This is a genomic window from Rhodococcus sp. T7 (assembly GCF_009872365.1).
Taxonomy (GTDB): domain Bacteria; phylum Actinomycetota; class Actinomycetes; order Mycobacteriales; family Mycobacteriaceae; genus Rhodococcus_F.
Genome location: NZ_WXYH01000243.1, coordinates 1 through 83,541, shown reverse-complemented (window position 1 = coordinate 83,541; position 83,541 = coordinate 1). Strand labels below are relative to the sequence as shown.

The following is an 83,541-nucleotide window of genomic DNA, read 5'->3' as shown; positions in this document are numbered from 1 at the left end:
CCCGCGCGCCGCCTCCCGTGACCCCGAGGGCGGCCGTGAGGGCGTCGACGGCGCCGCGGTCGCCGGTCCACCGGCCGAGTGCAAGGACCGCGGCCTTGCGCACGTCGAGGTGCGCGTCCGTCAGGGCGTCCGCCAGCGCGGGCACCGCGACGTCGGGGTCCGCTCCGGCGAGTGCCCGGGCGGCGCCCTGCCGGATCTGCCAGGCCGACTCCCGCAGCGCCGCTGTCGCGAGCGCGGCGTCGTCGCCGCGGCAGCCGAGACTCGCGAACGCCGTGAGCGCGGCGGCGCGCACCAGCGGATCCCGGTCTCCGGCCAGTGTGCGCACCGTCGCGACACCGCCGAGCCCGACGGTGGCCAGGCCGTGCGCGACGGTGATACGCACTTCGCGGTTCTCGTCGTGTGCTCCCTCGGCCACCGACTCCCACCGGTCGAGCGACACCAGTGCCCGCACTGCTTCGATCCGGACGTGGTGATCGGCGTCGGACAGTGCGGCCAGGAACTGCTCCGCCGAACCGGCGTGCAGGGCCCGCAGAACGTCCACCACGGCGGCTCGGACCACGGCGTCGGCCGAACCCAGGTGCTCGGCCAGTCCGTCGCCGGACGGCAGCACCTCGACGAGTTCGCGGAGTCCGTCGGCGGCGGCGCGGCGCACCGTCACCGCGCCGTCGCCGAGCGCGTCGACGAGGGCGGCACCGAATCCGTCGGGTGTTCCCTCCGTCAGCACGGACAGTGCCGTGACACGGACCTGCGGATCGGCGTCCTCCAGATACGGTGCGAGTTCGGCGACGCTCGGGGCGTCCAGTCCGAGGACCGCGACGATGGCCGGCGAGGACGGCTCCTGCCGGACCGGCGCCGCGATGCGGGAGCGTTCCTCCACCGGCGCCCGGCCGCCGACCAGCGGCGGCTGAGCGACGGGAATGACGGTCCGGTCCACCGGCGGAAGGGAATCGAGTCCGGGCACCGGCACGAAGTACGGTTCGACGGGGCGCTTGAGGAACTCCATGTCCCCGTTCTCGCCGCGCCGCAGATTCAGGTGGTAACCCCATTCGTCGTCCCGCTGCTCGGGAAGATCGGCGCGTTCGTGGTACAGCCCCCAGCGGCTCTCGGTCCTCGTGAGCGAACTGCGGGACGCCATTTCGGCGCAGTCCCGGATGAACGTGACCTCCGCGCAGCGCATCAGCTCGTGCGGGGTGGTCGCGCCCATCCCGGCGATCTCCCCCGCCATCCGCTCGAACGTCTCGACGGCGATCGACAACTTCGTCGCCGTCTTCGGCGGCGCCACATAGTCGTTGACGAAGCGGCGCAGCTTGTACTCGACCTGCGGCTGGGGCGGGCCGTCCGGGTTGCGCAGCGGCCGGTAGATCAGCTCGTGCGCGGCGGCCAGTTGCTCCGCGGGCAGCGCGGCCGGCGCCTCGACATCGGGCAGGGTGCCGGTGGCGTGCGATCCGGCGAGGTCGCCGTAGACGAATGCGCCGATCATGTAGTTGTGGGGGACGCAGGCCAGGTCGCCTGCGGCGTACAACCCCGGGACCGTGGTGGCGCCGTGCTCGTCCACCCACACCCCGGACGCGGAATGTCCGCTGCACAGGCCGATCTCGGAGATGTGCATCTCGATGTCGTGGCTGCGGTAGTCGTGCCCGCGGTTCGCGTGGAACGTGCCGCGGGTGGGGCGTTCGGTGGTGTGCAGGATCGACTCGAGCGTGTCGAGGGTTTCCTCCGGCAGGTGGCTGACCTTGAGATAGATGGGGCCGCGCGCGGATTCGATCTCGCTCTTGACCTCGCTCATCATCTGCCCCGACCAGTAGTCGGAGTCGACGAACCGCTCCCCCTCGGCGTTGACCTGGTAGCCGCCGAACGGGTTCGCGACGTACGCGCAGGCCGGGCCGTTGTAGTCCTTGATCAGGGGGTTGATCTGGAAGCACTCGATGCCGCTCAGTTCGGCGCCCGCGTGGTAGGCCATCGAGTAACCGTCGCCCGCGTTGGTGGGGTTCTCGTAGGTGCCGTAGAGGTACCCCGACGCCGGGAGCCCCAGCCGGCCGCACGGGCCGGTCGCGAGGATGACCGCTTTCGCGCCGACCGCGACGAACTCGCCCGTGCGGGTGTTCAGCGCGGCGGCGCCGACGGCCCGGCCGTTCTCCGTCAGGACGCGGACGGGCATCAGCCGGTTCTCGATGCAGATCTTCTCGCGCATCTTCCGCTGCCGTAGCACCCGGTAGAGAGCCTTCTTCACGTCCTTGCCCTCGGGCATCGGCAGCACGTACGAACCGGAGCGGTGCACCCGGCGGACCGCGTATTCGCCGTACTCGTCCTTCTCGAACTTGACGCCGTACTTCTCGAGGCGCTGCACCATTGCGAAACCGCGGGTGGCCGTCTGGTACACGGTGCGCTGGTTGACGATTCCGTCGTTGGCGCGCGTGATCTCGGCGACGTAGTCCTCGGGTTCGGCCTTGCCGGGGATGACGGCGTTGTTGACGCCGTCCATTCCCATGGCGAGCGCACCGGAATGGCGCACGTGCGCCTTCTCGAGCAGCAGCACGTTCGCGCCGTTCTCGGCGGCGGTCAGTGCCGCCATCGTGCCTGCCGTGCCGCCGCCGATGACGAGGACGTCGCAATCGAGTCGGACGGTGTCGGCGAGATCGGGGATGTCCATCAGGTCTCCGGAGTGTGGTTCAGCGCGCCGAGAACGTCGGCGCGGGCGGCACGGGTGCCGGGATGGTCGAGGTGGTCGCGGTCACGGGGGTGCGGGATGTCGACGAGTGCCCGCAGCGGCTCACCCGCCCGGCCCAGCACCGCCACCCGGTCACCGAGCAGCACCGCCTCGTCCACGTCGTGGGTCACGAACACCACCGTCGTCGGGTGCGTGCTCCACGTGTCGACGAGCAGTCGCTGCATGACGCCGCGGGTCTGGGTGTCGAGGGCGCCGAACGGTTCGTCCATCATCACGGCCCGCGGTGCCCCGGCGAGGCCGCGCGCCAGCTGCACCCGCTGGCGCATGCCGCCGGACAGGTTCTTCGGCAGGAAGTCGCCGAACCCGGTCAGGCCCACCTCCGCGATCCAGCGGTCGGCGGTCTCACGGCGCCCCTTGCGGGGTTCGCCGCGTAGCGCGAGGGCCAGTTCGATGTTCGAGCGCACCGTGCGCCACGGGAGCAGCGCGTTGTCCTGGAACACGACCGCCCGGTCCCGCGACGTCGACTCCACCGCGGCGCCGTCGGCGACGACCCGTCCCGAATCGGGCGGCAGCAGGCCCGCCAGTGCCCGGAGCACGGTGGACTTGCCGCACCCCGAAGGTCCGGTGAGCACCAGGATCTCGCCGGGCACCACGGTCAGCGACAGCGAACGGATGACGGGTTTCCCGGTGTAGGACAGGGTGACGTCGTCGAGGACCAGCGACATCCCCGCGGCCACGGAGGTTCCGGCGGTGGCGGTCATGCGCGCTCCCCTCGTGGCAGCCAGCGGGTGACGCGCCTGCCGAGCAGTTCGACCGCCCCGGACGTGAGAAACCCGAGGATGCCGATGGTGATCATGCCGACGAAGACGCCGGGGTAATCGACGATCGTGTACGCCTGCCAGGTGCGGTACCCGACACCGAGCCTGCCGGAGATCATTTCGGCGGAGATCACGCAGATCCAGGCGACCCCGATCCCGACGGACAGTCCACCGAACACGCCGGGCAGGATCCCGGGCAGCACGACCCGGGCCAGCACGTCCCAGCGTCCGCCGCCGAGGGTGCGCACCGAGTCCTCCCACAGCGTCGGCAGTGCCCGGACGGCGTGCCGGGTGCTCACCATGATCGGGAAGAACGCGGCGACGAACGTGATGAACACGATGCCCGCCTCGTCGCTGGGAAACAGCAGGATCGCGACGGGTACGACCGCGATGGCGGGGATCGGCCGGGCGAGTTCGGTCAGCGGGCCGAGGACGTCGGCGAACAGTTCCGATCGGCCGAGCGCGATTCCGGTGGCCACCCCGACCACCGTGGCCAGTCCGAATCCGCTGAGGATGCGGATCAGCGACTGTCCGAGGTCGAGGTAGAACAGGTCGGTCTGCAGCTGGGTGCCGAACGCGGACACCACGTCGGTGACGGTGGGGAGCGTGTCGAACCGCAGCCACAGCCGGACGTCGTGGGCGGTCAGCAGTTGCCACGCGAGGATCGCGCCCAGCACGGAGGCGACTCGCACGAGCCGGGATCGCCACGGCGACGACCGCCGGCGGGTCGCCGGATCATGTTCTTCCACAACGGCTTCGGTGCCGGGCAGGACGTCCGGTTGTTCCAGCGTGGTCACGGCCGGACCTCCTCGACGGCGCGGTCGTAGGTGACCACGGCTCCCGACGGGTGCGCGCGCAGGTAGCGGTCGGCCGCGGCGCCGGTGGTGAACGGCAGGAACGTGTCGCCGTCGCGCACCCACACCGCCTTGTCCGCGAACCATCGGGTGCCCAGTTCGGCGTCGGGAACGTAGCCGGCGCGCACGGTGTGACCCTCGGCGCGGGCCTGCTTCACCGCCCGGAGCAGGCAGGTGGGGTTTGCGGCCGGCTGCGTCTCGGCGGCGCCGTCGAACCACAGCTCGCCGGCCAGTGCCGGGTCGCTCGCGGGCGCGGCGCACACGGGGTCGGTACCGGCGACGGCGGCGGGGTTGGTGGTGGACGCGAGTGTGGTGTCGTAGTCCTGCCCGTCCGCCTCGAACGCGGACCGCAGCGGTGCGTCGTTCACGAAACCGTCGACGTCGAGGTCGGCGAAGTCGCCGATCGACTTCAGGTACGGCACATCGTTCTTCAGCGCACCGATCAGGCCGGGCTTGAGCGTGGTGTCGAAGGAGGTGCCGCCCGGGCCGTTGTACAGGTACACGACCTCCTGCGGCAGGCCGCTCGCGTCGGCGACGATCCGCGACGCCTCGAGAGGTTCGGTCTGCACGAACCGGGTGGCGTCGAGTTGCGCCCGGAGGAACGCGTCGAGCACCTCGGGGTGCTCGTCCGCGTACGCCTCCCGGACCACCACACCGTGCAGGGTCGGGGTGTTCAGTTCGGCGCCGTCGTACAGCAGCTTGGCCTTGTCCTGGAAGACGAGAAGTCCGGGCCACGCGACGAACTGCGACAACGCGGCCACCTGACCGGATTCCAGCGCCGACGTTCCGACCTGCGGCTGCTGGTTCAGCACCTCGACGCCGGTGGCCGGGTCGATTCCGGCACGGTCGAGTGCCTGGACGAGGGTGCCGTGGCCCGCGGAGCCGACGCTGGCGGAGACCTTCCGGCCCGCCAGATCGCCGAGCGTGGTCGCCGGTGAGTTCGGCGGCACCACCACCATGTTCAGGGCGCCCTTGGGGTTGTAGCCGGTCACCGAGACGATCTCTGTCTTCGAGCGCGGGTTCGCCTGTGTGCGGGAGCCGTTGATCAGCATGGGGTAGTCGCCCATCGATCCGATGTCGATCTTCTCCGCCACCATCTGGGCGGTGATCGGCGCACCGGTGTCGTAGTCCTGCCACTCGACGGAGTACTTCGTCCCTGTCAGTTCCGTGACGTCCTGCAGACGCTGTTCGAGGTAGCCCTGCGCCCGCAGCAGGGTTCCGGCGGTGACGGTGTTGATCGTCTTGGACTGGTACCCGATCACCACCGTGACCGCGTCACCGGTGCCGGCCGACGGATCGAGGGAGCAACTCGTCGCCACGAGTGTCAGTGCCGCGGCGGCGATCGCGAAGGTGGAGAAACGTCGCTTCATCTGTGTGGTCTTTCGCTCAGCGGAGGAGGTACGGCATGTTCACGGTGACCGCGCCGGTCGGGCAGCGCGCGGCGCAGGGGCCGCAGTACCAGCACTCGTCGACGTGCATGAACGCCTTGCCGTTCTCCGGGTTGATGGCGAGGGAATCGAGCGGGCAGATCTCGACGCACAGGGTGCAGCCCTCGATGCACAGCGACTCGTCGATGGTGACGGGTACGTCGGCGCGTTGGTTGACCAAGGTCATGAGGTGAGCTCCCAGTTCGTGATGTCGGGTCTGCGGACGAGGTTGCTGCGCATTGTGATTCGGTCACCGCGCATGCGGATGTATTCGAGGTCGACCGGACGTCCGTCGACGAGCCGGGTGAGGCGCTCGAGCAGCAGGAGCGCCGCACCCTCGGGGGTCTGGAGGTTCGCGGCGGAGTGCGCGTCGGCGTTGACGGATTCGATCGCCAGATCGGCGGAACCCAGTGGCTGACCGCAGACCTCCTCGATCAGCGCGAACACGTCGTTGGTTTCGAGGTCGCGGCCGAGGATCTCGGCGCCGATGTCGGGGACGAGGTACGTGAGGTCCAGGCTGAGCGGCAGGTCGCCGAGGTAGCGCACCCGTTCGATGTACACGGCGGGTTCGCCCGGCTCCAGCTGCAGCCGGCGGGCGACTGCGGGCGGCGGGGCGATCTCCACGGCCGCGCGGACGTCGTTGCGGACCTCGCCGTGCCCCTTCAGCGTCTCCTTCAGCCCCAGCAGGGCGTCGAGGCCGTGGTCGTACTTGCGCTGCGCCACGTGGGTTCCCACGCGCGGGGCGCGGTCGATGAGTCCCTCCTGCTTCAGCAGTGCCAGCCCGTCGCGCACCGCGTTGCGCGACACGCCGAACTCGGCGGCCAGCTCCGATTCCGACGGCAATCCGCGCTCGGCGAAGGACTCCGCGTGGATCTGCTGACGCAGCAGGTCGGCGAATCTGCGCGCATGGTCCGCACGGGAACTGCGTGACGCCGTCGGGAGGGGAGTCGGATTCACCACCAGGTTTCCTTCGTCGATTGTGCGTGTGAGCTGGACGAAGACACACGCTAACGGCAGTCCGCGGGGCCCGGAGTCGTGGCGGACACCCGCCCCGGACGCCTCGGCGAATCGGCCGGGTCCGCTCCTGCGGCGACTCGTCTCACCAGCGCGAACACGACGGAGTACCGGTAATGCGCCAGTCGGAGGCGGGCCCGGGAGTTCCAATCACGGTGATTCGAAGTGGCTCCGTCCGCCGAACGAGCGCACAACTCTAGGTTAGGCTTACCTTCTATTTTCGTCCCGAAGGAGTCGTCACCGTGTTCGCACCCACCGCCCGACGTCAGCTCGCCGTCGCACTCGCCGTGGCCAGTTCGTCCCTCTTCCTCGCCGCGTGCTCGTCCGGCGACGGCGGAGGCAGCACGGAGACGTCCGGTGAGGGATTCCCGGTCACCATGGAGAACACGTTCGGATCGACCACCCTCGACGCGGCACCCGAACGCATCGTCACCCTCGGATGGAACGCCCAGGACGTCGTCTACGCCCTCGGCCGGACACCGGTCGGCATGCCGAAATACACGTACGGCGCCGAGACGAACGGCGTGATGCCGTGGCTGCAGGATCGTTTCGACCCGTCCGCGACCACGTTGCTCGACGCGGCCACGTCCACCCCCATCGAGGGCGTCGCCGCGCTGGCACCCGATGCAGTCCTCGCCCCGTACGAGGGATTCGACGAGGAGACGTACGAGAAACTGTCGGGAATCGCCCCCACCGTGGCGTACCCGGACAAGGCGTGGCAGACCACGTGGCAGGACCAGACCACCCTGATCGGGCAGGCACTCGGGAAGAGCGCCGAGGCCGAGCAGCTCGTGGCCGGTCTCGACGACACCCTCGCCCAGACCGCCGCCGCGCATCCCGAGTTCGCAGGCAAGACGATCTCGGTGATCAACTTCGACACCGACGCCGCGACCGTCAACGTCTACATGCCCTCCGATCCCCGCGTCCAGGTGCTGACCGAGCTCGGCTTCACCGTGTCGCCCGGTGTGCAGAAGCTGGCCGCGTCGAACGATCCCGACAAGTTCTTCGCCGACATCTCCGTGGAGAACATCTCCGGTGTGGACGCCGACGTCGTCGTCGCGTTCGTCCCGGAGAACACCACCGTCGCGGCGAACCCGGCCTACGCGAATCTCGGTGCCATCGGCCGTGGTACCGCCGTCGCGCTGTCGGACACGAAGATCATCTCGGGGCTCAGCCAGACCAGCGTCCTCGCGACACCGTGGGTTCTGGACAAGCTGACGCCTCAGCTCAGCGAGGCCGCGAAGAAAGCGGGTGCCTGAACGCCCGCCTGAGAGGCGGTGTCGGGCGTAGCGTATTCCGGGACACCTAGTTCGCTTGTGCCCGCATCAGGAACGCTCGTCGAAAGCAGGTATGCGATGACGCAGATGTCCGAAAGACACACCGCGAAGGTCATCGGCGTCACCGTCGCCGCCGCGGTGGGTGGGTTTCTCTTCGGTTTCGACAGTTCCGTCATCAACGGCGCCGTCGACTCCATCCAGGACCACTTCGAGCTGGGGTCGTTCTTCACCGGCTTCGCCGTGGCGATCGCGCTGCTCGGATGTGCTGTGGGGGCGTGGTTTGCGGGCCGCCTCGCGGACCGCTGGGGCCGCAAGAAAGTGATGCTGCTCGGCTCGGTGCTGTTCGTGGTCTCCTCGTTCGGATCCGGTCTCGCGTTCAGCGTCCCGGACCTGATGGTGTGGCGCGTCCTCGGCGGCCTGGGCATCGGTATCGCGTCGGTCATTGCGCCCACGTACATCTCGGAGATCGCGCCTGCCCGCTACCGCGGCGCGCTGGCGTCGCTGCAGCAACTGGCGATCACTCTCGGCATCTTCGCCGCGCTGTTGTCGGACGCGGTGCTGCAGAATGCGGCGGGCGGCGCGTCGGAAGAGCTGTGGCTCAACCTCGAGGCGTGGCGCTGGATGTTCCTCGTCGGTGTGATTCCCGCGGTCGTGTACGGCGTTCTCGCCCTGATGATCCCCGAGTCGCCGCGATACCTGGTGGGCAAGCATCTCGATCAGGAGGCCGCCGACGTCCTCGCGAACATCACCGGCGAGCTCGACCCGCACGAACGCGTCTCCGAGATCCGGCTGACCCTCCGCCACGAGTCGACGGCGTCGTTCGACGATATTCGCGGCCCGAAGTTCGGGCTGCAGCCACTCGTCTGGGTCGGCATCTTCATGGCCATCTTCCAGCAGTTCGTGGGTATCAACGCGATCTTCTACTACTCCACGACGCTGTGGAAGTCGGTGGGCTTCACCGAGAACGAATCGTTCACCACGTCGGTGATCACCGCGATCATCAACGTGGGCATGACGTTCGTGGCCATCCTGTTCGTCGACCGGATCGGCCGGAAGATTCTGCTCGAGGTGGGCTCGCTCGGCATGTTCGTCAGCCTGCTCCTCGCCGCTGTCGCCTTCTCCCAGGCGACGGGCAGCGGCGACGATGTCGTGCTCCCCAGCCCATGGGGAGCGCTCGCGCTGATCGGCGCCAACCTGTTCGTGATCTTCTTCGCCGCCACCTGGGGCCCGATCATGTGGGTGATGCTGGGCGAGATGTTCCCCAACAACATGCGCGCCTACGCCCTCGGCATCAGCACGGCGGCGAACTGGATCGCGAACTTCACGGTCACGCTGTCGTTCCCGCCGCTCACCCGCTCGGTGGGGCTGTGGTTCCTGTACGGGCTGTTCGCGTTCTTCGCGTTGCTGTCCTACTTCTTCGTCCGGTTGAAGGTCCGGGAGACCAAGGGCATGGAACTCGAGGAGATGCACACCTGACCCCGGCATCCTGACCCGGCACCGACGAATCCGGCCGAATCACACTGTGATTCGGCCGGATTTTCGTGCGGGGCGGTCGGTCTACTGGCCGCTGTTCTCCGCGCGCTGCGAGTCGAGGCCGGCGACGACACCGTTCTGCTGCCCGGGGCGCAGGTTGCCGAGGGCGGCGAACCACCCGGTGATCTGCCTTGCGACGTCCTGCGCGGTGAGTCCCAGCTCGGTGTGGATCTGCGCGCGGGACGCATGGTCGAGGAACCGCTGCGGAACACCGAGATCACGACAGGGCACGTCGACCCCGGCCGACCGCAGCGCGGCGGACACGGCGGACCCGACACCGCCGTGCAGACCGCTGTCCTCGACGGTGACCACCATCGTGTAGTCCTCGGCGAGCTTCAGCAGCGACTCCGGGACCGGCAGCACCCACCGCGGGTCGACGACGGTCGCCGAGATGCCCTGCTGTTCCAGACGTTTTGCGGCTGCGAGCGCGAGGCCGGCGAACGCGCCGACCGACACGATGAGCACGTCGTTGCGCCCGGAGGGGGCGTGCAGGATGTCGACGACGCCGTCGAGCCTGCTCACGGCGGGCACGTCGTCACCGACCGTGCCCTTCGGGAAACGGAGCGCGGTCGGCCCGTCGTCGACGGCCAGCGCCTCACCCAGTTCCTCCCGCAGGGTGGCGGTGTCGCGGGGAGCCGCGACCCGCATCCCGGGGACGATGCCCAGCAGCGACATGTCCCACATGCCGTTGTGGCTGGCGCCGTCGCTGCCGGTGATACCCGCGCGGTCGAGGACGAGGGTGACGGGCAGCTTCAGCAGGGCCACGTCCATCAGCAACTGGTCGAAGGCACGGTTGAGGAACGTCGAGTAGACGGCGACCACCGGGTGCAGGCCGCCGAGCGCCAGGCCTGCGGCCGACGTGACGGCGTGCTGCTCGGCGATGCCGACGTCGAACATGCGGTCGGGGTACTTCTCGCCGAACGCGGCGAGACCGGTCGGGCCAGCCATGGCGGCGGTGATCGCCACGATGTCCTGTCGGTGGCTCGCCTGCTCGATCAGCTCGGCGGAGAACACCGACGTCCAGTCGGCGGACGCCGATCCGGCCGACTTGCCGGTGACCGGGTCGATGACGCCGGTCGAGTGCATCTGATCGGCAACGTGGTTCTCGGCGGGCGCGTAGCCCATGCCCTTGCGGGTGACGGCGTGAACGATGACCGGTCCGCCGAACGCCTTCGCGCGGCGCAGCGCGGATTCGAGCGCGGCCTCGTCGTGGCCGTCGACCGGTCCGAGGTACTTGATGCCCAGGTCCGTGAACATCACCTGCGGGGCGACGGCGTCCTTGAGGCCCGCCTTCATGCCGTGCAGGACCGAGTAGGCGGTGCGTCCGACCCACGGCAGCTTCTTCACCATCCGCCGGCCGCTGTCGAGGATGCGCTCGTAGCCCGGCTGGAGCCGGAGGGCGGCGAGGTGGTCGGCGAGACCACCGATGGTCGGCGCGTACGAGCGGCCGTTGTCGTTGACGACGATGACCACCGAGCGGTCCTTGCCTGCGGCGATGTTGTTCAGCGCCTCCCAGCACATGCCGCCGGTCAGGGCGCCGTCACCGACGACGGCGACGACGTGCCGGGCCTGTCCGGTCAGTTCGAAGGCCTTCGCGAGGCCGTCGGCGTACGACAGCGCCGCCGACGCGTGGGACGACTCGACCCAGTCGTGATCGCTCTCCGCCCGGCACGGGTACCCGGACAGGCCGCCCTGCTTGCGGAGCGAATCGAAATCGTCCTTGCGGCCGGTGAGGATCTTGTGGACGTACGCCTGGTGGCCCGTGTCGAAGACGATCGGGTCGGCAGGCGACTCGAAGATGCGGTGCAGTGCGAGGGTCAGTTCGACGACGCCCAGGTTGGGGCCGAGATGCCCGCCGGTCGCCGCGACCTTCTGCACGAGGAACTCACGAATCTCCGCGGCGAGCTGCTTCATCTCCGCCGGATTCAGCTGACGAAGATCGTCAGGCGTCTGGATACGGGCAAGAACACCCAACGAGATCGCTCCCTCCGTGATGCACGCTGCCTTGCGTGCCTCTGCCACGTGGCTTCGTGTCACGTCACAGTGGAACCAGTCTACGGAGCCGCGGAAGGGCGGGACACACGGTACCGGTCGCGGCGACCGAGTGGTGGGGCTTCGTCCTCGGGCATTCCGGCCACAGCCGTGACCGGCTTCACACAATTGCGGCGCTGGGCGGGCCCGGCGGAACACCCGACTTCGTCGTGAACAGGCTCTAGGGTTTTCTCATGAGCACCGTCGTGGACGCGCTGATCGGAAAAGTCTTCACCGAGACCCGGGAGAACCGCGGCGGACAGCTCGCCGACTACATTCCCGAACTCGCCGCGGTGGCCCCCGACTCGTTCGGCATCTGCGTCGCGACCGTGGACGGCTACGTGTACGAGGTCGGCGACACCCGCCTGCCGTTCACGATCCAGTCCACCTCGAAACCGTTCACGTACGCCCTCGCGCTCGCCGATCGCGGTTCCGCCGCCGTCGCCGAGAAGATCGACGTCGAACCGTCCGGGGAACCGTTCAACGAGATCAGCCTCGACCCGCGGACGGAGCGGCCCCGCAATCCCATGATCAACGCCGGGGCGATCACCGCGACGTCGCTGGTTGCCGGTCCGGATCTGGAGACGCGGTTCGAGCGGATCCGGTCCACGTACTCCCGGTACGCGGGGCGGGACCTGACGTTCAACCGGTCGGTGTACGAGTCCGAGTCGGGGAGCGGGCACCGCAACCGGGCGATCGGCCACATGCTCCGCTCGTTCGACATCATCACCGGCGACCCCGACGAGGCGGTCGACCTCTACTTCCGCCAGTGCTCCCTCGACGTGACGTGCCGCGATCTGAGCCTGATGGCGGCGACGATGGCGAACAACGGCGTCAATCCCGTCACCGGGGACACCGTCCTCGAGCCGGCGCTGGTCGAGCGGGTCCTGAGTGTGATGTCGACGTGCGGAATGTACGACGCCGCGGGCAAATGGGTCTACGAGGTCGGGCTTCCCGCCAAGAGCGGCGTCGGGGGCGGCGTGCTCGCCGTCCTACCCGGGCAGATCGGGATCGCGATCTACTCGCCGCGTCTCGATTCCCACGGCAACAGCGTCCGCGGAGTCGAGGCGTGCCGGGCCCTGTCGAACGAGTTGGAGCTGCACTTCCTGCACGTCACCCGCGCCGCCCGTTCCGCGGTACGCGCCCGCTACTCGGTGTCGGACGCCCCCTCGCGGATGCGGCGGTCCCCCGCCGAGCGCGCTGCCCTCGACGACGTCGGCAAGCGCAGCCGGATCTACGAACTGCACGGGGATCTGCTGTTCGCCGGCGCGGAGAGCGCCGTCCGCGAGATCGGCGGCGTCGAGGAAGACCTGGAGGCGGTGGTGATCGACGTCCGGCGCGTCGACGACGTCAGCGGGGTCGCGCGCCGGATGTTCGAGACACTGCGGGCCGACCTCGCAGAGTGCGGGTGTGCGCTGGCGTTCGTCGACCCGGCCGGTCTGCTCGGCAACACCCGCTCCGACCTGTCGGGGAGGGCGGGCCGGGTGTTCGCCGACCTGGACGCCGCCGTGCAGTGGTGTGAGGACATCCTCCTCGACCGGCACTGCAGCACCGCCCGCCAACCGTCCTCCGTCACGATCGCCGAGCACCCCATGCTGTCCACCCTCAGCGCGAAGCAACTCGAACGGTTCACCCGCGACCTGGTCACCCACTCGTATGCACGCGGTGACCTCGTCATCCATCGGGGTGACCCGGCGGCCGGGCTGTTCCTCATCCTGTCCGGCAGGGTCAGCTCCACGATCACCGACCAGTCGGGTGCGGTGCACCGATTCATGACGTTGTCGGCAGGGATGAGCTTCGGGGAGATGACGATGATGCTCGACTCCCGTTTCCTCAACGACGTCCGTGCCGACACCGAGGTGACGGTCGCGGTGCTGACCACCGAGCGCTACGCCGAAATGGCTTCGGAGGAGCCGAAACTGAAGCTGGCACTGCTCGAACGTCTCGCGTCGGGCGCGTACGAGCAACTCGACGTGATGCTGCGGGCGCTGCTGCGCCAGGGCGGTGGACTCTGACCGGCTCGCGGGAAAACCCTCGCGGGAAAAACCGTTGCCCGAATCGGAAAAATCGGACAGGCTTGGGGCTCGGAACCGCCGACGCTCGAATCGAAAGCAGGGTGCAATGCTCACAGCGACCAAGCTGGCCATCGAGACGACGGGACTCGTCAAGACATTCGGATCCACCCACGCGGTCGACGGCCTCGACCTGGCCGTGCCCCTCGGAGGCGTCTACGGCGTCCTAGGCCCGAACGGCGCGGGCAAGACCACCGCGATCCGCATGCTGGCCACGCTGCTGCCCCTCGACGGTGGCACCGCCACGGTGCTGGGTCACGACGTCGCGACCGAACCGGACGCCGTGCGCGCCAAGGTCTCCCTTACCGGGCAGTTCGCCTCGCTCGACGAGGATCTGACGGGCAGCGAGAATCTGCTGCTGCTCGGCCGGCTGTACGGGTACTCCCGCGCGGCGGCCCGAACCCGGTCCGAACAGTTGCTGTCCGCGTTCGGGCTCGACGAGGCGGGCAACCGGCAGGTGAAGAACTACTCCGGCGGCATGCGACGCCGACTCGACATCGCGGCCAGCATCATCGTCACCCCGGAGATGATCTTCCTCGACGAACCCACCACCGGTCTCGACCCGCGCAGCCGCAATCAGGTGTGGGAGATCGTCCGCGCACTGGTGGCCGGCGGAACGACAGTGCTGCTGACCACCCAGTACCTCGACGAGGCCGACCAACTCGCCGACCGGGTGGCCGTCATCGACCACGGCAAGGTGATCGCCGAGGGCACCACCGGCGAACTCAAGGCCTCCGTCGGATCGGGTGCGCTGCACGTGCGGGTCACCGACATCGCCACCCGCCCCGCCGCGGCGGCGCTGCTGCGGGACGTGCTCGAGGTGCCGGTCACCGAGGAAGCCGATCCGGCCGCCCTCACCGCCCGCATCGACGACCCGGCCCGGGTCTCGCGGGCGCTGCCCGCACTCGACGACGCCGGAATCGCCGTCAGCACATTCGCATTGGGGCAGCCGAGCCTCGACGAAGTCTTCCTCTCCCTCACGGGCCGACCCACCGAGGAGCACGCATGACCTCCACCACCGACCGGACCGCCGACACCGCAACCGCTGTCGCCGACGTCCTGAAGATGCCCGGCCCGAGGCCCGCGCGACCCACCGCGCTGTCGACGTCGCTGTCGTTCGGCTGGCGGGCCCTGCTCAAGATCAAACACGTCCCCGAGCAACTGTTCGACGTGACGATGTTCCCGATCATGTTCACGTTGATGTTCACGTACCTGTTCGGGGGTGCGCTGGCCGGATCGACCAGCGCCTACGTGCAGTTCCTGCTGCCGGGCATCCTCGTGCAGACGGTCGTCATGATCACCATGTACACCGGTCTGACGCTCAACAAGGACATCGAGAAGGGTGTCTTCGACCGGTTCCGCTCGCTCCCGATCTGGCGTCCGTCGCCTCTCGTCGGCGCGCTGCTCGGTGACGTCGTCCGCTACACGATCGCGTCGATCATCGTCCTGATCCTCGGGCTGGTCCTCGGGTTCCGTCCGGACGGCGGGCTCGTCGGTGTGGTGGCGTCGATCGGACTGCTGCTGCTGTTCTCGTTCAGCCTGTCGTGGATCTGGACGATGTTCGCGATGCTGATGCGCACCGAGCAGGCGGTCATGGGCGTGTCGATGTTCATCCTGTTCCCGCTGACGTTCGCCAGCAACATCTTCGTCGACCCCGCGACCATGCCGGGCTGGCTCCAGGCGTTCGTCGGTGTCAACCCGATCAGCAAGCTGGTGACGTCCATTCGCGGGCTCATGGCCGGGACGGTGGAGATGGCGGATCTCGCCGTCGTGTTCGGGTGGTGCGCCGGGTTCATCGTGATCTTCGGACCGCTGACGATGCGCCTGTACAACCGCAAGTCGTGACGGTGCCGGTGTCCGATCCCGCCGAGCGGGCGGTGACCGTGCGCGGATCGGGAATCGTCTCCGCGGTTCCGGATCTCGTCCGCGCCGCCGTCACCGTGACGGCGACGCGCCCCGCGGTGGCCGATGCGTTCGAGGCCGTCGCCCGGTCGACAACTGCCGTCACCGATACCCTGCGCGGGTACGGCGTCTCGGGCCCCGACCTCGCGACCACGGGGCTGTCCGTGCACTCCGAGACCACGTGGGCCGAGGGCCGGGGCAGCGAGGTGACGGGTTACACCGCGGCGACGACGCTGCAGATCACGGTCCGTGCGGCCGGGGCGTCCGCCCCGTCGCCGGCGCAGGTGGTCGCCGCCTGCGTGGGTGCGGGTGGTGACGACATCCGCCTCGGCGGACTCGAATTCGACTTCTCCGATCCGGCCGCGCTGACGGCGACCGCGCGGGAACGGGCGTGGGCCGATGCACTCGCCAAGGCGGAGCAGTACGCCTCGCTGTCGGGGCGCGCACTCGGCGAGGTCCTCGACATCGCGGAGGTCGACGTCGGTGACGTGTCCCCGCGACCGGTCGCGAAGGCGTTCGAGGTGGCCGACGCCGCCATCGCGATCGAACGGGGCGAGAAGCCGACGCGGGTGGACGTGCGTGTGCGGTGGCGGCTGGTCTAGGGCCGGGGGCCGCGCTGCTGCACCGAGGCGGCGAACGTGTCGGTGAGCTGGGTCAGCGACGTCACCGCCGCCAGTGCCTGTTCCTGCGACCAGTCCTCGAGCATGCCGCGCAGCCGTTCGGCCCGGCGTGCGGTCGTCTCGGCGAGAATGTCCATCCCGCTCGGCGACACCCGGATGCGGGATGCCCGCTTGTCGTCGGGATCGGCGGCGCGGGAAACATATCCCGCGTCGACGAGTTCGGAAATCTGCCTGCTCAGCGAGGACTGGCTCACGCACAGGTCGGCGGCCAGTTCGTTCTGGCGGCACTCCCCTCGCGCGGCGAGCACGAAGAGCACGCTCGTCAGTGCGGGCGCGATCGGGGTCTCGCCGGTCGCGGAGACGACCGCCCGCAACGACCGCCCGAGCGCGAACACCGCATCGACGAGCGCCTGCGCCGTATCTGCCTGTACCGACATCCTGTCCCCGTCCCGAACACCCACTACTTGCGAGCTCGACTATACGTATTGTTGCGTTCGGTAAGGAACTTCGTCACCGCGTCAGCAACGCGATGCACTCCACGTGGTGGGTGAGAGGGAACGCGTCGAACGCACGCAACTCGTCGACATGATATCCCTGCCCGAGGTACAGACCGATATCGCGGGCGAACGACGCCGGGTCGCACCCCACGTGCACCACCCGTTCCGCGCCCGCGGCGGCGACCGCCTCGATCACCTCACGCCCCGCACCCGCGCGCGGCGGATCGAGCACCACGACCCGTGGCGGGGAGGCCAACCCGGCGATCGCGCGCTCGACCCGGTCTGCGTGGAAACGCACCTGCGGGAGGTCGGAGAGGGCGGACTTCCCGTCCGCCACGGCCTGGCGCGCGGACTCCACGGAATCCACGTGCCCCGACGACCCGGCGCCCACGGCCAGGGCGGCGGCGAACACCCCGACTCCGCCGTACAGGTCCCATGCGGTCTCACCTGCGGTGAGCCCGGCCCATTCGGAGACCACCGTCGAATACGTCTCGGCGGCCCCGCGATGCGCCTGCCAGAACCCGGTGGCGGCCAGTTCCCATTCCCGGTCGCGTACCCGCTCCACCGGGCGACCCGATCCCACGACCACCCGCTCCGCGCGCGGCGCACCGCCTGCCGCCCGCCGCGCCATCGCACCGCGCCGCCCGGGACTCGTGCGGCCGGTCCGCGACACCTTCGGCGGCGCGATCTCGACCACGTGCCGCTCCCCCGCGCCGTCGAGAACGATCTGCACCTCGCTGCCGGGCTTCCAATCGTGTTCGCCCACACCGTCGTAGGCGGCGGCCTCGATCTGCGGGCACGCGAGGTCCGTGACGATCCCGGAACTGCGGTGCCGGTGATAGCCGGGACGGCCGTCCGGGTCCACGGCCAGCCGCACCCGGGTGCGCCAGCCGGTGCCGTCACTCGTGCCGGGCAGTTCCTCGACCTCCACGTCCCGCTGCACCCGCGCGAGCCGCACAAGCTGCTCCGACACGACCTGCGACTTCATGTCCCGCTGCAGGTGCAGGCTCGCGTGCGAGAAGTCGCAGCATCCCGCGCCGCCCGGACCCGACACCGGGCACACCGGGGCGACCCGCTCCGGGGACGCGTCGAGGATCTCGATCGCGTCGGCCCGGCAGTAGGACCCGCCGCGGTCCTCGGTGACCCGGGCGATCACCCGCTCACCTGGCAGCCCGTGCCGGACGAAGACCACCCGTCCCTCGTGGCGGGCGACGACGAACCCGCCGTGCCCGGGATTTCCCAACCGCAGTTCGAGGTGGCGGTCCGACCAGTTCTCACTCAACGCGTCTCGTCCGTCACTTGTCGTCGGGTTCGTAGCCGCGGCGCGAGGCCCCGGCCGTGTATTCGATGTTCAGCGTCTTCGCCTTCTCGGACGAGTTCAGCTGCCACGGGACACTGGTGACCATCACGCCCGGCTGGAACAGCAGCCGGCTCTTGAGCCGCAGCGCACTCTGGTTGTGCAGGATCTGCTCCCACCAGTGCCCCACCACGTACTCGGGAATGAACACGGTGACGACGTCCCGCGGCGAGTCCTTGCGGACGCGGCGCACGTAGTCGAGCACGGGTTTGGTGATCTCGCGGTACGGCGACTCGATCACCTTGAGCGGCACCGCGATGTCACTCTTCTCCCATTGCCGCACGAGCGCCCGGGTGTCGGGTTCGTCGACGTTGACCGTGATCGCCTCGAGTGTGTCCGGTCGTGTCGCCCGGGCGTAGGCCAGCGCGCGCATCGTCGGCATGTGCAGCTTGGAGACGAGGACGATGGAGTGCGTGCGGCTGGGCAGCACCCCGTCCCATTCCTGTTCCTCGAGTTCCCGCGCGACGCTGTCGTAATGCTTCCGGATCATCTTCATCACGACGAAGATCGCGACCATGGCCACGATCGCGATCCAGGCGCCCGCCGCGAACTTCGTGATGAGCACAATGATCAGGACGGCGCCGGTCATGGCCAGGCCGATGGAGTTGATCACCCGGGAGCGCTGCATCCGCCGGCGCGAAGCGGGATCGTTCTCGTTCTTCAGGTGCCGGGTCCAGTGCCGGATCATGCCCGTCTGGCTGAGCACGAACGAGACGAACACGCCGACGATGTACAGCTGGATCAGCTTGGTCACCTCGGCGCCGAACAGGACGACGAACGCGATCGCCGCCCCGGACAGGAACAGGATGCCGTTGCTGAACGCCAGGCGGTCGCCGCGGGTGTGCAGCTGACGGGGCAGGTAGCGGTCCTGCGCGAGGATCGAGCCGAGCACGGGAAATCCGTTGAACGCGGTGTTGGCGGCCAGCACCAGGATCAGCGCGGTCACGATGGCGATGAAGTAGAACCCGATGGGGAACCCGCCGAACACCGTCTCGGCGATCTGCGCGATCAGTGTCTTCTGGTGGTAGCCGGCCGGGGCGCCGATCAGCTGCTCGGCCGGGCTGTGCGCGTACACGATCCCGATCTTCTGAGCCAGGATGATGATGCCCATCAGCAACACGATCGCAATAGACCCGAGCAGCAGCAGCGTGGTCGCCGCATTGCGGGACTTGGGCTTCTGGAACGCGGGAACACCGTTGCTGATCGCCTCGACACCGGTCAGTGCCGCACACCCGGACGAGAAGGCCCGGGCGATCAGGAACGCGAACGCGATCCCGTACAGGTGGGAATCCTCGGCCTCGAGCTGGAAACCGGACGATTCGGCATGCAGGTCGTTGCCCAGCACGTAGATCTGGAAGAACCCCCACAGCAGCATCAGCGCCATACCGACGATGAACGCGTACGTCGGGATTGCGAAGGCGGCACCGGATTCGCGGATGCCCCGCAGGTTGATGGCGGTCAGCAGGACGATGGCCGCGACCGCGAACAGCACCTTGTGCTGTGCCACGAACGGGACCGCCGAACCGATGTTGGACGCCGCCGACGAGATGGACACGGCCACCGTGAGCACGTAGTCCACCAGCAGGGCGCTGCCCACGGTCAGACCGGCGGTGGGACCGAGGTTGACGGTCGCGACCTCGTAGTCGCCGCCGCCGGACGGGTAGGCGTGCACGTTCTGCCGGTAGCTGGCGACCACCACCGCCATCACGGCGGCGACGGCGAGTCCGATCCAGGGGGTGTAGGCGTAGGCGGAGATGCCCGCCACCGACAGCACGAGGAAGATTTCCTCGGGCGCATAGGCGACCGACGACATCGCGTCGGACGCGAAGACGGGGAGGGCGATCCTCTTGGGAAGCAGCGTGTGCCCGAGCTTGTCGCTCCGGAAGGGTCTGCCTAGCAGTAGCCGCTTTGTGGCGGTCGAGAGCTTTGACACTGCCAAAGCGTAAGCCGTCCGCAGAAAACCTGGACCCTCACCCACCAATGTGTCCGGATTGCGATCTCTGTCCCGGTTGCTCTTCCGTCCGGGCACTGTACGGTTCGATTCGGTACGCACGTACTCGAGACGTGAAACCAGAGCCCAGAAACGGAGTACAAGGTGTATGTGGTCATCATGGGATGCGGCCGGGTCGGCTCATCCCTCGCCGGCTCGCTGACCCGGATCGGCCACGAGGTCGCGGTCATCGATCGCGACCCCGCCGCGTTCCTGCGTCTCGAGCCCGACTTCCCCGGACACACCGTCGTCGGCATGGGTTTCGACCGTGACGTGCTGGTCAAGGCCGGTATCGAGCGCGCGGAGGCGTTCGCCGCCGTGTCGTCCGGAGACAACTCCAACATCATTTCCGCGCGGGTCGCCCGCGAGACGTTCGGTGTGGAACGCGTCGTCGCCCGGATCTACGACGCGAAGCGCGCCGCCGTGTACGAGCGGCTGGGGATCCCCACCGTCGCCACCGTCCCGTGGTCGACGGACCGGTTCCTGCACACCCTCACCCGCGACAGCCAGACCGCCAAGTGGCGCGACCCGTCCGGAACGGTCGCGGTCACCGAGTTGTCCCTGCACGAGGATTGGATCGGCAGGCCCGTCGCCGAACTGGAGGCGGCGACCAATTCACGGGTCGCGTTCATCATCCGCTTCGGCACCGGCGTCCTGCCCGACCGCAAGACGGTCTTCCAGTCGGACGACCAGGTGTACATCGCGGCCGTGTCGGGAACGGTGGCCGAGGCCGTCGCACTCGCGGGCAATCCCCCGCCTTCGGACAATTGAGACGGCAGTGAGAATGTTCACGATCGACCACCCGAACGGAAGCAATCGATGAGAGTCGCAATCGCAGGAGCCGGCGCAGTCGGACGCTCGATCGCGCGCGAACTGGTCCGCAGCGAACACGACGTCATGCTGATCGAGCGCAAACTCGAGCACGTCGAGCAGGAGTCGGTACCCGAGGCGACCTGGGTCCACGCCGACGCGTGCGAGCTGAGCAGCCTCGAGGCGGCCTCCCTGGAAACCTACGAGGTCGTGATCGCGGCCACCGGTGACGACAAGGCCAACCTGGTCCTCAGCCTCCTCGCGAAGACCGAGTTCGGGGTCAGCCGCGTCGTCGCCCGCGTCAACGATCCGCGCAACGAGTGGTTGTTCGACGAGTCCTGGGGCGTCGACGTCGCCGTGTCCACCCCCCGCATGCTCGCCTCGCTGGTGGAGGAGGCGGTGTCGGTCGGCGATCTGGTGCGGCTGATGACGCTGCGCCAGGGGCAGGCCAACCTCGTCGAGGTCACGCTGCCCGACAACACGCCCCTCGCCGGGAAACCCGTCCGCAAACTGCAATTGCCCCGCGACGCCGCTCTGGTCACCATCCTCCGCGGTGGACGAGTCATCGTGCCGCAGCAGGACGATCCGCTCGAGGGTGGTGACGAACTGCTGTTCGTCGCCGCGGTGGACGTCGAGGACGACCTGCGCGCGGCGGTCGGTCTCTCGTAGCCGCCCGGCGCGACCGCGCCGAATTCGTCTCCGCCGCAACCGGTCAGCCCCCAGGCGGTCCCGGATCGGAGGGCCGCGCTCAGGGGCGGTCGGGTTCCTCGCGGGGGCCGCCCGCTTCCGTGTCGTCCGTCGGTACGCCCGCGTCCTCGGCCGGGCCCGGTTCGACGATCCGGTCGGCCCGGCGTACGGCCCAGATCGTCACCAGCAGAGCCAATCCGGCCAACGGCCAGCCCATCGCGATGCGGGCGAACGCCAGCCAGCCGGTCTGGTCCGCATCGTAGAGTTGCGACTGCACGAGGTACCGGGCCGCGAACACCAGCGCCCAGGCGGCCGTGGCCACGTCGTAGGCACGTACCGCGCCGCGATGGCGCCGCCAGAGGTTGCCGTGGCCGTTGAGGAAGCCCCAGATCAGGCCGACGAGCGGCCGGCGCACCAGAATCGAGATCACGAAAACCGCCCCGTACGCGAGGCTGGTGTAGATGCCGAACAGGAAGTACCCCTTGGCATCGCCCGTGCGGTAGGCGATGAACGCGGAGATACCGACGCCGAAGAACCCGGACACCGCGGGCTGGATGGGGCTGTGGCGGATGAGACGCCAGACGAGAATGGCGACGGCGACGCCGAGGGCCGCCCAGATCGCCGGGCCCAGACCCCACACACCGTTGACCGGAACGAAGACCAGGATGGGCAGGGTCGAATAGATCAGCCCGCTGATACCACCGAGCTGGTCGAGTATGGATTGCTGCTTCGTTTCGGTCACTCAACGAGAGTGCCACACGAGACGGACCCTACGAGTCGCCGCGCAGCTCGTAATACGGGTTGAAGATCACCTTCTGTCCGTCGCGCTCACCGACGCGTCCACGCACGAGCAGGGTCTTGCCCGGCTCGATACCCGGGATGCGCCGCCGCCCGATCCACACCAACTTGATCTGTTCCGTGCCGTCGAAGAATTCCGCCTCGATGCTGGCGTTTCCGGACTTGGGACAGGCTTCGACACTGCGGAGCCGTCCGAGCATGGTGACCTCTTCACCGCGGCTGCAGTCGCAGGCACGTTGTGCGCCGGACGCCTGAGACGTCTCGGCCATTTCCTCGGCGTCCAGCTGCTCGAGGTCCTCGGTGAGCCTTCGAGTCAGCCGACGAAAATATCCTGCCGTGGCGGGTGCCATTGCGCGCTCCTGGAGCATGTGCGACGCGAGATCTTCGCGCCGCTCGTAGGGCTGTGTATTCGCCACTGTAGACCCATTGGTTCCCCGCAACCACACCACCGGAAGGCCGCTGTGACACACCAGGCAGGATCGACTCATGCCCTCTGATGACCGGCCGTCCGTGGCCGTCGTGCTCCCCGGTACGGGGTCCGATGCGGACTTCGTCGCCCGTGCCTTCACCGAGCCCCTGACCAGCCGTGGAGTGCGTACGGTCGCAGTCGAACCCGATCCCCGGCGGGTCGTCGGCAGCTACCTCGACGCGCTCGAGAGCGCCGCCGCGCAGCACGGAAGAATCTTCGTCGGCGGGGTCTCCATCGGCGCTGCGGTGGCGTTGCAGTGGGCAGGATCACACCCCGATCGTGTCGCGGGGGTACTCGCGGCGCTGCCCCCGTGGACCGGGACCGCCGCGGACGCCCCCGCCGCCGCCAGCGCCCGGTTCACCGCCGCCCGGCTGCGGGCGGACGGCCTCGAACAGGTCACCGCCGACATGATCGCCTCCAGCCCGCCGTGGCTGGGCCGGGAACTGGCGAAATCCTGGCGATCCCAGTGGCCGCACCTCCCCGCGGCGCTGGACGAGGCGTCGGAGTACCACGCGCCCGGTCTCGACGACCTCGCGCGCATCACGGCGCCGGTGGGCATCGCCGCGGCCACCGACGACGCCGTGCATCCCCTCGAGGTCGCCCGCACCTGGTCCGAACGACTACCGCACGCCGGTCTCGTCTCGGTGACACTGGACGAGATCGGCGCCGACCCGGCGGTTCTCGGCTACACGTGCCTCAGCGCGCTGGACTCGGTCCTGCACACGGCCTGAATCCCCCCGCGATCCCCACCGGACGCGGGCTCAGCGACCGAGTTGCTGCATCGCCGAACCCGATTCGCCGCGACGCTGCTGCGGCTGGGCCGGGGCCTGCGCCTGCGGCGGCTGCTGCACGCCCTGCGGACCCGGTTCCGGCTGCTGCGCCGGTTGCTGAGGTGCCGGTTGCTGCGGGGCGCCACCCTGCTGCTGCGCCAGCTGCTGCTGGTGGGCGGCGGCCAGCTGCTGCGCGAGGGCCTCGGGCAGCACCACCGGCAGCGGCGTCCGCACCGGGTTCGGCTCGTTGCCCCGCTTCACCACGGTGTCGCGCAGGATCGCCCTGGCGGACGCGACCAACTCCGAATCGGCCGTGTTGCCACCGCTCGGTCCCGCGACCACGCAGCGCACCATCCACCGGTAACCGTCGACGCCGATGAAACGCAGGTCGGCGTTCGGGGTGACGGCGAATACCTCACGTCCCCACGGTCCGCTCTCGACGCTCACCGTCGCATTGTCGTTGCGCAACGATTCGGCAAGGTCGCCCGCGACCTCACGCCACTGACCGGGCGACTTCGGGGCCGCATATGCGGCCACCGTGATGCGTCCGTGCTGGGTGACGAGGTGCACGGCCTGCGGCGAACCGTCGGGCGCCATCTCGACCTGCAACTGCGCACCCTGCGGCATCGGCACGAGGACCGAACCGAGGTCGAGGCGGGTCCCGACCTCGCCGACGGTGAGGTCGGCGCCCGACTCGAGGTCGTCGGCGTCGTACGGACCGCCGTCCACCTCGGTCACGGCGTCGTAGTCGTCCTCGTAGTCCGCCGCGTCGGCGTCGGCGTCATCCGCCTCGGCGTCCTCGAAGAAACCGGCCGGGTCGGCCTCGGCTTCCGCCTTCTTACGACGTCCGAACATGATCAGGCTCCTTCACTGGCATTGCCGACGAGGCTGGCGTGGCCTCCGCTCGACCCGTGTCCGTCGCTGCCGCGGGTGGTGCCGTCGAGGGACTCGACCTCGACGAACGACACGAGCTCGACCCGCTGCACGAGCAGTTGGGCGATCCGGTCGCCCCGCCGGATCTCGATCGGGGTGTCGAGGTCGTGATTGATCAGGCACACCTTGATCTCGCCCCGGTACCCGGCATCGATGGTGCCGGGGGTGTTGACCACCGACAATCCCGATTTGGCGGCCAGCCCGGAGCGGGGGTGGATCAGTCCGACGGTGCCCAGGGGCAACGCGACCGCGATGCCGGTTCCGACGAGGACGCGGCGCCCCGGCTCGATGGTCACATCGGTGGTGCTGCAGAGGTCGACACCTGCGTCGCCGTCGTGCGCACGCTGCGGAACCGGAATGCCCGGGTCAAGCCGCTGGAGGGCGACGGGCGGAATGGTGGGGGTCGCGGCGGGAGAATGGCCGGGAGATAGGTCGCTCACGTGCACCGAGCCTACTCTCAGACACCGACTATCCTGGTCGGGTGTCAGAAACGTCCCGGCCCGAAGTCGCGCCCACCGATAACGCCTCGCCCGTGCTGTACTCCGAGCGCCTGTGGGTGCCCGTCTGGTGGTGGGCAGTGGGCCTGTTCGTCGCCGGGCTGCTCGCCGCGGAGGTGCACATGGGTGCGCCCGGCCTGCGCGCGTGGCTGCCGTACGTCCTGCTGCTGCCGCTGCCCGTGTGGGGGCTCGTCTGGCTCAGCCGCCTGCGCGTCGAGGTCGTCGAGGAACCGAGCGGCGTCCACCTGCGGGTCGGACAGGCGCACCTGCCGGTGGACGTCATCGCGCGGGTCGCCGAGGTTCCGGGCTCGGCGAAGAGTGCGGCTCTCGGCCGTCAGCTCGACCCCGCCGCCTTCGTGCAACACCGGGTCTGGGTCAAGCCGATGGCACTGATCGTGCTCGACGACCCCGAGGACCCGACCCCCTACTGGTTGATCAGCACGCGTCGGCCTGCGGAGTTGCTGGCCGCGCTCGATCGTGCGCGCCCGCAGGCGGACGGAGACTGATCGGACGGTGGGCCTCCCACCGTCCGCCACTCGTACTCGCCGCCGCTCAGGCTGCGCAGTCCCTGCACACCAGCACTCCGCCCGCCTCACTGGCGAGCCGGCTGCGGTGGTGCACCAGGAAACAGCTCGAACACGTGAATTCGTCGGCCTGCTTCGGCACGACCCGTACCGAGAGTTCTTCGCCGGACAGATCCGCGCCGGGCAGTTCGAACGACTCCGCGGTGTCGGACTCGTCGACGTCGACGACAGCCGACTGAGCCTCGTTGCGTCGCGCCTTCAGTTCCTCCAGCGAATCCTCCGAAACCTCGTCGGACTCTGTTCGCCGCGGTGCGTCGTAGTCAGTTGCCATGTCGCCTTCCCCTCATCTTCTTCCGTGTATCCCGGCCCGTGCGGCACGTCGGACCGATTGCCGGTCGACCGTCCACCCGAAAAACCGCCTCGGCGCAGATCACACCCTGCGACTGCAGGGCGCTGCAGCGGATGGATACGTGCCCGGACACCAGGCTCCGGAAACATGATCTACGCCTCTTTTGTCATCTTCTGCCGACCCTCGTTCTGCATGCTTTGAACGACTGGGGCCGCCAGACAGTAGCCGAAGGAAGTACAAAAGACGTAACCGAATCGGCCGATCGCGCAAATTGTCTGCTAATCGTCACCAACACCACAGCAAGCTGTGACATTCCACAACGGGGACGGGTTCGGGGTTATGACGCCGTAGGGATCTAAGGTAGGTGCCGAACCTGCGCCACGACGTGTGGCCGGGGCCTGTATCGGTGCGCTGGACGGGCGAAACGTTCGAAGCGCAGTTCGTAGGAGAGGTCGAGGCACACTGTGGTTTCACTGATCACCGAAGGCAGCCCGCTCGACGACAAGGGTCGTCCGTTCCGGCGGCGGCGGGCGATGCCGATCCTCGTGGTGTTCGCGGTCCTCGCTCTGCTCGGAGCCGTCGTGTGGATGGGCGTCCTCGGCGACGACGAGGATCTGGCCGCGACGGTCGACTGCAATTCTCCGCAGCCGGCCGCACAACCGGTCGATCCCGCGGCCCCGCCGCCGCAGGCGCTGGGCGAGAGGGTCGACGGTTCCACGTTGCGGGACGTGGAGCCCGCCGCGCTGTCCGCCACGAAGGTGCGCGTCTTCAACGCCAACGGCGAGCACGGCCAGGCGGCGCAGGTGGCCGCACAGCTGAGCGACTACGGGTTCGCGAGCGCACCCGACGTCCAGGCCGGCAACGACCCGATCTACGTCGATCAGAACATGCAGTGCCAGGGGCAGCTGCGGTTCGGCCCGAACGGCGCCGCCGCCGCGAGCGCGCTCTGGCTGGTGGCCCCGTGCGCCGAACTCATCCAGGACACCCGCACCGACGACACGGTCGACCTCGCCCTCGGAACCTATTTCCGCAAGATCTCGCCGAACGCCGACGCCGAGGAGGTTCTGCGGTCGCTGAAGGACCCGCCGCCCGGGACCCAGCCCGCACCTCTCGACATCGACCTCCTGAAGGCGGCGCGCACCGCCCGCTGCTGACCGCCGGTCACCCCTCCGGGATCGGGGCGTCCGCCCCGGTCTCGGTGAACAGGGCGTCCAGCGCGTCGGCGATGCCGGGGGCAGCGGCGACCACCACCTCACCGTCCGCACTCGACGTGTGCGGCGACGGGATCCGCACGCGGGCGCCTGCCTCGGTCGCGATCAGCGAGCCCGCCGCCCAGTCCCACGGGCTCAGCCCGTGTTCGAAATGGGCGTCGACACGGCCTGCCGCGACCATGCACAGGTCGAGGGCCGCCGAACCGATCCGGCGGATGTCCCGCACCCTCGGCAGGATGTCGGCGATGAGGGCGCCCTGCACCTTGCGCCGGGCCGCGCCGTATCCGAATCCGGTGGCGAGCAACGCCATCGACACGTCGGTGACGGGATTGCACCTCAGTGCGCTGACCCGCCCGTCGGCGTCGGTGAGGGTCGCCCCGCCGCCGCGTGCCGCCGCGTACGTCGACCGGGCCGCCACGTCGACCACGACCCCGGCGACGGACACTCCGTCGATCTGGGCGGCCACGGAGACGGCGTACGCGGGCACCCCGTACAGAAAGTTGACGGTGCCGTCGATCGGGTCGACGATCCAGCGCACCCCCGCGACGGAATCACCCTCTCCCCCACCTTCTTCGCCGAGGATCGCGTCTTCTGGACGAAGCTCCGCGAGGCGGTCGCGGATGACCTGCTCGCTCTCGGTGTCGACGACGGTGACCGGGTCGGTGGGAGTGCTCTTCGACGCCACGGAGTCACCGGATTCCGCTCGCGTCCCGACGATTCCGAATACCTCGGGCCGCCGTGCCCGGACGTGGGCGGCGGCCTCCTCTGCCACCGCGACGGCGACCTCGAGCAGTCGTCCGGGATCGATGCCGGCGTGGCCTTGCGCGGTGTCTGAATTCTGGGGTGCATGCACTCACCCATCGGAACACACTTTCGCTGCCTCACACCACCGCTGACGTTCGCGGTCCCCTTCCGGCAGCGCAGCGTCCTCGAGTGTCATCACCCACCGAACCCGCCTCGACGCACTAGTGTGACGGGCAGCAGAAGCGCGCCCGAGAACACGTCGTCGTCGACACGGAGGAGCACACGCCATGGCCAAAACGGGGTTCGGTGTCGACGTCGGAGGCAGCGGCGTCAAGGGTGGCGTCGTGGATCTCGAGACCGGCGAGCTGATCGGCGACCGCATCAAGCTCCTCACCCCCCAGCCGTCCACCCCGGAGGCGGTCGCGGAGACCGTCGCGGAGATCATCCGGCAGGCGGAATGGGACGGACCGGTCGGTATCACTCTGCCGAGCGTGGTCACCGGCGGCGTCGCACGATCCGCCGCGAACATCGACAAGGGCTGGATCGGGACGGACGCGCGGGCGCTGTTCTCGGACGCACTCGGCGGCAGACGTGTCACCGTCCTCAACGACGCGGACGCGGCGGGGATAGCGGAGGACGCGCTCGGCGCCGGCAGAGACGCGAAGGGGGTCCTCATCCTCCTCACGTTCGGCACGGGCATCGGCTCGGCGATCCTCCACGACGGCGTGCTGCTCCCCAACACCGAGTTCGGGCACATGGAGGTGCACGGCAAGGAGGCCGAACACCGGGCGGCGTCCTCGGTGAAGGAGAAGAAGGATCTCTCGTACAAGGAGTGGGCGGCCGAGGTCAGCCGGGTCCTCACCCGGTTCGAGGACCTCCTGTGGCCGGATCTGTTCATCGCCGGCGGCGGAATCAGCCGCAAACACGAGAAGTGGATCCCCCATCTGACCAACAGGACACCCGTCGTACCTGCTGCGCTGCTCAACACGGCGGGAATCGTCGGTGCTGCGCTCGCGGTCGAAACGGGCATCGCTCCGTAACTATTTCGGATGGGTCGTTACAATGGAAGAGCCCGGCTGCGCGCCGGCGAAACCAGTAGACCTCTCCGCCGGATGACCACTCTGGCGTGACGCCGCACGACACCGTCACGAAAGGGCGTACGTGGCAGCCACCGATACACGTCAGACTGCTGATTCGACTTCAGAGTCAGGACCGGAAGCACCAGTCGCAGCGGCAGCCACCGGCACCGCTCCGGCAGCCGAGGCAGCTCCCGCGAAGAAGGCAGCGGCGAAGAAGGCCCCCGCCAAGAAGGCAGCAGCGAAGAAGGCCCCCGCCAAGAAGGCGGCGGCGAAGAAGGCGGGCGGCAAGAAGGCCACGGCCGGTAAGGGTGCGGACGGCGAGGACCTCGACGAGGATTCCGCCGACATGGAAGACATCGACATCACCGAGGGCGACCTCGCCGAGGTCGAGTCCGATGTCGTGGAGGTCGTCGCAGTCGGCGAGGACGAGGAGACCGAGGAGCCGTCCGAGAAGGACAAGGCGTCCGGCGACTTCGTGTGGGACGAGGAGGAGTCCGAGGCGCTCCGCCAGGCCCGCAAGGACGCCGAGCTGACCGCGTCCGCAGACTCCGTCCGCGCCTACCTCAAGCAGATCGGCAAGGTCGCCCTCCTCAACGCCGAAGAGGAGGTCGAGCTCGCCAAGCGGATCGAGGCGGGGCTGTACGCGACCCAGATCATGCAGGAGCTGTCCGACTCCGGTGAGAAGCTCCCCGCCGCCCAGCGCCGGGACATGAGCTGGATCTGCCGCGACGGAAACCGCGCCAAGAACCACCTCCTCGAGGCCAACCTCCGCCTCGTGGTGTCGTTGGCCAAGCGCTACACCGGCCGCGGTATGGCGTTCCTCGACCTGATCCAGGAAGGCAACCTGGGCCTCATCCGTGCCGTCGAGAAGTTCGACTACACCAAGGGCTACAAGTTCTCGACGTACGCCACGTGGTGGATCCGTCAGGCCATCACCCGCGCGATGGCCGACCAGGCCCGCACCATCCGCATCCCGGTGCATATGGTGGAGGTCATCAACAAGCTCGGCCGCATCCAGCGTGAACTCCTGCAGGACCTGGGCCGCGAGCCCACGCCCGAAGAGCTCGCCAAGGAAATGGACATCACGCCCGAGAAGGTGCTGGAGATCCAGCAGTACGCGCGTGAGCCCATCTCCCTCGACCAGACCATCGGCGACGAAGGCGACAGCCAGCTCGGTGACTTCATCGAGGACTCCGAGGCCGTCGTGGCCGTCGACGCCGTGTCCTTCACCCTGCTGCAGGACCAGCTGCAGTCGGTGCTCGAGACGCTCTCCGAGCGTGAAGCGGGCGTCGTGCGCCTGCGCTTCGGCCTGACCGACGGACAGCCCCGCACGCTCGACGAGATCGGACAGGTCTACGGCGTCACGCGTGAGCGCATCCGCCAGATCGAGTCCAAGACCATGTCGAAGCTGCGCCACCCGTCGCGGTCGCAGGTACTGCGCGACTACCTGGACTGACGCCCAGACTGCGATGCCCCCGGACTCCGAGCGAGTCCGGGGGCATCGTCGTCCGTGCGCCGGGGCATCCGGCGGCCGCCCGTCAGGCGGTGGTGCGAACCCGGATCCAGGCCCCCGCCACCGGTTCGACCACGCGGGCCGCCACCGGGCCGATGACGGCCATCAGGAGCACGTACGCGGTGGCGAGTGCCACGAGTTCGCTCTCCACGGCGCCCGCCGACAACGCCAGGCCGGCGATGACGATCGAGAACTCGCCGCGCGCGATCAACGCGACCCCGGCGCGGGCCCGGCCCAGTCGCCCGACCCCCTGCTGTTTCGCCGCCCACGCACCGGTGATCATCTTCGTCAGCGCGGTGACGACTGCGAGCAGCACGGCCCAGCCGAGGACCGGCGGAATCGCCCGGGGATCGGTGTTGAGCCCGAACACCACGAAGAACATCGCCGCGAACAGATCGCGGAGCGGCTCGAGGACGCGGCTGGCGTTGTGGGCGGTCGTGCCGGAGATCGCGATCCCCAGCAGGAACGCCCCGACGGCGGCCGAGACCTGCATCGCCGAGCTGATCCCCGCCACGAGGAGCGCGGCACCGAGCAGCTTCAGCAGCAGGGTTTCGCTGTCCGGGCTGTCCAGCAGAGCGGACACGTAGCGGCCGTACCGCAGCGCGATCACGAGGACGACGGAGATCACGACGAGGGAGATGGCCACCGCCTCGAGTCCACCGGCGAAACTGACGCCGGCGAGCAGGGCCGTCAGGATGGGCAGGTACACGGCCATCGCGAGGTCCTCGAACACCAGGATCGACAGCACGACCGGCGTTTCGCGGTTACCGAGCCGTCCCAGGTCGCTCAGCACCTTCGCGATGATGCCCGAGGACGAGATGTAGGTGACGCCGGCCATCACGACGGCACCGGTGGGTCCCCACCCCAGCATCAGGGCTACGACCGCTCCCGGCGCGGCGTTGAGGACGGCGTCCACGACACCGGCCATCCACGACCGTCGCAGTCCGGTGACGAGTTCCGACGCGGTGTACTCGAGCCCCAGCAGAAGCAGGAGGAGCACCACCCCGATCTCGCTCGCCAGGTGGCTGAACTCGCTGATGTCGCCGAGGTTGACGAATCCGCCGCTGCCGAAACAGAGACCGCCGAGGAGATAGAACGGGATCGGCGACATCCCGAATTGAGCTGCCAGACGGCCCAGCAGACCGAGCGCGAAGAACACCGCGCCCAGTTCGATGAGCGCGAGCGTGGTGGTGTTCACGGGTCTGTCAGCCGTTGGCCAGGAGCTTGGCTGACGCGTCCAGTCCGTCTGTGGTTCCGACGGCGACCAGCAGGTCGCCGGAGGTGAGCAGGAAGTCGGGCTTCGGTGACGGGTACACCTGTCCCGCCCGCATGACCGCGACGATCGAGACCCCGGTGCGCGTGCGCATCGCGGTGTCGCCGAGCGGGCGGCCGTCGAACCGGGAATCTTCCTTGATGTACAGCTGCTTGGTGCGGATGCCGGGCAGGTCCCGGTGTTCCTCCTCCAGCTGCGCCACCAGTTGCGGTGCTCCGAGCAGATTGCTGAGCACGGCCGCTTCCTCGGTGGTGAGCGGCACGGACGCGGCGCAGGCGTCGGGGTCGTCGGCCTTCGACACGATGAGGTCCGTGCGGCCGTCGCGGTGGGTGATGACACCGATGCGGCGACCGGCGGCGAGTTCGAAGTCCTTACGCACCCCGATACCGGGTAGTGGCGTCACTTCAACGTTCATGCCACCACGGTAGTCCGACGGGGGTGACCAACCGCGGAAGGCTCGCGTCAGCGCCGGGCCGGGAACGTGCCGTCGGCGTCGGGGCGGTACTCCTCGACGGCGGTGACCGCCGTGACGGGCAGCGGCCCGTACAGGTGCGGGAAGAGCATCGACGCCGGATCGGCCGGCACGCCCGGCTCCCACTTCACCGGCGCACCGAGCGCGTCGGGGTCGAGTCTGAGCAGGACGAGGTCCGTGCGCCCGGCGAACAACCGGTTGGCGGGCAGATGCACCTGGGCGGAGGTGGAGAGGTGCACGAATCCGTCCGCGGCGTACGTGGCGGGCACGCGAGCGCCTTCGCGTTCGGCGGTGCGCCATTCGTCGCGGCTGCAGATGTGAACGAGCTGGTCTTCGGATTTCACACGGCGAGACTAGCGTCACGCCCGAAATCGAATCAGCTGTCAGCGAACTCGGACCGATCGGTCTGTTCGCATCGGCGCTCGTCACGCCGCTGTCCGCACGTTTCGGCCCGGTTTCGTGTGTGATGCAACACTGAGAAACGCCGTCGGGAACAACGCGTAAACCCCAAACGTCTGACAGAGTAGATCCACCGCGCCACCCCCGACGCGGCGGACCAAGGCCCCAGGCACTCGGCATCAGTCGAAAAGCCAGTACGGAGGAGTCATGCCCGGAACACTGACCAGCCCCCCGTTGACCGCAGCCGACCGGTGCGACCGGTGCGGTGCGGGAGCCCGCGTTCGCGCGGTCCTTCCGACCGGAGGAGAGTTGCTCTTCTGCGGTCACCACGCCAACGAGCACGCAGACCGTCTTCGCGAGATGAACGCCACGATCGTGTCCGAAGCCGAAGCTGCAATCTGATACGTCAGCCCGGGTGACCCGTCCCAGGCTCACCTCTTTCAGCAACAAGAGACCGGCGAGTGCACTGCACTCGCCGGTCTCTTGTTTGCGTTCGCGTCACGCGGCGACGGCGGTCACCACTGCCGCAGGGTGGAGATCCGCTCGGTGAGCTGCTCGACGGTGGCGATCGCCGTGGGCGGTCCCCCGCAGACCCGCCGGAGTTCGCCGTGGATGGTGCCGTGCGGCTTGCCCGTCCGGTGGTGGTGCATCGCGACGAGACTGTTCAGTTCGCGGCGCAGTTGCGCGAGCTGACCGGCGGCAGCCACCCGGTCCGCGACCTGCGGAACCGGCGTGTGCACGGGCGCGGCGGGCTCCTGCTTGTCCAGTTGCTCCGACTGACGCTGCCGCAGCAGGGCGCGCATCTGATCGGCGTCGAGCAGGCCGGGCAGACCCAGGTAGTCGGCCTCCTCGTCGGATCCCGAGAACGTGGCCGTCCCGAAAGACGAGCCGTCGTAGATCACCTGGTCCAACTCGGCATCGGCACCGAGCGAGGTGAACGCCTTCTCCTCCTCGCCGAGTTCGTCCTTCTGCTTGTTCGCGTCGGCGAGCAGGTCGTCGTCGAAGCCGTCCTTCTCCCGGTGCGGCTTGCCGAGCACGTGGTCGCGCTGCGCCTCCAGCTGGCTGGCCAGGTCGAGCAGCACCGGCACCGACGGGAGGAACACGCTCGCGGTCTCCCCCTTGCGGCGGGACCGCACGAAACGACCGATCGCCTGCGCGAAATAGAGCGGGGTGGACGCACTGGTGGCGTACACGCCGACGGCCAGGCGGGGGACGTCCACGCCTTCCGACACCATGCGGACGGCGACCATCCACTTCTGGGTACTCGCGCCGAACTCGGCGATCCGCTTGGACGCCGTCGGGTCGTCGGAGAGGACCACGACCGGATCCTCGCCGGTGACCACCTTCAGGGTCTGCGCGTAGGCGCGGGCGACGGTCTGGTCGGTCGCGATCACCAGGCCGCCCGCGTCGGGCATGCCGCCGGTGCGCAACTGGCCGAGGCGGGTGTCGGCGGCGTGCAGGACCGCGGGAATCCAGTCGCCCGACGGGTCCAGGGCCGTGCGCCACGCGCGGGCCGTCTGTTCCGCGCTGAGCGGCTCGCCGAGCCGCGCGGAGAACTCCTCGCCCGCGTTGTTCCGCCAGCGTGCCTCGCCGGAGTACGCGAGGAACACGACGGGCCGGACGACGCCGTCCGCGAGCGCGTCCGAGTACCCGTAGGAGTGATCCGCCTTCGAGCGCATCAGACCCTCGCGGTCGGGTTCGTACGTCACGAACGGGATCGCGCTGTCGTCGCTGCGGAACGGCGTACCGGTCAGGGCGAGACGGCGGGTTGCGTCCCCGAACGCCTCCCGGATGGCGTCACCCCAGCTCTTCGCGTCGCCGCCGTGGTGGATCTCGTCGAGGATGACCAGCGTGCGCCGGCTCTCGGTGCGGACCCGGTGCTTGAACGGGTGGGAGGCGACCTGCGCGTACGTCACCACGACACCCTGGTAGTCGCTGGACGTCTGCCCGGTCGAGTTCGAGAAGTACGAGTCCAGCGCGATGCCGTTGCGCGCCGCGGACTCCGCCCACTGGTGCTTGAGGTGCTCGGTCGGCGCGACCACCGTCACCTGGTCGACGGTGCGGTCGCGCAGCAGTTCCGACGCGACCCGCAGCGCGAAGGTGGTCTTACCGGCGCCCGGCGTCGCGACCGCGAGGAAATCCTGCGGTCCGGTGGACAGATACTTGGTCAGCGCACGACGCTGCCAGGCGCGCAGCGATCCCGCGGGCCTGGCTGGTTCGGTCTGTGCGAGGTAGGCCTCGGTGCCTACGATCTGCGCGGCCTCGGTCTCCACTCTCGGCGCCGACTGGGAGCCCACTGTCTCAGCACTCACGGGCTGCCCTCCGCTGGCATGGCACTGTTTGCTCGCACTCCTCGGTATCGATCGACACGTCCGGTCCACACCCGAAGGCGCTGTCCGTCAAGGAGCCTAGCGCCCGGATCCGACGCGAACCGCATTCGCGAGTTCCGATAGTGACAGATTTGTCGCGACACGAGGACAGCAGCGGTGGGCAACCGGGCGTGTCGTCAGGGATGCTGGAAACATCATGACCGAAACACCCTCGACGACACCGCAGAGTGGCGGTGCTCCACCCCGGTCCGGGTGGCATCCGCTACGTCGCGCACTGAGCGTGATCGGTCGCACAGCGAGCAAGGCGTGGGACGATTCGATCTTCGGGAAGGCGGCGGCCGCGGCGTTCTGGCAGACGCTGTCGCTGCCCCCGCTCCTGCTCGGTCTGCTCGGAATGCTCGGCTACGTCGGCGGGTGGTTCGGACCCGACACCGTCGACATCATCCAGTCGAAGATCATCAACTTCAGCGGGACCGTGTTCAGCGACAGCGTCGTCGAACAGATCATCCGCCCGACGGTCGGGGACGTCCTCGAACGGGGACGCCCCGAGATCGTGTCCCTGAGCTTCCTGCTGTCCCTCTGGGCGGGCTCGTCGGCCATCTCCACGTTCGTGGACTCGATCGTCGAGGCCCACGGCCAGCAGGAGGCGCGGCACCCCGTGTGGCAGCGGGTGTTCGCGTTGCTGCTCTACGTGATGTTCCTGATCCTCGCCGTGTTCACCCTGCCGCTGGTCGCGCTGGGGCCGACGCTCGTCGGGAGGGTCCTCCCGGAGGCGTGGCGCACGATCGGGACGGAGATCGTCGACACGTTCTACTACCCCGGGGTGGGACTGCTGCTCATCGTCGGCCTGACGACGCTGTACAAGGTGGCGCTCCCCCGGTCGCTGCCCTGGCACCGGATGCTCGGCGGCGCGCTCGTCGCGGGAGTGTTCTTCCTCGGCGCGAGCACCTGCCTGCGCCGCTACCTCTCCTGGGTCGCGGGCACCGGATACACGTACGGGGCGCTGGCCACGCCGATCGCGTTCCTGCTCTTCACGTTCTTCCTGGGTTTCGCGGTGGTGCTCGGCGCCGAGTTCAACGCCACCGTGCAGGAGTTCTGGCCGGCCAGGGCGACCCGCATCGACCAGATGCGGGACTGGATCGCCGCGCAGGCCGAGAGTTCACCGTCGGCGGGTCCGGTGACCAGCCTCACGCGTCGCATCGCCACCGGCCCGATCAAGGTGGTCGGCGACCGCGCCCGTCCCGATCCGGACGGGCAGGGGACCGGGAACGACGAAAAGCCCGACGGCCCGGTACGAGAATCTCCCGAGCCCCCGGGTGTGCGGCGAGCGCCGGCGAAGCCTCAGTCGCCCTTGCGCAATCCTTCGTAGATCTTCTTGCAGTCGGGGCAGACCGGCGATCCCGGCTTCGCCGATTTCGTCACCGGAAACACCTCGCCGCACAACGCGACGACGTGAGTGCCCATGACGGCGCTCTCCGCGATCTTGTTCTTCTTCACGTAATGGAAGAACTTGGGAGTGTCGTCATCGGTCGACTCGTCGGTGGTGACGTCGGGCCGTTCCTTGGTTTGAGTGCTCACCCCTCAATAATGCCGCAACCGGCCGGTGATCCCACCCCCCGTGTGCATTTGCCGCCCGACAGTGGAACAGTGGAGTCATGGCACGAAGTGCAGGGTTCGGTGGGTCCCACGACGCCGGCTCACCGAATAATCCGGTTCTCATCACCGAGGCAGCGCGGTCCATCGAGGATCAGCACCGTGCCCGTGTCCGCAAGTATCTGCTCATCATGTCGTTCCGCTTCCCGGCGCTGATCTTCGCGGCGGTGGCGTACGGCATCTGGGAGAACCCGTGGATCTCGATGGCGATCATCGGCGTGTCGATCCCGTTGCCGTGGATCGCGGTCCTCATCGCGAACGACCGGCCTCCGCGCACCAAGGACGAGCCCAGCCGGTACGACCACCGCGAGTCGCCGTCCACCGCCTTGCCCGCGCCGCCACACCACACGATCGAGGGCTGACGCCGCGGGGCGTCCTGCAACAATGCACGGGTGAACCGTGACGAACTGCTGTCGATCTGCCCGTCCCTGCGTGCGGCCCTCCTCCGCAATCGGTACGACACGGACACCCTGCTCGATGCGCTGGGCCCCGAGGTCCATGCGGCGTTGAGCCGCAACGAACCGGTCCCGGTGCGCCGGGCCAGCGCGTCCTGCGGCGAACTCGGCACCATGATCCGGCTGTTCCTCCTCACCGACGACTGTCCCGCCGGCGAGGTGGCCGCGGCGCTGTCCCCGCTCGCGGTCGAGGACGCCGTCGCCGCGGGCCTGCTCGAATCCGAGGGCGACGTCGTCCGGGCCGCCCTCGACCTGCGGCCGCTGGACATCGGCGGGGGCAACCGCTGGGTGCTCTCCGACCTCGACGGTTCCCTGCGCCCCCGCGAGACCCCGGTCGATCACGTCATCGGCGTCGGGCACGCGTCGCTGTCGCTGCTGCAGGCCACCCCGACCGCCCCGGTCGGGACGCTGCTCGACATCGGGACCGGGTGCGGCATCCAGGCCCTGCACGGCGCCTCCTACGCCGACTCGATCACGGCGACGGACCTGAACGTCCGGGCGGTGGACCTGGCGGCCGTCACGGCTGCGCTCAACGAGCAGGAGGTGGAACTGCTCGCCGGGTCGTGGTTCGAGCCGGTCGAGGGCCGCACGTTCGATCAGGTCGTGGCCAATCCGCCGTTCGTCGTGAGCCGCGCCACGGTGGGCCACACCTACCGCGACTCCGGCCTCGACCTCGACGGCGCGAGCGAACTGATGATCTCCCGCGTGGCCGGCTATCTCGCGCCCGGTGGCACGGCGGCCATGCTGGCGTCGTGGATCCACGTCGAGGGCGAGGACTGGCGTGCCCGGGTGGCGTCCTGGCTGCCCGCCCACGGGATCGACGCGTGGGTGGTGCAGCGGGATGTCGCGGACCCGGCCCTGTACGTCGGCACCTGGATGCGGGACGGCGGCCTCGACACCCGGGACCCGGCCACCGCGACGATCGCCGAGGACTGGCTCGATCACCTCGCGAGCGCGGACGTGGAGGGAGTCGGTTTCGGGTTCGTCTACCTGCGCCGGACCGACGCACCCACCGACCTCATGGCGGAAGACCTCACCCACGGCTTCACCGATCCGCTCGGCGCGGAGGCGCTCGCGTACTTCGAACGGGTGGCCTGGCTGCGCGACCACGACGTGCTCACCGCCCGGTTCCGCGTCGAGGAGAGCACCGCCCTGGAGCGGGTGTTCCTGCCCGGCGACGAGGGATGGACGCAGGTGGTCGCCCGGTTGCACCGGGGGAACGGTCCGGCGTGGCAGCACGAGGTCGACGATCTCGTCGCCTCGCTCGTCGCGGGCATGCGCGGCGACGGCCTCGTGCTGGGCGAACTGATCGAACTCCTCGCCGCCGCGCACGGGGTCGACGCGGAAGAACTCGCACAGTCGGCGGTGCCGCTCGTGCACGCCCTCGTCCGGCACGGACTGGTGCTTCCCGCGTAGCCGCCGGGTTCCCGACCCGTCCCCCTTATACGTGTTCTCAGCAACTTCTCAGGACCGAATCGAGGAACCCGCAGGTCACAGCGTCTTCATAAATTACCGGCCGGGAACTTTCCCGGGCCGTCGGTGCGTTGATCCATATGAGACACCACCGATGAGGAGGCAAGTCATGACAAGCCCCAGCACCACTACTCGCATTCGCCCCAGCGCTGCCGATCTGGACGCCCAGAGCCCCGCTGCCGACCTGGTCCGCGTCTACCTGAACGGAATCGGCCGCACAGCTCTGCTGACGGCCGCAGACGAGGTGGAACTGTCCAAGCGAATCGAGGCTGGGCTGTACGCCGCGCACATCCTGGAAACCGGGAAGCGCCTCTCCCCCGCGAAGAAGCGCGACCTCGCGACGGTCGTCCGGGAAGGACAGTCCGCCCGCGCGCACCTCCTCGAGGCCAACCTGCGGCTCGTCGTGTCGCTCGCGAAGCGGTACACCGGTCGCGGCATGCCCCTGCTGGACCTCATCCAGGAGGGCAACCTCGGCCTGATCCGCGCGATGGAGAAGTTCGACTACGCGAAGGGGTTCAAGTTCTCGACGTACGCCACCTGGTGGATTCGTCAGGCGATCACCCGCGGAATGGCCGACCAGAGCCGCACCATCCGGCTCCCAGTGCACCTCGTCGAGCAGGTCAACAAGCTGGCCCGCATCAAGCGTGAGCTGCATCAGCAACTCGGGCGGGAGGCGACCGACGACGAACTCGCCGAGGAGTCGGGAATCCCGGCGCACAAGATCGCGGATCTGCTCGACCACAGCCGCGACCCGGTGAGCCTCGACATGCCGGTCGGCAACGACGAGGAAGCCCCGCTGGGCGACTTCATCGAGGATTCCGAGGCCACGTCCGCGGAGAACGCCGTGATCGCGGGACTCCTGCACAGCGACGTGCGCACCGTGCTCGCCACGCTCGACGAACGTGAGCAGCAGGTCATCCGCCTGCGTTACGGACTCGACGACGGTCAGCCGCGCACCCTCGACCAGATCGGCAAGCTTTTCGGGCTCTCCCGTGAGCGTGTCCGTCAGATCGAGCGCGAGGTGATGGGCAAGCTGCGTCAGGGCGACCGCGCCGAGCGGCTGCGCTCCTACGCCAGCTGACCCGGGTCTCCCTCCGAATCAGCGCCGGTGCCGGTCGTACGCGACCGGCACCGGCGCTGTGCTGTCCGGGGTCCGTGCTGTCCGGGGTCCGTTCCGTCTGGGTCTGCCGACCGCTCAGCGCAGCCGGCGGGGGCCGAGGTCCGCGACGCTGGGCTCCGGGCCGATCCGCACGCGCGAATCGGTGACCAGCGCACCCTCTGCGGACGCGAGCACCGGTTCGCAGGCCAACTCCCGCACCTCCGGCAGGTCGTCGGCGAGCGCGGAGATCCGCTGCACGAGGTCGACGAGGGCCGACTTGTTCACCGGCACCGCGCTGCGGTAGCCGGACAGCAGCGGCGCGGCCTTCGGTGCGTCGATCATCTCCACTGCGGCGTCCTCGGTGAGGGGCAGCACCCGGTAGGCGCGGTCACCGAGCAGGTCGGAGATCACGCCGGCGAGCCCGAACGAGATGAGCGAACCGAACGACGGGTCGTCCTGTACGCCGACGACGCAGCCGATCCCCTTGGTGGCCATCCGCTGCACCTGGAGCAAAGGTTCACCGGAGGCGGCGGCGAGGTCGCGGTACGCCAAGCGGACCGAATCCGGTCCGACGAGGTCGAGGCGGACGCCGCCGAGGTCGGGCCGGTGCCGCCACTGCTCCCCCGTCGCCTTCACCGCCACCGGGTATCCCAGTTCCTCTGCGGCCTGCACGGCCTCCTCCTCGGTGGTAGCGGACCGGAATTCCACGACGTCCACGCCGTAGCACGCGAGGAGTTGCGACGCCTCGAAGTCCGACAGCCAGCGGCCGGACGACGTCGAAAGCCAGCCGTCGATCATCGCTTTCGCCCGTTCCGGATCGATCCCGTTGGGGCGCACCACTTTCGAGGACGGCTTGCTCTTCCAGGCCGAGTACCGCCAGGCCCGCGCCAGCGCCAGCGCCGCGCGTTCGGGACCGGGATAGGAGGGCACCGAACCGCGCGTCGGGTGCCCGTCCTCACCGCGGACCGCCAGGACGTCGGGCACGCCCTCCGCCGCGAGGAACGTCGTGAGGACGGGTTTGTCGGCCTCCCGCACCGCTTCCCGCAGCGCCTGGGCAAAGGGTTCGACGGGAACGGCGACCGGGGGAACGAACACGGCGATCACCGAATCGACGTCGGAGGACGCGAGTGCCGTCCGCACGGCCGTCGCGAATTCCTCGGGACCTGCCTGCGGGCCGAGGTCGACGGGGTCGCCGACCTGCAGCCCCTCGCTGCGGGCCGCGTCGGCGGCGAGGACACCGAGTGCGGTGGAGTTCCCGACCACGGCGAGCCGGGGGCCTGCGGGCAGCGGCTGGTACCCGAACAGCAGCGCACAGTCGAACAACTGGGAGATCGACCCGACCTGCACCACCCCGGCCTGCTCGAAGAGGGCGCGCACGATCGAATCGTCCATCTCGCCCCCGCTGGCCGCCAGCGCGGGGGGGACGGCGTGCCGCCCGCTCTTGACCGCGACGATCGGCTTGTTCCGCGCCACCCTCCGCGCGATGCGCGAGAACTTGCGGGGATTGCCGAAGCTCTCCAGGTACAGCAGCACGACCTCGGTGGCCGGGTCCGAATCCCAGTACTGCAGCAGGTCGTTGCCGGAGACGTCGGCGCGGTTTCCTGCGGAGACGAACGCGGACAATCCGATTCGGCTCCGCGCGGCCTCGTCGAGGATGGCGATGCCGAGGGCGCCGGACTGGCAGAAGAAGCCGACGTTGCCGGGGCTCGGCAGCACCGGCGCCAGGGTGGCGTTCAACGACACGTCACGGTCGTTGTTGGCCACGCCGAGCGCGTTGGGACCGATGAGCCGCATCCCGTGTGCGCGGGCGGCGTGGACGAGGCGGCGCTCGGACTGCCGTCCGTCCATTCCGGTTTCACTGAATCCCGAGGACACGACGACGAGGGCTTTGACTCCCTTGTCCAGGCAGTCGTCGAGGACGGCGTTGATCGATTCGGCGGGGACGGCGACGACCGCGAGGTCCACCTCGTCGGGGATGTCCCGGACCGTCGGGTACGCCCGCACCCCGTGGACCGAACGGTGCTCGGCGTTGACCGGGTACACCGGGCCGGTGAATCCGGCTCGCAGCAGGTTGGTCAGGACGGCGTTGCCGACCTTCGCCCGGTCGGTGGACGCGCCGATCACCGCGACCGAACGCGGACTGAGCACGTTGCGCATGCTCCGAGCCTCGGCGGCCCGCTCGCGGGAATTGCGCACGGACACCATCGCTTCGGTGGGGTCGATCGCGAACTCGAGCCTGAGCACGCCGCCCTCGAAGCTGCGACTCACCTGATATCCCGCCTCGCGGAAGACGGTCACCATGTTCCGGTTCTCGGCGAGGACCTCGGCGACGAACATCGTCAGACCGCTCTCCGCGGCCGCCGCCGCCAGGTGCTCGAGCAGGATCGGCCCGAGTCCGCGGCCCTGGTGCGCGTCGGCGACGACGAATGCCACCTCCGCGGATTTGCCGTCACCTTCGCCGGTGAGCCGTTCATAGCGGCCGACGGCGATGATCTCGTCCCCCAGCAGCACCACGAACGCCACCCGGTCGTGGTGGTCGACCGTGGTGAAGTGAACGACGTCCCGTTGCGACATGGTCGGGTAGGGACCGAAATACCGCAGATAGCGGGTGCGTTCGGACAGCTTGGAGTGGAACGCGACGAGTTTGTCCGCGTCCTCGGGCACGATCGGCCGCAGCGCGACCGCCCCACCGTCCGCCGCGAGCACGTCGGCTACCCAGTGCCGCGGGTAGTCGTGCGCGGGGTCGGGTTTCCCCGTCGCCCCGGCACTACCCGCCTTCTCCGTGCCGCCCGAGGACTCCGTGACGCCGGTCGTTTCGTTGTCGTCCGCCTGCTCAGTCACGGGGATCCTCCGGGTCGAGTCCGAGTAGGGGGAAGCAGGCGCGGCGGGTGGCGATGACGGCGGAGTCGATCCGCGTCAACGCGCGGTCGACCGACGGAATCCCGGTTTCCGGTGTGCCACCGGGACCGTCCCAGGGCAGGTAGTCGACCTCCCCGCCGTCGCCCATCGTGTCCGGCAGGTCGACACTGGGCGCGAGGGCGTGCGCCCGCGCCTGCCAGGCCTCGGGCACGGCACGGGCCGTGTCGATCTCGCGGTCGAGCGCCGCGGCGATCAGGTGGGTCCACGCGCGCGGGACGACCCGTACGAGGCCGTATCCGCCGCCGCCGACGGCGAGCCAGCGCCCCTCGGCGTAGCGGTCGGCGAGGTCGCGCATCGCGAGGAACGCGGCCCGCTGGCCGTCGACCGTCAGCGCGAGGTCGGCGAGCGGGTCCTCCCGGTGGCTGTCGACACCGCACTGGCTGATCACGATCTGCGGCCGGAACGCGGCGAGGGCGCCGGGCACGACGGCGTGGAAACCGCGCAGCCACAACGCATCGACGGTGCCGGGCAGCACGGGCAGATTGATCGCCGTGCCCTCCGCCGAACCCTCGCCGACCTCGCTCGACCACCCCGTGTTGGGCCACAGGGTGGCCGGGTGCTGGTGCAGCGAGATCGTCAGGACCCGCGGGTCGTGCGCGAACGCGTGCTGGACCCCGTCACCGTGGTGCGCGTCGACGTCGATGTAGGCGATCCGGTCGAAACCGTTGTCCAGCAGCCAGGAGATGGCAATGGCGACATCGTTGTACACACAGAAGCCGGAGGCCCAGTCGGGCATGGCGTGGTGCATGCCGCCGCCGATGCTCACGGCGCGGCGGGTGCGGCCTGCTGCGATCTCCTGCGCCGCGGCGAGGGACCCGCCGGCGAGGATCGCGCTCGCCTCGTGCATCTGGGGGAAGACGGGATTGTCCTCCGTGCCGAGCCCGTGCGGTGCCTCCGCGCCGAGCACACCGGACGTCGCGGAGTGACCGGCCTGTTTGACCGCCTCGATGTACGCGGGAGTGTGGATCCGCAACAGATCTGCGTCCGAGGCGGCGGCGGGCCGCAACAGTTCGACCCCCTCCAGAGTCCCGAGGCTGCGCGCGAGCGACATGGTCAGCTCGAGCCGCGTGGGATTCATCGGGTGGTCCGCACTCCACCGATAACTGAGATAGTCCGGACTCCACACGACTGCACGGTTCGATACCAGTGCAGCCGAATCCTCCCCGGAACTGAACGACGCGGTCATGGACTCACGCTACTGGTCCCCCGCGGAGGGTGTCAGCAGACCCCGCCGGACCGTCACCGACGCGCGGCGGGGACGGACGGCGCCGGTGCCGGGCAATCACCGGTAGAATCAACCGAGACGAAGGGGTGTGAGTGTGAAGGATCTGGTCGACACCACGGAGATGTACCTCCGGACGATCTATGACTTGGAAGAAGAGGGCGTCGTCCCACTTCGAGCACGTATTGCCGAACGACTCGAGCAGAGCGGCCCGACGGTCAGCCAGACCGTCGCCCGGATGGAACGGGACGGCCTTCTCCTGGTCGCTGGCGACCGCCACCTGGAACTGACGGAGAAGGGCCGCGAACTCGCGGTGTCCGTGATGCGGAAGCACCGCCTGGCCGAACGACTCCTCGTGGACGTCATCGGACTCCGGTGGGAAGACGTTCACGCGGAGGCGTGCCGGTGGGAGCACGTCATGAGCGAAGAAGTGGAGCGGCGCCTGGTGGAGGTGCTCAACAACCCCACCACCTCGCCGTACGGAAACCCGATTCCGGGACTCGCGCTGCTCGGACTCGATCGCCCGGTCGACCCCCCGGAGACGCTTATCCGCCTCACGGACGTGCCGCCCGGCAAGCCGACCGCGGTCGTCGTCCGCCGTCTCGCCGAGCACGTGCAATCGGATCCGGACGTCATCGGGCAGTTGCGTGAGGCGGGCGTCGTACCGGACGCGCGTGTCACCGTCGAGACGAAGCCCGGGTCGGTCACGATCACGGTGCCCGGCCACACCGGGTTCGATCTGTCCGAGGAGATGGCGCACGCCGTCCAGGTGAAGCAGGTTCAGGGATAGTCGATGAAACTTCTGGTCACCGGCGGCGCCGGCTATGTCGGCAGCGTCTGCAGTACAGTCCTGCTCGAACGAGGACACGAGGTCGTCGTCATCGACGACCTGTCGACGGGTAATGCCGACGCGGTGCCGCTCGGTGCCGAGTTCATCGAGGGTGACGTCGCGGAGGTGGTGACGGACGTGCTCGGCACGACCGGCACTCCGCGGTTCGACGGGGTCCTGCACTTCGCGGCGCAGTCGCTCGTCGGCGAATCCGTCGAGCACCCGGAGAAGTACTGGCGCGGCAACGTCGTCACCACGCTCGAACTCCTGGAGGCCATGCGGCATTCGGGGACGCAGAAACTCGTGTTCTCGTCGACGGCCGCGACGTACGGCGAGCCCGAGCACTCGCCGATCACGGAGGCCGATCCGACGCGTCCCACCAATCCGTACGGGGCGACGAAACTCGCGATCGACCATGCCATCACCTCGTACTCGGTGGCGCATTCGTTTGCGGCGACCAGCCTGCGGTATTTCAACGTCGCGGGAGCGTACAAGTCGGCCGGCGAGAACCGGGTCGTCGAAACGCATTTGATTCCTCTCGTGCTCCAGGTGGCGCTCGGCCAGCGGGAGAAGATCTCGATCTTCGGAACCGACTGGCCGACTCCGGACGGAACGGCGATCCGCGATTACATCCATGTACTCGACCTCGCCGAGGCACACGTGCTGGCACTGGAGTCGTCGATCGAGGGCAGGCACCGCATCTACAACCTCGGAAGCGGCGCGGGTTTCAGTGTGCGCGAAGTCATCTCGGCGTGCGCGCGGGTCACCGGGCTCCCCATCGCGGTCGAGGACGCACCGCGCCGGGCCGGCGATCCCGCCGTGCTCGTCGCGTCGAGTGATCGTGCGATCGCCGAACTCGGGTGGAGGCCGGAGCACACGGACCTCGACGAGATCGTTGCCGACGCCTGGGCCTACCTGCAGGAGTTGGGCGACCGGTCGCACGCGGCACGTCGCTGACGCCGGCTCAGCCGGCGAGGGGCGGGGGCAGCACGACACCGACCGCGCTCGCGCGTTCGTAACCGACGTCGGCCAGTCCCCGCACCTCGCCAGGCCGCATTCCGCTGTGCAATGCACCGTCCAGCAGGGTGGCCAGCCTGTGCCCCGGCTCCGAGTCCAGGGCGGCGGCCAGCGCGATGCCCGCGAACGGTCCGTCTCCCCGCAGGTAGGCGCTGTAGCCGAGCAGCGCCGCCGGGTTCGCGCGTTCCGGGTCGGGGAGGTTGCGGGCCAGGAGAATCCACAATTGCTCGGCATCGTCGGCATACGGGCCGACGGCGAGCGCGAGCACGCTGTCCCGGACGGTGACATTGTCCAGTGCGAGTGCGAGTTCCGCGTACTCCGGCGCGAGGAGCCTCTCACCGGACGACACCCGTGCCACGTGTGTCAGCACCAGTTCGAGCTCGAGCCGGTGGCAGCGCTCCGGCATGGACGACCGCTCGGCCAGTTCCCGTCGCAGAAGCGACGATGGGCGGCCACGTTCGATGAGGGCGGCAATCTGCATCCGTTCGAGCACCGGTCCCACCTCGATCGTGGCCTCCATCTCCTCGCGTGAGGCGCGGATGGGCTTGCCCTCGAGGACCCGTGCGAGCGCGACGCGGGACGCCGCCGGATCGGATTGGATGCCGTAATTGCCGCCGAAGAAGCTGAACCATGCACCGCCGGAGGCGATCTCCGCCGTGACGAAGACGTCGAGAAGGCCGGTCGGCGTGAATTCGAGGAGCTCCTCGAATTCTTCGACGATCGCGGACATTTCGTCGAGGCAGAGCGCGGCCGGGCTGGTGAAGCGGTCGTCGACGAGAACCAGGATCACCCCGCCGGCGCGGTCGCGCTCACAGACGGTGGCGAACTGGCCGAGCGCCGCGCACATCGTCGGGGTCGGCCCTGCGGCACCTCCGAGGACCAAGTCGTGTCTCATGACGGCGCCGACCGACGAGTTGCGCTTCCCGGTCAGGCACACCGCCACGATCGACCGGGCCGGCCGGAATCCGAGCAGTGCGGGAATCGAGGCGAGGAGGTCGTCCGGAGCGGACAGCGTGACCGTGTGCTGCTGCGGGGGCGGTTCCCCGCCGGGATCGTCGGAGAAGCCGGAACCGTGGGGGAATGCGGGTGTCGTCATGCCCCAGACTCTGTCGGGTCGACGTCGCGGGGGTCGGTGGGCGAACTGGGGAAACGCAGAGGGCTGTGGATGGGCGACGGGTTGTGGACAACCCGGCCGCCGCGCCGCGCGGACGCGCCGTTCGGCCGAGAAGTCGTCGGAGCCCTGTGCTAGGGCCTGCTCAGCTGTTCTGCACCTTCTGCACGGCGGCGGTGAACACTTCGTCGAGTGCGACGGTATCGGCCTTCGCCTCGCCGAACGACATGAAGGTCGCGGACACCCGCACGTCGCCCACCTGCGCGATCAGCGTCACCATCGACTGGGTGACCTGTTCGCTCCCGGTGCCGGATTTGACGGTCCGCCGGAGCGCGAGGGTGTCGTCCGCCCGGACGGGAGGGGGCGGAGTGATCTCGGTGATGACGGTGGACTCGGCCCCGCTGTCCGTCACGGTGACCTCACCGCACGTCTTCGTTTGTTCCGCCAGGTCCTCGAGGGGTGTATCGGCCCTGGTGAGCTCGACCGAGATCGTCGAACGGCTCGCATTGTCGGTACCGACCGCCATGACCGTGCCGGTCGGTCCGTAGTCCTGCGCAGGAGGCGCACAGTCCGCGGGGTCGACCACCGCACCCTGTGGAACCCCCGTCAGGTCGGGTGCCGCCATCGACACGGCCTGGGCGGGCAGCACGATCGCCTCGTACGGGGCGGGGAAGTCGGCCGGATCGAGCAGGAGCTTCGACAGTCCCTTTCCGGACGGCGAACCCGCCGCGATGGTGGTGCTCGGCTGCGGTTCACCGGAGACGGTCGAGGTACACCCGGCGAGAATCGCCGCCGCGGCCAGCGCGGCCACCGGGGCGACGGCTGTCCGTACCGCTGTGCGCCGAGATGTCACCGTGGTCCTCCCGTGTCGGATGTGCCCTTTCCGCCACTCTGCCACGCCGACGCACCGACGGCGGGGAGGCTGCGGCTCAGCTGCCGCGGGCGATCCATTCCTCCAGATGCGGGGATTCGGTGCCGATGGTGGTGCCGTCGCCGTGCCCGGCGCGGACCGTCGTCGACGCCGGCAGCGCGAACAGGCGATCGCGAATGGATCCGATGATCGTCGGGAAGTCCGAGTAGGAGCGCCCGGTGGCTCCCGGACCGCCCGAGAACAGGGTGTCGCCGCTGAACAACTCCCCCGCCTCGGGCAGATACAGGCAGCAGGAACCGGGAGAATGCCCGGGCGTGTGGAGCACGCGGAGGTCGGTCCCGGCCACCGCGATCTCCTGCCCGTCCTCGATCGGCGTGTAGGCGACGGCGGGGTGCGTCTGCTGCCACAACACGTCGTCGGCGGCATGGAGGAAGAGCGGGGTGTCCAGTGCCGCGGACAGTTCGGGAGCCACGGTGACGTGGTCGTTGTGACCGTGTGTGCAGACGATCGCCCGGACGCGCCTGCCGCCGACGGCCTCGACGATCGGGGCGGCGGTATGAGCTGCGTCGATCACCACGACTTCGGCGTCGTCACCGACGATCCACACGTTGTTGTCGACGTCCCAGGTGCCGCCGTCGAGACTGAAGGTGCCGGACGTGACCACCCGGTCGATGCGCACGCTCACGACCCGGCCTCCGATCGCCGTATCGCTCGCACCCGTATCGCTCGCACCCGTATCGCTCGCACCCGTGTCGACATGCGCACCTCCAGGGTCGTCCGTCTCGGATCGTGCCGTTCCTCACATTGTCACAGACCGTGCGCGGGATCTCGCTGTGGGCGAACACCGGAGGAGTTCCGGCGGGAATTATCGGTCGCGCGTGGCGTGTTCCCCCAGAGCAGGGCCTCCGAGAGCAAAGTCCGACGTATCGATGCCGGAGACGATAGGGGACACTGGAGGCCAGGCACGAAGGAGAAGAGGTCTGTAATGGACGAACAGTCGAAGATGTACGAGCTGGAGTTCCCGGCACCGCAGCTGTCCTCCGCGGACGGGCAGGGACCCGTGCTGATCCATGGACTCGAGGGCTTCTCCGACGCAGGCCACGCCGTCAAACTCGCCACGACGCATCTCCGTGAGAGTCTCGAGAGCGAACTCGTCGCGTCCTTCGCGGTCGACGAGCTCGTGGACTACCGCTCCCGTCGGCCCACGATGACGTTCAAGGCCGATCACTTCTCGGACTACGACCAGCCCGAGCTGAACCTGTATGCGCTGAAGGACACGGCGGGTACCCCGTTCCTGCTGCTGGCCGGCATGGAGCCCGATCTGCGCTGGGAGCGGTTCACGACGGCGGTGCGCCTGCTGGCCGAGCAGCTCGGTGTGCGCCGGACCGTGGGCATCAACGCCATCCCGATGGCCATCCCGCACACCCGTCCGCTCGGCGTGACCGCGCATTCCACCAACAAGGACCTGATCAAGGACCACCAGCGCTGGTCGGGTGAATTGCAGGTGCCGGGGAGCGCGTCCTCGCTGATCGAGTTGCGCATGGCGCAGCACGGGCACGAGTCGGTCGGTTTCTCGGTTCACGTTCCCCACTACCTGGCGCAGACGGACTATCCGGGGGCGGCGGAAACCCTCCTGGAGAATGTGAGTGACGTCACCGACCTGGATCTGCCGCTGGCCGCGCTCGGCGAGGCCGCTGCCCGCGTCCGCGAACAGGTCGACGAGCACATCGCAGGTAACGACGAGGTACAAACCGTCGTCCACGCCCTGGAACGTCAGTACGATGCCTACGTAACGGCTCAAGAACAGCAGTCCACGCTCCTGGCCAGCGAGGAAGACCTGCCGAGTGGCGACGAACTCGGTGCGGAATTCGAGCGTTTCCTCGCCGAACAGGCGCTGCAGGACGGTGAGGGCGGCAACTCCGAGGAGGAGGGGGGATCACAGAGCGGGGCCTGATCGGGTAGCGGTTGTGCGGTCGCCCTCTCGGCACTGTGCGACCGCACGGTCCAGTTGTTCGGCCGGGACCGGTGCAATAGCGTCGAGACCAAGCGGATGATTGAGCTGTCAACATTCGGGAAATGCACCTAGTTCAGGAGGCGACATGAGCGACAACCGCATTCGTAAGCTCAGGCCTGTTCCGAACGCCGAAACCCGTATGATGTTCCGCACGATCCACGGCTACCGTCGCGCGTTCCGCATGGCGGGTGAGGGTCCGGCACTGCTGCTGATCCACGGCATCGGCGACAACTCGTCCACGTGGACCGAGATCATCCCGCATCTCGCCAAGAACTACACCGTCATCGCCCCCGACCTGCTGGGGCACGGACGCTCCGACAAGCCGCGGGCCGACTACTCGGTCGCGGCGTACGCCAACGGCATGCGCGACCTGCTGTCCACCCTGGGCATCGACAAGGTCACCGTCGTCGGTCACTCGCTCGGCGGCGGCGTCGCCATGCAGTTCTCCTACCAGTTCCCGCAGATGGTCGACCGCCTCGTCCTGGTGTCCGCTGGCGGCGTCACCAAGGACGTCCACCCGCTGCTCCGGCTCGCGTCCGTCCCGGTGGTCAACGAGGCCCTGAAACTGCTGCGCATTCCCGGCGCGATGCCCACCGTGCGACTGGTGGGGAACGTGCTGAGTCAGCTGAACGGCACGCGCCTGCGCCCCGGCGCGATGCTCCACGACACTCCCGACCTGGTGCGGGTGCTCGCGGAGCTGTACGACCCCACCGCGTACGAGGCGTACCTGCGTACCCTCCGCGCGGTCGTCGACTGGCGGGGGCAGGTCGTCACGATGCTCGACCGATGTTATCTGACCGAGAACCTCCCGGTGCAGCTCATCTGGGGCGATCAGGACGCCGTCATTCCGGTGAGCCACGCCCACCTCGCGCACGCGGCGATGCCCGGATCTCACCTCGAGATCTTCCGCGGCGCAGGACATTTCCCGTTCCGCGACGACCCGATGCGGTTCCTGCGCACCATCGAGAAGTTCCTGTCCGGCACCCATCCCTTACAGTTCGACGAAGCGAAGTGGCGGCAGATGCTCGTCACCGGCGTCGGTGAGAGCACCATCACCGGCAGCGCGTCCACCCGCATGGCGGTTCTCGACGCGATGGGATCGGACGAACGTAGCGCGACATAGGCCCGGCAACGGCGCACGGCCGTCCGGCTAGCCTGTAGCAGTGCTTCTCTCCGACCTGCTCCCCGAGAACGCGGATTCCGATTCCGTTTTCGACGCCTTCACCTCCTGGACCGAAGAGCGGGGACTGACGCTCTATCCCGCCCAGGAAGAATCCGTCATGGAGCTGGTGTCCGGGGCCAATGTGATCCTGGCGACGCCCACCGGATCCGGTAAGTCGATGGTGGCGGTCGGCGCCCACTTCTACGCCATGGCCACCGGCAAGCGCACGTTCTACACGGCCCCGATCAAAGCCCTTGTCAGCGAGAAGTTCTTCGCCCTGTGCGAGGTGTTCGGCGCCGAGAACGTCGGCATGATGACCGGCGACGCCGCCGTCAACTCGCGGGCACCGATCATCTGCGCGACCGCCGAGATCGTCGCGAATCTCGCGCTGCGCGAGGGCCCCGACTCCGACATCGGCCAGGTCGTGATGGACGAGTTCCACTTCTATTCCGAACCCGACCGCGGCTGGGCGTGGCAGGTCCCGCTCGTCGAACTCCCCCACGCCCAGTTCCTGCTCATGTCGGCCACCCTCGGGGAGGTCGACTTCTTCTCCACCGACCTCACCCGCCGGACCGGGCGGCCCACCACCGTCGTGGCGGGCACCGAACGCCCCGTTCCGCTGATGTTCTCCTACGCGACGACACCGGTGAGCGAGACGATCGAGGAACTGGTGACCACCAATCAGGCTCCGGTGTACGTCGTCCACTTCACCCAGGCCGCCGCCCTGGAACGCGCGCAGGCCCTGACGAGTGTCAACTTCTGTTCGCGCGAGGAGAAGGACGCCATCGCCGACGCCCTCGGCGGTTTCCGGTTCACCACCGGATTCGGCAAGACGCTCTCGCGCCTGGTCCGGCACGGGATCGGCGTCCACCACGCGGGCATGCTGCCGAAGTACCGGCGCCTCATCGAGAAACTGGCGCAGGACGGTCTGCTGAAGGTCATCTGCGGCACCGACACGCTCGGCGTGGGGATCAACGTTCCCATCCGCACCGTGCTGCTGACCGGGCTGACCAAGTTCGACGGCACCCGCACGCGGCACCTGCGGGCCCGCGAGTTCCACCAGATCGCGGGACGCGCGGGACGCGCCGGCTACGACACCCTGGGCACCGTGGTGGTGCAGGCCCCCGAGCACGAGGTCGAGAATCTGCGGGCACTGGCCAAGGCAGGCGACGATCCGAAGAAGCGCCGGAAGGTGCAGCGCAAGAAGGCGCCGGACGGATTCGTGTCGTGGGGCGAGGCCACGTTCGATCGCCTCGTCGCCGCATCGCCGGAGCCGCTCGTCTCGAGGTTCTCCGTGTCGAACTCGATGCTGCTCAACGTCATCGCACGACCGGGCAACTGCTTCGAGTCCATGCGGCACCTCCTCGAGGACAACCACGAGCCGCGGCCGGCGCAGCGCAAGCACATCCTCAAGGCGCTCTCGCTGTACCGGGGGCTGATCGACGCCGGCGTGGTGCAGCGACTCGACGAACCCGACGCCGACGGCCGCATGGCCCGGCTCACGATGGAACTCCAGCGGGACTTCGCCCTCAACCAGCCGCTGTCGCCGTTCGCGTTGGCCGCGCTCGAACTCCTCGACGTCGAATCCGATTCCTATGCACTGGATGTGGTGTCGGTGATCGAGTCGACCCTCGACGACCCGCGGCAGGTGCTCATGGCGCAGCAGCACTTCGCGCGCGGCGAGGCGGTCTCACAGATGAAGGCCGACGGGATCGAATACGAGGAACGCATGGAGTTGCTCGAAGAGGTCACCTGGCCCAAGCCTCTCGCGGACCTGTTGTTCCCGGCGTTCGAGATGTACCGGGGTGGGCATCCGTGGATCACGGAGTTCGCGCTGTCGCCCAAGTCGGTCGTGCGGGACATGGTCGAGCGGGCCATGACGTTCGCCGAAATGGTCAGCCACTACGGTCTGGCCCGTTCGGAAGGGCTCGTCCTGCGGTATCTCGCGGACGCGTATCGCGCACTGCGCCAAACCGTTCCGACGGAGGCCCGGACGGAGGAACTCGACGACCTCATCGAGTGGCTGGGTGAGCTGATCCGCCAGGTCGATTCGAGCCTGCTCGACGAATGGGAATCACTCACCGACCCCGGCGCCGAGGGCGACGACCAGCAGGTCGCGTTCGGCGCCGACGTGCCGCGCCCGATCTCCGCGAACACGCGGGCATTCCGGGTGATGGTGCGCAACGCCATGTTCCGGCGCATCGACCTCGCGTCGCGGCGGCGGTGGGCCGAACTGGAGGGGCTGGACGACGGCATCGACGCGGAGGAGTGGGAGGACCAGCTCCAGCCGTACTTCGACGAATACGACTCCCTCGGCACCGGACCCTCGGCGCGCGGCCCCCAGTTGTTCCAGGTGGAGACCGCGCCCGAGCTGTGGCGGGTCCGGCAGGTCCTCGAGGACCCGCAGGGTGATCACGGGTGGGCGTTGACGGCGGTGGTGGACCTCCCCGAGTCCGACGCGGCCGGTGAAGTGATCTTCGACGAGCTCAGCATCGTCGAGGGGTAGCGGTCAGGAACGCGGCCGGCGGGGCTGATCACGCCGGGCCGCGTTCTTCTCCTTGATGCGCACGGTCTCCTTGCGGACCTCGGCCTGGGTGGCGCGCTCCTGCTGCAGCCACTCGGGGCGATCCGCCATGAGGGCGTCGATCTGCTCGGTGGTGAGCGCGTCGGTGATACCGCCGCGCGCGAGGCCCGCGATGGACACCCCCAGCTTCGCGGCGACCACGGGACGCGGGTGCGGGCCGTTGCGGCGCAGCTCGAGCAGCCACTCCGGCGGATCGCTCTGCAGTGCGCCGAGCTCGTCGCGGGAGACGACACCCTCCTGGAACTCCGCGGGGGTGGCCTCGAGGTACACACCCAGCTTCTTCGCCGCGGTGGCGGGCTTCATAGTCTGAGGGCTCTTGTGCGACGTCATGATGTCAAGAGTAACGAGCGTGTGCGGTGCCGTTGACCACGCCCGGTAGCCTGGCGGAGTGACAGACGCGGATGCATCCCCTCCCTTCCGGCTCGCGTATGTCCCGGGCGTGACCCCCACCAAGTGGGTTCGGATCTGGGCCGAACGGCTTCCCGACGTCCCCCTGACGCTCGTCCCGGTGTCCGCCGCGGACGCACCCGATCAGCTGCGGGGCCGGAGTGCGGACGTGGGCCTGGTGCGGCTGCCGATCGACCGGACCGGTCTCAGTGCGATCCCCCTGTACACCGAGATCCCGGTGGTCGTGGCACCGAAGGATCACGTCGTGGCGGCGGTCGACGAGGTGTCGATCGCGGATCTGGCCGACGAGATCATCCAGCACCCCCTCGACGACGTCCTCGTGTGGGACCGCGTGCCGGGACTGCCCGCCGCGGACCGTCCGGCCACGACGGCCGACGCGATCGAACTGGTGGCCGCGGGGGTCGGGCTGCTCGTCGTCCCGCAGTCCCTCGCCCGGCTCCACCACCGCAAGGACCTCGTCTACCGGACCGTGTCGGACGGCCCGGAGTCGCGGATCGCGCTGTCGTGGCCCGAGGACGAGACCACCGAACTGGTGGAGGAGTTCATCGGCATCGTCCGGGGTCGCACCGTCAACAGTTCCCGGGGCCGCACCCCGGCGGCGGCCGAGCCGAAGAAGAAGCGTCCCGCCGCGGCGGCCGCACGCCAGAAACCGGCCGTGGGGGCGCGGACGCCGCGCTCCGGCACCGGCGCCAAGGGCGGCAAACCCAAAGGCGGCAAGAAGGGCAAACCGCGTCGGCGGTCCTGACACTCTCCGCCCGTCAGGCGGGGGTGCCCACCGGCGCCGTCTTCGTGAACAGGCGCGCGAGTTGCCCGTAGTCGTCCGCTCGGGCACTGGACGACCGGAACACGAGGCCGATCGTGCGACCGGGCGCGGGGGCGGCGAAGCGGGCGGTCGCGAGCGGCCCCCGTCCGGTCTCCACCTGGACGGCGGATTCCGGCACCAGGGTCACGCCGAGTCCGCCGGCGACGCACTGCACCACCGTCGACAGCGACGTGGCGCGGGTGTCGCCCGCCACCGGATGCGCGTCCACCGAGCGACACAGATCGAGGGTCTGGTCGCGCAGGCAGTGTCCCTCGTCGAGCAGCAGGAGGGGAAGCTCGTCCAGCATGGGCGGGGAGATGTCGGTGCGACCGGCCAGCGGGTGCCCCTCCGGGACGACCATCACGAAATCTTCTGTGTACAAGGGGATGTCGACGAGACCGCCGACACCGCTCGGCAGGGCCAGCACCGCGACGTCGAGTGAGCCCACACGCAGTGCCTCGAGGAGTCGCGCCGTCTGGTCCTCGATGACCTGCGGCTCCAGTGCGGGCATCTCCTCGCGCAGCGCCGGCAGCAGGGCAGGCAGCACGTAGGGGGCGACGGTGGGAATGAGTCCGATCCGCAGGGGGCCGGCCAACCGGTCGCCGACACCCGCGGCCGTCGCGACGAAACCGTCCGCGGCCTCGAGGATGACCTTGGCCTGACCGAGGAGCCGCTCCCCCGCCGCGGTGACGAGGACGCGCCGGGTGCTGCGCTCGATGAGCTGCACACCGAGCCCGTTCTCCAGTGCGGCCAGCGACTGCGACAGTGTGGGTTGGCTCACACTCAATCGTGCTGCCGCCGTGCCGAAGTGGCGGTACTCCGCGACTGCCACGAACGCACGCAGCTGCGACAGTGTGGGTTGATAACTCTGATCGGCCATGCCTATCAGCCTAATGCCGTCCATCGCCTCGGCCTGTCGGACGGGTTCCTGCACAATGCAGGAACGCCGGGGGCGATAGGGTGCGTCAATGCCCATCCACGTAGACGTCGTACGCGTGTTCACCGACGACAAAGGACGCCACGGCAATCCGCTCGGTATCGTCGACTCCTCGGCCGTCCCGCCGGAGGATCGGCAGTCCGTCGCCCGCACGCTCGGATACAGCGAGACGATCTTCGTCGACATTCCCGGGCCCGGCGACGAGCACGCGCGCGCCCAGATCTTCACCCCGACCACCGAACTGCCCTTCGCCGGACATCCCACCGTCGGGCTGTCCTGGTGGTTGCACGAGCGCGGCGCCGCCGTCAAGACTATCGACGTCCCCGCGGGCACCGTCGCCACCCGGCGTTCCGGCGCGATCACCTGGGTGCGGGCCCGGCCCGAGTGGGCGCCGGAGTTCTCGCTGTACCCGATGGGCAGCGTGCGCGAGGTTCAGGCCGCCGACCCGAAGAAGTTCGGTGCCGGGCACCACTACCTGTGGGCGTGGACCGACAAGGTCGAGCATTCGATCCGGTCGCGAATGTTCGCCCCCGACATGGGCATCACCGAGGACGAGGCCACCGGAGCCGCTGCCGTCCGGATCACCGCGCACCTGCGGCACGCTCTCCTGATCACCCAGGGCAAGGGGTCCGAACTGCGCACCACGTACGACCCCGCCGGCTGGGTCGAGGTCGGCGGACGGGTCCACCCCGAGAAGTCACGCACCCTCTGACGACGGGCGCCTGCCCCGGCCCGCGGCGAGGTCGGCCTCGCTCAGGCTCACCTCGATCTCCCGGCCCAGCGTCACACCGGGCGCGAGGGGAAGCCGGTCACCGCTCCAGAACTTGCCGGGGTCGTACCAGTTGGTGCGCCTGCGACCGCTGATCAGACCCATCTCCTCGTACGTCTGCGCGACCACCTCGGCGCAATAGGCGCTTTCGAGACTCGCCGACTGCTCCCGGCGACGGCGCGACCCGGGCAGGCGCCCACCGAACCACCGCGACGCGAGTTTCGCGGTGGACGGGAACGGCGTGCCGTCGAGCCGCGCGATCGCCCGCAGCAACGCGTCCTCCTGCTGCGGCGTCGCCGGTTCGGCGAGCTGACGCAGCCATCCCCGCTGCCCGTACCGCGCACCCCACACCTGGACCGCGGCGCGCAGGTCGTGGAGTTGCACACCACGCTGGAAGCGGCCCGTCCACATGTCCTGCAACGAATGACCGAGCTCGGCGTGCCACATCAGCGGCGGAAGGTCCTCGAGCACCACCGACATGCCGACGTGGTTGACCGGACTGTTCGTCAGCGTCTGGATGGCCCTGTCGGCCGGGGATTCTCCGCGGAAGATCCAGATGTCGCCGGTGCGGGTGACGTCGACCGCGGTGTCGAGGTCGATGGTGGAACCGTGTCGTCGTGCGTCCGTGTGCCGTGGCGCGTCCATGGGCCCTAGCCTAGAAGGATGCGACCCCGTGGCAGGCAATGGTGGAAACTTCTCGGACTCGCCGGTGTGGTGGGTGTCGCCGCGACCGGGGTCGTCGCGATCCGCGCGGATCGGCAACGCAAGGCGTACACGCCCGACGAGGTGCGGGCCCGTCTGCACGAGCGCTACACCCGCGCGTACGCCGCGCACGACGGGCAGCAGGAGATCGCGCTGGCGGCGCCGACGTGGCGGGACCGGGTCACCGGCGCCCTGCACCGCCTCCGCAGGCGGGGCGCCGGCCCGGATCAGCCCAGCGCCCGGCGGAACCCGTCCGCGAGCTGAGCGACCTGATCGTCCGTCATCACGAACGACGGCGAGATCTGCATGGCGCCCTGTCCGGCGGCGCGGCCCGAGATTCCGAACTCACGCAACGTGTTCACGAACGGGAGCGCCTCCGCCGGATCGGCCAACTGCACGGCGGCGACCGCACCGAGACCGCTGCGCACCTCCTCGACCCGCGGGTGGTCGGCGAGGGGCGCGAGGTGCTCGTGCAACGAGGACTCGAGCCGCTTCGACTCCGCCAGCAGGTTCTCGCGCTCGATGATGTCGAGGTTGGCGAGCGCGGCCGCGGCGGCACCCGCATGCCCACCGTAGGTGTAGCCGTGCCGCCACCACACCCCGCCGGCGAAGAACGGCTCGGCCACCCGCGGGGCGATGAACACCGCACCCATCGGGACGTACCCGGAGGTGAGGCCCTTCGCGGTCGTCATCATGTCGGGCTGCAGGTCGAATCGCGTCGACGCGAACCACTCGCCGCCGATGCGGCCGAATCCCGTGACCACTTCGTCGACCACGAACAGGATGTCGTGCTCGCGGCAAATGTCGCGGACCTCCGCGAGGTAGCCCTCCGGGGGCAGATACACGCCGCCCGCACCGATGACGGGTTCGCAGAAGAACGCGGCGATCGTGTCGGCGCCGACCTTCTCGATCAGCTCGAGCAGGCCCTTGGCGTCGTTCCACGCGACGGTGGCGCTGTCGGGCATCAACTCGCCGTAGCCCTCGCGATTGGCGGGGATCCCCGCCAGCGCAGTGCCCGCCACGTGCATCCCGTGGTAAGCCTTCTGACGGCCGACCACGATCGTCTTGGACGGCTTGCCCATCTCGTGCCAGTAGCGGCGGGCGAGCTTGGCCGCCGTGTCCACGGAGTCCGAACCACCCGAGGTGAGAAAGATCTTGCTGCCCGGCACCGGGGCGATGGTCGCGAGCCGATCGGCCAGCGTCGCGGTGGTCTCGGGAACGAAGTCACCGAAGTTCGAGAAATGTGCCACGGTCCGCAACTGTTCCGCGACGGCGTCCGCGATCTCCGCGCGGCCGTGCCCCACGTTGGTGAACCACAGGCCCGCCGTCGCGTCGAGGTAACGGTTGCCGCGATCGTCCCAGATGTACGCGCCCTCGCCGCGGGACACCACGAAGGCGCCCTTCTGTTCCACCGCGCCCATGTCCGCGAATCCGTGCCACAGTGCCGACGCCATGCTGATCCCTTCGTGAAACCCCGCCCGAGCCGACTATGCCACGGCGCGCCGGGAAGGATCGTGGCGCATCACTTGTGCGCCAGGGCGGTGGGGTGAGCCTCCGTGTCGACGCCCGGGATCCCGCGACCGCGGATGGACGCGCCGGCGGTCTCCGCCACGAAGTACAGCGCGACGAGACCGATCCCGCACGCGGCCATCATGTAGAACGCCGGCATGAGAGTGTTGCCGGTCCATTCGATGAGCAGTTCGTTCAGGGCGGGGGCCGTGCCACCGAACAGCGACGTCGACACGTTGTACGCGATGGCGAACCCCGCGAACCGCACGTGTGTCGGGAACATCGCCGGGAACGTCGCCGAGATCGTGGACAGCTGCAGGACGTACAGCAACCCGAGCACCGCGAAGGCGACGATCGCCCATCCGAAACCCTGACGCATCAGCAGGTACATGGGGACGGCGAGCACGATCAGACCCACCAGCGAGCCGTACCACAACGGCTTGCGGCCCACCCGGTCCGACAACCCGCCCGCGAACGGAATGACCGCCATCATCACGATCTGCCCGACGATGAACAGGGTCAGCGACGCGGTGGACGTCAGCCCGATCTGTGTCTCCAGATACGTCGGCATGTAACTGAGCAGGGTGTAGTTGGTGACGTTCAACGCGATGACGAGTCCGCCGAGGAGCAGCAACGGCTTCCAGTACTCGGTGATCAGGTCCTTGAACTCGTGGGTCGTCCCCGACTCCACCGCGCCTTCCGCGTCCAGTTCCCGGAAGACGGGTGTCTCCTCGAGCTTGGTTCGCAGGTAGAGGCCGATCAAGCCCATCGGTCCGGCGATCAGGAACGGGATACGCCAGCCCCAGGTGGACATGAAAGGATCGCTGGAGAACAACTCCACCATCAGGACCACGATCGCGCCGAGCGCGTACCCGCCGAGGGTGCCGAACTCGAGGAAACTTCCGCAGAAGCCGCGCTTGCGGTCCGGCGAGTACTCGGCCATGAACGTTGCCGCGCCGCCGTATTCGCCGCCGGTCGAGAAGCCCTGGATCATGCGCAGCAGCACCAGCAGCAGGGGCGCCCAGAAACCGATGGCGTCGTAGCTCGGCACGAGGCCGACGCAGAACGTCGCGCCCGCCATCAGGATGATCGTCAGCGCCAGAACCTGACGGCGTCCGAGCCGGTCACCCAGCGGACCCCACACCAGGCCGCCGAGCGGTCGCACAACGAAGGACACGGCGAACACGAGCAGCGCGTAGAGGGTGGCCGAACCGGTGTCGCCGGGGAAGAACGCGGCCGAGATGTACGACACCGTGAACGCGTACACGCCGTAGTCGAACCATTCGGTGGCGTTGCCCATCGCCGACGCCGCGATCGCGCGCCGGAGAACACCTGGTGGGAGGGTTTCCTGCTCGTCTGAAGAATTCGCCGATGCCATAGATCCCGCCTCCTCGGGCCGGTTTTCGCGTTCCCTCATTGTGTCCCGAGTGGCACGTGTTGTCGCGAGTTTGCCATTTACGGACGCGCCGCCGAGGCCCGCCGGCGCCGTGACGGCGGGCGTGTGCGGCCGCCGTCGCCCGGGTATCCGCAACCCATGACCAGCCGAATCATCGCCATCGCCGTCGACTGCCGGGACGCGGAAGCACTGGCACGATTCTGGTGCGAGGCCCTGGGTTATCCGTCGACCCGCCGGTGGTCGGACGCGTACGGGCGCGAGTACGTCGAAGCGGGCGCGCCGGGGTCCACGACCCTGGTGTTCCAGCCGGTCGACGACCGGAAGACCGGGAAGAACCGCCTGCACCTCGACATCGCACCGTCGTCCGGAACCCGGGACGAGGAGGTGCAGCGGCTCCTCGCCCTCGGCGCCCGGAGGCTCGGCGACGACCCGAAGGTGCCGTGGGTGGTCCTCGCCGACCCCGAGGACAACGAATTCTGCGTGCTACCGGAACGTGGGTCCGGCGACGGGACCACCGCGTAGCCCCCGCCACCAGGCGGCGGGCCCGCCGTGGGCGACCCAGTGCCGCACGTGGTCGACGTAGTCCGTGGCCACCCGCACCCATTCGCTCCAGGCGCTCGGTGTGGGCAGGGTTTCGACGGAACGGATCAGGAGACGATCGATCGCGTCCGTGACCAGCTGCGCGCGCTCCAGCTGCACCATGTGTCCCGCGCCGGGCACCTTCACCAGTTCTACGTCCGGCAGATGACCGGCGATGGCCTTCGAATACCGGAACGGGGTCAGCAGGTCGCGGTCGCCGCACACCACGAGCGTCTCGATCGGCGCGAGCAACGGCACCGCGGCCGTCTCGTCGTGATTCTTGAACGACGGCAGGAAGTCGACGAGCGTCTTGAGGGATGTGTCGTTGATCATCTGCTCGGAGTGCCACATGATCGCCGGGCTGATGGTGCGGTCACCGAACGACGCCGACCTCAGGATCGGCGCCAGCACCCGCTTGCTCGCGCCGCGACCGCTCTGGACCACCCTGGGCAGGTGACGGGCCGCGGTGCTGAATCCGGCGACGACGGGCGTGTTGAGGGTGCGCGCGAGCCCCACGTCACCCAGTTTCTCCGCAGCGGTGGCGATCAGACCCACCCCGACGATGCGGGAACCGATCAGATCGGGATTCCGGCCGATGTACGAGAGGACTGCCATACCGCCCATCGAGTGGCCGACCAGCACGATCGGCCCCTCCGGCACCAGCGCCCGGATCACTGCGTCGATGTCCTGCGCGAGATGCGGGATCGTGCACGTGTCCCGCCGCGGCACTCCGGAGTTGCCGTGCCCCCGCAGGTCGAAGAACACCATGCGGATCGTCGAGCCCCACGCCTCCTCGAGCTGAACCCGCTGGAAGTGCCAGCCCGTCATCCGGTTGCAGAATCCGTGGACGAACACCACGGTCAACGCCGCGAACGCCGGACCCACCTCGCGCACCGCGAGGGGCACCCCGTCGTCGGCGGCGACGACACTGCCGCGGTCGCGGGTGAGCAGGTCGAAGGTCTCCCCTGCGAACTCGTCGAACATAGTCTCCCAGCCGTTGCCGAAGTCACGGATGATCGCGTGGACGCCTGTCGTGTGGAGGATAGCGCGGCCTACGAATCGGCTGCGCGAGGCTTCGCCGCTACCGGTCGTCGCCGTAGTCGGCCGGCGAGAAGTCGTCGCTGCCGACGTTGCGGAGGGGAATCCACAGCAACGCGATCATCCCGTAGACCGGCGAACACCGCCCGCAGAACCCGAACGATCCTCCGACCGCGCAGCTCCGTGACGACGGCGGCGTCCATCCGCCGATATTCGCACACGGGCGGGCGCGGCACCGGGTGATCCACCGGGTTGGCTAGGCTGGGGTCCAGCATGTCCACCACAGCACCCAGCCGGCGGGAACTGAAGAACAGCCTCGGCGAACTCACTCTGCGCGACGAACACCGGCTCCGCCGGCGACTCGACCGTGCCCGCACCCCCGACGCCCTCGCCTCCCTGTCCGACGAGATCGACGCCGCACGCGGCCGCATCACCCGGAGACTCGACAGCGTTCCCGCCATCGAGTACCCCGACGCACTGCCGGTCAGCCGGCGCCGCGACGACATCGCGAAGGCGATCGCCGAGAATCAGGTCGTCATCGTGGCCGGCGAGACGGGATCCGGCAAGACGACGCAGATCCCGAAGATCTGCCTCGAACTCGGCCGCGGCGTCCGCGGTCTCATCGGACACACCCAGCCCCGCCGTCTCGCGGCGCGGACGGTCGCCGAGCGCATCGCCGAGGAACTCCACAGCGAACTCGGTGAGACCGTCGGCTACACCGTGCGATTCACCGACCAGGTGTCGGACGGCACGCTGGTGAAGCTGATGACCGACGGAATCCTGCTCGCCGAGATCCAGCGCGACCGGATGCTCCGCCGGTACGACACCCTCATCATCGACGAGGCGCACGAACGCAGCCTCAACATCGACTTCATCCTCGGATACCTGCGCCAGCTGCTCCCCCGCAGGCCCGACCTGAAGGTGATCATCACGTCGGCGACGATCGACCCGGAACGCTTCGCGGAACACTTCGCCGCCGACGGCGTGCCCGCGCCGATCGTCGAGGTGTCCGGGCGCACGTTCCCCGTCGAGATGCGGTATCGACCGCTCACGGTGGACGTCGGCGAGCAGACGTTCGACCGCGACCCCGTCGACGCGGTGTGCGAGGCGGTCGAAGAGCTCTCCGGCGAGGGCGACGGCGACATCCTCGTCTTCCTCTCCGGCGAACGGGAGATCCGCGACACCGCCGACGCCCTCCGCGACCGCAGACTGCGGGGCACCGAGATCGTCCCCCTGTACGCGCGACTGTCGGCAGCGGAACAGCACAAGGTGTTCACCCCGCACACCGGGCGGCGGGTCGTGCTGTCGACGAACGTCGCGGAGACCTCGCTCACCGTGCCCGGCATCCGGTACGTCGTGGACCCGGGCACCGCCCGCATCTCCCGCTACTCGGTGCGCACCAAGGTGCAACGCCTGCCGATCGAATCGATCTCGCAGGCGTCCGCCCGCCAGCGGTCCGGTCGTTGCGGCCGTGTCGCCGAGGGCATCTGCATCCGCCTCTACTCCGAGGAGGACTTCGAGTCGAGGCCCGCGTTCACCGAGCCGGAGATCCTGCGCACCAACCTCGCGTCCGTCATCCTGCAGATGACGGCGCTCGGCCTCGGCGACGTCGCCGCGTTCCCGTTCGTGCAGCCGCCGGACCCGCGGGCCGTCCGCGACGGCATCGGCCTGCTCGAGGAACTCGGCGCGATCGAACGGAAGGCCCAGAACGAGCAGCCCGTCCTCACCCCGGTCGGACGGGAGCTCGCGCAGATCCCCGTCGATCCGCGCATGGCGCGGATGCTCGTCGAGGCACACCGGAACGGCTGCCTGTCCGAGGTGCTCGTGATCGTCGCCGCCCTCTCCATCCAGGACGTGCGCGAACGTCCCGCCGAGTACCAGCAGGCGGCCGACGAGAAGCACGCCCGGTTCGCCGTGGAGAATTCCGACTTCCTCGCCTACCTCGAACTGTGGAAGTACCTGCGCGAGCAGCGGAACGAGTTGTCGTCCAACCAGTTCCGCAAGATGTGCCGAAACGAGTTCCTGCACTGGCTGCGCATCCGCGAATGGCAGGACCTGCACGGTCAGCTCCGCCAGATCACCCGGGGCCTCGGCTGGGACACCACCGGCACCCCGGCGGGCGAGGCGGCGATCCACCAGTCCCTGCTCGCCGGACTGCTGTCACACATCGGGCTGCGCGAGGGTGACAAACGAGACTTCCTCGGCGCCCGCGGAAGCCGATTCGCGGTGTTCCCCGGCTCGAGCCTGTTCAAGAAGCCGCCGCGATGGGTGATGGCCGCCGAACTGGTCGAGACGTCCCGGCTGTGGGCGCGGATGTCGGCCAGGATCGAACCAGAATGGGCCGAGAAGCTGGCGCCGCACCTCGTGAAACGCACGTACTCCGAACCGCACTGGTCGTCGAAACGCGGAGCCGCCATGGCCTACGAACGCGTGACGCTGTACGGGATCCCCCTCGTCGCCCGGCGTGCGGTGACCTACAGCACCATCGACCCCGAGACATCTCGGGACCTGTTCATCCGCCATGCCCTGGTGCAGGGCGAATGGCAGACGCAGCACAAGTTCTTCCACGCCAACCGCGCACTCCTCGAAGACGTCGAGGAACTCGAGCACCGCGCCCGCAGGCGCGACATCCTCGTCGACGACGACACTCTCTACGACTTCTACGATCAGCGCGTCGGCCCGGAGGCGGTCTCCGCCCGGCATTTCGACTCGTGGTGGAAGGTCGCCCGCCGCACGAATCCGGACCTGCTCACGTTCACCCAGTCGACGGTCGTCAACGCCGATTCGGCCGCGGTACTCGGCGGCGAATACCCCGATGCGTGGCGTCAGGGCGACATGCAGGTCCCGCTCACCTACCAGTTCGAGCCCGGGAACGAAGACGACGGCGTCTCCGCCCGCATCCCGATCGCGCTGCTCGCTGGGCTGCGCGCCGTCGGCTTCGACTGGCTGGTCCCCGGCATGCGCGTCGAACTGGTCACCGCCCTGATCAAGACGCTCCCGAAGACCCTTCGCCGACAGGTGGTTCCGGCACCGGACTTCGCGGCCGCCGCACTGGCCGCGGTGAAACCCCGCTCCGAACCGCTCACCACGGCGATGGCGCGCGAACTGTCGCGGCTCGGTGCCTGCCGCATCGACCCGAAGGACTTCGACGTCACCGCACTTCCCGACCACCTGCGCATGACGTTCGTCGCCGTGGACGAGAAGGGCGCCGTCCTCGGCAGGGACAAGGACCTCGCGTCGCTGCGCAAGTCGCTCGCTCCCCGCGTCCAGGTGGAAGTGGCGAAGGCGGCGTCGAACTCGGAGCGACCGCCCGCACTCACGTGGACCCCCGCCACCCTCGGTTCCCTCGAGGCCACCGTCACCCGCGAACTCGGCGGGCAGAAGGTCACCGGCTACCCCGCCCTGGTCCCGGAGGGTGACGGTGTCGCCGTCCGCGTCCTCAGCACCGCCGCCGCCCAGCGAGCCGCGATGCGCGACGGAACGCGCCGGCTGCTGCTGGCCGCCGTTCCCACCCAGGCGAAGACGGTGACGTCCGGACTGGGCAACGCACAGCGGCTGGCGCTCGGGCAGAACCCCGACGGCAGCCTCGACGCGTTGATCGACGACTGTCGCACCGCCGCCGCGAACCAGTTGATCGCCGCCCACGGCACTCCCGTGCGCACACCGCAGGAATTCGACGCCCTGGTGGTGAAGGCGCGTGCGGAGATGGCCCGGAACGTGGCGGTGCTGGTGCGACTCGTGTCGCCGGTCCTCGAAGCGGACCACCGGCTCGCCGTCGTGCTGGAACGCGCCACCGGTGAGGCCGCCGACGACGTGCGGGAACAACGGCAGTCGCTGCTGTTTCCCGGATTCGTCGCCGACATCGGCGCCACCCGCCTCCGCGAACTGCCCCGCTACCTCGCGGCTGCCGTCGCACGGCTCGAAGCCCTCCCCGGGAGCGCACCGCGCGACCAGAAGGGGATGGATGTCCTCGACCGGGTGTACGCCGGCTACGAACGGATGCTCGCCGGCCTGCCGGAAGAACGGCAGCACTCACCCGAGGTCGACGCGATCCACTGGATGATCGAGGAACTGCGCGTCAGCCTGTTCGCTCAAACACTCGGAACACCGGTCCCGGTGTCCGAGAAGCGAGTACTGAGCGCCATGCAGAAAGTGCGCTAGACGCGCAGGGCAATGCAAGAAATGCGCGGACGCGCAGGCTCAGGCGTCGTCGCGGGATTCGCGGTGTTCGCGTAGCTCTTTGATTTCGCGCGCGAAGTCCTCTGCGGAGCTGAACGACCGGTACACGGACGCGAAACGCAGATACGCGACCTCGTCGAGGTCACGAAGCGGACCGAGAATGGCGAGACCCACCTCGTTGCTCGGGATCTCCGCGGAACCCGACGCGCGGACCGCGTCCTCGACCTGCTGGGCAAGGAGATTCAGTGCGTCGTTGTCGACCTGCCGGCCCTGGCAGGCGCGACGGACACCCCGCACCACCTTCTCCCGGCTGAACGGTTCGGTGACCCCACTGCGCTTGACGACCGACAGGACGGCGGTCTCGACGGTGGTGAACCGTCGACCACACTCGGGGCACGAGCGGCGACGGCGGATGGCCTGTCCCTCGTCGGCTTCGCGCGAATCGACCACACGTGAATCGGGGTGCCGGCAGAACGGGCAGTGCATGGCGATTCCTTCGTCGTAGCCGTCGTGGCCGCAACTGTTCGCCTCCCCCGATGGCGAACCGACGAAAACGGATTCACGCAGCGGATGCACGATCTCGACGCGACCACACGCGGTGGTGGGACTGACAGCCTCCGAGACTACTCGGCCGTCCGGCGGGACAGTCATGCAGAGCCACCCCCGTCATCGGGTCGCGGACGACGGGACGATCAGATTCTGGCCCGGGTGCAGCGCCGAATTGGACATGGCATTGAGCTCCATGATCCGCTCGATCACCTGCGCCACCGGCATTTCCGGTGCGATCCGCGCAGCGACCGCGGCCAGACTCTCGCCCTGCTGCACCTGCACGACCTCGGTGGCCGCCGAATTGCTCACACTGCCGCCGGTCGCGAGCTGCGCTACTCCGGCCAGCCCGCACAACACACCGGCGGTGATCACGACACTCGCGAGCACCGTCCGCCAGCTCACGTCGTTCGCCCCACGTTCGTGGTCGGCGCGGGAGACGCCGGTGTGGGTGGGCCGGTACGCGACGGCGCCGGACGACGGACGGCGCAACTCCCCGTCGGTGCGCCGGCGCCCCGGTTCGGTGCGGTAGGACCGCGCGGCGCCGGAACGGACGACACCCCGCTCGAGTGCCTGCCGGTTCAGCACTGCCTGCCGATGGAGAACTGCGTTGCTCATCGGTACCTCCGCTGCTCGTATCTGTGTCGGACTATTGATGTCGGACTATTGATGTCGGACTATTGATGGCGAACTTTGATGTCGATTCGATCCGGGACAAGTGTTCGATCACGCGTTCGAAAGAACACATGTTCGATTTCTACCACGACCCTCCGACAAAGTCCCTACTTCTCGCGACACGTGTCGAACAGATGTTTGAAACTCCGAGGAAAGCGGGATAGATTCGTGTCACGCGGCACAGCAGTCACATGCGACCCATACCGAGAAGATCGACACACAGACGGAGGCACCTCGCCATGAAGGACGACAGCTCGACCGACGGTTCGACTCCACGTGTGAGCGGTGGCTCCGCCGCCGGGTTGACCGACCGGCAGCGCCGTGTCCTCGAGGTGATCCGCACGTCGGTCAACGAGCGCGGTTACCCGCCGAGCATCCGCGAGATCGGCGACGCGGTGGGGCTAACCTCCACGTCGTCCGTCGCCCATCAGTTGCGGACGCTGGAGCGGAAGGGCTTCCTGCGCCGGGACCCGAACCGTCCGCGCGCCGTCGACGTGCGCGGTCTCGACGAGGTCGCGGCGGGCGCCGCTGCGAACGCCGGCGCCGCTGCCGGGTTGGCCACGGTCAAGTCCGGGTCCGACAGCACAACCCTGCCGGAGCCCACGTTCGTACCCGTCCTCGGCCGGATCGCCGCAGGTGGCCCGATCCTCGCCGAGGAAGCCGTCGAGGACGTCTTCCCGCTCCCCCGTGAACTCGTGGGCCAGGGTTCGCTGTTCCTGCTCAAGGTCGTCGGCGAATCGATGATCGACGCCGCGATCTGCGACGGCGACTGGGTGGTGGTCCGGCAGCAGAACGTGGCGGACAACGGCGACATCGTGGCAGCGATGATCGACGGCGAAGCCACCGTCAAGACGTTCAAGCGCACCGACAACGAGGTGTGGCTGATGCCGCACAATCCGCTGTTCGATCCGATCCCCGGCAACGACGCCGCCATTCTCGGCAAGGTCGTCACCGTCATGCGCAAGATCTAGACCTGCCGTATCCAATCCTGCCGTCGGCAGACACGAGTGGGGCCCCACGGCGATCGCCGTGGGGCCCCACTCGCATCCACCCGGGTACGGCCGGAGGCCGAAGTTCGCCTGCAGATACGCAGGTCGTGCGGCGTCAGAGATTGAGTCCGCGACCGATGATTTCCTTCATGATCTCGGTGGTCCCGCCGTAGATGGTCTGGACCCGAGAATCCATGTACGCCTTCGCGATCGGATACTCCTTCATGTAGCCGTAGCCGCCGTGCAGCTGCAGGCACCGGTCGATCAGCCGGACCTGCGCCTCGGTGGTCCACCACTTGGCCATCGCCGCTTCCTGCACCGACAGTTTCTCGTCGTTGAGCAGTTGGATGAACTTGTCGACGAGGACCCGGACGGCCGTCGCCTCGGTGGCGAGTTCGGCGAGCACGAAGCGCGTGTTCTGGAAGCTGCCGATCGACTTTCCGAAGGCCTTCCGGTCGCGGCAGTACTGGATCGTCATGTCCAGCGCCGATTCCATTGCGGCGGCGGCCACCACGGCGATCGACAGCCGCTCCTGCGGGAGGTTCTTCATCAGGTAGAGGAATCCCATGCCTTCCTCACCGAGGAGGTTGGCGGCAGGGACGCGGACGTCGGTGAAGCTCAACTCCGCGGTGTCCTGGGCCTTCATCCCGATCTTGTCGAGGTTGCGGCCGCGTTCGAAGCCCGGCATGTCCCGTTCGACCACGAGGAGGCTGAATCCCTGCGCTCCCTTGTCGGGATCGGTACATGCGACGACGATCACGAGGTCGGCATTGATGCCGTTGGTGATGAACGTCTTGGAACCGTTGAGGACCCAGTCGTCGCCGTCGCGCACGGCGCGCGTCTTGATGCCCTGCAGGTCGCTGCCGGTTCCCGGTTCGGTCATAGCGATCGCCGTGATCAGCTCACCGGACGCGAAGCCGGGCAGCCACCGCTGCTTCTGCTCGTCGTTGCTCAGTTCGAGCAGGTACGGCGCGACGACGTCGTTGTGGAGCGTGAAGCCGATGCCGCTGTACCCGCCGCGGGTGGTCTCCTCGGTGATGATCGCGTTGTACCGGAAGTCGCGCACGCCGCCGCCGCCGAATTCCTCCGGCACGGCCATGCCGAGGAAGCCCTGCTTTCCGGCCTCGACCCAGAGGCTGCGGTCGACGATGTTCTGCTCTTCCCACTTGGCGTGGTTCGGCTCGGCGTGCTGTGCGAGAAACTTGCGGTACGACTCCCGGAACAGTTCGTGCTCCGGTTCGAACAGGGTGCGCTCCACGCCGACTCCTCGTATCAACTGTCTGTTACGTCTCGTTCGACGGTAGAGGCGAGGACCTACGGGGTGAATGACCCAGGTGATCGGGATTCGTGACCCATCCGGTCACCGTGTCAGGGTTTGCGGAACCGCGCGAGCCGGCGCATCACCGGGTAGGCGACGAGGATGCCCATCGAACCCCAGGCGATGCCGCCGAGTTCCACCGATCCGACCGTCAAGGTCAGGTCGCCGATGCCGGCGACGAGCGCCGCGGCGACCACGGTGAGGTTGACGGGGTCGGTGAAGTCGACCTCGGCGTCCATCCAGATCCGCACGCCGAGGACGCCGATCAGGCCGTACAGCACGAGGGTGGCGCCGCCGATGACACCGTTCGGCACGGTGAAGACGAGGGCCCCGAACTTCGGTGAGAACGCGAGCACCACGGCCGTGGCCGCCGCGACCCAGTAGGCAGCGGTGGAGTACACCCGCGTCGCGGCCATCACGCCGATGTTCTCGGCGTAGGTGGTGGTTCCGGACCCGCCGCCGAACCCGGCGAGGGTGGTGGCAAGTCCGTCCGCGACGAGGGCGTTGCCGGCGACGTCGTCGAGGGAGCGACCCGTCATGGCCGACACCGCCTTGACGTGGCCGACGTTCTCGGCGATCAGGACGATCACCACCGGCAGGGTCAGCGCGATCACGGACCATTCGAACGTCGGCCCCCGCAGTTCGGGCACACCGAACCAGGCCGCGTCCCGCAACGCCGTCACCCGCTCTTCCGCGAGACCGCCGATCACCGCGGCGAACACCCAGCCGACGACGACGCCGACGAGGATGCCGAGTCGGCCCAGCAACCCCGGGCCGAGGACGGTCACGAGCAGGATCGCGAGCAGGGTGACCCCGGCGATCAGCGGTTGCGACTCGAACGAATCCACCGCGGTGGGTGCGAGATTGAGTCCGATCAGCGCCACCACGGCACCGGTGACGACAGGCGGCATCACCGCGTCGACGACCTGCGACCCGGCCAGTTTCACCGCGATACCGACGACGAGCAGCAGCAGACCCGCGGCCGCGACGCCGCCGAGTTGCGCTGCGGGACCAGAACTCTGCGACGCCGTCAGCGGCGCGATGAATGCGAACGACGACCCCAGGTAGCTGGGGATGCGGCCGCGGGTGATGAGCAGGAACAGGACGGTCCCGATCCCCGAGAACAGCAGCGTCGTGGTGACCGGGAACCCGGTGATCGTCGGCACCAGGAGGGTGGCGCCGAACATCGCGATGACGTGCTGCATCCCGATTCCGACCGTGCGCGGCCAGGTGAGGCGCTCGCCGGGAGCGACCACCTCGCCTTCGCCGATCCGCCTGCCGTCGCCGTGCAGTGTCCACCCGAAGGCCCTTGTGGGGGCGGACACCTCGGCAGAGCCGCCGACCGGACCGTCGGGGGTGCCGGGTGCGCCGGTTTCTCGTTTCGTCACAGTTGGCCAATCGTAGGCACGATCTGCGAGTTTCGCGCCCTCGGGACCGAATCCCGCCGAAAATCGTGCCGGGAACCGGGACTACGTGCCGAGCACCCGCACCGCCGCGGCGCGCGCTTCCGCGGGATCGCTCGTGGCGAGCACGTCCTCGGCGGCCCGGCGGCAGTCGTCGAGCGTGACCGATCCCACCTTCGCCCCCACTCCGGAGACGGCGGCACCCGCGCAGGACAGCGACGTGACGCCGAGTCCGATCAGTACGCAGGCGAGCAGCGGGTCGGCGGCGGCCTCGCCGCAGACGCCGACCGGTTTGCCTGCCGCGACGCCGGCCTCGGCCGTGCGCGCGACGAGCGCGAGAACGGCCGGCTGCCAGGGGTCGGTGAGCGAGGCCAGGTCGGACGACATCCGGTCGGCGGCCATCGTGTACTGCGCGAGGTCGTTCGTGCCGATGGACAGGAAGTCGACGTGGCGCAGGAGGCGGTCCGCCAGCAGCGCCGCGGCAGGCACCTCGACCATCACACCGGGCACGAGGCCGCGGGCGCGGACTTCGGCGGCGAAGGATTCGGCCTCGGCGGGAGTCGAAATCATCGGTGCCATCACCCACGGCTGCGACTGCGTCTGCTTGGCCGCGGCGGCGACGGCGTCGAGTTGCCTGCTGAGGATGCCCGGGTTCTGCTCGGCGATGCGGATACCGCGAACGCCGAGCGCGGGGTTCGCCTCGTCGGCGTGATTGGCGAAGCGCAGCGGTTTGTCCGATCCCGCGTCGAGGGTCCGGATCACCACTTTCCGGCCCGCGAACGCGTCGAGCACCTCGCCGTAGATCTCGGCCTGCTCGTCGACTCCGGGCTCGGAATCGCGGTCCAGGAAGCACAACTCGGTGCGGAACAGTCCGACGCCCTCGGCGGCGGTCCCGGACGCCGACCGCGCCCCGGCCCCGTCCTGCACGTTGGCGAGGATCGACACGGCGTGTCCGTCGCTGGTGCGGCCGGGCCCCTCCCACGACTGGATGCGGAGCCGTTCGGCGCGGCCGTGTTCGACGGCGGCGCGGGCCTCGACCGGGTCCGGTTCCATCACGAGTTCACCCGCCGAGCCGTCGAGGAGGACCGGGGTGCCCGAGACGACGGATTCGAGATCGCGCACCGCGACGACGCACGGGATGCCCAACTGCCGCGAGATGATCGCGGTGTGGCTCGTGGGGCCGCCGAGAACGGTCACGAGGCCGACGATCAGTTCGGGATCGAGACCGGCGGTGTCGGCAGGCGCAAGATCCTGGGCGCAGAGGATCGACGGGGTCGTGGGCACAGGGATGCCGGGCTCGGGCAGACCGAGGAGTTCGGAGACGACGCGGTCGCGGATGTCGCGCAGGTCGGTCACGCGTTCGGCCATCAGCCCACCCATCTTGGTGAACAGGGTGGCGAACTGCTCGGTGGCCTCCGCTGCCGCCTCCCCGGCCGGGGTTCCGCCGGCGATCAGCTTCTGCGCGGCACCGAGCCAGCCGCGGTCGGCGGCCATCGCCGCGTTCGCCTGCAGCACCTCTGCCGCGGCGCCGGAGACGCTCGCCGCGCGGTCGCGGAGTCGCTGCGACACCACGGCGGCCGCTTCCTCGAAGCGGACCTTCTCCGCGTCGCGCGACGCCTCGTCGATCCGGGCGGATCCGGGTGCGACCTCCGGTCGCGGGGCCGGCCAGATCACCGGCGCGTAGGCAATGCCCGGTACCACCGGCGTACCTCGCACGATTTCACGGTCTTCGGTCATCGGGTCCTCCTGGCCGGCTCGTTCTGTCGTCACGCAGTCGGAAATGCGAATCGACTATGTGACGGAGATTACTCTCAACTCTTGACATGTCAACACAGTCGGGCGTAAAACAACATGACACAACATTTCGTGTGATGCAGACCATAACGGATCTCGTCACCGAACACTTCATCGACGAGAACAGGAACGGGGCCACGGTGTATCCGGAAGAACGCCAGCAAGCGGTCACCACGCTGATCTCGCAGCGGGGGCGCATGTCGGTCGCCGACCTCTCCGACACCTTCGGCGTCACCACCGAGACCGTGCGCCGCGACCTCGCGCTGCTCGAACGCCTCGGCCACGTCCGCCGCGTGCACGGCGGCGCGGTGCCCGCGGGTTCCCTCACCGTCACCGAGCCCGGCATGACTGAGCGCGATCACACCCGCGCCGAGCAAAAGGACCGGATCGCCAAGCGCGCCGCCGCCTACCTGCCGCCGTCCGGTGGCAGCGTGCTGTTCGACGCGGGAACCACCACCGGGCGCATCATCCCGGAACTCCCGTCCGATCTGGACCTCACCGTGATCACCAACTCGGTGCCGATCGCGGCCCGGCTCGCGGGACTCAACTCGGTGACGCTGCACATGCTCGGCGGCCGGGTGCGCGGAATCACGCAGGCCGCCGTCGGCGAGGAGGCGCTGCGCATCCTCGACGTGCTTCGCGTCGACGTCGCGTTCATCGGCACCAATGCGCTCAGCGTCGGCCACGGCCTGTCCACACCGGACACCGAGGAGGCCGCGGTCAAGCGCGCGATGGTCCGGTGTGCCAACCACGTCGTCGTGGTCGCCGACTCGTCGAAGGTCGGCCGGGAGCACCTCGTCAGCTTCGCCCCCATCCACAGCGTCGACATCCTCGTCACCGACGCCGAAATCAGTTCCGCAGACCGAGCCCATTTCCACGACCAGGGAATCGAGGTGGTGATCGCATGATCGTCACGCTGACCGCCAATCCGAGCATCGACCGCACCGTCAACCTGCTCGGGCGCCTCGAACGGGGCACCGTCCTGCGCGCAGCCGCGACCCACAGCGACCCCGGAGGCAAGGGCGTCAACGTCGCCCGCGCGCTCACGTCCGCCGGTGTCGACGCTGTGGCGGTGCTGCCCGGCAACGCGGGCGACCCCCTGCTCACCGCACTGTCCGAGCACGGGATCGAGCACGTGACCGTGGCGACGTCCGGGTCGGCACGCACCAACATCACCATCACCGAACCCGACGGCACCACCACCAAGATCAACGAACCCGGTGTCACGATGTCGGCCGGGTCCCTCGCCGACCTGCAGTCGGAGATCATCGAACGCGGGTCCCGGGCCGAATGGGTGGTGCTGTCCGGTTCCCTTCCCCCGGGCATTCCCACCGACTGGTACGCCACACTCGTCGAGGCACTGCGTTCGGCGTCGTGCCGGGTCGCCGTCGACACGTCGGACGCACCACTGCTAGCACTCGCGGACCGGTTCCCGGCGGGCTGCCCCGACCTCGTGAAACCGAACAGCGAGGAACTCGCGCAACTCACCGGCGCCGACGGGCACCTGCTCGAGGAGTCGGCGCTGCGCGGGGACCCGACGGCCACCGCCCACGCGGGCAGGCAACTCGTGGACCGTGGGGTCGAAGCCGTCCTCGCCACGCTCGGCGCCGCGGGCGCCGTTCTCGTGACGGAGGCCGGCGCCTGGTGGGCCACGCCACCACCGATCGTCGCGCGCAGCACCGTCGGCGCCGGCGATTCCTCCCTGGCCGGCTATCTGGCAGCGCACCTGTCCGGCGCGTCGCCCGCGGACTGCCTCCGATCCGCCGTCGCCTACGGCAGCGCGGCGGCCGCCCTCCCGGGCACCACCCTGCCGACCCCCGAACACGTCGACATCGACGCCGTCACCGTCACCGCCCTCAGCTCCCCCGCCCCCGATCCGGCCTGAACCAGAAGGAAACACCATGTCTCACTCGACACCCGACCGCGATTCGGGGCCGCAGATCATCAGCGAAGATCTGATCTCCCTGGACACCGACCTCGGAGCCACCAAGGAGGACGTGATCTCCGCGCTCTCCCAGCGTCTGGCGGACGCCGGTCGCGCCACGGAGGCGGATGCTCTCCGCGACGCCGCGCTGGCGCGTGAATCACAATCGGCGACAGGACTTCCCGGTGGGATCGCGATCCCGCACTGCCGCTCGGAGGCCGTCGTCGCGGCATCTCTCGGATTCGCCCGGCTCGCCCCGAAGGTCGACTTCGGCGCCCCCGACGGACCCGCCGATCTGGTATTCCTCATCGCCGCACCCGAGGGTGCGGGCGCGGAGCACATGAAGCTGCTCTCCTCGCTCGCCCGGGCGCTGGTCCGCCCGGCGTTCGTCGGCGCGCTGCGTGATGCGAAGACCCCCGCCGAGATCGTCACCCTGGTGAACGACGTCCTGGCACCCGCACCCGCCGCTGCTGCACCCGCTGCTACCGCGACGGCCGCTGCTGCACCCGCCGCTGCGGCCGCGGCTCCGGCACCGAAGCCCGAACCGGTCGCCCCGGAAAAGGAACCGGAGCCCGAGGCGGGGCCGAAGCACATCGTCGCGGTCACGGCCTGCCCGACCGGCATCGCCCACACCTACATGGCCGCCGACTCCCTCGTCGCCGCCGGCGAACGCGCAGGCGTCGTCGTCCACGTGGAGACGCAGGGTTCGAGCGGCAGCACCCCGCTCGCAGCCGGGGTGATCGCGGGCGCATCCGCCGTCATCTTCGCCACCGACGTCGGGGTGAAGGGCAAGGAGCGTTTCGCAGGCAAGCCGGTGGTCGCGTCGGGAGTCAAGCGCGCGATCAACGAGCCCGACACCATGATCACCGAGGCGCTGCGTGCGGGCATGAACCCGTCCGCGGTGACCGTCGACGCGGGTAGCGCGGGCAGCGCCGCGGACGAGCCGGCCGGATCGATCGGCTGGGGCACCCACCTGCGTCAGGTGCTGCTCACCGGTGTCAGTTACATGATCCCGTTCGTCGCCGCGGGTGGTCTGCTGATCGCCCTCGGGTTCCTGCTCGGCGGCTACGAGATCTCCGGTCCCGCGGAGGACATCGTCCTCAACAACTCCCTCGGCCAACTCCCCGACGGTGGCCTGACGACATACCTGGGCGCGGTGCTGTTCCAGCTGGGTTCGCTCGCGTTCAGCTTCCTCGTCCCCGCGCTGGCCGGTTACATCGCCTTCGCGATCGCCGACCGGCCCGGTCTGGCGCCGGGCTTCACCGCCGGTGCGGTGGCGGTCTTCGTCGGCGGCGGATTCATTGGAGGCCTCGTCGGCGGTCTGATCGCCGGTGGCGTCGCGCTGTGGATCAGCCGGATCCCGGTGCCCCAGTGGTTGCGCGGCCTGATGCCTGTGGTGATCATCCCGCTGTTCGCGACGCTGATCGTCGGCGCACTCATGTTCCTGGTCCTGGGCCGACCTCTGGCCGCGATCACGACGGGCATGACGGACTGGCTCAACGGCCTGTCCGGTAGCTCCGTCATCTTCCTCGGCATCATCCTCGGACTGATGATGTGCTTCGACCTCGGTGGCCCGGTCAACAAGGCCGCATACGCGTTCGCGGTGGCCGGCCTCAACGTCAACGACACCGCGTCGCTGCGGATCATGGCGGCCGTGATGGCTGCGGGCATGGTCCCGCCGCTGGCCATGGCCCTGGCGTCGACCGTCCTCCGTCCCAGCCTGTTCAGCGAGGCGGAACGGGAGAACGGCAAGGCAGCCTGGCTCCTCGGCTCGGCGTTCATCTCCGAAGGCGCCATTCCGTTCGCCGCCGCCGACCCGCTGCGCGTCATCCCCTCGATGATGGCCGGCGGCGCCGTCACCGGCGCCCTGATCATGGCGTTCAACGTCACGCTCAGCGCACCGCACGGCGGAATCTTCGTCTTCTTCGCCATCGGCAACCTGCTGTGGTTCCTCGTCTCACTGGCCGCCGGTGTCGTCGTCTCCGCACTGTGCGTTGTCGGCGCGAAGGAATTCATCAAGCCCGGCGCGTCCGACGCCGAACTCGACCCCGACGTTGCGACAGTCGCAGCGTAAGAGAAACAGATCGACCCGCTCGACCCGCACCAACCCCACCGACAGAGGAGAGAGTCCATGCCCAGCACCACAGTCGCCGTCGGTTCGTCCATCGGCCTGCACGCCCGTCCCGCCGCCGTCATCGCCGAAGCGGTTGCCGCCGCCGGGGTGCCCGTCACGCTGGCCGTGGCGGACAGCGAACCCGTGGACGCCGGTTCCGCACTGCTCATCATGACGCTCGGCGCCACCAAGGGCACCGACGTCACGGTCACCAGCGACGACGCCGACGCCGTCGAGAAGGTCGCGCAGCTGGTGGCGGCCGACCTCGACGCCTGACCGGTACCCGGCCGTCAGCTGGTGAGCCCCAGCCGACGGCCGGTCCAGTCCATCTCGCGCTCGAGGGCCGCACTCCAGGTGGCGCCCTCGTGGCCACCGGGAAGCTCGTAGTACCGCACGTTCAGACCGGCCGCCCGCGCGGCAGCGAACATTCGCTGCTGCTGCGGGCGGTACTCGTCGTCGGCGGCACCGGCCACGAACACCCCGGTCAACTCCGGGAACTGCCGTGTCTTCAGCACGTCGGCCGGATTGACCGCCGCGAACGCGCGCTCGTCGCCGCCGAACGTCGCCGCGACCGTCCCCGCGTGATCGCCGAGCGAGGGCTCGTCCTGACCGAGGAAATCGAGAAACGTCGGGAAGGTCCGCGGATAGTTCACCGCCAGCTGGATCGAGCAGGTTCCGCCGTAGGAAAATCCGCCGATCGCCCACTGTGCCGGATCGTGCGACACCTGCAGAGACGTCTCGATCCAGGCAGGGACGTCGCGGGCCACGTAGGTGGCGGCGTTGCCGAGCGCCGAGTCGAGGCACAGCGGATTCGCGTCCTGCGACCCCAGCGCGTCGACGACCACGACGACCGGTGCGAGTCCGTCGTGCCGTGCGGCATACGCGTCCACCGTGGACCCCAGTCGTCCGCTGCTGAACCAGTCCTGGGGCCGCCCCGGCTGTCCCGCGATCATCACCAGGACGGGAAGCACCGCCCGGGGTGACGTCAGGTACGCCGGCGGCAGGTACAGCACGGCCGGCCGGGCCGCGAATCCGGATTCGGTGCCCGGGATCTCCACTTCGGTCACCACACCGGAGCCGGGTGTACGCACCGGACGTGTCCACGCCGAGTCCATCGGGGTCCCCGACTGCACCGAGTCCTCGAACCCGGAGACATCACCGAACGCCACCGGCTGAACAGTGGCCGGTGGACGGTGCCCCACCAGCGAGCCTGCCGTCGGGAAGACCCCGACCTCCGCGTTGACCTGGCCCACCGCCGCGGCCGCGACCACGGCGGCCGCCACACCGATCACTCCGGCCCGCCGGACGCCGGGTTTCCGGAGCAGCAGCGCCCCGGCGAGGACGAGGACGCCGACGGCGAGCCAGATCCAGGCGTACCCGGTGAGCGGTATCTGATTGGGCAGCGGACGGTACGCCGCCCACACGACGCCTCCGATCACGGCGGTCACGGGCACCGCGACCGCCGCGGCGCCGACGACCCGCAGCCTGACCGAACGAGTCGCCGCGAGCAACACGACGAGGCCTCCCAGCACGGCCGCCGTCAACGCGAACCGGGCGCGACCGTGCTCGAGCGACAGGTGGGCGATACGCGACAACAACTCGTGGGCGTGCACAGCGCCCAGTATTCACACCGTGTCACCCACCGAAAGAATCAGGCTCGCAACATTTCTCGCAAATCAGACCTATCGGGCACGACGGCGGACGAGATAGCCGGCGACCACGACGAGCACTACTGCGCCGCCCGCGACCCCGATCCCCCACAGCGTTCCCGGCGACTGCGTCGACGTCTCGTCCGAGACGGCCTGGACACGGGCCTGCTCCTGCACCCTCGACACCGCCCCGGGCAGCACCCGAATCGGTGGAACGGGCCCCTCCCTGGCCTCGGAGGCGATCAGCAGGTCGCCGTTCTCGGTGAACGCGACCGACTCCCCCTGCGGCTGCTCCGGCACGTGTGCGCGCACGACGGGTCCGGCCGCGAACGCCGCCGTCAGGTCGCCGTCCGGCGCGGAGAACAGGAACACGTCGGAATAGCTGCGCACGGCGGCGACGGTCCCGTCGGCGGACACGGCCCCGCCGGTGAACATCGCCGAATGCACGGCCGGGGCCGTGGTGCCGCTGCCGGTGGTCGCGTCGTCGGCGCCGTTCGTCGCCGCGACGTCCAGCGTTCCGACCTTCTCCAGCGGGGTCGGGCCGGGGCTCGCGAGGTCGCCCACGGCGACACCGCCGACGGGCCGGTACACGTTGCCCGCCCCGAACACTTCCTTCGTGACGATCAACGGGGTGCCGTCGCGTTGGACGAGGACGGTCTCGGCGTCGTGGGGGCCGTCCGGATACGTCAGCCGATGCAGTTCTCCCGCGCCCGTGTCACGGTCCATCGCGATCAACGCCACCGTCTCGCGCCTGCGTCCGTTGTCGCCGGTGTCGGCCAGCCACAGCCGGCCGTCGGGGCCGGACGCCAGGTCCTCGACGTCGTACGGATCGACCGGCAGCGGAAGCCAGCGCTGCACGGCGCAGTTCCCGTCCATCACCGCGACCGCGCGATCGGACCCGCTGTCGCCGACCGCGTAGAGCAGCCCCCCAGCCGACACGAGGCCCGACAGCTCCTCGAGCGAGGCCTCGTCCGGGGTACCGACCGCGGAATCGTCGGGAGTGCACAGCGGACCGAACTCCGACGCGTCGACCGCGGTCTGGTCGCGGAAGAACGGCTCAGCGGACCCCACTCCCGCCGCGGCGAGCGGTGCGCACGCCGCGAGCACGGCGACCGCCACGCGGGCGGACCACCGTGAGCGGTCAGGCACTGCCGCTGTACTCGACCAGTGCCGACGCCAGCGCTTCGGGCACCCGCGCGTGGACGCGTGTGCCGTCCTCCTCGTGGGAGGAGTCGAGGATCTGACCGTCCGAGTGGATCCGGGCCATCAGATCGCCCCGGTTGTACGGGAGGAGAACGCTGACCTCGATTTCCGGGCGGATCAGGACGTCGCTGAGATGGGCCCGCAACTCGGCGATGCCCTCGCCGGTCCGGGCGGAGACGAACGACGCGCCGGGCAGCAGGCTACGCAGCTGGGTCAATGTGATCGGGTCGGCGTCGTCGATCTTGTTCACCACGATGAGCTCGGGCGGTGCCGCGGCGTCGTTCTCCCGGATCACCTCGGTGATCACCTCGTGGACGGCCTTGATCTGATCCGTGGGCAGCGGATCGGAACCGTCGACGACGTGCAGCAGCAGATCCGCGTCCGTCACTTCCTCGAGCGTCGAGCGGAACGCCTCGATCAGCTGTGTCGGCAGGTGCCGCACGAACCCGACGGTGTCGGTGAGGACGTATTCGCGGCCGTCGTCCAGCGCCGCCCGCCGGGTGGTGGGATCGAGGGTGGCGAACAGTGCGTTCTGCACCAGCACCCCGGATCCGGTCAATGCGTTGAGCAGGCTCGACTTGCCGGCGTTCGTGTACCCGACGATCGCGATGGAGGGGGTCTCGCTGCGCAGACGCCTGGTGCGTTTGGTGTCGCGGGCGGCCTTCATGCCCTTGATCTCGCGACGCAGCTTGGCCATCCGCTCACGGATACGACGGCGGTCCGTCTCGATCTTGGTCTCACCGGGACCGCGCAGACCCACGCCGCCGTTGCTGCCGGCGCGTCCACCCGCCTGCCGGGACATCGATTCACCCCAGCCGCGCAGTCGGGGCAGCATGTATTCCATCTGGGCCAGCGCCACCTGCGCCTTACCCTCCCTGGACGTGGCGTGCTGGGCGAAGATGTCGAGGATGAGGGCGGTCCGGTCGATGACCTTGACCTTGACGACCTTCTCCAGCGCGGTCAGCTGCGCAGGGGTGAGTTCACCGTCGCAGATGACGGTGTCGGCGCCGGTCGAGAGCACGACCTCGCGGAGTTCCTCGGCCTTGCCGGATCCGATGTAGGTGGCCGCGTCGGGTTTGTCCCGCCGCTGGACGAGGCCCTCGAGGACCTCGGATCCGGCGGTCTCGGCCAGCGCCGCGAGTTCGGCCATGCTGGATTCGGCCTGCGCCGCGGTTCCCTGGGTCCAGACACCGACGAGCACCACGCGTTCGAGGCGCAGCTGCCGGTATTCGACCTCGGTGACGTCTGTGAGCTCGGTGGAGAGCCCGGCAACTCGGCGCAGCGCGCTGCGGTCCTCGAGTTGCATCTCGCCGACCGAAGGGCGCCCGTCGTCGTAGGCGAACTCGGTGGAGTCGGAGGTCGGCGATTCTTCTGTGCGATGTGATTTCGTCATACACCCTCATGATCCCACGGAATGTCGAGGGCGTGCACGTGCATTTCGCGCAGGGCGATCAGGCGAGGCCGTTCCACCACTTGTCGTCGAGGTTCCCGGACGCCACCAGGACCGATGGTCCGCGCAACGTCGCCCGTCCGCCGGACAGCGCCACCGTGACCTGACCTCCGGGAATGCGGACATTCACCTCACCGGAATCGGCGCCGTCGAAGCGCAGTGCGGCGGTGGCCGCGGCCACCGTGCCGGTGCCGCACGACCGGGTCTCGCCGACCCCACGCTCGTGCACCCGCATGTCCACGGCGCCCGAATCGATGCGGGTGAGGATCTCCACGTTGACGCCGTGCGGGAAGAAACCGGGATCGAAGCCGGGCGCGGCCGTCAGGTCGAGGGCCGACAGGGACGCCGCCGTGAGGTGCGCGTCGACACATGCCAGGTGCGGATTGCCGACGTCGATGCCGATGCCGTTGAACACCTTGCCGTCGATGGTCGCGGCGCTCGTCCCGAGATCGCGCACCACACCCATGTCGACGGTGACCTCGCCGACGGAGCCGTCGGCCGAGTGCACGATCACCGGTTTGCCGCCGGCCCGGCTGCCGACGACGAACTCGTCGCGCGTCTCGAGACCGGTCGAGCGGAGGTAGTGAGCGAAGACGCGGACACCGTTGCCGCACATTTCCGCGATCGACCCGTCGGCGTTGCGGTAGTCCATGAACCAGTCGTCCTCGGACGTGCCGTCCGGGAGTTCGGCGAGCACACCGGTAGCGACCAGCGCCCCGGCCTTGGCGACGCGCAGGATTCCGTCGGCGCCGAGTCCGCGCCTGCGATCGCACAGCGCCGCCACCCGCGGGGCGGACAGATCGATGCGGACGTCGGGATCGGGGAGGACCACGAAGTCGTTCTCGGTGCCGTGTCCCTTGCTGAAATCCATGCGCACCACTCTAACCAACGGCCGAGAGGGCGCAGTTCATCTGCGCTGCCGGGTGATTTCGTAGAGGGCGACGGCGCCGGCGGAGGGCGCGCCGAGGGAACTGGCCGCGCCCCCGATCGGGATGTTGACGACCGTGTCGCAGGCATTTCGCCACGCGGCGCTCATCCCGCGGGTCTCGTTGCCGATCACGAGCACGGTGCCGCCACCGAAGTCGTGGGCGTCGATGGTGACGGAACCGGTCTCGTCCGTCCCGACGATGTGCAGTTCGGTTCCGGACGCTTTCCGGGCTTCGCGGAAGGCGAGGATCTCGTCGACGGACGACACGGTGACGACCGGCATCGCGAAGAGCGACCCGGTGGACGCGCGGACGCTCCGGGGGTCGAACGGGTCGGCGCCGTGGCCGACCACGACGACCGCGTCGGCGCCGAACGCGTTGGCGGAGCGGACGAGGGTGCCCAGGTTTCCGGGCGAGGTGGGCCGGTCGAACACGACGATGAGGGGGACGGACTGCAGTCGCAGGTCCTTCAGTCGCGGGGCACGGGTCTTCGCGACCGCGATCAGTTCCGGCGCGGTGTCGGTCTTCTCGCCGAGTTCGGCCATCAGTTCGGCGCTGACACCGATCTGTTCGACGGATCGGGTCGCGAGCAGTTCCCGCGCCCAGTCGGACAGCGGCGGGCCGTCGATACGGTGCAGCAGCGATTCGATCGGCCAGTCGTGTTCCAGGGCGAGGTTGAGGGGGCGCACGCCCTGGATCAGGAAGCGTCCCGCCTTCGTCCGCTTGGCACGGTTGGTGAGGTACGACTGCCACTGCTGGAAGCGGGCGTTGCGGGTGGTCACCAGCACGGACGAGGCCGGACGGTGCCGCCCGGACGGTGTTCGGCTCATCGTTCTCCCAGTGTTCGCGTCTCGTCGAGGGTGCGGATCGTGGCGTCCGCGAGGTCGGGGGTGTTTCCGTCGACCCAGTGGATGCGGGGGTCGCGGCGGAACCAGGACCGTTGTCTGCGCACGTAGCGCCGGGTGCCGATGAAGGTGCGTTCCTCCGCCTCGGCCAGGTCGTATTCGCCGTCGAGCCACGCGAGGACCTGTGCGTAGCCGATGGCCCGGGGTGCGGTGACGCCCTCGCGCAGTCCCACGTCGATCAGCCCGCGCACCTCGTCGACGAGTCCCTGTTCGAACATCAGCCGGGTGCGGAGCCGGATCCGGTCGTCGAGTTCGGCCGTGTCGCGGTCGACGCCGACGATGTGTGCACCCCAGCGTGGTTCGCCGATGCGCGGTGCGGACGCCGCGAACGGCCTGCCGGTGATCTCGACGACTTCGAGGGCCCGGACCAGACGCCTGCCGTCGGTGGGGAGGATCGATGCGGCGGCGTCGGGATCCACCCGGCCCAGTTCGGCGTGGACGGCCGCGACGCCCTGCTCGGCGAGGACGGTTTCCCATCGCGCCCGTACCGACGCATCGGTGGCGGGGAAGCTCCAGTCGTCGAGCAGCGATTGCACGTACATCATCGATCCGCCGACGATGACCGGCACGGCGCCGCGGGCGGCGATCGCCTCCACGTCGCGGACCGCGGCCTGCTGATAGTTCGCGACGGTGGCCGTCTGCGTCACGTCGAGCACGTCGAGTTGGTGATGCGGTATTCCGCGGCGTTCGGCCGGAGCGAGTTTGGCGGTGCCGATGTCCATGCCCCGGTACAGCTGCATGGCGTCGATGTTGACGATTTCGCCGCCGAGGCGCTCGGCCAGGTCCAGCGCGAGATCCGACTTCCCGGTGGCGGTCGGTCCGACGACGGCGATCGGCACGGGTGAGGTCACGGACGCCACTCCCCCACGTGGTAGCCGACTCCGTAGGGCGCGGCGCTGTACAGCGTCCGGCAGGAGGCGGGCGCCGCGTGGGGGAGTGGCGTCCGTGACCTCACCCGTGCCGATCGCCGTCGTCGGACCGACCGCCACCGGGAAGTCGG

Annotated in this window: 76 protein-coding genes; 33 read left to right on the top strand and 43 right to left on the bottom strand. The window is 69.0% G+C overall.

The annotated features are described in order from the left end of the window. The 6 genes from MLGJGCBP_RS21990 to MLGJGCBP_RS21965 all read right to left on the bottom strand — a co-directional run. On the bottom strand, positions 1–2,650 hold a 2,650-nt coding region (locus MLGJGCBP_RS21990; RefSeq protein WP_160097999.1), incomplete at its 3' end, for a fumarate reductase/succinate dehydrogenase flavoprotein subunit. After that, entirely contained in the window at positions 2,650–3,429 is a 780-nt protein-coding gene (locus tag MLGJGCBP_RS21985; RefSeq protein WP_072942307.1) for an ABC transporter ATP-binding protein, read from the bottom strand. The genes MLGJGCBP_RS21985 and MLGJGCBP_RS21990, both read right to left, overlap by 1 nt. Then, positions 3,426–4,283, bottom strand: a complete 858-nt coding sequence (locus MLGJGCBP_RS21980) for an ABC transporter permease (RefSeq protein ID WP_160097998.1) — start codon at positions 4,281–4,283, stop codon at positions 3,426–3,428. Before MLGJGCBP_RS21980 ends, MLGJGCBP_RS21985 begins: the two co-directional genes overlap by 4 nt. Then, positions 4,280–5,710, bottom strand: a complete 1,431-nt coding sequence (locus MLGJGCBP_RS21975) for an ABC transporter substrate-binding protein (protein WP_160097997.1) — start codon at positions 5,708–5,710, stop codon at positions 4,280–4,282. Before MLGJGCBP_RS21975 ends, MLGJGCBP_RS21980 begins: the two co-directional genes overlap by 4 nt. Positions 5,711–5,726: 16 nt before the next feature. Next, complete coding sequence (locus MLGJGCBP_RS21970; RefSeq protein ID WP_005240903.1) at positions 5,727–5,954, bottom strand: 4Fe-4S dicluster domain-containing protein; 228 nt, start codon at positions 5,952–5,954, stop codon at positions 5,727–5,729. Then, positions 5,951–6,730, bottom strand: a complete 780-nt coding sequence (locus tag MLGJGCBP_RS21965) for a GntR family transcriptional regulator (protein WP_087555854.1) — start codon at positions 6,728–6,730, stop codon at positions 5,951–5,953. The genes MLGJGCBP_RS21970 and MLGJGCBP_RS21965 overlap by 4 nt, the downstream gene beginning before the upstream one ends. Positions 6,731–7,023: 293 nt before the next feature. Here MLGJGCBP_RS21965 and MLGJGCBP_RS21960 point away from each other — a divergent pair, with 293 nt between their 5' ends. Continuing rightward, positions 7,024–8,040 (top strand): iron-siderophore ABC transporter substrate-binding protein, encoded by a 1,017-nt coding sequence (locus MLGJGCBP_RS21960; RefSeq protein ID WP_160097996.1) that lies wholly within the window; start codon positions 7,024–7,026, stop codon positions 8,038–8,040. Positions 8,041–8,136: 96 nt separating this feature from the next. Beyond that, positions 8,137–9,534, top strand: coding sequence for a sugar porter family MFS transporter (locus MLGJGCBP_RS21955; protein WP_087555852.1), 1,398 nt, complete (start codon positions 8,137–8,139; stop codon positions 9,532–9,534). 81 nt (positions 9,535–9,615) lie between these two features. On the opposite strand, the gene dxs is transcribed toward MLGJGCBP_RS21955, so the two are convergent. Next, positions 9,616–11,565 (bottom strand): 1-deoxy-D-xylulose-5-phosphate synthase, encoded by a 1,950-nt coding sequence (gene dxs / locus MLGJGCBP_RS21950; protein ID WP_160098001.1) that lies wholly within the window; start codon positions 11,563–11,565, stop codon positions 9,616–9,618. A gap of 251 nt (positions 11,566–11,816) precedes the next feature. On the opposite strand from dxs, the gene glsA reads away from it, so the two are divergent. From glsA to MLGJGCBP_RS21930, 4 genes are all read left to right on the top strand, one after another. Next, positions 11,817–13,637 carry a glutaminase A gene (gene glsA, locus MLGJGCBP_RS21945; protein WP_160097995.1) on the top strand — a complete coding sequence of 607 codons (1,821 nt, stop codon included), beginning with the start codon at positions 11,817–11,819 and terminating at the stop codon, positions 13,635–13,637. A gap of 106 nt (positions 13,638–13,743) precedes the next feature. Further along, positions 13,744–14,703, top strand: coding sequence for an ATP-binding cassette domain-containing protein (locus tag MLGJGCBP_RS21940; RefSeq protein WP_160097994.1), 960 nt, complete (start codon positions 13,744–13,746; stop codon positions 14,701–14,703). Next, positions 14,700–15,539: an ABC transporter permease gene (locus MLGJGCBP_RS21935; protein ID WP_087555849.1), complete on the top strand. Its 840-nt coding sequence runs from the start codon at positions 14,700–14,702 to the stop codon at positions 15,537–15,539. The genes MLGJGCBP_RS21940 and MLGJGCBP_RS21935 overlap by 4 nt, the downstream gene beginning before the upstream one ends. Further along, positions 15,536–16,198 carry an SIMPL domain-containing protein gene (locus MLGJGCBP_RS21930; protein WP_160097993.1) on the top strand — a complete coding sequence of 221 codons (663 nt, stop codon included), beginning with the start codon at positions 15,536–15,538 and terminating at the stop codon, positions 16,196–16,198. Before MLGJGCBP_RS21935 ends, MLGJGCBP_RS21930 begins: the two co-directional genes overlap by 4 nt. Here the strand turns inward: MLGJGCBP_RS21930 and MLGJGCBP_RS21925 are convergent. The 3 genes from MLGJGCBP_RS21925 to MLGJGCBP_RS21915 all read right to left on the bottom strand — a co-directional run bounded on the left by MLGJGCBP_RS21925 (position 16,195) and on the right by MLGJGCBP_RS21915 (position 20,003). Further along, the gene (locus MLGJGCBP_RS21925) at positions 16,195–16,653 is read right to left on the bottom strand and encodes a MarR family winged helix-turn-helix transcriptional regulator (protein WP_160097992.1); all 459 of its coding nucleotides are present in this window, start codon (positions 16,651–16,653) and stop codon (positions 16,195–16,197) included. The genes MLGJGCBP_RS21930 and MLGJGCBP_RS21925 overlap by 4 nt on opposite strands. A gap of 73 nt (positions 16,654–16,726) precedes the next feature. Next, positions 16,727–17,995, bottom strand: a complete 1,269-nt coding sequence (locus MLGJGCBP_RS21920) for a class I SAM-dependent RNA methyltransferase (RefSeq protein ID WP_160097991.1) — start codon at positions 17,993–17,995, stop codon at positions 16,727–16,729. A 13-nt stretch (positions 17,996–18,008) separates the two neighbouring features. Further along, a complete protein-coding gene (locus MLGJGCBP_RS21915) occupies positions 18,009–20,003 on the bottom strand; it encodes an APC family permease (protein WP_087555845.1) in 1,995 nt (664 codons plus the stop codon). A gap of 162 nt (positions 20,004–20,165) precedes the next feature. Here MLGJGCBP_RS21915 and MLGJGCBP_RS21910 point away from each other — a divergent pair, with 162 nt between their 5' ends. Together MLGJGCBP_RS21910 and MLGJGCBP_RS21905 are read left to right on the top strand one after the other, a co-directional pair. After that, positions 20,166–20,831, top strand: coding sequence for a potassium channel family protein (locus tag MLGJGCBP_RS21910; RefSeq protein ID WP_087555844.1), 666 nt, complete (start codon positions 20,166–20,168; stop codon positions 20,829–20,831). A 48-nt stretch (positions 20,832–20,879) separates the two neighbouring features. Next, positions 20,880–21,539: a potassium channel family protein gene (locus MLGJGCBP_RS21905; RefSeq protein WP_015890497.1), complete on the top strand. Its 660-nt coding sequence runs from the start codon at positions 20,880–20,882 to the stop codon at positions 21,537–21,539. 79 nt (positions 21,540–21,618) lie between these two features. Here the strand turns inward: MLGJGCBP_RS21905 and MLGJGCBP_RS21900 are convergent, their stop codons facing one another. Together MLGJGCBP_RS21900 and MLGJGCBP_RS21895 are read right to left on the bottom strand one after the other, a co-directional pair. Beyond that, entirely contained in the window at positions 21,619–22,299 is a 681-nt protein-coding gene (locus MLGJGCBP_RS21900) for a DUF3159 domain-containing protein (protein ID WP_160097990.1), read from the bottom strand. A gap of 28 nt (positions 22,300–22,327) precedes the next feature. Next, the gene (locus MLGJGCBP_RS21895) at positions 22,328–22,705 is read right to left on the bottom strand and encodes an OB-fold nucleic acid binding domain-containing protein (RefSeq protein WP_043825920.1); all 378 of its coding nucleotides are present in this window, start codon (positions 22,703–22,705) and stop codon (positions 22,328–22,330) included. A 136-nt stretch (positions 22,706–22,841) separates the two neighbouring features. Between MLGJGCBP_RS21895 and MLGJGCBP_RS21890 the strand changes: the two genes are divergently transcribed. Next, on the top strand, positions 22,842–23,555 hold the full coding sequence (locus tag MLGJGCBP_RS21890) for an alpha/beta fold hydrolase (protein WP_160097989.1): 714 nt from the start codon (positions 22,842–22,844) through the stop codon (positions 23,553–23,555). Between the two features lie 30 nt (positions 23,556–23,585). Here the strand turns inward: MLGJGCBP_RS21890 and MLGJGCBP_RS21885 are convergent, their stop codons facing one another. After that, complete coding sequence (locus tag MLGJGCBP_RS21885) at positions 23,586–24,449, bottom strand: DUF3710 domain-containing protein (RefSeq protein ID WP_160097988.1); 864 nt, start codon at positions 24,447–24,449, stop codon at positions 23,586–23,588. A gap of 2 nt (positions 24,450–24,451) precedes the next feature. Then, complete coding sequence (gene dut / locus MLGJGCBP_RS21880) at positions 24,452–24,973, bottom strand: dUTP diphosphatase (protein ID WP_201453155.1); 522 nt, start codon at positions 24,971–24,973, stop codon at positions 24,452–24,454. A gap of 86 nt (positions 24,974–25,059) precedes the next feature. Here dut and MLGJGCBP_RS21875 point away from each other — a divergent pair, with 86 nt between their 5' ends. Next, complete coding sequence (locus MLGJGCBP_RS21875) at positions 25,060–25,530, top strand: DUF3093 domain-containing protein (RefSeq protein WP_087555839.1); 471 nt, start codon at positions 25,060–25,062, stop codon at positions 25,528–25,530. Between the two features lie 46 nt (positions 25,531–25,576). Here MLGJGCBP_RS21875 and MLGJGCBP_RS21870 read toward each other — a convergent pair whose 3' ends face one another. Continuing rightward, positions 25,577–25,879, bottom strand: coding sequence for a DUF4193 domain-containing protein (locus tag MLGJGCBP_RS21870; protein ID WP_087555838.1), 303 nt, complete (start codon positions 25,877–25,879; stop codon positions 25,577–25,579). Positions 25,880–26,361: 482 nt separating this feature from the next. Between MLGJGCBP_RS21870 and cei the strand changes: the two genes are divergently transcribed. Further along, positions 26,362–27,051, top strand: coding sequence for an envelope integrity protein Cei (cei, locus tag MLGJGCBP_RS21865; protein WP_087555837.1), 690 nt, complete (start codon positions 26,362–26,364; stop codon positions 27,049–27,051). Between the two features lie 7 nt (positions 27,052–27,058). On the opposite strand, the gene MLGJGCBP_RS21860 is transcribed toward cei, so the two are convergent. Further along, positions 27,059–27,961, bottom strand: a complete 903-nt coding sequence (locus MLGJGCBP_RS21860; protein WP_442972116.1) for an inositol monophosphatase family protein — start codon at positions 27,959–27,961, stop codon at positions 27,059–27,061. 178 nt (positions 27,962–28,139) lie between these two features. Between MLGJGCBP_RS21860 and ppgK the strand changes: the two genes are divergently transcribed. Further along, positions 28,140–28,892, top strand: coding sequence for a polyphosphate--glucose phosphotransferase (gene ppgK, locus MLGJGCBP_RS21855; protein WP_160097986.1), 753 nt, complete (start codon positions 28,140–28,142; stop codon positions 28,890–28,892). Between the two features lie 121 nt (positions 28,893–29,013). Next, on the top strand, positions 29,014–30,387 hold the full coding sequence (locus MLGJGCBP_RS21850) for an RNA polymerase sigma factor (protein WP_087555835.1): 1,374 nt from the start codon (positions 29,014–29,016) through the stop codon (positions 30,385–30,387). A gap of 82 nt (positions 30,388–30,469) precedes the next feature. On the opposite strand, the gene MLGJGCBP_RS21845 is transcribed toward MLGJGCBP_RS21850, so the two are convergent. Genes MLGJGCBP_RS21845 through MLGJGCBP_RS21835 form a run of 3 tightly spaced genes read right to left on the bottom strand, consistent with a single transcriptional unit; the run spans position 30,470 to position 32,533 of the window. Next, the gene (locus MLGJGCBP_RS21845) at positions 30,470–31,642 is read right to left on the bottom strand and encodes a cation:proton antiporter (protein WP_087555834.1); all 1,173 of its coding nucleotides are present in this window, start codon (positions 31,640–31,642) and stop codon (positions 30,470–30,472) included. Positions 31,643–31,649: 7 nt separating this feature from the next. Then, positions 31,650–32,132 (bottom strand): cation:proton antiporter regulatory subunit, encoded by a 483-nt coding sequence (locus MLGJGCBP_RS21840; RefSeq protein WP_005240833.1) that lies wholly within the window; start codon positions 32,130–32,132, stop codon positions 31,650–31,652. Positions 32,133–32,179: 47 nt separating this feature from the next. Next, complete coding sequence (locus MLGJGCBP_RS21835; RefSeq protein ID WP_160097985.1) at positions 32,180–32,533, bottom strand: DUF952 domain-containing protein; 354 nt, start codon at positions 32,531–32,533, stop codon at positions 32,180–32,182. A gap of 262 nt (positions 32,534–32,795) precedes the next feature. Between MLGJGCBP_RS21835 and MLGJGCBP_RS21830 the strand changes: the two genes are divergently transcribed. Beyond that, the gene (locus tag MLGJGCBP_RS21830) at positions 32,796–32,990 is read left to right on the top strand and encodes a DUF7455 domain-containing protein (protein ID WP_005240831.1); all 195 of its coding nucleotides are present in this window, start codon (positions 32,796–32,798) and stop codon (positions 32,988–32,990) included. 113 nt (positions 32,991–33,103) lie between these two features. On the opposite strand, the gene MLGJGCBP_RS21825 is transcribed toward MLGJGCBP_RS21830, so the two are convergent. After that, positions 33,104–34,861 carry a DEAD/DEAH box helicase gene (locus MLGJGCBP_RS21825; protein ID WP_087555832.1) on the bottom strand — a complete coding sequence of 586 codons (1,758 nt, stop codon included), beginning with the start codon at positions 34,859–34,861 and terminating at the stop codon, positions 33,104–33,106. Between the two features lie 253 nt (positions 34,862–35,114). Here MLGJGCBP_RS21825 and MLGJGCBP_RS21820 point away from each other — a divergent pair, with 253 nt between their 5' ends. Further along, on the top strand, positions 35,115–36,287 hold the full coding sequence (locus MLGJGCBP_RS21820) for a YihY/virulence factor BrkB family protein (protein ID WP_160097984.1): 1,173 nt from the start codon (positions 35,115–35,117) through the stop codon (positions 36,285–36,287). Here the strand turns inward: MLGJGCBP_RS21820 and MLGJGCBP_RS21815 are convergent. Continuing rightward, a complete protein-coding gene (locus MLGJGCBP_RS21815; RefSeq protein WP_005240826.1) occupies positions 36,260–36,496 on the bottom strand; it encodes a DUF3039 domain-containing protein in 237 nt (78 codons plus the stop codon). The genes MLGJGCBP_RS21820 and MLGJGCBP_RS21815 overlap by 28 nt on opposite strands. A gap of 77 nt (positions 36,497–36,573) precedes the next feature. Between MLGJGCBP_RS21815 and MLGJGCBP_RS21810 the strand changes: the two genes are divergently transcribed. From MLGJGCBP_RS21810 to MLGJGCBP_RS21800, 3 genes are all read left to right on the top strand, one after another. Further along, complete coding sequence (locus MLGJGCBP_RS21810) at positions 36,574–36,933, top strand: DUF3099 domain-containing protein (protein WP_160097983.1); 360 nt, start codon at positions 36,574–36,576, stop codon at positions 36,931–36,933. Positions 36,934–36,963: 30 nt separating this feature from the next. Then, positions 36,964–38,442 (top strand): DUF7782 domain-containing protein, encoded by a 1,479-nt coding sequence (locus tag MLGJGCBP_RS21805; RefSeq protein ID WP_160097982.1) that lies wholly within the window; start codon positions 36,964–36,966, stop codon positions 38,440–38,442. A 166-nt stretch (positions 38,443–38,608) separates the two neighbouring features. Beyond that, a complete protein-coding gene (locus MLGJGCBP_RS21800; protein WP_005240812.1) occupies positions 38,609–39,580 on the top strand; it encodes a sigma-70 family RNA polymerase sigma factor in 972 nt (323 codons plus the stop codon). 114 nt (positions 39,581–39,694) lie between these two features. Here the strand turns inward: MLGJGCBP_RS21800 and MLGJGCBP_RS21795 are convergent, their stop codons facing one another. Both MLGJGCBP_RS21795 and MLGJGCBP_RS21790 read right to left on the bottom strand, forming a co-directional pair. Further along, on the bottom strand, positions 39,695–42,439 hold the full coding sequence (locus MLGJGCBP_RS21795) for a bifunctional acetate--CoA ligase family protein/GNAT family N-acetyltransferase (protein WP_160097981.1): 2,745 nt from the start codon (positions 42,437–42,439) through the stop codon (positions 39,695–39,697). Continuing rightward, the gene (locus MLGJGCBP_RS21790; protein ID WP_160097980.1) at positions 42,432–43,703 is read right to left on the bottom strand and encodes an acetoin utilization protein AcuC; all 1,272 of its coding nucleotides are present in this window, start codon (positions 43,701–43,703) and stop codon (positions 42,432–42,434) included. The genes MLGJGCBP_RS21795 and MLGJGCBP_RS21790 overlap by 8 nt, the downstream gene beginning before the upstream one ends. Before the next feature lie 133 nt (positions 43,704–43,836). Between MLGJGCBP_RS21790 and MLGJGCBP_RS21785 the strand changes: the two genes are divergently transcribed. Further along, a complete protein-coding gene (locus MLGJGCBP_RS21785) occupies positions 43,837–44,529 on the top strand; it encodes a metal-dependent transcriptional regulator (protein ID WP_087555827.1) in 693 nt (230 codons plus the stop codon). Between the two features lie 3 nt (positions 44,530–44,532). Continuing rightward, a complete protein-coding gene (gene galE, locus MLGJGCBP_RS21780; RefSeq protein ID WP_087555826.1) occupies positions 44,533–45,525 on the top strand; it encodes a UDP-glucose 4-epimerase GalE in 993 nt (330 codons plus the stop codon). A 7-nt stretch (positions 45,526–45,532) separates the two neighbouring features. On the opposite strand, the gene MLGJGCBP_RS21775 is transcribed toward galE, so the two are convergent. From MLGJGCBP_RS21775 to MLGJGCBP_RS21765, 3 genes are all read right to left on the bottom strand, one after another. Next, positions 45,533–46,681, bottom strand: coding sequence for a DUF4192 domain-containing protein (locus MLGJGCBP_RS21775; protein WP_160097979.1), 1,149 nt, complete (start codon positions 46,679–46,681; stop codon positions 45,533–45,535). A 160-nt stretch (positions 46,682–46,841) separates the two neighbouring features. Next, positions 46,842–47,507, bottom strand: coding sequence for a DUF5642 family protein (locus MLGJGCBP_RS21770; RefSeq protein ID WP_160098000.1), 666 nt, complete (start codon positions 47,505–47,507; stop codon positions 46,842–46,844). A gap of 118 nt (positions 47,508–47,625) precedes the next feature. After that, positions 47,626–48,252, bottom strand: coding sequence for an MBL fold metallo-hydrolase (locus MLGJGCBP_RS21765; RefSeq protein ID WP_160097978.1), 627 nt, complete (start codon positions 48,250–48,252; stop codon positions 47,626–47,628). A gap of 300 nt (positions 48,253–48,552) precedes the next feature. On the opposite strand from MLGJGCBP_RS21765, the gene MLGJGCBP_RS21760 reads away from it, so the two are divergent. The 3 genes from MLGJGCBP_RS21760 (at position 48,553) to MLGJGCBP_RS21750 (ending at position 53,249) form a co-directional block, all read left to right on the top strand. Then, on the top strand, positions 48,553–49,521 hold the full coding sequence (locus tag MLGJGCBP_RS21760) for a proteasome assembly chaperone family protein (RefSeq protein ID WP_160097977.1): 969 nt from the start codon (positions 48,553–48,555) through the stop codon (positions 49,519–49,521). Between the two features lie 145 nt (positions 49,522–49,666). Further along, positions 49,667–50,704, top strand: a complete 1,038-nt coding sequence (locus tag MLGJGCBP_RS21755) for an alpha/beta fold hydrolase (protein WP_015890471.1) — start codon at positions 49,667–49,669, stop codon at positions 50,702–50,704. A gap of 40 nt (positions 50,705–50,744) precedes the next feature. Then, positions 50,745–53,249, top strand: coding sequence for a DEAD/DEAH box helicase (locus MLGJGCBP_RS21750; protein WP_160097976.1), 2,505 nt, complete (start codon positions 50,745–50,747; stop codon positions 53,247–53,249). Between the two features lie 3 nt (positions 53,250–53,252). On the opposite strand, the gene MLGJGCBP_RS21745 is transcribed toward MLGJGCBP_RS21750, so the two are convergent. Continuing rightward, positions 53,253–53,657 (bottom strand): DUF5997 family protein, encoded by a 405-nt coding sequence (locus tag MLGJGCBP_RS21745; protein WP_087555820.1) that lies wholly within the window; start codon positions 53,655–53,657, stop codon positions 53,253–53,255. A 58-nt stretch (positions 53,658–53,715) separates the two neighbouring features. Between MLGJGCBP_RS21745 and MLGJGCBP_RS21740 the strand changes: the two genes are divergently transcribed. After that, positions 53,716–54,480, top strand: coding sequence for a LysR family substrate-binding domain-containing protein (locus tag MLGJGCBP_RS21740; protein WP_160097975.1), 765 nt, complete (start codon positions 53,716–53,718; stop codon positions 54,478–54,480). Positions 54,481–54,493: 13 nt separating this feature from the next. Here MLGJGCBP_RS21740 and MLGJGCBP_RS21735 read toward each other — a convergent pair whose 3' ends face one another. Next, entirely contained in the window at positions 54,494–55,417 is a 924-nt protein-coding gene (locus MLGJGCBP_RS21735) for a hydrogen peroxide-inducible genes activator (protein WP_087555818.1), read from the bottom strand. 88 nt (positions 55,418–55,505) lie between these two features. Between MLGJGCBP_RS21735 and MLGJGCBP_RS21730 the strand changes: the two genes are divergently transcribed. After that, on the top strand, positions 55,506–56,186 hold the full coding sequence (locus MLGJGCBP_RS21730; protein ID WP_160097974.1) for a PhzF family phenazine biosynthesis protein: 681 nt from the start codon (positions 55,506–55,508) through the stop codon (positions 56,184–56,186). Here MLGJGCBP_RS21730 and MLGJGCBP_RS21725 read toward each other — a convergent pair. Then, complete coding sequence (locus MLGJGCBP_RS21725; RefSeq protein ID WP_160097973.1) at positions 56,172–56,888, bottom strand: hypothetical protein; 717 nt, start codon at positions 56,886–56,888, stop codon at positions 56,172–56,174. The genes MLGJGCBP_RS21730 and MLGJGCBP_RS21725 overlap by 15 nt on opposite strands. A gap of 18 nt (positions 56,889–56,906) precedes the next feature. Between MLGJGCBP_RS21725 and MLGJGCBP_RS21720 the strand changes: the two genes are divergently transcribed. Next, the gene (locus MLGJGCBP_RS21720) at positions 56,907–57,209 is read left to right on the top strand and encodes a hypothetical protein (protein ID WP_160097972.1); all 303 of its coding nucleotides are present in this window, start codon (positions 56,907–56,909) and stop codon (positions 57,207–57,209) included. Here the strand turns inward: MLGJGCBP_RS21720 and MLGJGCBP_RS21715 are convergent. Both MLGJGCBP_RS21715 and MLGJGCBP_RS21710 read right to left on the bottom strand, forming a co-directional pair. After that, entirely contained in the window at positions 57,173–58,399 is a 1,227-nt protein-coding gene (locus MLGJGCBP_RS21715; protein ID WP_160097971.1) for an aminotransferase family protein, read from the bottom strand. The two genes, MLGJGCBP_RS21720 and MLGJGCBP_RS21715, sit on opposite strands and share 37 nt — an antisense overlap. A gap of 68 nt (positions 58,400–58,467) precedes the next feature. Next, entirely contained in the window at positions 58,468–59,832 is a 1,365-nt protein-coding gene (locus MLGJGCBP_RS21710) for an MFS transporter (RefSeq protein WP_160097970.1), read from the bottom strand. 156 nt (positions 59,833–59,988) lie between these two features. Between MLGJGCBP_RS21710 and MLGJGCBP_RS21705 the strand changes: the two genes are divergently transcribed. Next, positions 59,989–60,372, top strand: coding sequence for a VOC family protein (locus MLGJGCBP_RS21705; RefSeq protein WP_160097969.1), 384 nt, complete (start codon positions 59,989–59,991; stop codon positions 60,370–60,372). Here the strand turns inward: MLGJGCBP_RS21705 and MLGJGCBP_RS21700 are convergent. Then, entirely contained in the window at positions 60,334–61,413 is a 1,080-nt protein-coding gene (locus MLGJGCBP_RS21700) for an alpha/beta fold hydrolase (RefSeq protein ID WP_160097968.1), read from the bottom strand. The genes MLGJGCBP_RS21705 and MLGJGCBP_RS21700 overlap by 39 nt on opposite strands. 327 nt (positions 61,414–61,740) lie before the next feature. Between MLGJGCBP_RS21700 and hrpA the strand changes: the two genes are divergently transcribed. Continuing rightward, complete coding sequence (hrpA, locus tag MLGJGCBP_RS21695) at positions 61,741–65,628, top strand: ATP-dependent RNA helicase HrpA (RefSeq protein WP_160097967.1); 3,888 nt, start codon at positions 61,741–61,743, stop codon at positions 65,626–65,628. Between the two features lie 39 nt (positions 65,629–65,667). On the opposite strand, the gene nrdR is transcribed toward hrpA, so the two are convergent. Next, the gene (nrdR, locus tag MLGJGCBP_RS21690) at positions 65,668–66,132 is read right to left on the bottom strand and encodes a transcriptional regulator NrdR (RefSeq protein ID WP_015890458.1); all 465 of its coding nucleotides are present in this window, start codon (positions 66,130–66,132) and stop codon (positions 65,668–65,670) included. Between the two features lie 180 nt (positions 66,133–66,312). Beyond that, complete coding sequence (locus MLGJGCBP_RS21685; RefSeq protein ID WP_160097966.1) at positions 66,313–66,810, bottom strand: LysM peptidoglycan-binding domain-containing protein; 498 nt, start codon at positions 66,808–66,810, stop codon at positions 66,313–66,315. A gap of 296 nt (positions 66,811–67,106) precedes the next feature. Between MLGJGCBP_RS21685 and lexA the strand changes: the two genes are divergently transcribed. Beyond that, positions 67,107–67,838, top strand: coding sequence for a transcriptional repressor LexA (gene lexA, locus MLGJGCBP_RS21680; RefSeq protein WP_160097965.1), 732 nt, complete (start codon positions 67,107–67,109; stop codon positions 67,836–67,838). Between the two features lie 133 nt (positions 67,839–67,971). Here lexA and MLGJGCBP_RS21675 read toward each other — a convergent pair whose 3' ends face one another. From MLGJGCBP_RS21675 to ptsP, 3 genes are all read right to left on the bottom strand, one after another. After that, complete coding sequence (locus MLGJGCBP_RS21675; protein ID WP_160097964.1) at positions 67,972–69,114, bottom strand: acyl-CoA dehydrogenase family protein; 1,143 nt, start codon at positions 69,112–69,114, stop codon at positions 67,972–67,974. 110 nt (positions 69,115–69,224) lie between these two features. Beyond that, positions 69,225–70,562, bottom strand: coding sequence for a uracil-xanthine permease family protein (locus MLGJGCBP_RS21670; RefSeq protein ID WP_160097963.1), 1,338 nt, complete (start codon positions 70,560–70,562; stop codon positions 69,225–69,227). Positions 70,563–70,643: 81 nt separating this feature from the next. After that, positions 70,644–72,314 carry a phosphoenolpyruvate--protein phosphotransferase gene (gene ptsP / locus MLGJGCBP_RS21665; protein WP_087555808.1) on the bottom strand — a complete coding sequence of 557 codons (1,671 nt, stop codon included), beginning with the start codon at positions 72,312–72,314 and terminating at the stop codon, positions 70,644–70,646. 197 nt (positions 72,315–72,511) lie between these two features. On the opposite strand from ptsP, the gene MLGJGCBP_RS21660 reads away from it, so the two are divergent. From MLGJGCBP_RS21660 to MLGJGCBP_RS21645, 4 genes are read left to right on the top strand one after another with little or no spacing between them, the layout of a single operon-like run. After that, on the top strand, positions 72,512–73,279 hold the full coding sequence (locus MLGJGCBP_RS21660; protein WP_087555994.1) for a DeoR/GlpR family DNA-binding transcription regulator: 768 nt from the start codon (positions 72,512–72,514) through the stop codon (positions 73,277–73,279). Beyond that, on the top strand, positions 73,276–74,256 hold the full coding sequence (gene pfkB, locus MLGJGCBP_RS21655) for a 1-phosphofructokinase (protein ID WP_087555807.1): 981 nt from the start codon (positions 73,276–73,278) through the stop codon (positions 74,254–74,256). Before MLGJGCBP_RS21660 ends, pfkB begins: the two co-directional genes overlap by 4 nt. 16 nt (positions 74,257–74,272) lie before the next feature. Next, positions 74,273–76,369, top strand: a complete 2,097-nt coding sequence (locus MLGJGCBP_RS21650) for a PTS fructose transporter subunit IIABC (RefSeq protein ID WP_160097962.1) — start codon at positions 74,273–74,275, stop codon at positions 76,367–76,369. Positions 76,370–76,426: 57 nt separating this feature from the next. Next, complete coding sequence (locus MLGJGCBP_RS21645; protein ID WP_005240765.1) at positions 76,427–76,684, top strand: HPr family phosphocarrier protein; 258 nt, start codon at positions 76,427–76,429, stop codon at positions 76,682–76,684. A 14-nt stretch (positions 76,685–76,698) separates the two neighbouring features. Here the strand turns inward: MLGJGCBP_RS21645 and MLGJGCBP_RS21640 are convergent, their stop codons facing one another. The 6 genes from MLGJGCBP_RS21640 to miaA form a co-directional block, all read right to left on the bottom strand. After that, entirely contained in the window at positions 76,699–78,021 is a 1,323-nt protein-coding gene (locus tag MLGJGCBP_RS21640; RefSeq protein WP_160097961.1) for an alpha/beta hydrolase, read from the bottom strand. A 69-nt stretch (positions 78,022–78,090) separates the two neighbouring features. Next, positions 78,091–79,206: a hypothetical protein gene (locus MLGJGCBP_RS21635; RefSeq protein ID WP_160097960.1), complete on the bottom strand. Its 1,116-nt coding sequence runs from the start codon at positions 79,204–79,206 to the stop codon at positions 78,091–78,093. After that, positions 79,199–80,653 (bottom strand): GTPase HflX, encoded by a 1,455-nt coding sequence (gene hflX / locus MLGJGCBP_RS21630; RefSeq protein WP_160097959.1) that lies wholly within the window; start codon positions 80,651–80,653, stop codon positions 79,199–79,201. The genes MLGJGCBP_RS21635 and hflX overlap by 8 nt, the downstream gene beginning before the upstream one ends. 58 nt (positions 80,654–80,711) lie before the next feature. Further along, positions 80,712–81,581, bottom strand: coding sequence for a diaminopimelate epimerase (gene dapF, locus MLGJGCBP_RS21625; protein WP_160097958.1), 870 nt, complete (start codon positions 81,579–81,581; stop codon positions 80,712–80,714). 36 nt (positions 81,582–81,617) lie between these two features. After that, a complete protein-coding gene (locus MLGJGCBP_RS21620; protein WP_160097957.1) occupies positions 81,618–82,466 on the bottom strand; it encodes a TrmH family RNA methyltransferase in 849 nt (282 codons plus the stop codon). Further along, positions 82,463–83,392 (bottom strand): tRNA (adenosine(37)-N6)-dimethylallyltransferase MiaA, encoded by a 930-nt coding sequence (gene miaA / locus MLGJGCBP_RS21615; RefSeq protein ID WP_201453154.1) that lies wholly within the window; start codon positions 83,390–83,392, stop codon positions 82,463–82,465. Before miaA ends, MLGJGCBP_RS21620 begins: the two co-directional genes overlap by 4 nt. Positions 83,393–83,541: the final 149 nt, after the last annotated feature.

What these genes read in the sequence shown, in the direction of transcription:
- MLGJGCBP_RS21985 (WP_072942307.1), bottom strand. Translation starts at nt 3,429, where the DNA reads ATGACCGCCACCGCCGGAACCTCCGTGGCCGCGGGGATGTCGCTGGTC.
- MLGJGCBP_RS21975 (WP_160097997.1), bottom strand. Translation starts at nt 5,710, where the DNA reads ATGAAGCGACGTTTCTCCACCTTCGCGATCGCCGCCGCGGCACTGACA.
- MLGJGCBP_RS21970 (WP_005240903.1), bottom strand. Translation starts at nt 5,954, where the DNA reads ATGACCTTGGTCAACCAACGCGCCGACGTACCCGTCACCATCGACGAG.
- MLGJGCBP_RS21955 (WP_087555852.1), top strand. Translation starts at nt 8,137, where the DNA reads ATGACGCAGATGTCCGAAAGACACACCGCGAAGGTCATCGGCGTCACC.
- glsA (WP_160097995.1), top strand. Translation starts at nt 11,817, where the DNA reads ATGAGCACCGTCGTGGACGCGCTGATCGGAAAAGTCTTCACCGAGACC.
- MLGJGCBP_RS21940 (WP_160097994.1), top strand. Translation starts at nt 13,744, where the DNA reads ATGCTCACAGCGACCAAGCTGGCCATCGAGACGACGGGACTCGTCAAG.
- MLGJGCBP_RS21935 (WP_087555849.1), top strand. Translation starts at nt 14,700, where the DNA reads ATGACCTCCACCACCGACCGGACCGCCGACACCGCAACCGCTGTCGCC.
- MLGJGCBP_RS21925 (WP_160097992.1), bottom strand. Translation starts at nt 16,653, where the DNA reads ATGTCGGTACAGGCAGATACGGCGCAGGCGCTCGTCGATGCGGTGTTC.
- MLGJGCBP_RS21905 (WP_015890497.1), top strand. Translation starts at nt 20,880, where the DNA reads ATGAGAGTCGCAATCGCAGGAGCCGGCGCAGTCGGACGCTCGATCGCG.
- MLGJGCBP_RS21895 (WP_043825920.1), bottom strand. Translation starts at nt 22,705, where the DNA reads ATGGCACCCGCCACGGCAGGATATTTTCGTCGGCTGACTCGAAGGCTC.
- MLGJGCBP_RS21890 (WP_160097989.1), top strand. Translation starts at nt 22,842, where the DNA reads ATGCCCTCTGATGACCGGCCGTCCGTGGCCGTCGTGCTCCCCGGTACG.
- MLGJGCBP_RS21885 (WP_160097988.1), bottom strand. Translation starts at nt 24,449, where the DNA reads ATGTTCGGACGTCGTAAGAAGGCGGAAGCCGAGGCCGACCCGGCCGGT.
- MLGJGCBP_RS21870 (WP_087555838.1), bottom strand. Translation starts at nt 25,879, where the DNA reads ATGGCAACTGACTACGACGCACCGCGGCGAACAGAGTCCGACGAGGTT.
- ppgK (WP_160097986.1), top strand. Translation starts at nt 28,140, where the DNA reads ATGGCCAAAACGGGGTTCGGTGTCGACGTCGGAGGCAGCGGCGTCAAG.
- MLGJGCBP_RS21840 (WP_005240833.1), bottom strand. Translation starts at nt 32,132, where the DNA reads ATGAACGTTGAAGTGACGCCACTACCCGGTATCGGGGTGCGTAAGGAC.
- MLGJGCBP_RS21830 (WP_005240831.1), top strand. Translation starts at nt 32,796, where the DNA reads ATGCCCGGAACACTGACCAGCCCCCCGTTGACCGCAGCCGACCGGTGC.
- MLGJGCBP_RS21820 (WP_160097984.1), top strand. Translation starts at nt 35,115, where the DNA reads ATGACCGAAACACCCTCGACGACACCGCAGAGTGGCGGTGCTCCACCC.
- MLGJGCBP_RS21810 (WP_160097983.1), top strand. Translation starts at nt 36,574, where the DNA reads ATGGCACGAAGTGCAGGGTTCGGTGGGTCCCACGACGCCGGCTCACCG.
- MLGJGCBP_RS21800 (WP_005240812.1), top strand. Translation starts at nt 38,609, where the DNA reads ATGACAAGCCCCAGCACCACTACTCGCATTCGCCCCAGCGCTGCCGAT.
- MLGJGCBP_RS21790 (WP_160097980.1), bottom strand. Translation starts at nt 43,703, where the DNA reads ATGACCGCGTCGTTCAGTTCCGGGGAGGATTCGGCTGCACTGGTATCG.
- galE (WP_087555826.1), top strand. Translation starts at nt 44,533, where the DNA reads ATGAAACTTCTGGTCACCGGCGGCGCCGGCTATGTCGGCAGCGTCTGC.
- MLGJGCBP_RS21775 (WP_160097979.1), bottom strand. Translation starts at nt 46,681, where the DNA reads ATGACGACACCCGCATTCCCCCACGGTTCCGGCTTCTCCGACGATCCC.
- MLGJGCBP_RS21760 (WP_160097977.1), top strand. Translation starts at nt 48,553, where the DNA reads ATGGACGAACAGTCGAAGATGTACGAGCTGGAGTTCCCGGCACCGCAG.
- MLGJGCBP_RS21755 (WP_015890471.1), top strand. Translation starts at nt 49,667, where the DNA reads ATGAGCGACAACCGCATTCGTAAGCTCAGGCCTGTTCCGAACGCCGAA.
- MLGJGCBP_RS21745 (WP_087555820.1), bottom strand. Translation starts at nt 53,657, where the DNA reads ATGACGTCGCACAAGAGCCCTCAGACTATGAAGCCCGCCACCGCGGCG.
- MLGJGCBP_RS21735 (WP_087555818.1), bottom strand. Translation starts at nt 55,417, where the DNA reads ATGGCCGATCAGAGTTATCAACCCACACTGTCGCAGCTGCGTGCGTTC.
- MLGJGCBP_RS21730 (WP_160097974.1), top strand. Translation starts at nt 55,506, where the DNA reads ATGCCCATCCACGTAGACGTCGTACGCGTGTTCACCGACGACAAAGGA.
- MLGJGCBP_RS21725 (WP_160097973.1), bottom strand. Translation starts at nt 56,888, where the DNA reads ATGGACGCGCCACGGCACACGGACGCACGACGACACGGTTCCACCATC.
- MLGJGCBP_RS21720 (WP_160097972.1), top strand. Translation starts at nt 56,907, where the DNA reads ATGCGACCCCGTGGCAGGCAATGGTGGAAACTTCTCGGACTCGCCGGT.
- MLGJGCBP_RS21715 (WP_160097971.1), bottom strand. Translation starts at nt 58,399, where the DNA reads ATGGCGTCGGCACTGTGGCACGGATTCGCGGACATGGGCGCGGTGGAA.
- MLGJGCBP_RS21710 (WP_160097970.1), bottom strand. Translation starts at nt 59,832, where the DNA reads ATGGCATCGGCGAATTCTTCAGACGAGCAGGAAACCCTCCCACCAGGT.
- MLGJGCBP_RS21705 (WP_160097969.1), top strand. Translation starts at nt 59,989, where the DNA reads ATGACCAGCCGAATCATCGCCATCGCCGTCGACTGCCGGGACGCGGAA.
- MLGJGCBP_RS21700 (WP_160097968.1), bottom strand. Translation starts at nt 61,413, where the DNA reads ATGTTCGACGAGTTCGCAGGGGAGACCTTCGACCTGCTCACCCGCGAC.
- hrpA (WP_160097967.1), top strand. Translation starts at nt 61,741, where the DNA reads ATGTCCACCACAGCACCCAGCCGGCGGGAACTGAAGAACAGCCTCGGC.
- nrdR (WP_015890458.1), bottom strand. Translation starts at nt 66,132, where the DNA reads ATGCACTGCCCGTTCTGCCGGCACCCCGATTCACGTGTGGTCGATTCG.
- MLGJGCBP_RS21685 (WP_160097966.1), bottom strand. Translation starts at nt 66,810, where the DNA reads ATGAGCAACGCAGTTCTCCATCGGCAGGCAGTGCTGAACCGGCAGGCA.
- lexA (WP_160097965.1), top strand. Translation starts at nt 67,107, where the DNA reads ATGAAGGACGACAGCTCGACCGACGGTTCGACTCCACGTGTGAGCGGT.
- ptsP (WP_087555808.1), bottom strand. Translation starts at nt 72,314, where the DNA reads ATGACCGAAGACCGTGAAATCGTGCGAGGTACGCCGGTGGTACCGGGC.
- pfkB (WP_087555807.1), top strand. Translation starts at nt 73,276, where the DNA reads ATGATCGTCACGCTGACCGCCAATCCGAGCATCGACCGCACCGTCAAC.
- MLGJGCBP_RS21650 (WP_160097962.1), top strand. Translation starts at nt 74,273, where the DNA reads ATGTCTCACTCGACACCCGACCGCGATTCGGGGCCGCAGATCATCAGC.
- MLGJGCBP_RS21645 (WP_005240765.1), top strand. Translation starts at nt 76,427, where the DNA reads ATGCCCAGCACCACAGTCGCCGTCGGTTCGTCCATCGGCCTGCACGCC.
- hflX (WP_160097959.1), bottom strand. Translation starts at nt 80,653, where the DNA reads ATGACGAAATCACATCGCACAGAAGAATCGCCGACCTCCGACTCCACC.
- dapF (WP_160097958.1), bottom strand. Translation starts at nt 81,581, where the DNA reads ATGGATTTCAGCAAGGGACACGGCACCGAGAACGACTTCGTGGTCCTC.
- MLGJGCBP_RS21620 (WP_160097957.1), bottom strand. Translation starts at nt 82,466, where the DNA reads ATGAGCCGAACACCGTCCGGGCGGCACCGTCCGGCCTCGTCCGTGCTG.